Source organism: Afifella marina DSM 2698 (assembly GCF_900102695.1).
GTDB lineage: Bacteria > Pseudomonadota > Alphaproteobacteria > Rhizobiales > Afifellaceae > Afifella > Afifella marina.
On the sequence record NZ_FMVW01000002.1, the window covers coordinates 448999 to 561403 of the forward strand.

Here is a 112405-nt window from a genome sequence, read left to right on the forward strand (position 1 = left end):
GTAGTCCTTGTCGTTGACGGTGATGCGGCCGGAACCCGGCTTCACCCAGACGCGAGCGACGGCGTCCTTGCGCTTGCCGGTGGCATAGGCGCGGCCGAATTCGTCCAGCTTCTGGACATGGACGGGAGCCTCCGGCTGGGCCGCAGCCTCGGTACCGCTGAGCTCCGAGAGGTCTTGAAGCGTTTCAGCCATTTAGAAAACCCTCACATTTTTCTTGGAGAGGGTGGCGACGTCGAGCGTCTCCGGCTGCTGGGCGGCATGGGGATGCTCCGGCCCTGCATAGACCCTCAGATTCTTCAGCTGCTGGCGCCCGAGCGGGCCGCTCGGAAGCATGCGCTCCACGGCCTTCTCCACGACGCGTTCCGGGAAACGACCTTCGATCAATTTGCGCGCGGTGCGCTCCTTGATGCCGCCCGGATAACCCGTGTGCCAATAGTACTTCTTCTGGTCGAGCTTCTTGCCGGTGAAAACGACCTTGTCGGCGTTGATCACCACGACATTGTCGCCGTCGTCCATATGCGGCGTGTAGCTCGGCTTGTGCTTGCCGCGGAGATGCATCGCGACGATGGTCGCCAGACGACCGACGACCAGGCCGTCGCCGTCAATGACGATCCACTTCTTCTCGATGTCCGCCGCTTTTGCGGAATAGGTTTTCATCTTCGTCCTCTTTCGGGGAACCTCAGCAATGAGGTAAGGGCGACCTCAGCCGGCCGGTGAGCCGATGGCTGGCGCCCGATCGCGCGGCAGATAGGCGGAGAGGCCCGTCATTGTCAAGCGCTACTGGAGAAAAAGCCCAAAAATCAGAAGCTTGCGGAGGTGGTATTATAATACCCTAAGTGCGATCCGGAGGAATCGAATAGGTGGCGGTGGCATGTGCGACAAGAGCGTCGTCGTCGGGTGGGGCGATTGCGATCTCGGTCACGGCAAGTCGTTTGCCGAGCTTCAGAATCCGGCAAGTGCCAAGGAGCGTACCGGGCGTTGGCATACGCAGGAAATTGATCGAAAGGTTGGTGGTGACGGCGAGCGCGACCGGACCGATATGGGCAAGAATCGCGGCATAGGCGGCGAGATCTGCGAGTGAAAAAAGTGTCGGCCCGGACACTGTGCCGCCCGGTCGGAGGTGAGCCTCGGATGCATCGAGGCGCATCACGGCTTCGCCCGGGGCGATTTTGGTCACAGTAAAGGCGCGTCCATGCAGATGGATCTGCGGGAACTCTTTCTCGAGGAATGCTTCGACCTCCGCTTCATTCATCACTGGCGCAAAGCTCATCCTTCCTCCCCCTCGGTCTTTCTTTGAGGACCAGAGTAGGTCACGGCGGCGGCTATGCGCCAGCGTGGCGATGATACTGGTGAAAGGCGTGTTCGAGCTCCGGCGAAACGCGCCGTGTCGCGCCGGCAAAGTCGCGTCGGGGGTGAGGTCGGGCTTGCCGTCGGCTCCGGACGGAACAGATGGAGAGGCATGAGCCAGCTTTCCTATTCCGACGATTTCATCCGCTCCATCCTCACGGACACGAAGACGATCGCCGTCGTCGGCGCTTCGCCGAGGACGCTTCGGCCGAGCTACGGCGTCAGTCAATTCCTGATCCGTCAGGGCTACGAGGTCTATCCGATCAATCCCGGCGAGCCGGACGAGACGATCGAAGGGCGGGCGTTTCTGCCCTCGCTCGCCGATGTGCCCGTGGCGATCGACATGGTCGATGTCTTCCGCCGCTCAGAGGCAGTCGGCGGTGTCGTCGACGAGATCCTCAAGCTTCAGCCGCTGCCGAAGGTGATCTGGATGCAGCTCGGGGTGCGCGACGACGAGGCTGCCGCGCGCGCCGAAGCGGCCGGCATCAAGGTCGTGATGGATCGGTGCCCGAAGATCGAATGGCCGCGCCTTCTCGGCTGAACCCCTTCTTATGGGGTGATCAGCCGCGGTCTTCGGCAAGGTCGAGAAGGGCGGCGCCTTCCGAGCGATAATAGACCTTCGCGATCGGAGTCATGCCGACGCGTGCATAGAAGCGTTGTGCCGCCTCGTTGTCGCCGGCCGTCGTCAGGTCGAGCCGGGCCCCGCCTTCCGCCAGAGCGAGGCGGGCGGCTTCACGCAGCAAAGCCTCGCCGATGCGCCGTCCGCGCGCTGAAGCCGCGACGTAGAGTTCCTTCAACAGCCAGGCCGGATGCATGTCCGGGCCGGGAAAGAGCTCGTAGAGACAGGCAAGGCCGAGCGCCTCGTCCTCGAAGGCGCCGAGGATGGCCCGGCCCGGCTGGGGCTTCAGCGCGGCCAGAAGGCGTGGGCGCGCCGTCTCGGCGTCGATGGCCGCCGCCCCCTCGTAATGATGCTGCATTTCCAGGAAGAGCGGGAGAAGCGTCTCGGTGTCGGTTTCCTCGGCACGACGGATGCTGACGGTCATCTTTTGCTCCCAAGCCCCCAATTTCGGCAGACTTAGCAACATTTCCTCTCCGCGGCAGCCTCTTACAGAAAATCCGTCCTTTGCTCCGCGCCCCGCTTGCCGCTAAATCGGCCGACCGCAATCAACGAGAACGAAACGGGGAAGATCATGTCCGAAGACCGCACGCCCGGCTTCCACACACTCTCCATTCACGCCGGAGCGCAGCCGGATCCCACCACGCATGCGCGTACGACGCCGATCTACCAGACGACCTCCTATGTCTTCGATGACGCCGAGCAGGCTGCCAATCTCTTTGGGCTAAAAGCCTTCGGCAACATCTACACCCGCATCATGAACCCGACGACGGCGGTGCTGGAGGAGCGCGTCGCAGCACTCGAGGGCGGCACGGCCGCGCTTGCCGTCGCGTCCGGCCATGCGGCGCAGATGCTCGTCATGCACACTCTGATGCAGCCGGGCGACGAGATCGTCGCGGCGAAGAAGCTCTACGGCGGCTCCATCAATCAGTTCGGCTTTTCCTTCCAGAATTTCGGCTGGAAGGTGAAATGGGCCGACACCGACAATCTGCAGAGCTTCGAAGAGGCGATCACGCCCCGCACCAAGGCGATCTTCATCGAATCGATCGCCAATCCGGGCGGCGTCGTCACCGATATTGCGGCGATCTCGGCGATCGCCAAACGGGCAGGCGTCCCGCTCGTCGTCGATAACACGCTGGCGAGCCCGTATCTCTGCCGGCCGATCGAACACGGTGCCGACATCGTCGTGCATTCGCTGACGAAGTTCATGGGCGGCCACGGCAATTCCATGGGCGGCGTGATCGTCGATGCCGGCTCCTTCAACTGGTCGCGCGAAGGCCGCTATCCGATGCTGTCGGAACCGCGGCCGGAATATCACGGCCTCGTCCTGCACGAGACGTTCGGCAATTTCGCCTTCGCCATCGCCTGCCGCGTGCTCGGCCTCAGAGATCTCGGACCGGCTCTGTCGCCGTTCAACGCTTTTATGATTTTGACCGGCATCGAGACGCTGCCGCTCAGGATGCAGCGCCATTGCGACAACGCGCTCAAGGTGGCCGAATGGCTGTCGGGACGGCCGGAGGTGTCGTGGGTCTCCTATGCCGGCCTGCCGGGCGACCGTTATCACAATCTGCAGAAGAAATACGCGCCGAAAGGGGCGGGTGCCGTCCTCACCTTTGGGCTCGAAGGCGGCTACGATGCGGGCGTGAAGCTCGTCGAAAGCGTGAAGCTTTTCTCGCATCTCGCCAATATCGGCGATACGCGCTCGCTCATCATCCATCCGGCCTCGACCACGCATAGCCAGCTCACCGAAGAGCAGCTTCGCGCTGCGGGTGCCGGCTCCGATACGGTGCGGATTTCCGTCGGCATCGAGGATGTCGAGGACATCATCGCCGATCTGGAGCAGGCGCTCGCAAAGGGCGCTTAGACTACCGCTGAGGCCGATTTCCGGGGTTGCTATGCCTCTTCGCGGGGGCTTGCCGAGCCTCTCTCAACGGGCAGGGCGACCGTATCTGATGGGTGATCCTGTCGGCCGGCTCCATTCCTCTCCCCCCTGGGGAGAGGTCGCCGCAAAGCGGCGGGTGAGGGGTGAGAGAGCCCAAGACCCGTACGCTTGATGGACAGACCCCTCATCCGGCGCCTTCGGCGCCACCTTCTCCCCAACGGGGAGAAGAGGGGGAGCGCCCTCGCGCGCTCCGGCCGCAAACAAAAAAGGGCGAGGCCGCGGCCGCGGCCTCGCCCTTTACATGTCTGGAGAGCCGTCTGGCGTCAGCCGACGATCTCGTTGCCGGCGAAGAACTGTGCGATCTCGACGGCGGCCGTCTCCGGCGCGTCGGAGCCGTGCACGGAGTTCTCACCGACGGATTGCGCATGCGCCTTGCGGATGGTGCCTTCGGCGGCGTTCTCCGGATTGGTGGCGCCCATGACCTCACGGTATTTGGCGATCGCGCCTTCGCCCTCCAGAACCTGGACGACGACCGGGCCGGAGATCATGAAATCGACGAGCTCGCCGAAGAACGGGCGTTCCTTGTGCACGGCGTAGAAGGTCTCGGCCTGCTCGCGGGTCATCTTCACGCGCTTCTGAGCGACGATCCTGAGGCCGGCGGCCTCGATCATGGCGTTGATCGCGCCTGTGAGGTTGCGGGCGGTGGCATCGGGTTTGATGATCGAAAAGGTGCGTTCTAGCGCCATCGGTGCATGTCCTTGCGGGGTTCGAAAAGGAGAAAGGAAGCGGCTCTATACCCTTGCCGCGCGTTCCGCTCAACCGGTGGCCGAAGCGGCGCTTGCGCTTAAGTCCGCATGCCATCCGGCGATCTGTGCCGCAAGCTCGCGAAACTGTGCCGCGCCCGGATGGCTTGCGCGCCAGGCCAATCCGATCTGGCGCTTCGGTGCCGGCTCGGCGAAGGGAAGAAGGCGAACGCGGCGGCTCTCGAGCCCGTTCGACGAGGTGAAGAGGGCGGGCAACAGCGACACGCCACCGCCCGTTTCGACGAGTTCGATGATGGTCGCGAGATTGGTGACGCTGAGCTGCTCCGTGTCCGGCGGAATGCGGCAGAAGGAGAGGATCTGATCGCGCAGGCAATGGCCTTCCTCGAGCAGGATCATCTCCACATCTTCGAGCGCGGCCATATCGGCGGCCTGCTTTCTACCGAGAGGGCTGTCGGCGGCGACGGCGAGATAGAAGGGATCGTTGAAGAGGGGCGCTGCTTCGAGCCGCGGCTCGCCGGTCGGAAGGCTGATGATGATGCAGTCGAGCCGGTCGTCGAGAAGCTCGCGCATCAAGGTTTCGGTGATCGTCTCGCGCAGGCGGAGCTTCAGCTCCGGCAGGTTCTCTTTCATGAAGGGGAGAAGGCGCGGCAGAAGATAAGGACCGACCGACGGGATGATGCCGAGGCGCATCTCACCCGAGAGCGGACCGCGATAGCGCTCAGACAAGCCCTCGATGGCGCGCACCTCTGCGAGGACCGAAGCGGCACGCTCCACGACCTCCTTCCCGAAGCCCGTCAGACGCGCGCCGGAGGACAGTCTTTCGACGAGGTCGAGGCCGAGCTGTTCTTCGAGCTCGCGGATCTGCGCCGACAGCGCCGGCTGCGTGACGCCGACGCGCCCGGCGGCTCGGCCGAAGTGTTCCGTCTCTGAAAGGGCTTGCAGATAGCGCAGTTGGCGAAGGGTGATCATCGATAGGGAAATCTAATCGGCGTTCTTGGATTAAGCATTGGACATTATGGCGATCTGGGTTCATAAGAACAGTTAAAATGTGCAAGCTTCAGGAAGGCGAGCCAGGCTAAGACCCGAATGCCTGATCGATCGATGGAGCAGGCCGAAGATTTCAGCCCGATAAGGCTCTTCACGCCCCCCGAAGAGCCCTTTGGCCGCGGAGAGCAATCTCCGCGGCCTTCCTTTTTAGGCCACAGGCGGTGCCGTCTTTCCTCTTTTGTCGATGCGCTCGGCGATCAGCCGCGCGAGACTTGGGCCGACCAGCAAGACCGCGATGAAGCGGGCGATCTGCATGGCCATGACGAAGGGCATGTCGACGTCGGTCGAGGCCGCGATGATGGCGACGGAATCGGCGCCGCCCGGGCTGGTGGCGAGATAGGCCGTCAGGGGATCGATGCCGGTCGCCAAGGACAGCACAAGAGCGAAGAGCCCGCACAGCGTGATGAGTGCCACGATGGCCGCGATCAGCCAGGGAAGGGCGCGCAGCGCATAGAGCAGAAGAGGCCGCGTAAAGCGCAGGCCGATCCCCCAGCCGACGAGAAAATAGCTGATGGCAAGAAGCCAGGGTGGCAGCTCGATCTGAAGAAGGCCGAAATCCTGCAGGAGGACGCCGAAGAGCATCGACAGGATGAGGCCGCCCGCGGGAATGTTGAAGGCGAGCGCGAGGCCCGCGCTGACGACAGCCAGGGCGAGGGTTTCGCCAAAAGCCAGCCAGTGGATTGCCGGGAACCAGACTTTTCCCGCAAGCGCAGCTTCAGCCGCCTGCGGCACCCAGATTTCCGCCACCAGAGACGCCACGACCACGACGCAGACGACCCGCAGATATTGCATGAAGGCGACGAGGCGGGAATCGGCGCCATAGGCATCGGCCATCAGCACCATGGCTGTCGCGGCTCCTGGAAAGGCGCCCCAGATCGCCGTGGTGCCGGGAAGGATCCGGAACCATGTCAACGCCGCACCGAGCGCGACGCTCGCACCAACGACGGCAATGAGGGTTATGAGAAAGACTGGCCAGTTGAAGAGCATCTCGCGCAGAAGCGGGGGCGTGATGCTGGTGGCGATCAGGCATCCGATGGCGCCTTGCGCGAGGTAGAAGGCCGTGCGCGGCACGGCGAGATCGGCCCCGGCGGCGGCCAGGAGAATGGCGCCGGCCATCGCCCCCATCAAAACACCGGCGGCAAGATCGAGGCTCTCCAGGCCGACCGCAAGGAGAAGAGAGATGGCGAGGAGCGTCAGCCATTGCGCCGAGGGCGGCCACCCCGCCAGGCGGGGAAATCGGAACGGGCGGGGGCGCTGCGGCATGATCGGTTCGGCCTTGGCCGCGCCTTGAGGAGAGGACGCGAAAGGGAATCGGCGGGGCGACAAGTCTTTGAGTAGAGTGGGGCATTGCGGGCTATTTCAAGACCCGCGCGTATCCGTGACGCCGATCGCGCCTGCGAGGCGCCTTGGCGAGGCTCTCGCGCTCAGCCGTCCAGGTCGCGGATGAAGTCGGCCATCAAGTCGGAGACCGGGAGAGCGCGGGCAAGCGGCGCGCCCTGGCCGGCCCAATGTGGGCCGAACCCCGTCTCTCCGGCTTTCTTGGCGGCGGCATTGAGCGCCTTTCCGGCGTCGTAGGCGATCGGATAATCGGGGATCTCGCCGGGCGCGACGCTCTCGCCAAGCGTCGTGAAGCCGTTCGCCATGGAGCGCGCGGGGCGGCCCGAAATGGCACGTGTCATGACGGTGTGATGAGCCTTGTCGCTCAGAAGCGCTGCGCGATAGGCCGCGTCGGCGGATGATTCCGGGCAGGCGATGAAGGCGGTGCCGAGCTGAGCCGCCGCGGCGCCCAGATCCAGGACCGCGCGGATGCCCGCCCCGTCCATGATGCCGCCCGCCGCCACGACGGGAATATCGAGCCTCTCGGCAAGCAGGCGCGTGAGGACGGATGTCGGCAGGCATTCGTCTGCACCGTCCGCATCGAAGATGCCGCGATGGCCGCCCGCCTCGTAGCCCTGGGCCACGATCACGTCGATGCCGGCGTCCACGGCGGATTGCGCCTCCGGCAGAGAGGTGGCGGAGGCGAAGAGCACGATGCCGGCGCCTTTCAGCGCGGCGATGAACTCCGCCGGGGGCAGGCCGAAATGAAAACTGACGACCGCGGGGCGCTCCTCCACGAGCATGGCGAGAAGGTCGGGATTTGCGGCAAAGCTCCGATAGACCTCGCGCAGCGCCTGCGGCGGTTCGGCGCCGAAGCGGCTGAATTCCGGTCGCAGACGGTCGAGCCAGGCGCTTTCGCGCGCCGGATCGGCTCGTGCAGGCCGGTGGCAGAAGACGTTGACGTTGAAGGGTGCGCGGGTGGCGGCGCGGGTTTCGGCGATCATCGTCCGTGCCGTATCCGTGTCGGTCGCGCCGATGCCGAGCGAACCGAGGCCTCCAGCATTCGAGACGGCCGCCGCCATCGCCGGCGTGGAGACGCCGGCCATCGGCGCCTGAATGATCGGCCATTTGAGGCCGAGGCGGTCTCTCAGGCGATGGTCGGTGACATGCATGGAAGGCGGGTTCGCTTGTCTTTTCGAGACGTCTGGCGGCGTCAGGCCTCGATCAGTTCCTCGTCGATCGCGATTTCGCGCATGATGGAGAAGAGCCGCTCGCCCTGCAAACGCGCTTCCTCAAAGCCGGTCTTGTCCCCGAGATGTGCAAAGAGGTTCTGACCTCTGCGAGACCGGCCGATAAAAGCCATCGACCAGTTCGGAAAGGCGCGTTCGGGCACGGGAAAGAAGAAGAGCACGTGCACTTCACTGTGGCGAGGATCGCGCTGGATGCGTTCGAACCCCTGTTCCAGGACGTCTCTTCGCCCTTCCAGCACCTGCGCAAAAATTCCGGAGTTGAAGATCAGGGCTCCCGTGATCTCGTCTGCGGTGTTGTTGAGTTGCGAGATCTCCAGAATCGCCGCGATTTCTCGGCTCACGACATCGTCGGGGCCTTCAATGCGATTGCGGCTGTAATAGACGAGACGATAAAGGTCCCGAGTGTCTGGGGTCATTCGCATTCAGCTCAACCGGCGCTTCCTTCAGGTCGATCGGCCCGCATGGTGCAGTTTCGCTTTGCTTCCTCCGCCAGGAAATCTCCGATGCTCTCGGGAGGCAGCGGATAGCTGACGAGGAAACCCTGCGCCGCCGTGCAACCGGAGGCCATGATCCGCCGCCATTGTTCCTGCGATTCCACACCTTCTGCAAGAGTCATCATGCCGAGGCTTCGCCCGAGCGCTGCAATTGCGCTGACGATTGCGGTGCAGTTCGAGTCGTGTGGGTCGGCGCGGACGAAAGACTGGTCGATCTTGATCTTGTCGAACGGAAAACTGCGCAGATAGGACAGGGACGAATACCCCGTGCCGAAATCATCCATGGAGACGCGCACGCCCATCTTGCGGGCGAGATGCAGGGTTTCCAAAGCCGCCGGATGGTCGGCGATGAGGGCGCTTTCGGTGATTTCCAGCTCCAGGCGGCTGGCGGGAAGCCCCGAGGAATGAAGGGCTTGTTTGAGGGTATCGGCAAAATTGGGCATGCCGATCTGGATGGCCGAGACATTGACGGCGACGGTGAGCGGCTCCTGCCAGCCGGCGGCTTCGTGGCAGGCTGTGCGCAGGACCCATTCCCCGATGGGGACGATCAGCCGCAATTCCTCGGCGATCGGGATGAATTCCGATGGCGATACGGGGCCACGCGTCGGGTGGTTCCAGCGTAAGAGAGCCTCGAAACCGCTGGTGCGGCCCGAGGCGAGATCGCGCTGCGGCTGATAAACGAGCGAGAACTGACGCAGGCCGAGCGCGCGGCGCAGGTCGGTCTCCAGCTCGCGGCGGGCTTTCATCTGCCGATCCATCTCCGGCTCGAAGAAGCAATAGCTCCGGCTTCCCGTGGTGCGACTGCGGCGCAGGGCAAGGTGGGCGTTTTTCAGAACGTCGTCGGCGGAGCTGCCGTCGGCTGGCAGAAGCGCGATGCCGATGCTGACGTCGATGTCGATCAGATGTCCGTTGATGAGATAGGAGCGACCGAGGAGATCGACCAGACGCTTGGCCAGTCTGTGGGCCGAGGCCGGTTGCGCCACCTTTCGCTGCAGCACCACGAACTCGTCACCTCCGAGCCGGGCGGCAAGGTCATCCTCGCCGAGCGCCGATTGGAGGCGCTGCGCCAACAGGCTGAGGAGCGCATCGCCGAAAGACTGGCCCAGGGATTCGTTGATCGCCTTGAAGCGTTCCAGATCGATGGCGATGACGGCGGCCGTGCCAAAGTTCTGCTCACCCGATGCTACCGCGCTCGATGACAGCTCGGCCGTGAGAGCTTCGCGCATGGCAAGACCGTTTCCGAGGCCCGTGATCGGGTCGGTCCGAGCGACTTTGGCCGCTTTGGCGATCTCCGCCATACGTTCCGACGTATCCTGAGCGATGACGAGCCAGCCATCGGGAAGCGACTTGCGCTCCAAAACAAAAGTGCGGCCATCGTCGGCCTCGAAGGAGCGGCTTTCGCCCGATGCGAGGAGAGCAGAGGCTTCGAGGCGGATCCTTTCACAATTGTGCGGAAAGCTTCTGTCGAAGGCGTGATTGGTCATCGTCAGTCGACCGCCACGGTCGAAGACCGCGAGCGCGCAGGGAATGTTGTCGAGGACGCTCAAAGCCAGTTCGGCGTCTTCGCGGTCGCTGCGCTCGGCATAGTCGTCTGATCGTGAAAGGGCGGGCATGAAGGGCACGATCCGGAAGGATGGAGTTTTGCAGGCAACGTGTTCTTGCGGGAACGTTGCCTGAAGCTGGAGTGATCAAAACTCGTGCGCTTCAAGGTAAACGAAGTATGAAGCCGGCTGTGCCGCTCTATGACCGGGGATCGCTTCCCGCTGTCTCGCCGGCATCTTTGGTGCTGTCGGCGCTTCGTGCTTGCAGGTGGCGAACGGCGCTTTCGGGTGTGCGACCGAAGCGTGTCTGCGGCGGTCGAACGCCGTGGGTGAAAAGTGTGCGCCGGATTGCCGGAGAGGTGCCCGTGATGAAGAGTTCGACGCCTGCCTGATGCGCTTTGCGTGCTGCGCCGGCAATGGTGTTGGCGGCTGTCGAATCGAGCACGGGCACGGCCGAAAAATCGAGGATGAGCGCCTTGCGCTGATCGGCGATGCGGTCGAGGACGGCGCCAACGGTCGATGCCGCGCCGAAGAAGAAGGCGCCCGAGATGCGGTAGACGACGATGTCGGGATCGGTGACGAGGCTCGGATCGTAGGGAACGCGTTCGCGAGAGCTGTCCGCCACATCCGGATCGATGAGCGGCGTCTGATATTCCACCGTGATCGTCTTGGCCATGCGGTTGATGAACAGCATGGCGCCGAGCGCGAAGCCGACCACGATGCCTTCGGTGAGATCGCGGAAGACGGTGAGAAGAAACGTCGCCAGCAGAACGAGGGCGTCGCCCCGGGAGGATCTGATCAAGGCCGCGAAAGCGTGCTTCTCGATCATGTTCCAAGCGACGACGACGAGCACACCGGCAAGGGCTGGCAGCGGAATATAGGCCGCGAGCGGGGCGGCCAGCAGCATGAAGAGAAGCAAAAAGACCGAATGCGCCATGCCGGCGATCGGACCGCGCGCGCCGGCGCGGACATTGGTGGCCGTGCGGGCGATCGTGCCGGTCGCCGGTACGCCGCCGAAGAGGGCTGCGAAGATATTGGCCGTGCCCTGCGCGGCCAGCTCGCAATTGGAGCGGTGGCGGCGCCCGGTCATGCCATCGGCGACGACCGCGGAAAGAAGGGATTCGATCGCTCCGAGAAGCGCGAAGGCAAGCGCGCTCGGCAGCACGGCCTGGATTTTCTCAAGCGACAGCGAGGGCAGGGCCGGCATCGGAAGCGTGCGCGGAATGCCGCCGAAGCGGCTGCCGATCGTCTCGACGGGAAGGCCGAGGGCGAGTGCCAGAAGCGATGCGATGACCACCGCCATGAGCATTCCGGGCCAGCCGGGCCGCCAGCGCTTCGCCAGAACGATGATGGCCACCGTCACGACCGCGAGAAGGAGGGCTGCGGGGCTTGCCGTCGGTACCGCGGCTGCGAGCACTTCGAGCTTGTCGAGGATCGGCCCGGGCTCCGGACCGGAGAGGGTGAGACCCAGGAAATCCTTCAGCTGGCTCGTGAAGATGATGATGCCGATGCCAGCCGTGAACCCGACCGTGACCGGGTAGGGAATGAATTTGATGTAGGTGCCAAGGCGCAGAAAACCGGCGATGACGAGAAAGATGCCGGAAATGAGCGTGGCGAGGAGGAGCCCGTCGATGCCGTGCCGCTGCACGGTGGTTGCGACGAGAACGATGAAGGCCCCGGCCGGGCCGCCGATCTGAAAGCGGCTGCCGCCGAGCATCGAAATGAGGAAGCCGCCGACGATCGCCGTATAGAGTCCGCGGTCCGGGGTGACGCCGCAGGCGATCGCAATCGCCATCGAGAGCGGCAGGGCGACGATCGCAACCGTGAGGCCGGCGACGAGGTCGCTCTTGAACGCCGTCAGCCCGTAACCTTCACGCAGAACGGTGATGAGCTTCGGCGTGAACAATTCGGCGAAACTCGGCTCGGCGAAATCGACGGGAATGCGCTTGTCGGCGGGTGTGGTCATGGAACGCGGCTGGTGAAAGGGCCCTGCATACGCCCTTGGGCGGCCTCCGCAATCCAATTTTCGTCGGAGACGGGTTTTCGTCCGGGCTGATGTCGCAAGCGGTACCGGACGTTGCTGCGGGGACGAAAGGGATGGCCCGCAACAGGGTGGATCACGCGAAACCTTTCAACCGGGATGCTTATCGAATGGCAGTTGAGGTAGCCTCGATGGGCGGTGGTTGCCGCGGTCTGCAGGGCCGCTCTGCACACCCTTGCCATTGACCCGCTCAATGCCGCGCAATAGAGCGACGAAAAGGATCGGCGGAGTACCTATGTTGAAGCTCGCAGCCACCTCCCACGACGCGCTCGATGCCTCGATCAAGAAGACGATCGAGATCGCTGCCGCAGGTCTCGGCGAGGTGCAGAACCAGATTTCCGAGGGGCCGCTCGGCGACCAGATCGAAAGCGCCGTGCGTTTGATCTTGTCTCTCAAAGGCCGTGTCATGGTGGCCGGCATCGGCAAGAGCGGCCATATCGGTCGCAAGATCGCGGCGACGCTCGCCTCGACCGGAACGCCGGCCTATTTCGTGCATCCGACCGAGGCAAGCCACGGCGATCTCGGCATGATCACGCGCGAAGATGCGATCCTGGGCCTCTCCTGGTCGGGAGAGACCACGGAATTCGCGAGCCTTCTCGCTTATTCCGAACGCTTCTCCGTTCCTTTGATCGCGCTCACCTCGGGCGGACATTCGACGCTTGCGAAGGCGGCCTCGATCCCGATCGTTCTGCCGAAGGTGACGGAGGCCTGTCCGCACGGGCTCGCGCCGACGACGTCGACGCTCATTCAGCTTGCCGTGGGCGATGCGATCGCCATGGCGCTCCTGGAGGCGCGCTCGTTCGGAGCGCAGGACTTCAAGGTCTTTCATCCGGGCGGGCAGATCGGGGCGCAATTGCGCCAGGTCGCCGAAATCATGCATGGCGGGGCGAGCCTGCCCTTATGCCGTCTCGGCTCCGGCATGGGCGATGCGATCCTGACCATCACCGAAAAGGGGTTCGGGACGGTGGGCATCGTCGATGACGCGGGCAAACTCGTCGGCATCATCACCGACGGCGATATCCGCCGCCATATGGCCGACCGTCTCATAGACAAGAAGGTCGAGGACGTGATGACGCGCACGCCGAAGACCGTTGCGGCGGATGCGCTTCTCGCCGCCGCCATGCGCGAGATGGAAGGCAAGAAGATCAACGTGCTCTTCGTCGTCGACGAGGGCCGCCCGATCGGCATCGTGCATTTGCTCGATCTGCTGCGGGCAGGCGTCGCCTGAGATCACAGGAGAGCTGTCATGTGCTCCAAGGCCCGCTGATCAGCCCTCGAGCGGCCAGATCAGCGGAATGGTGAGGATGCTGGCGAGGCCGACGATGATGTTCATCGGCAGCCCGATCTTGACGAAATCCGTGAAGCGATAGCCGCCGGCGACATAGACGAGCGTGTTTGTCTGATAGCCGATGGGCGTGGCGAAGCTCGCGCTCGCGCCGAACATGACGGCCACCGCAAACGGGCGAGGATCGAGCCCGAGCTGCGCCGCGAGCCCGATGGCAATGGGCGTGATGACAACCGCCACCGCGTTGTTCGTCACCATCTCGGTCAGGACCGAGGTCAGCGCATAGACCGCCGCCAAAAGCACGATCGGCGGCAGCACCTGAAGATAGGGCAGGGACGTGTCGATGATCAGTTTGATGGCGCCCGACCTGTCGATGCCTTCGCCGACCGCGAGCATGCCGAAAATGAGGATGAGGATGCGCCCGTCGATGGCGCCGAAAGCTTCGTCGGGATCGATGCAGCGGCTGAGGAGGACTGCCGCGACGCCGAGGATGGCGAGGCCGGCGATCGGCATCAGATTGAAGGCCGCAGCCGCGACCACGGCGGCAAGGACGAGGCCGGCCACCGGCGCCTTGGTGCGCCGATAGGGACGGGCCTCCGGCTGATCGATATTGAAGATCCCGCCCTCTCTGACGAGTTCCGCAAGACCCTTCGTATTGCCTTCAAGAAGCAGCGCATCGCCCGGCTGGAGTGCGACCGCATTGAGGTTGTGGCCGAGCCAGCGGCGGTGTCGACTGACGGCGAGAGCGGACACACCATAGCGGCTGCGCAGAGCGAGATCGGGAATACGCAGGCCGGCATATTGGGAATCCGGCGAAATCAACGCCTCGACCAATTCCGGCGGCTTGCCTTCTTCGTCCGGCTTGGGCGGCGCGCTCGTTCCCATACGGATGCCGGAGGTCTGGCGAATGCCGAGGAGTTCGCTGAGCGAGGCACTGACGGCGACGCGGTCACCCGCCTGCAATGGCTCTTTCTGCAGGTTGCGACGCAGGACCCGGCCACCGCGCCGGATCGCGAGCAAGGACACGCCAGGCTCGTTAAGGCTCGCGACGTTGCCGAGCGTCCGGCCGATCAGGGCCGAATCTTCTGGAATGCTGAAATCGCTGATGAAGGCCGCACCCTCCTGCGCGCCCATGACATCGCCGAAGGTCGGACGTTCCGGCAGAAACCGCTGTGCCGCGAAGAGATAAAGGCTGCCGACGGCGGCCACGACGAGCCCGACCGGAGCGAGCGAGAAGATGGTGAAGGGTTCGAGCCCCAGATCGCGCGCCACACCGTCGACCAGAATGTTGGTGGAGGTGCCGATGAGCGTGCATGTGCCGCCGAGAATGGCCGCGTAGGAGAGGGGGATGAGAAGCTTGGAGGGAAGCGAACCGACCGAACGGGCGAGCCCCATCACGACCGGGATGAGCACCATCACGACGGGCGTGTTGTTTAGAAACGCGGAGGCGGCGATCGTCGCGCCCAGAACGCCGACGATCGCGTAAACCGGTCGCCGCGTCGCCCGGCTTAAAATGAAGCGAGACATGGCATCGAGCGCGCCGGTGCGAACGAGCGCTCCTGAAAGCACGAACATCGCGCCGATGGTGATCGGAGCCGGGTTGGCGAAAACGCTCAAGACCGTGTTCGTGTCGAGGATGCCGAGCGCAAGAAAAGCGCCCGCGCCGAGCGTGGCGACGACTTCTGGAGAGAAACGCTCCCACATGAAGAAGACGAACATCATCCCCAGGATTGCGAGGGCGATGACGGCCTGGTGGGCTTGCAGGAACTCCATCACCGACGAGCGGGTGACGTGCAATCGTGAAGATCGGCAGGGCCGGTCGGGCCCCGCATGGAAAGTGCCTTCATGGGAAAGCCAGGTATCAGGATGGGGTCAGGCCGCTTCTTCGCGGGACCGGCTTGCCGCTGCAAGCTTCGCCAGCCGTTCCACCTCTGAGGGATGCGCGGCGACGGCGAGGCGCTCTTGCGGGTCGAGCCAGGCAAGCGCTTCAGACAAATTCGTGGCGTCCGAGATCTTCTTGGCGGCGCTCAGGAGGAAGCGGTCGACCTGACCGCGATCCTTGGGGGCCGGTGGCGTCAGCCACGCGACATAGGCCTGACGCAGATCGGCCGATTGCGCGATCGCCGCCAGCGGATCGTCACCGAGTTCGGGCTTTTCGACGAGAATGTCATCGCGCGCACGTGCGATCGCAGGCCGCTCGACCTCTTCGGGAATGAGGAGAAGCTTCATTTTGCGCAGGCCGTTGCCGATCTCCTCGCTGGCGCTCCAGCGCGACAAGAGAGGCGAGAAGACGAGACCGATGACGATCGGCGACAGCCAGGCAAGGATGGCGGGCGAGACGAATATGGCGACGGCGGTGAGGAAGATGCCGAAGAGAACATGGGCGCGGTGCGTGGCCCAGAGCGCCGACCAGGCCTCGGCGCTGCCGCCCTTGCGGCTTTGCGGGGCCCAGCCGGAATCCTTGCGCCGCAGGATGTCCCAGACATGACGGCTCTGCAGGAGCATCATGATCGGCGCGTAAAGGGTCGAGGCGACGATTTCGAGGAGCATGCTGAGCGTGACCGCCGCAGCGCCGCCATGGGCGCGCCGCAAACGCTTGGAGAAAATTACCCGCAGCGTGCCGAAAATCTTCGGAATGAACAAAATCACGAGCGTGAAGACGAACAGCGTCAACATGCGCTCTGAATCGAAGACCGGCCAGTTCGGGAAGAGCTGATGATCGTCGCCGAAATAGACCGGCGTCACGAGCTTCGCCTGCACGGCGAGGACCAGGCCGACCAGGATCAGGAGCAGCCACAAAGGCGAGGAGAGGTAGCTCATGATGCCGATAAAGAAGTGCAGACGCGAGGGACCGGCGAGACCCTTGGCGCCGATCACCTTGGAGTGCTGCAGGTTGCCCTGCGCCCAGCGCCGATCGCGTACGGCCGTCGCCAACAGAGACGGCGGGCTCTCCTCCCAGGAATCCACGAGGTCCGTCGTCATCTCCACCTTGTAGCCGGCACGGCGCAAAAGCGCCGCCTCGACGAAATCGTGGCTCAGGATATGGCCACCGAAGGGTGGGTCGCCCGGCAGGGGCGGGAGGCCGCAGGCCTTGGCGAAAGCGCGGGTGCGGATGATGGCATTGTGGCCCCAGTAATTGCCGTCGGAGCCCTGCCAGGCTGCCATGCCGCCGGCGACGACCGGGCCATAGACCGCACCGGCAAATTGCTGCATCCGCGCGAAGAACGAGTTTCCGTCGAAGAGCCGCGGCACGCTCTGGAAGAGGGCGAGATTGGGATCCTCCTCCATGCGCGCCACCATGCGCAGCACGGTGTCCGCCCGCATCAGGCTGTCGGCATCGAGGACGAGCATGAAGTCGTAGCGTCCGCCCCAATTGGCGACGAACTGCTCAATGTTGCCGGCCTTTTTGGCCGAGTTGATCGCCCGTCTGCGATACCAGACCGGCAGGGTGCCGGCGAGCGCATCGGTGAGGCGATGCATGGCCAGCGTTTCACGAACCAGGGATTCGGCGCGATTGGAATCCGACAAGACGACGATCTCGAAGGCGTGGGCCTGACCGGCGCGTGCGATGTCTTCCGCCATCGCCTGAAGACTGGCGGCGACCATGTCGGCATCTTCGTTGTAGACCGGCATGACGATCGCGGTGCGGCTCTTCAGCGGGTGCTTTGGAGCCGGCGGCGTCGGCAGAGGGCGAGGGGCAAGAAGGCCCGCAACGGCAAAGCTCGTCGACATCGCGATCCAGGAATAGGTGATCGCGAAGAGGATCGTCATGATCCCTTCGAGAATCGTGATGCCGCCTGCCGAGACGACGGCGATCATCTCGTGCACGCCGTAATAGATGAGGCCGGCTGCCGTCAGGATCGCGATCAGCCGCGCATAACGCGCTGCAGCCGGATTGCTGCGCGGCAAAGCATCGACCGGCTCTTTCGAAAAGTCTTGCTGCGGCATCGCCAGCGGATGCTGCGGCGGCATCGGCCCGAAGGGCCTCAAGACACGTTCGTCAGGATGGTCGTGCTTCTGCTCGCTCATTGGGGAACCCAACGGTAGAGCCAGGTTTCGCTGGCGGGCTCGCCGTTTGCGACGAGACGCACGCGGAATTCCGTCAACTGATCCTCCGGCTCAAAGAGGAACGTCGCTCTGACGCCACCAACAAGCGGGTTGGGCTGCAACACCTGGCCCTTGATGGCGCCGTGATTGGCGGAGACCTCCAACGACAGGCCGTCAAAGGCCGGAAGGGTGCCCTCTTCGGGAATGAAATCGATGACATAAAGGTTGCTGGTGTCGTGAAAGTTCCGCCCGGCGCGGCTGTCGGCGGCATAAAGCGAGCCGGCCGGCGCTTTCGGCCGGTCGGTCCAGCGCATGCGGTAGGCGAAGGAATAGGGCGCCCCGGGGCTCACCTCGTAGGACGGACGCCAGAAGGTGACGATATTGTCGTGGATTTCCTTGTCGGTGGGGATTTCCAGAAGCTCCACCTGGCCGTTCGCCCAGGTCCCGATCGGTTCGATCCAGACGCTCGGGCGGCGCTCGTAGCGGGCTTCCAGATCCTGAAAATCCTGGAAATCGCGGGCGCGCTGGACGAGGCCGAAGCCGCGCGGGGCGGGATCCATAAAGGACGAGGATTGCAGCGTTGGATAGTTCGCGAGCGGCCGCCAGATCCACTCGTTGTTGCCGGTCAGCATCTGCAGGCCGTCGCTGTCGTGGACCTGCGGACGGTAATCGTTGAAGCCCGTGCGGTTGAGCGGGCCGAAGAGGAACATCGATGTGAGCGGCGCAAGGCCCACATGCTGCAAAGGCTGGCGCGGGAAAAGCTCGCCGGTCACCTCGATGACGGTGTCGCGGCCCGGACGTACGACAAAGCGATAGGCCCCCGTCGTCGACACGCTGTCGAGGAGCGCGTAGATGTTCAAAACCTCTTCACCAGCCTCCGGCTTCTCGATCCAGAAGGTGGTGAAACGGGGAAATTCCTCGCCTTCCGGATCGCCGGTCTTGAGGGCGAGGCCGCGCGCGGACAGCCCGTAATATTGGCCCTGGCCGACGGCGCGGAAGTAGGTCGCGCCCTGAAAGACGAGGAACTCGTCCCACACATTCGGGCTGTTGATCGGGTTGTGGACGCGAAAGCCGGAGAAGCCGATATCGACACCTTCGGGCGGCTGCGGCGCCTGGCGGAAATTGTACATCGCCGGGTTGTAGGCCACGTTATGGGCCTCGCCGTTTTCGACGATGAAGATGTTGACCCGCTCTTTGAACAGCGCGCCGCGATGGAGAAAGTCCAACTGGAAGGCGAGACCTTCGTCGCGCCAAAGCCGCGCTTCCCGGCGGTATTCGATCTCGCGGAACTGCGCATAGTTGAGATCGGCATATTGGGCCGGCAGATCGTCGTCCGCTTCTTTGAACGGCCGCTCCGCGAGCGCGCGCGCCTGAGATTTCAGGCCGTCCCACGTAAACGCGTTGTTATTGGGGGGAGGCGCCGCAATATCAGGCGCCGGATTTTCGGGTGTGTCTGAGGAAGCGCCCCTTTGGGCGAAGGCTGTGCCGCTTGCGCTTGATGCCGCGGCTGCCAGAGAAGCAACGAGAAAGGCCCGCCTGTCCATACTCAACTCATATTGTCGGAAAAGACGCGGGCCGAGCGCCCGCGTTCCTAACGCGCCTCATAGCACTCGGTTGCCACGGAAACATGCTTTTTTTGGCGTTGCAGCATGGTTATGCGCGCGGTGATTAAGGCTTCGAAGCAAGGTCTGTGACCGGTCGATAGGAAGAAGATGTGGCAGAGATGGGGCGCAGGCGATAATCGCGACGCCATTGCTCCCAGCCGCCGCCTCGCTTATGTGGGCTCTCATTCCCTCGCATCCCGAAGACAACGGAGATCGGCGACCATGGCGCGCCAGTTCATTTATCATATGTCCGGCCTGTCCAAGGCCTATTCCGGCGGCAAGAAGGTTTTGGACAACATCCATCTGTCCTTCTACCCGGATGCCAAGATCGGTGTCCTCGGCCCGAACGGCTCGGGTAAATCGAGCCTCCTGCGCATCATGGCCGGAATCGACAAGGAGTTCACCGGCGAAGCCTGGGCGGCCGACGGCGCACGCGTCGGCTATCTGCCGCAGGAGCCGCAGCTCAACCCCGCCAAAGACGTCAAGGGCAACGTGATGGAAGGGGTTGCTGCCAAGCAGGCGATCCTCGACCGCTACAACGAGCTCATGATGAACTATTCCGACGAGACGGCGGAAGAGGCGGCAAAGCTTCAAGATCAGATCGATAGCGCCAATCTCTGGGATCTCGATTCAAAGGTCGACATGGCCATGGAGGCGCTGCGCTGCCCGCCGGGAGATGCCGACGTCAACGTCCTGTCGGGCGGTGAACGCCGCCGCGTGGCGCTGTGCAAGCTGCTCCTGGAAGAGCCCGACCTTCTCCTCCTCGACGAGCCGACGAACCATCTCGATGCGGAGACCGTGGCGTGGCTCGAAAAGCATCTGGAGCAATATCCGGGCGCTGTCCTGATCGTCACCCACGACCGCTACTTCCTCGACAATGTCACGGGCTGGATTCTCGAGCTCGATCGCGGCCGCGGCATCCCCTACGAGGGCAATTACACGGCCTATCTCGATTCCAAGTCGAAGCGCATGCAGCAGGAATCGCGCGAGGACGAGGCACGCCAGAAGGTGATCGCCCGCGAGCGCGAATGGATGGGCCGCTCGCCGCAGGCGCGGCAGGCGAAGTCCAAGGCCCGCATCAAGGCCTATGACGAGCTTCTGAAAGCGAATCAGGAACGCATGGCAAGCCGCGATGCGCAGATCGTTATTCCGCCGGGCCCGCGGCTTGGTGACGTCGCCATTGAGGCGGAGGGGCTGACGAAAGGCTTCGGCGATCAGCTTCTGATGGAAGACCTCTCCTTCAAGCTGCCTCCGGGTGGCATCGTCGGCGTCATCGGCCCGAACGGTGCGGGTAAGACGACGCTCTTCCGCATGCTGACGGGGCAGGAGACGCCGGATGCCGGCGAGATCCGTCTCGGCGACACGGCGATCCTCGGCTATGTCGACCAAAGCCGTGATGACATGGACCCGAATGCGAGCGTCTGGCAGGAGATCTCCGGCGGGGCGGAGGTGATCCAGCTCGGCAAGCGCGAGATGAATTCGCGCGCCTATGTGGGCGCCTTCAACTTCAAGGGCGGCGATCAGCAGAAGCCGGTCGGCAAGCTCTCCGGCGGTGAGCGCAACCGCGTGCATCTTGCGAAGATGCTGAAATCGGGCGCCAACATTCTCCTGCTGGATGAGCCGACCAACGATCTCGATACGGAGACGCTTGCGGCACTCGAAGAGGCGCTCGAAGATTTCGCCGGCTGCGCCGTCGTCATCAGCCATGATCGCATGTTCCTCGACCGGCTCGCGACGCACATCCTCTCCTTCGAAGGCGACAGCCATGTCGAATGGTTCGAAGGCAACTTCGAAGCCTATGAAGAGGACAAGAAGCGGCGGCTGGGCACCGACGCCGTCGAAAACCCGCGGCGGATCAAATACAAGCCGCTGACGCGGTGAGGATCAGACACGGTTTCGGCTCGGGGCGCTTCGGCGCCCCTTGCTTTTTGAGGCTTTCGGTCAGGCTTTTGTCTCGCACTGTGAGCCCGTGTGTCGGCGTGGGCCGCGGCGCCAGATGAGGGCCGCTTCCACGAGGATGGCCGTGAGATAGGCGCCGGTGAGCCAGGCTAGGCTCACCTTGTCATCCTGCCAAGTGTGCCACATCAAGACGACGAAGCTCGCCGCGGCGAGCACGCTGCCTGCGAGCGGCAGGAGCGGCGACATCTTGATCCGCCGCGCGAGGCGAAAGGCGGCGAGGTTCACCGCCGTGAAGATCACCAAAAAGGTCGCGCTCGCAAAGGTGGAGATGACCTGCAGCGGCGCTGCAAGCGTGAAGGCGATCGCCAGAACCGTCAGGACGATCAGGGAGACGAAGGGCACCGGACGGGTGCGTTCGCGCATCGAGAAGATTTTCGGCAGGGCATGTTCGCGCGCCATCACCATGGCAAGACGCGCCGCACCGAAGAGCGTGGCGTTGATGGCCGAGGCGGTGGAGAGGAGGGCGGCGATGCCGATCAGGGTGAAGCCTGCCGCGCCGAGTGTCGGGCGGGCGGCGACGGCGAGCACGTATTCCTGATCCTTCTGGATCTCCTGAGGCGTCAGATTGCCGAGAGCCGCGATCGCGACGACGACATAGATCGCGGTGGTGACGAGGATCGCGATGACGATCGCCCGCGGCAGGTTTCGTTCCGGGTTCGCCATTTCATCGACGGCGTTCGGAATGAGTTCGAAGCCTTCATAGGCAACGAAAATGAGCGCGATCGCGGCGATCGGCGCTGTGATGCCGAGATTGAAGACCGGCACGAAATGGTCGGCCTTGATGCCGCCCATGGCGACGGCTGCAAACAGCGCAAGAATGGCGAGCTTGATCGCGACGACGCCGAGCTCGACGCCGCCGGAGATTTTCGCGCCGACGAGATTGATGGCGAGGAAGAGCCCGAGGACGAAGGCGCCCAAGGCACCCGGCGCCCAGGCCGGATCGATGGTCTTAGGCAGAAGGCTTGCGCCATATTCGCCGAAGGCGCTCGCATAGAGGGCGAGCGTGCCGACATAGCCCGCCACCAGCAGCCAGCCCGCAACGCCGGCGATCGCGGGCGCGGCGAACGCCTTCTCGATATAGGTGAAGCTGCCGCCATCATCGCGAAAGGTGAGGCCGAGACGGGCGTAGGAGAGGCCCGTCAGAAGTGCGATCGCGCCGCCACCTGCGAGGGTTAGCGCAACCGCGTGGCCGGCCGTCGCCATCGCCAGGCCGAGAACGGCGAAGATGCCACCACCGATCATGCCGCCGATGCCGAGAGCGGTCACCTCGACGAGACTGAGTTTTTCCGATTTTTGCGCCATCTTGTCCGTTTGCCAGCAATTGCAGCTGCTGCGCCCCTCGGCAAGTCGTCGCGCCGGAGGAGGGGAGAGGCAAGGGCCGAGACGGTTTTGACGGCGGCGGTGTCAGTGGCCCGGCAGAACCAGCACTTTCGGGTCGAGCGGCAGGGTGGCGACCGAGACCGTGGTTTCCGCGCTTGGGTTGATCTCGACGGCAAAATCCTCGCCGAGGCGGGAGAGGAAGCGCTGCAGCGTGCCCATGCCGAAATAATGCATGGGCAGGATGAGGCGAGATTTCAGAACTTTCAGCGTTTCCACGACCGCGTCCTGGCTCATCGTGTAGGAGCCGTCGACCGCCACCATGACGACGTCGAGCTGGCCGATGATACCGAGATCTTCGGGCGCCAGCACGTGGTGGAGGTGGCCGAGATGGCCGATGCAAAGGCCTGCCGTCTCGAAGATGAAGATGGAATTGCCCGCCGTCTCGCGCCCGCCGAAGCTGCGAATGTCGGTCGGCACGTTGCGGATGAGGACATCGCCGACGGTGAGGTTGTGGTGGGCTTCGCCGCCTTGTGGGTTCCAGCCGCGCAGGACATGGGCGATCGCCGGATCGGGCTGGTCGGTGTAATGCGAGGAATGGGCGTGGTTCATGGTGACGACGTCCGGCGTCACGCCGCCGGCCCAGCCGTCGTAATCGGTGGCGATCGTCACGCCCTCGGGGCTTTCGATGAGAAAGGTGGCGTGGCCGACGAAGCGGATCGTCACCTCGCCCTGCTCGGGCGGTCGCAGGGCGAAGGGCTTGCCCTGGACGAGGTGCCGTGCGGGCGCGTCGAGGCGGCGATAGCTCGCATAGAGCGTGGGTGGAGCGGCTTCTGCGATTGCGAGGCAGCGGCTCGGGGTCTGACGTTCCGTCTGCTCCTGAACGGCCAAGGGCGCGGCGTTGGCAACTTCGCCAAAGGGGCCGATCGAAGCTGCAAGGCTGATGATGGCAGCAGTGATTGCGCGGACGACGGGGCGGGTAATCGCGCGGGTGATGGCAGGGGAAGCTGATCCCCTCATCCGCAGCCGGCGGAGTGGCGAAGGCGGCCGCATGCCCATCTCTCCCATCAGGCCTTTATCTGAGGGAGTTTAGCGGCGGTTGCATGTGGCGCAACGCCGGCTGTGCCATTACACGGCAACTTGACCGAACCGGAACCTTGCGGCCTTGGTTGGGTTCCGCCCTGGCGAGTAGGGGATAAATCGCGGTAGCCATGTCTGGCGAGATTTTGCGTTGCACCTAATTAGATGCGCAACGACACCCGCCCGCCGTTTTGAAAAGGGAAGTTTATGTCTGAGACATTGTCCAAGCTCTTTCAGCCGATCGATCTCGGCCCCGTACCGCTTGCCAACCGCATCGTCATGGCGCCGTTGACGCGCAGCCGCGCCGACGAGAACGATGCCCCGAGGGACTGGCACGTGGAGTATTACCGCCAGCGTGCCTCGGCCGGGCTGATCATCGCGGAAGCGACACAGATCACGCAGCAGGGCAAAGGCTATGCCTGGACGCCCGGCATCCATTCCGACCTGCAGGTGGAGCGCTGGCGTGCGGTCACTGACGCCGTGCACGACGCGGGCGGCAAGATCGTCCTGCAATTGTGGCATGTCGGGCGCATCTCGCATCCCGATCTGCAGCCGAACGGTCAGCTTCCGGTCGCACCGTCTCCGCTCAAGCCGAACGTGAAAGCGTTCACCGAGGAGGGTTTCAAGGACGCCGTGGAGCCGCGGGCGCTCAGTGCCGATGAGCTGCCGGGCATCGTCGAGGATTACCGTAAGGCCGCCGCGAACGCTCAGCGTGCCGGTTTCGACGGCGTCGAGATCCATTCCGCCAACGGTTATCTGCTCGACCAGTTTTTGCGCGACAAGACCAACAGGCGCCATGACACCTATGGCGGTTCGCTCGACAACCGCATGCGTTTTCCGCTGCAGGTGGTCGATGCCGTCGTCGATGTGTGGGGTCCGGAACGGGTCGGCATCCGGATTTCGCCGGTCAGTCCCGCGAACGACATCGCCGATTCCGATCCGGAGATGCTCTTCCGTGCCTATGTGCGTGAACTCTCCGAAAGACGGCTCGTCTATCTGCACGTCATCGAAGGCGAGACGCGCGGTGCCCGTCAGCCGGAAGGGCAGTTCGACGTCACCACGTTGAAGCGGGATTTTGACGGCCTCTACATCGGCAACAACGGCTATACGCGCGAGCTCGCGATTTCAGCCGTCGATGAGGGGAAGGCCGATCTCGTGGCCTTCGGACGGCCGTTCATCTCCAATCCCGACCTTGTGGAGCGGCTCAAGCGGAATGCCCCGCTCGCCGAGCCGGACCAGGCGACGTTCTATGGCGGCGATGAGCACGGATATACGGACTATCCGACCCTTTCCGCCGAGACGGAATCGGCCTGAGCGAGAGTTTTGATCGATCCGCGCTCCGCTTCTTGAAAAGGCCCACTTCTTGAATCGTTAGAGGGCCGCGCCAGAATGCGGGGCGCGGGAATCACTAGGAGATCTCATGCGCGCGAAATGTGTATGGACGGCGGCCGTTTTCGGTCTCGTCCTTGCGACGCCGGCCGCCGCTCAGCAATGCGGCGGCGATTTTTCGACCTGGCTCAACGGAGTGAAGCAGGAGGCGGCCGCAGCCGGCGTCTCCGATCGGGGCCTGTCCGCCCTTTCCGGTGTGCAATTCGATCGGCGGGTCATTTCGCGCGATCGCGCGCAGGGCGTATTCACTCAGACGTTTGCCGAGTTCGCGGGCCGTATGGTCAACGATTACCGGCTGAAGAACGGCCGTTCGCTTCTCAACAAATATTCTTCGACCTTCTCGCGCATCGAGCAGACATACGGCGTTCCGGGGCCGGTGATTTCGGCGTTCTGGGCACTGGAGACGGATTTCGGCGCCAATCAGGGCGATTTCGATACGCTCAACGCGCTCGCCACGCTTGCACATGATTGCCGGCGGCCGGAGCTTTTCAGGCCGCAGCTCATCGCCGCCTTGAAGCTCCTCGATCGCGGCGATCTCGCACGCTCGGAGATGAAGGGTGCCTGGGCGGGTGAGCTCGGCCAGACACAGATCCTTCCTTCCGATTATCTCGCCTCCGGCGTCGATTTTGACGGCGACGGGCATGTGAACCTGAAGAAGAGCGTGCCGGACGTGCTCGCGACCGCGGGCAATTTCCTGAACCGCCTCGGCTGGCGTGCGAACGAGCCATGGCTGCAGGAGGTCGTGATTCCGGCCGATCTGCCCTGGGCGGAGGCCGGGCTCTACAACAAAATCCCGGTGAGCAAGTGGGAATCCTGGGGCGTGAAGGCGCGTTCGGGCAATCTTCCGGGCGGTTCTTTGCCCGCCTCTCTCGTCCTGCCGATGGGACGCAACGGGCCGGCCTTTCTCGCCTATCCGAATTTCCATGTCTTCCTGGAATGGAACCAGTCGCTCGTCTACGCCACGACCGCGGCCTATCTCGCCACGCGCCTGGACGGCGCGCCGCGCGTCGATATGGGCAATGCGTCCAGTGGTTTGTCGGGTGCGCAGATGAAGCAGTTGCAGCAGGCGCTTCTCGACAAGGGCTATAAGGTCGGGAAGGTCGACGGCATTCTGGGCGCAATGACGCGTGACGCCGTGCGCGCCGAACAGCTGCGGCTCGGCCTGCCGGCCGATGCCTGGCCGACGCAAGAGCTGCTCGCCAAGATTCGCTAGGCGGCCGACGAATAAATGTGTGGGGCTCGGAAACCGACTTCGAGCCCTTACGAGGGTTCGGCCTTCCGAAAGGGTCAGGCAAGTCTCATAGACTGAAGATGCGCAAGCGCCCCTTTCACGTCGTCTGCCAATTCGTCGCTCGGGCGCTCGCCCGACAGGCGGAGAACGGGGGCGGACTGGGTGCTCAACCAGCGCTCGTGCTGCGCGATGTTGCGCCCCGTGAAGGTGGGGTCGTCATAGCGTGAAGCCCAATCTCTGAATGCCAGATGCGCTTCGTGCATATCTCCACCTGGCAGAATGCGTGCGCCATGTCGTTCAGCTTCGCGCCGATCCAGACGTTGAAGCCGAATGCTGGTGGGCGTCTTCAGGAACACGATGAGATCGACGTGGTCGATCAAGGCATCGCCCCATCCGATGAACGAACCCGTCAGGACCCATCCCTGAGATGCGGCTTGCCTCTCCTGGATCAGGCGGACGCGGTCTTCCGGCGGGCGTTTCGTGCTGAAGGGAGGATCGGTCGGCATCCAGTAGAAGTCGTCGACATCGAGATGGGGAACACCGAACCGCTCGGCCAAGAGAGTGCCGAGCGTTGAAACGCCAGAGCATGATGCCCCCGTCAGGTACAATCGCGTTCTATCCATCTGACGGTCGTCCTCAACGAAAGGGCGGCTTTTATCGTGGCGGGCGCCAGTGCTCAATTCAGGACAGGCCCGCATCATTCACGGTCGGACGAACAACCGCAGGCTTTGGTCTCGGAAGGCGTTGATCGCAGCTTCTGCCGTGCTATTGCGTAAAATCTTGAAAATCGAACTCTTTGGCAGGACGTTCGATGTGCCCGCCTTGGGGGGCGGCGGCAAATTTGCCGGCATCGGGTCTGCCACGGGGCAATGAGGCAGATTTCCTTTCTCTCAATCTTGAAAGGCGTTCATATGCAGACCTTCAAAGCTCTTGCTTTGGCCGCGCTTGCACTCGGCATTGCCGGCGCAGCGACCGTCGATGAATCCAAGGCGCAGGACACGAAGACCGTCGCGATCACCTATATCGTCGAGCATCCGGCTCTCGACGCCGTGCGCAAGGGCATAATCGAAGGCCTCGCAGAGCGCGGCTACAAGGAAGGTGAAAACCTCAAGATCGTGTCGCGCTCGGCTCAGGGCAATATGGCGACGCAGGCGCAGATCGCATCGGAATTCGCCGGGCTTGAGCCCGATCTCGCCGTCGGGATTTCCACCCCCTCCGCCCAGGCCGTCAAACACGCGCTCAAGAACACTCCGGTGATCTTTGCAGCCGTCACCGATCCGGTCGGTGCGGGCCTTGTGGAAAGTCGCGAAAAGCCGGGCGGTCTCGTCACCGGGACGAGCGACCAGCAGCCCTACGAGCCGATGCTCGAGCTCATCAAAGAGCTGATGCCGGACGCCAAGAAACTCGGTGTCATCTACAATCCCGGCGAAGCCAATGCGGCCAAGCAGGTGGAAGACCTGAAGACCGCGGTCGAGCCTTTCGGGATGACGCTCGTGGAGGCGCCTGCGGCGCAGTCGACCCTCGTTGCCGATGCCGCACGCAGCCTCGTCGGACGGGCCGACGCCGTGCTTCTGCCGGTCGACAACACCGTCGTCTCCGTGCTTGAAGGCGTCGTCATGGTCGGCGAACGCGCCGGTCTGCCGGTGTTTGCCTCCGACGTCGATTCCGTCAATCGCGGCGCCCTCGCAGCCCTCGGCTTCGATTATTACAAGATGGGTGTCCTCTCCGGCGAAATGGCGGCCGACATCCTGGACGGCAAATCGCCGGCCGATATCCCGGTTGCCGTGTCCGACAGCCAGGATCTTTATCTCAACGTCAGTTCGGCCGAGAAGATGGGCGTCACCATTCCTGACGACATGCTTGCCAAGGCGAAGAAGGTCGTTCGCTAATTATGAGCCTTTTCGCCTTTGCTGGCGCCCTTGAATCGGGACTTCTGTTTTCGCTCGTCGCGCTCGGGGTGTTTCTCTCGTTCCGCGTGCTCGACTTCCCCGATTTGACGGTCGACGGCAGTTTTCCGCTCGGAGCGGCGGTTGCGGCTGCCGCTCTCGCTTCCGGTGTCGATCCGTTTCTTGCAACCGGGCTTGCGATCGTCGCGGGCTGGGGGGCAGGGCTCGTGACAGCGCTTCTCAACGTGCGCTTCGGCATCATGAACCTTCTGTCCGGCATTCTGACGATGGTGGCGCTTTTCTCCATCAATCTCAGGATCATGGGTGGGCCGAACGTGCCCCTCTACAACGTCGATACGGTTTTCGACGTGGCCCAATCCTGGTTCAATTTCGGGCTTTGGACGAATACGGTCCTGATTGCGATCGTGGCCTTCGCGGCCAAGTTCCTCGTCGATTGGTTCTTGAAGACCGAACTGGGGCTCGCCTTGCGTGCGTCCGGTGAGAATCCGGCCATGGCGGAGGCGCAGGGCATTGCGGTCGGGCGCATGGCGCTCGTCGGCATGGCGATCAGCAACGGTCTCGTCGCGCTTGCCGGCGCCTTGTTTGCGCAGCTTCAGGGCGTGGCGGACGTCTCCATGGGTATCGGCACGATCGTGACCGGGCTTGCCGCCCTCATCATCGGCGAGGCGATCCTCGGCCGGCGCATGGTGTTCGTCGCCACGCTCGGCTGTATTGTCGGTGCGCTCGTCTATCGTCTCTTCATCGCCCTGTCGCTCAGTGCCGGCTTCATCGGCATCCAGCCGCAGGACCTCAATCTCGTGACGGCGATCGTCGTTGCGATCGCGGTCGTCCTGTCCAAGGGCCGCGCGCAAAGAAACCGTCGCAGGGCCGGCATGACGCCGCGCCGTGCGCCCGCCGCCAAGAGGGCCGGCTGATGCTGTCCTTGAATAACATCCACGTCACCTTCAATGCAGGCACGCCGACGGAGGTGAGGGCGCTCAGCGATATCAACCTCAAGATCGCGGATGGCGAGTTCGTCACCGTCATCGGTTCGAACGGCGCCGGCAAATCGACGCTTCTGTCGGTCGTCGTCGGAACGGTGAAGCCCGAACGCGGCAGCGTGCATCTCGATGGCGAGGACGTAACGGCTTGGTCTCCGCACCGGCGGGCGATGCATGTCGGCCGCGTCTTTCAGGAGCCGCGGCTCGGCACCTGCTCGTCCCTATCGATCGAAGAGAATCTTGCGCTCGCTGCGGCGCGCGGCAAAAGCCGGGGCCTCAAAGGCGCCCTTGGCACTCGCCAGAACCGCAAATGGCTCGCCGACCAGGTGGCGAAGCTCGAGATCGGCTTGGAAGACCGCATGACGCAGCCGGTCGGCACCTTGTCGGGCGGGCAGCGCCAGGCGATCAGCCTGTTGATGGCGACACTTCTGCCGATGAAGATTCTCGTTCTCGACGAGCATACGGCCGCGCTCGATCCGGGTGCTGCCGCAAAAGTCCTGGCGCTTTCCACAGAGATCGCCGAGACGCGCAAGTTGACGACCTTGATGGTGACGCATTCGATGCGCGATGCGCTGGCCGTCGGTCATCGCACCATCATGATGGATTCCGGCCGCATCGTCCTCGACTTCACAGAAGAGGAACGGGCGAAACTCACCGTTCAGGATCTCTCGAGCCTGTTCGGGCGCGCGATCGGCAAGCAGCTCGACGACGACAAGATGATGCTCGCGTAAGAGCTTTCCACAGGCTGTGAAGAGCGACCTGTGGAAAGCCCCATCAGGAGCGACGGCAAGGTGTGAACAAGGCGTGGATTGCCTGTGCGCAGCTTGTGGATGCGTTGTTGGTAAGTTCGCGGCTGAGCGCGAAGCTCAGTCGGCCATGGTCTCGATCGCGGCAAAGCCTTCCGGCTTGTCGCCTTCGTCGAAGGGGGTTTCCACCTCGACGACCGTGTCGGGATAAAAGCCGTTGAAGCGGCTTCGAAGCGACAGGGAATAGGCGCCGATATGGCCGATCTCGATCCAGTCGCCGGTATCGACCGTCTCGGGCAGCCAGAAGGGGCGGGAGAGGATATCCACGCTGTCGCAGGTTGCGCCGCAAACCTTGAACGGCACGATTTCGTGCGGGTTTCCGGAGCGGCGCTTGCGGGCGGGATCGGGAATGAAGCGGGCAGGAAGGGTGATCTTGCCCGTCCAGGAATCTGAGAGCGAAGCCCAGATGCCGTCGTTGATGTAGATGCGCTTGCCTTTTTTCAGGAGCACACGCACGATCAGCGAAATGGAGCGGGCGACGATGACCCGGCCCGGCTCGGCAATGAGCGGCAGGTCGGCAAAGCCCCATTCCGTCAGATCTTTTCGAAGCCGCGCCATGATCTCGTCGCGGTCGGGCATGATGCGCTTCTTGCGGCGCGGATCGTAGCCGTAGGGCGCCGGAAAGCCGCCACCGACATCGAGCGCCGTCAATTCCACGCCGGAGCGGGCGCGTACCCAATCGGCCGAGCCCAGCGCGCGCTCGTAGATTTCCGGGTCTTCGATCTGGCTGCCGACATGGAAGCAAAGGGCCGGCTTGAAGCCGATGCCGGCGATGCGCTGCAAAAGCTCCACCGCATGGGCGGGGGTGGCGCCGAATTTCTTCGACAATTCGTAGGTGGCCGAACCCTTGGTCTGCAGGCGCACGAACAAGGTCAGATCTGCCGGATCGAAATCGAGCGCCCGCACGATCCGCAGGATTTTCGCCACCTCGTCCTCGTGGTCGAGGGAGAGGGTGCGGATGCCGTAGCTTTCGAGCGCCAGGCGGATATCCGACTGGGCCTTCACCGGGTGCATGTAGAGGAGTTCGGCGTTGGGCGAGGCTTCGCGCGCAGCCGCAAATTCGGCCGGGCTGGCGACGTCGAAAGTTTTCACGCCGGCATCGGCGATCGCCTTGAGAACGAAGGGCTCGCCATTGGTTTTGACGGCATAGGCCGTCTTGCCAGGGAACGCCTGCGCAAAATGCGCAACGTCCTCGGCGAGGACCTGTGGATGGAAACAATAGACCGGAACATCCGGCCGCATCTCCAGCGCAGCCTCGCGTGCGTCGGTGAAGGTTTTGATCGTTTTGGCCCCGTCGTCTTCAGGAATCGCCGTTGGCGGTGTTTAGCAGGACAGGGCGGCCGGGCGAAGACCCGGCGGCATATTATCCGCGTTGTCTTTCCCGTATCGGCGCAGGTTTTTCGATCAGCCCCGGTGCAGCTCGTCCATATCGTGGATGCGGGGTCTGCGCCGTGCGCCCGCGACGGCCACCGCTGGACGCGGGGCCGGGCGCGGAGACAGAGACGGGAGCGCCATCAGGCGCCGGCGCCGGCGCCGTTTCGGGCCGATGGGCGGCTCGTCGCCTTCCTCCGCCGACAGAAGGACGCCGCTTGCGGTCACCGCGCCGCCGAAGGTCAGGGCAAAGAAAGCCGCCAGAAGGGCGAGCGGCAGAAGGGGCGTGGATGAGTGAGAGATCAGCGTCCACAAACCGCCGGTGTCGAAGCCCAGCAGAATCGCCAGGAACAACCAGCCGACGAGAGCGCCAAGCGCGACGTGCACGAACAGGAAGCGAAACAGATGGGGCAAGGTCGCGTCCTCCGTAAAAGCGGTATTCTATAATACTTCTAAGTTCATATCCAGATGCGAAAACAGTGTCGGAGAGCGGCTCTTCAGGCCCTCGGAGGAGCGCGGAAACAAAAAAAACTATGCCGGCTTAGCGGGAATGTCGCGACGCAGCATGCCTAAACCGCTGGTATTTCGGAGAGAATCTGACTGCGGCGACCTGCCGCATGAAGAGAACAATGCGTCGCAATGACGAAAAACATTCCTGTCAGCAATGTTTGGCGTTAGACTTTAGGCGTAAAAGATGCGGGAGGATGCCATGAACCTGGCGAAATCAATCAACATGATCGCCTTGATATCTGCCTTTGTCTTTATCTGCGCGATCGTGCTGGGCGCGGTGTGATATCGGCGACGTTCAACTCTTCTTCGGCTGCGCGGCGTGCTCATGCCGCGCAGCATGTCCTTTCCCCTTCGAAAATTCTTGCCGCTTTCAAGACCGCCGAGACGAGGCGGTGCTGGTTCATCGTGTAGATATGAAAGCCGGAGACGCCGCGTTGCGCGAGGTCGTCGATCTGGCGCGCGGCGAGGTCGACCGCGGCTTCGAAATGCGCCTCGCCTGAAAGCTCCGATAGCGGCAGAAGATGCGGCGGGATGCGCGCGCCGCAGCGGCCGGCAAAGGAATGCACGGCGGCGAAGCGGTGCACTGGCAGGATGCCCGGCACGATTGGGATCGTGATGCCGGCGGCCGCAACCTTCTCCACATACCGTTCAAAATCGTCATTGTCGTAGAAGAACTGCGTCAGGGCACGGGTCGCGCCGGCCTCGACCTTGCGCTTCAGGATGTCGATCTCGGTGTCCCAGTCAGGGCTTTCCGGATGGCGCTCCGGATAGGCGCTGACGGAGATCTCGAAATCGTCGATGCGGCGAAGGCCCCGGATCAAGTCGGCCGTATCGGTGTAGCCCTCTGGATGCGGGGCGTAGGGCGTGCCGGGCCCCTCCGGCGGGTCGCCGCGCAACGCCACGAAATGCCTGACGCCGAAGGTCTGAAAGGTCGCGATCGCCTCGTTCGTCTCGGAGCAGGCGGCAGAGACGCAGGTAAGATGCGCGGCCGTCGGCAGGCCGACTTCCTGCGTCAGCATCTCCACCGCCGCGAAAGAGCGGTCCTTCGACGTACCGCCGGCGCCATAGGTGACGGAAACGAAATCCGGCGCAAAGGCTTTGAGCCGTTCTGCCGTGTCTTTGAAGGCGGCGAATTGCTCGGGCTTCTTGGGCGGAAAGAACTCGAATGAGAGCTCGAGCCTCTTCGGTCCGTCGGCGTGGTGGGCTGCAGGCGTCATGCGAGCGCTCCTTCCTGGAGGGGTTCCGCGTCTTCGTCGGCCTCGGCCTTGAAGGCTGTCGCGATGGTGACCGTCAAATGCTCGTCCTCTCTGGCCGGAGACTTGGGGGCGAGATGCTGGATGGAGAATTGCTCGAGGGCGGTGGCCGACAGCCATTGCGTGAGCTGCTCGTCGGAGAAGCCGAGCCTCAGATGCGCGTGGTTCTGGCGCAGGAATTCCAGATGATGGGGGGCGAAGTCGACGACGAGCAGCATCCCGCCGGGCGCCAGAACCCGCGCCGCCTCCGAAAGGGCGGCCCGCGGGTCTTCCAGAAAATGCAGGACCTGGTGGATGACGACGACGTCAAAGAACGCGCGTGGCAGGGGAAGGTTGAGCGCGTCGCCGCTGCGCAGCCTGACATGCGAGAGGCCCGCACGTTCAAGGCTGGTTCTTGCAAGCGCCAGCATCTGCGGCGAGCGATCGATGCCCGTCAGCCGCTCGGCGCAATCGGCAAGAAGTTCGAGCATGCGGCCGGTGCCGGTGCCGATGTCGAGCAGCGAGCGGCAATGGTGGCCGCTCAGCCTGGCACGGATTGCCGCCTCGACCTCCTTTTCCGGCACGTGCAGGGAACGCAGGCGATCCCATTCCTCGGCATGGCGCGCGAAATAGAGCTCGGCCGTTTCCTGGTTGCGGCGGCGAATGAGCTCCAGCCTGTCGCGATCGCGGCGCAAATCCGTCTCGTTGCGCAAGGGATCCGTCTGCATGGCGGCAAGGGCCGCGTGTGCCAGGGTCGCCGCTTCGCCGTCGGAGGCCAGCCGGTAATAGACATGCGCGCCTTCCGGCAGCCGGCGAATGATGTCGGCTTCCGTCAGAATCTTCAGATGCCGGGAGATGCGCGGCTGCGACTGGCCAAGGATTTCCACGAGCTCCTTGACGGGGCGCTCGCCCTCGGCAAGCAGCGCCACAAGGCGGAGCCGGGTTTCATCGGCGAGCGCCTGAGCGGCGCGCGAGAGCTTCGTCAGGCCCATCAAGATCTCTTCCAGAAAGATATAAAGATAGCATTATATCTTTTTGCCGAATGGCGCAACGGTCGACATGCGTCGACCTGCCGGGACGGATCGTTCCGCAGCCAACATCTCGTCGCCTCCTGCTTGCGACGCTCTCACGCTTGAACCGTGCCGCCACCTTCGCCTAACTCGTCCTTGAGGAGAGACGCATGGCGGAAGATCGGAAGGAATTCGAGACGGCAGGCTCTGGCTCGGGGCACGAAAAGCCGGATGTCGGATCCCGCTCGTGGGAGAATCCGACGCGGGACGGGGAGATCGCACTCGCCTTCGACCCCGGCAAGCAGGCGCCCGATGCAGGTCTCGTCTATATCGGTCATGCCAAGACGCCGTGGGTGGGACCCGGCGAATGCCCACGCAATATCGGGCAGGCGCGCGAGCGAGCGGAGGCTGATCAGGGTCTGCGCTTTTCGCTGCAGATCGACGAGCCCTACCGGCCAGGCCTCGCCGATTATCGGCCGGGCCAGGCGGTCTTCGTGCTCATGTGGATGGACGGTGCACGACGCGATCTCATCGTTCAGGCACCGAAGCACCGCGAGCATCCGGCCGGCGTCTTCTCTTTGCGCTCTCCCGTGCGGCCCAATCCGATCGGGTTGTCGCTCGTCTCCGTGCGGGAGGTCGACCGGGAGAGAGGTGTGATCGTCGTCGATGCCTTGGATTGTCTCGATGGCACGCCGATCATCGATTTGAAGCCCTGGACGCAGATGGCCGACATTCCGACGGCGCGCTGAGTTTCAGAGCGGGCGTCCTTTCAAGGCGGGCTATTGAGGGTTTCGGCCGCAGCCGTCGGGGCTCAGCTTGTTCGTGCCGCAGTGGGCCTTGAAACCGCCGTCTTCGGCATCCATATGGTTGGCATCTGAGGGGCGGCTTGCAAGCTGCCCGCGCCACAAGCCCCGCGAAAGCCGGGCGGCGCATATTCCCAATCAATCAATCACATCGCTGAACGCAGCCGCGGAGCGCGGCGCGAAAGTGAGTCAAAGGACACCCGAATTATGCATACAGGCAACGTTGTCTGGTTCGACACCCGCCGAGGCTTCGGCTTTATCCGCCCCGATGAGGGCGCCGACATTTTTGTTCACCGCACCGCGCTTGAGCGCGCCGGGCTGGCGACGCTTCAGCCCGACCAGATCGTCTTCTTCGACGTCGAGATGCGCGATGGCGCTCCGACGGCGACGGATCTGACCGCCCTCAATTGAGGCGGAGCCCCGGTCTTGGGGACACGAACATTTTTCTTGGACGGGCCGCCGCGTGCGGCCCGTTTCGATTCCGGGCTGCTGCTTCGGGCGGTTGTGCCCGGCAGGTCGCCCCAGCCTTTCGGCGGCCCTAGATGCTCCTCCTGATGGAGGTCATCGAGCACAGTTTCGGCTCCGAAGCCCTGGAGCGGGCTCTCTACGTGCCCGCGCGATGCCTGCTTTTCATCGCCTTCCGGAGCGGCCGCATCTATCGCTACGAAGGCGTCTCCGAGGCGACGTTTCGCGACCTCCTCGCGGCGCCGTCGGCCGGCGCGTTCTTCAACGAAACCTTGCGCCATTATCCCTACAGCGAGGTGCGTGACCTTTCGCAAGCCTATTGACGAGGCTCAGCGATTGAAAAACCACAGGATGAGCGAGAGGACGAGGCTCACGATCACCATCGTTGTGATCGGAAAATAGAACGAGAAATTCTCCCGTTCGACCGCGATATCGCCGGGCAGGCGGAAGAGGCCGAACCTTGAAAGGAGCGGCCACAGAAGGCCCGCCGCGACGAGGGCGAGCCCAATGAGGATCAGCGTCTTCGACATCGTGCCGTGTCAGCTCACAGACGTGCCCGTTATTCCTTATCGAATTCGAGCGCGGCTGAGTTCATGCAATAGCGCAGACCCGTCGGGCGCGGCCCGTCGGGGAAGACGTGACCCAGATGGCTGTCGCAGCGCGCACAGCGTGTCTCGATGCGGCGCATGCCGTGGGAATTGTCCTCGATCTCGCGCACATGTTCCGGATCGAAGGGCTCGTAGAAGCTCGGCCAGCCGGTGCCGGATTCGAATTTCGTCACCGAACGGAAGAGTGGCAGGCTGCAGAGCCTGCAGGTGTAGACGCCGTCCTCCTTGTTGGTGAGAAGGCCGCCGCAGAACGGCGTCTCCGTGCCGTGGTCGAGCATGATGTGGCGCTCTTCCGGCGTCAGCTTTTCAGCGAGCCTGTCGCGTTCTTCACCGCGGATCGGCGTCAGATCGTAGCCGGATTGCGAAACATGCTGGCCATCGGTCCGGGCGGCAGTGTCAATCATGAGAAATCTCCCTGTTTGAAGAGGCATATAGGGAGCAATCGCCCGCTGCGAAGACGTGTCCGGGCGATCGAAGAGGTTCTTCTGAACATGACGAGGGTGGGGTGCGTATCGCAAGGCCCACGGGGCCCGACGGAGACCTGACGGAGAGGGGAGGTGCCGCGTCGCGGGAACGATCCGCGCGGGTCGGCATTGTGGCACGGGATGAAAAACGGAGAACAAAATGGCGGAAAGCTCGGGCGGTAACACCTTCCTCGCCTTCATGGTCGGGGCGCTTCTCGTCCTCGTCGTCATCCTCTTCCTGGCACTCGGCGGCGTGAACATCTTCACAGGTGGCGGAGGCGGTGGGCCGGACGTGAACGTCGACATCCAGGCGCCTGCGCCGGGCGACGGCGGCGGTAGCTGAGCACGCGACACGATTTTCTCAGACGGCGCGGAGAGTTTTCGCGCCGTCCGTGTTTGAGGGTTCAGGCCGCCCCAAATCCCCCGCCGGTCGGGGTGGTGACGATCACCGCTTCGCCGGCCTTCAGGATGGTCTGATCTGCGCCTTCGAGTTCTTCGAGACTTCCATCGAGGCGGCGGATCTCGGTTTTGCCGACTTGACCGGCTTCGCCGCCCTTGAGGCCGTGCGGAGCGATCTTTCGGTGGGAGGAGAGGATGGCGCAGTCCATCTCTTCGAGGAAGCGGATGGTGCGGCTTGTGCCCGATCCTGCCGAGAATTCTCCGCGTCCGCCCGAGCCGTAGCGGATATGAAAATCCTCAAGCAGCACCGGATAGCGCATCTCCAGGACTTCCGGATCGGTGAGGCGCGAATTGGTCATGTGGACGTGGACACCATCGGTGCCGTCGAAGCCGGTGCCGTCGTTCATCGCTCCGGCCGGTGAGCCGGAACAGATCGTCTCGTAATATTGGTAGGTGGCGTTGCCGAAGGTGAGGTTGTTCATCGTGCCTTCGGAGGCGGCCATGGCGCCGAGCGCGCCGAAGAGGGCGTTTGTCACCTGCTGGCTCGTCTCGACATTGCCGGCGACGACGGCGCGCGGATATTCCGGTGACAGCATCGAGCCTTTCGGAAGTACGATCTCAATCGGCTCCAGGCAGCCGGCATTCATCGGTATGTCGGCCTCCACCATGACGCGGAAGGCATAAAGCACGGCGGCGCGCGTCACCGGGGCAGGGGCGTTGAAGTTGTTCTCCTTGGCTTCCGACGTGCCGGTGAAATCGACCTTGGCGGAACGGTTCTCCTTGTCGACCGTGATCGCCACCTTGATGACGGCGCCCTGGTCGGTTTCGACGGAGAATTCCGAATCCTTCAGGCTCTCGATGACGCGGCGGACGCTTTCGGCCGCATTGTCGCGGACATGGCGCATATAGGCCTGCACCACGTCGAGGCCGAACTCCGCAACCATCTTGCGCATTTCGGCGACGCCCTTTTCGTTGGCGGCGATCTGCGCCTTCAAATCGGCGATGTTCTGGTCCGGATTGCGGCAGGGATAGGCGTGGTCGGTCAGAAGCTCGCGGAGTGCGTCTTCGCGAAAACGGCCCTGATCGACGAGTTTGAAATTGTCAATCAGAACGCCTTCTTCGTCGACATTCGTCGCCCGCGGCGTCATCGAGCCCGGCGCCACGCCGCCGACATCGGCATGGTGGCCGCGCGAGGCGACCCAGAAGAGGATGCGTGGCTTGCGCTCCGACCTGGCAGCCTGCTCCGTTCCTCTCCCCGCCGGGGAGAGGTCGGCTGCGCGAAGCGCGGGCCGGGTGAGGGGGGCTGAGTCCGACCCCTCACCCGACGTCTCCTCCTGCGTTGGAGACGCCACCCTCTCCCCGGTGGGGAGAGGAATGGTGTTTGCCGCATCCTGAGTGTCGCGAGCCGCTGTCTCGTCGTCTTTGATCTCCTCAAAAACCGGCGTGACGACGGTGATGTCGGGCAGATGCGTGCCGCCATTGTAGGGGGCGTTGAGCGCGTAGACGTCGCCGGGGCGAATGTCTGGGTTCTTCTCGCGCACCGTCTCCACTGAGCGGTCCATGGAGCCCAAATGCACCGGCATATGCGGGGCGTTGGCAACGAGCGTGCCGTTTGGTCCGAAGACGGCGCAGGAGAAGTCGAGCCGCTCCTTGATGTTCACCGAATAGGCGGTGTTCTGCAGCGTCACGCCCATCTGCTCGGCGATCGACATGAAAAGGTTGTTGAAGATTTCGAGAAGCACAGGATCGGCCTTGGTGCCGATCGCGTGGTCGCGCTCCATCGCCTCGGTGCGCGTCAGGATGACATGGTTCTTCGCCGTGATCTCTGCCGACCAGCCGGGCTCTATGACGATCGTCTGATGGTCCTCGATGATGAGGGCCGGGCCCTTCAGACGGGCGCCGGGGGAGAGCTCGGCGCGCTGCGCGATCGCCGCCTCATGCCAGGCGCCGGCCGAAAAGAAGCGGGTGGCGGATTGCGGCCGCACATCCTCGGAGATCGTGTCCGTTTCCGGCTCGTCGATGTCGGCGCCGCCGCCGACGGCCTCCACTTCCACCTGCTCGGCAATCAGGGGCTTGTCGTCGTAGATGAAGCCGAACTGGGCGCGATGCGCGTCTTCGAAGGCGGAGCGCATTTCGGCCGCGTTGCCGAACGTCACCGGGATCGGTGTGTCGGTGCCCTCGTAGCGCAGATGCGCCTTGGCGATAATCGAGATGGCTGAATCGCTTATCGCCTGATCTTGAAGCTCTCTGCGGGCCTCTTCCTCAAGTTCTGATTCAACGCGTTGAAGTTCTGATTCAGAATCCGCTTCGAGCGGCAGGACCGTGGCGCGGCTCTTGTTGGCACGCACGTCGGCGAGGCCCATGCCGTAGGCCGAGAGAACGCCGGAGAGCGGGTGAATATGCACCTTCTGCATGCCGAGACGGTCGGCAATCTGGCAGGCGTGCTGGCCGCCGGCGCCGCCGAAGCAGGAGAGCGCGTAATGGGTGACGTCGTGGCCGCGCTCGACCGAGATCTTCTTGATGGCGTTCGCCATGTTTTCGACGGCGATTTTCAAAAAGCCATCGGCAATCTCCTCCGGCGTGCGGTGCCTGCCGTTCTCGTCCGGTCCGATCTCCTTGGCGAGCGCTTCGAACCCCTGTTTTACCGCCTCGATATCGAGCGGCTCGTCCTGGTTCGGACCAAAGATCGCCGGGAAATTTGTCGCCTGGATCTTCCCGGCCATGATGTTGGCGTCGGTGACGGTGAGGGGGCCTCCGCGGCGGTAGGCGGCCGGTCCGGGATCGGCGCCGGCCGAGGCGGGCCCGACCTGAAAGCGGCCCGAGGCATAAGAGAGGATCGAGCCGCCGCCGGCGGCCACCGTGTGAATGCGCATCATCGGGGCGCGCATCCTGACCCCCGCCACTTCCGTCTCGAAGGCGCGTTCAAGGTCGCCCGCATAATGCGACACGTCGGTCGAGGTGCCGCCCATGTCGAAGCCGATGATCTTGTCGAGACCGGCCATCTTTGCGGTCTCGGTGGCGCCGACGACGCCGGCGGCAGGGCCTGACAGGATCGCGTCCTTGCCGGCGAAAAGTTCGGCCGCCGTCAACCCGCCCGAAGACATCATGAACATGAGGCGGGGGGCATCGAGATCGTGCGGCTCGGCCGGGTCCGCCGTTTCCTTGATGCCGAGATCGCGGGCGACGCGGGCGATGTAGCGGGCGAGGATCGGCGAGAGATAGGCATCGACCACCGTGGTGTCGCCGCGGCCGACGAGTTTGACGAGCGGTGACGTTTCGTGGCTGACGGAGACCTGGGTGAAGCCCATGTCGCGGGCGATTTCCGCGACGGTTGCCTCGTGCTCGGGGTATTTCCAGGCATGCATGAAGACGATCGCGAGTGCGTCGAAGCCGTCGTCCTTCAAGGCTTGAAGCGTCTTGCGGATCGCCGCTTCGTCGGGCGCGGCTTCCACCGTGCCATCGGCACGCACGCGCTCGTCGATCTCCTCGACGCGGTCATAGAGGAGGTCCGGGAGGACGATCTTTTTGGCGAAGATATCGGGCCGCGCCTGATAGCCGATCCTGAGCGCGTCTCGGAAACCTCGGGTGATCAAGAGGGCCGTGCGCTCGCCCTTGCGCTCCAGGAGAGCGTTGGTGGCGACCGTCGTGCCCATCTTGACCGCGCCGATCTTCTCCGACGGCATTTTCTCGCCAGCCGGAACCTCGAGAAAGCGGCGGATCGCCTCGATCGCCGCGTCGTCATAGGCGCCCGGATTTTCCGACAGGAGCTTCATCGCAGAGAGTGCGCCCGCGGGATTGCGGGCCACGACATCCGTGAAGGTGCCGCCCCTATCGATCCAGAAGTCCCATTTCCCGCCGGCTTCCGATTGTGCCACGATCGTCTCTCCCGTCGCTCGACTGGCTATCGGAAGCATGTCGGGAAGAAAACGTCAACACAACGTTGACAAATCGTTGGGGTGCGAACAGTCTCGGCACAGCTGCGGGACGCCGGCTCGGGCTCTCGCGAAAAACCAAGAGGGAGAGCATCGATGTACAAGACCTTTCTAGGGGCGCTTGCGGCCACCGGCTTTGCCGTTACGGCGGCGCAGGCGCAGACCGCCTGGGACATGCCGACGCCCTATGGCGACAGCAATTTCCACACCCAGAACATCGCCCAGTTCGCCGAGGACGTGAAAGAGGCGACGGGCGGCGATCTCACCATCACCGTCCATTCGGCGGGATCGCTGTTCAAGCATCCGGAGATCAAGGATGCGGTGCGCAAGGGGCTGGTGCCGATCGGCGAGGTGCTCGTCTCGCGCCTGTCCAATGAAGACCCGATTTTTGGGCTCGATTCCGTGCCCTTCGTGGCGACGAGCTATGACGATGCCAAGAAGCTCTACGACGCGCAGAAGCCGGAGCTCGAAAAGGTTCTCGATCAGCAGGGCCTGACGCTTCTCTATTCGGTGCCGTGGCCGCCGCAGGGGCTTTACACCACCAAGGAAGTGACGAAGGTCGTAGATCTCGCCGGCCTCAAGATGCGCGCCTACAACGCCGCGACGGAGCGGCTTGCCCAGCTTGCAGGCGCGGTGCCGACACAGGTCGAAGTGCCCGATCTGCCGACCGCCTTTTCCACGGGCCGGGTCGAAGCCATGGTGACGTCTCCCTCGACGGGCGCCAATTCCAAGGCCTGGGATTACGTCAAAATCTATACGAACACGCAGGCCTGGCTGCCGAAGAACATGGTCTTCGTGAACAAGCGGGCTTTCCAGAGCCTCTCGGAGGACGACCAGAAGGCGGTGATGGACGCCGCTGCTGCTGCCGAGACGCGCGGCTGGGAAGCCTCCAAGACGGAGACCGAGGAGAAGACCCAGGAGCTCAAGGATAACGGCATGACGGTCGAAGAGCCGACCGACGAGCTGATGAGCGGTCTGAAGAAGATCGGTGAGACGATGGCCTCGGAATGGAGCGAGGAAGCGGGCGATTCTGGCAAGGCCGTTCTGGAAAACTACAAGAGCATGTGAGGCAACCCGGCCGGCTCAGATCTGAGCCGGCCGCTTCCATTCGAGCGGAGGACAACGATGCGCAAGGCGCTCGATATGCTCTATGCCGCCTCCGGGGTTGCCGCGGCTGCCGCGATCGTCGCGATCGCAGTCCTCGTCTCCGTTCAGGTGCTCGGGCGCGTGGCCGACAAGGTGCTGCAGTTTCTGGGCTACCCCGTCTACGGCTTTCTCATCCCGTCGCTTGCCGAAATCTGCGGCTTTCTGTTGGTGGCGGCCTCATTTCTGGCGCTCGCTTCGACGTTGCGTCACGGCGTGCATATCCGCGTCAATCTCCTCCTGCAGTCGGTGCCCGAGGCGGCGCAGCGCCCGCTCAATGCTCTGGTCCTTACCGCGGGCACGGCGCTCTGCGGTTTCCTCGCCTTTCAGGGGATCAACCTCGTCCTTGAATCCTATCAGTTCGGGGAGGTGTCTTTCGGCATCATTCCGATCCCGCTGTGGATCCCGCAGACCACGATGGCGGCCGGCCTCGTCATCCTGACGATTTCGCTTCTCGACGATCTCCTCGTGCTTCTTCGCGGACAGGTTCCGGTCTTCGCCCAGCACGAGGGCGAGGATCTGGTGGAAGGGCGCGAGTGATGGGTCTCGGCACAATCTCCGCGCTTCTTGCCTTCGGTCTTCTGGGTGCGCTCGCTCTCGGCCTGTGGGTGGCGCTGTCGCTTCTCGGCGTGGCGCTCGTCGCCATTCTTCTGATGACCAACGTGCCGGCCGGAGCGGTGACGGCGACGGCGGCCTGGGGTGCGTCGAACTCCTGGGATTTGACGGCTTTGCCGATGTTCATCTGGATGGGGGAGATCTTGTTTCGCACGCGCCTGTCGGAGGACATGTTCGCCGGCATTTCGCCTTTCATGCGGCGCATCCCGGGAAGGCTCCTGCACGTCAACATCGTCGGCTGCGCCATCTTTGCCGCCGTGTCCGGCTCGTCCGCCGCCACCACGGCCATGATCGGACGCATGTCGCTGCCGGAGCTGCGCGGCCGTGGCTACGACGAAAAGATGGCGATCGGAACGCTCGCCGGGTCGGGCACGCTCGGGCTTTTGATTCCGCCCTCGATCATCCTCATCGTCTATGGCGCGGCGACCGAGCAGTCGATCGCACGTCTCTTCATCGCCGGCATCCTGCCGGGTGCGATGCTCGCCTGTCTCTTCATGGGCTATGTCGTCGTCTGGTCGCTTCTGCGCCGTTCCGGTATGCCCGAGGCCGATCCCTCGACAAGCATGCGGCAGAAGTTTTCGGCGGCGCGGCGGCTGTTGCCTGTCGTTCTTCTCATCGTCGGCGTCATCGGCTCGATCTATGCGGGGCTCGCCGCACCGACGGAGGCGGCGGCGATCGGCGTCATGCTGGCGCTGCTTCTTTCCTGGGTAACGGGGACTCTGACGAGAGCAAGCTTTGCCGAAGCGCTGATGAGTGCCACGCGCACGTCTTGCATGATCGCCTTCATTCTCATGGGGGCGGCGGTGCTGACGGTCGCCATGGGATTTACGGGTATCCCGCGGGAGCTCGCCTCGGCGATCGGCGCGATGGACTTGTCGTTCGCGGCACTTCTGGCGGCCCTCACGCTCCTCTTTATCGTCCTTGGCTGTTTTCTCGACGGCATTTCGGTTGTCGTGCTGACGACCTCGGTCATCCTGCCGATCGTGGAAGCGGCCGGCTTCGATCTCATCTGGTTCGGCATCTATCTCGTTCTTGTCGTGGAAATGAGCCAGATCACGCCGCCCGTCGGTTTCAATCTCTTCGTTCTGCAGGGCATTACGGGGCACAATATCTTCAAGGTGGCGGTGATGGCGCTGCCCTTCTTTCTCATCATGGTGGTGGCGGTGGCGCTGATTGCGGCATTCCCGGAGATCGCGCTCTTCCTGCCGCGCACCATGCTCGCAAGGTGATCCATGGCGGCGACCCCAAAACGAACCACGGAGATCGGCCCGATCGTCTCGGCCGCGCATCTCGCGGAAGGGGAGATGTCCGCGCTGTCGGAAGTCGAATTCGCGCTGGAGATGGCGAACAACGCTTTTTCGCGGTGGATGGTTCGCGGCATGGCCGCCGCTGGCGTGGATGGATTGTCGGCGCTCGACGTCCTCGTTCTTCACACGGTTGCGCATCGCGCACGGATGAAGACGGTCGCCGACATCTGCCTCGTCCTCAACATCGAGGACACGCACACCGTCACCTACACGCTGAAGAAGCTTGAACGGCTCGGCCTCGTTTCCTCCAGCCGGCGCGGCAAGGAGAAGGCGGTCGCCGTCACGAGCGAGGGCGAGGCGGCGTGCCTGCGCTACCGCAAAATCCGCGAGACGCTGCTCGTGGAGGCGGTGAAATCACTCGGTCTCGACGAGACGGAGATGAGCCGGCTCGCCGCTCTGCTCAGGGCGCTCTCCGGCCATTACGACCAGGCGGCACGCTCAGCCGTGTCATTGTAGTCATTGCTCCGGCATTGACGCCGCCTTCTGCCAATGCCACCTGTCCGCCGCCAGCCGGCCGGACGGCCGCTCCACCAAGTCTCGAAAGGGCGGTGGAGAGGAAAGTCCGGGCTCCATGGAAACACGACGCCGGGTAACGCTCGGCGAGGGAAGTCTGTATCGCAAGATGCAGAGGAACCTCAGGGAAAGCGCCACAGAGAGCAGTCTGCCTCTCCGCTTCGGCCGAGAGGTGAGGGTGAAAGGGTGGGGTAAGAGCCCACCGCGGACGCAGCAATGCGGACGGCACGGCAAGCCCCGTCGGGAGCAAGACCGAGAAGGGGCGGCAGGGACGAGCGTCTTCGGGCGCTCACGTCCAGGCCGGTTTCCAGGCCAGCCGCTCGGGTGGGTCGCGAGAAGCGCCGGGTAACCGGCGCTCCAGATGAATGGTCGTCACGTCGCGGGCAACCGCGGCCGTACAGAACCCGGCTTACAGGCCGGCTGGCATATTTTCCCGCTGAAGGATCAGACGGTCGAGCCGGCGGAAGCCAAGGCCGTCTTCACGCGACCGCAATAGGCTGCGGCGCCGGAGGTCATCCGCGTCGCGTAATGGCCGGCGTTGTAGCGCAGAAGCGTGCCGCAGGTGTTGCCGCCGCCGAGTTCATAGGCGCGGGCGAGATAGCGCATGCCCCATTCGAGGTTCGTTTCCGGGTCGTAGAGCGCCTGGATCGAACCGGTGTAGCCGAGGCCGCGGGCCGTCGCCGGCTTGATCTGCATGAGGCCGATCTCTCCGGCGCTGCCGGTGGCGCGCGAATTGAAGCGGCTTTCCACCATCACCACGGCACTGGCGAGTTCCACCGGCACGCCATGCTTTGCGGCGGCCTTGGCGACGAGCGCATGCAGGTCGCTGGCCGGCTTTGCGGTCTTGCCGGCCGTGTCCTTTTTCGCTTCGGCCGTTTTCTCGGTGCGCGCGACGGCGTCGGTGCTGCCGGTGATTTTGGGCGCCGCGTCGTGTGCCCGGGCGATGATGAAGGCTTTCGAGCTGTCGCCTGAGCTGGCCCGTGGCGTACGCGCGGTCTTCTGCGCGGCGGTGCCGCTCTTTTCGGTTGTGGTTTCGGATGCGGCCTGCCGCTGTGCGCCGATGATCAGATCTTTGGAGGCATCATCTGCGAATGCAGGCTGAATGAAAGCGGCTCCAAGCAGGACCGCTGCAATCGTTCTCTTCAACTTTGACCCCTTTACCGGTCTCTTCCGGGCGGGGCGGGTAAAAAGCGCAGATGGCCAGAATGTGCGGGTTCCAAGGTCATTTGATGGAACGCGGCATGTGACGCAGCGGCCGACAAGTCTCTGAACCGACTAAATTTCGTCGATCGCAGCGAGGAGATTGTGCAGCGTGTGGAGCGTCGAATGGTCGACGATGCCGTCGATGCGCTCGGGGCGGAAGTGCCTCTGGAAGGCGGCCACGATCGTCTGGGTGCGCTCGTCATAAACGCCGCTGACCGTGACCCCGTAGCCATAGAGAGCGAGGAGGCTCTGGAGGTCGGCGACGTGCTCGCCTTCAGCGCCGAGAGCGAGGACCGGTTCGGGCGAGGCGGGCTTCGGCGAGACGAAATGGCCGATCCCCGCTTTCGCAAGCTGATGCCAGGGAAAGAGCTCGCCCGGGTCGAGTTTCCGCTCGGGTGCGACGTCGGAATGGCCCAGAACGCGTCGGGCCGGGATTTTGTGGCGTGTCAGGATATCCAGGCAGAGGGCGATAACGCTGTCGATCTGACGGGGGCTGAACGGTGGCAGCGGCTCTCCTTCTTCGAGCGCTGCATGGCCCCAATTGGCGATCTCGATGCCGATCGAGCGGGCATTGATATCGCGCGCGCCGCTCCATGCGGCGCGGCCGGCGTGCCAGGCGCGGTCCTTTTCGTCGACGAGCTGGAGACGGGTGCCGTCCGTGCGGACGAGATAGTGGCAGGAGACTTGCGCCTCCGGATCGCACAGCCGGGCGAGGGCCGCGTCCTCGCTCTCCATACCTGTATAATGCAGGAGAAGGAGATCGATCGGCTCGCCGTTCCGAGAGTTGAAATTGGGAGACGGACGCCACTCAGCGAGGGGGCTGTTGCTCATTGATCGGCGGCCGAGCCTCGCGAGGCGAAGGAGCGGCCGCGGCCGATTTCCTCCCAGGCCGCGTTGATCGCTGCCAGCCGGTCATTGGCGATGGCGACGAATTCCTCGGGCACATTGCGTGCGATCAGGCGATCGGGGTGGTTCTCCCGGACGAGCTCGCGGTAGCGATCGCGCAGCTTTCTTTCGTCCCATGAGGGATCCGCGCCGAGAACCAGCCACGGATCGGCCTGACCCATATGCACGTGACGCGCCCGGATGCGCTCGAAATCCCGGCCTTCGAAACCGAAGATGGCTGCGACCCGCTCCAGATAAGAGAGCTCGCGTTGATGCACGGCACCGTCCGCCTTGGCGATGGCGAAGAGCGCGTCGAGGATGTCCTCCAGCATCGCCGGATCGTCCTGCAGGAGACGGGCGGCGTCCTGCGCGTAGGCCTCGAACCCTGCAATGTCGGCGCTTGCCAGACGATAGATGCGGGCGACGTTCTTCTCATCTGCGGGCGGGACGGTGAAAAGCCTCTCGAAGGTCTCGATCTCTTCGAAGGAGACGATGCCGTCAGCCTTCGCCATTTTCGCCGACAAGGCGATCATCGCGATGGTGAAGGCGATCTCCTTGCGCCTGTCGCTGCCTGAAAGTTGCAGCAGCACGTCGCGCAGGCCGGCGATCGCCGTGCCCGTGCGGTCGAGGAAGTCGGACAGACGCGACCAGATGCTCATGGGTGTCCTGCTGAGGTGGTGAAGCGAACTGCCAGCGGCGTCGGAACCGCTTTTGTGTCCCTAGCGGGGCAAAAGTGTCCAGGCAAGAACAAGAGAACGCCTGCGCGATACTCCCTGCCTGGCGTGAAGCCAGGAGCCTCGATCGCGCGCCTCGAGCCGGAGCCCCCGACAATGAATGAGCAAGGCAGCGCGACGCGAACGTCGCGCTGCCTCGGGCCGCCAGGCCGGCACCCGATCGGCCGGCGGCCGATCCCTTGCCCACTCGTTCTCTAACGGTCGCAACGAGCTTTGCGTTCCGGCCTCTGTCTCTCTGCGTGCGCGTCTTTCGTGATGAGGGAAATGCTTGCCGGCAAAGGGTTTAGGTGATGGGGGCAAGGCCCGCTTACCGCCTGTTTACCTTGTGAGCGCATCTCTTCCAGACCATCAGAACGGTGCTTCGGCCCGCCGGATTCCATTGCAAACCATGGTATCCCATGCTATCCCATGGATACCCGGAATGGATCGGTAATGATGATGCGCGTGGGGTTTTCGGCGCGCCTCGTCTTTCGCGTTTGCGGAATGCCGTGACCTTGCCGGGGAGGGCGGCTCGATGACCGCTATGGGGTGTGCAGGCGTATGGACGGGTTCGTGGCAACCTTCACCAACCGGCTCGATGCGAAGGGCCGGGTGTCGGTGCCTGCCCAGTTCCGGGCGGTGCTTGCGCGGGAAGGGACGGAAGGGCTGTTTTGTTATCCCTCACTCGACCAGGACGCGATCGATTGCGGCGGCTCTCGTCTTCAGGACGAGATCAGCAAGCGCCTGCAAGCCTTCGAGACGTTCTCGGAGGATTACGAGACCCTTTCGACGGCCTTCTACGCCGACAGCCGTCTTCTGAAGATCGATCAGGACGGCCGCATCATGCTTCCCGAGGAGTTCATCGAATTCGCCGGCATCAAGGATGCGGCGGTGTTTGCCGGTCTCGGCCTCAAATTTCAGATCTGGGAGCAGGAGAAATTCCAGGCGCGCCGTCAGGTCGCCCGCTCCAGACTGCGCAGCATCATCCGCTCGCTCGACGGCAAGCGGCCGTCCGAGGACGACGCGTGATGGGCGGGTCGGAAAGCCTGCCGAACAATTCCTCGCATGTGCCGGTGATGCTCGATCCGGTCATGCACGCTCTCAATGTGCGCGCCGACGGGCGCTACATCGACGGGACTTTCGGGGCCGGCGGCTACAGCCGAGCGATCCTCAAGGCGGGCGGTGCTGTTCTGGCGATCGACCGCGATCCGAGTGCGATCGTCGGCGGTGCGTCTCTTCTGGAGGAATACGGGGCGCGTCTGCGTCTCGTGGAAGGCCGTTTCTCCGAGATGGAGGCGATCGCCAAAGACAACGATTTCACGCCCGCCGATGGCGTCGTTCTCGATGTCGGCGTGTCCTCCATGCAGCTCGACCAGGCCGAGCGCGGCTTTTCATTCCGCTTCGACGGTCCGCTCGATATGCGTATGGGGGCGGACGGCGCTTCTGCCGCCGATGTCGTCAATCGTGCATCGATCGGCGATCTTCAGCGCATCATCGGCCATCTCGGTGAGGAGCGTCGGGCCGGACGCATTGCGCGCGCGATCGCCGCGGCCCGCGACGAAGAGCCGATTACGCGCACCGCGACGCTCGCCGCGATCGTCGAGAAGGCTGCGGGCGGGCGTGCTCCGGGCTCGCATATCCATCCCGCGACGCGCACCTTTCAGGCGCTGCGCATCTTCATCAACCGCGAGCTCGACGAGCTCGTCGAAGCGCTTTCCGCGGCCGAGCAGGTTCTGGGCGAGGGCGGTCGGCTGGTCGTCGTCGCCTTCCATTCGCTCGAGGACCGCATCGTCAAACGCTTCCTGCGTCTGCGCAGCGAGGAGCTGCGCGGTTCGCGCCATCAGCCGCTCAATGTCGGCCCGGCGCCGAGCTTTACGGCGCTCAATCGCGGTCTCAAAGCCGATGATGCGGAAACCGCGCGCAATCCACGGTCTCGCTCCGCGGTGCTGCGTGCGGCGGAGCGCACCGCGGCTCCCGCTCACCCTCTCGATATCACGCGCCTCGGTATGCCGCGTCTCGTCGGTGTCGCCGAGCCGGAGGCCTTCGCATGATGCGTGTTCTCAACATCGTCGCCATCGCCGCGGCGCTCATCGCGGCCTTTTCCGTTTTCAATCTGAAGTACCAGGCTGAGGGCGTCGCCAAAGAGGTGGCTGAGCTCCAGCGGCGGGTCGATCAGGAGAAGGAAAGCCTGTCGCTCCTGCGCGCCGAATGGAGCGTTCTCAACCAGCCGAGACGTGTCGAGGAGCTCGTCACGCGGCATGCCGAAGCTCTCGACCTTGCACCCGTCGAGCCGGCGCAACTTGCTGATCCAAGGCAGATACCCATGCGAAGCATCGCCCCGAGCGAGCAGGACCGTGACCTCCTGACCGGCCTCGCCGGCGACCTGGTGGAGAAACTCCAGTGAGCGTCACAACCGAAGCCTTCAAGCCGGACAATTCATGGCGTGAGAGCAGCTGGCGGCATCTCGCTTCGCGCCCGCGCCAGCCGTCGATCACACGTGCCGGCGACAATGAGCGTCTGCGCTGGCGCGTCGTCTTCGCGATGGCCGCCTTCGGCATGCTTTACGCGGTGCTTGCCGGGCGGCTCGTGCATCTGGGTCTCGCCGCCAATGGCGATGATATGCGCACCGCCGGTGCTGCAAGCGCGGTTGCCGCCGCGCGTCCCGATATCGTCGACGAGAACGGCGAGATCCTTGCAACCGACATCAAGACGGCATCGCTTTACGCGGAGCCTCGCCGCATCGTCGATGCCGACGAGGCCGCCGAGCAATTGTCGCTGGTGTTTCCGGATTTCGATCGCGAGCGGTTGCGGCGGGATCTTGCCACCAACGCCGGCTTTCTTTGGCTGAAGCGCGAGATCACGCCGGATCAGCGCCGGCGTGTGCACGAACTCGGCCTGCCGGGCATCGGCTTCGTCTCTGAAAATAGCCGTTTCTACCCTGGCGGCCCGACCGTTTCCCACATTCTGGGTGCGGTCAATGTCGACAATCAGGGCATTGCCGGCATCGAAAAGTATATCGACGACAGCGGCCTTGCCGATCTGCATCAGGCGGGTTTCGCGACCGAACACGGTCTTGAACCGGTCAAGCTCTCCATCGATCTGCGCGTCCAGCATGCGGTCCGCAGCGAGCTCGAGACGGCGATGGGCAAATACACCGCCAAAGCCGCCATCGGCATCGTGCTCGACGTGAAGACCGGCGAAGTCGTCGGCATGAGCTCGCTGCCCGACTTCGATCCGAATATCCCGGCCCAGGCTCTCGACAAGGATCGGCTCAACCGCGCCACCGTCGGCGTCTACGAGATGGGTTCGACCTTCAAGACGTTTACGACGGCCATGGCCCTCGATTCAGGGCTCGTGCACCTGAACGACACGTTCGACGCGAGCAAGCCGCTGCGCATCTCGGGCTTCACCATTCACGATTTCCACGGCAAGCACCGGGCTTTGAGCGTGCCGGAGATCTTCATCTATTCGTCGAATATCGGCACGGCGAAGATGGCGCTCGAATGCGGCATCCCCATGCAGCAGGAATTTTTGGGCAAGCTCGGCCTTCTCGATGAGTTGCGCACCGAATTGCCGGAAGCTGGCGCGCCGCTGAAGCCGCGGGAGTGGACGAAGCTCTCCTCGGTCACGATTTCCTTCGGTCACGGCATTTCCGTATCGCCGCTGCAGACGGCTGCGGCCGGCGCGGCGCTGATGAACGGCGGTTATTATATCCCGCCGACGTTCCTGCCGCGCGACGAGCGGACCGCGGCAGAGCTTTCGCGCCGGGTGGTCAAGCCCGAGACGAGCGCGGACATGCGCAAGCTGATGCGGCTCAACGTTCTCAAAGGTTCCGGCCGCCGGGCCGCCGTTCCGGGCTACCGCGTCGGCGGCAAGACGGGTACCGCGGAAAAGGTGGTGAACGGCAAATACGCAAACGACAAGCGCCGCAACGCCTTCCTCTCGGCTTTTCCAATCGACGATCCCCGCTATCTCGTCCTGGTGGTCATCGACGAACCGAACCCGGAGAAGCCTGGATTGCCCGCCACGGCCGGCATGAATGCCGCCCCCACGACCGCCGCCATCATCCGCCGGATCGCCCCGATGCTCGGCATCAAGCCGCTCCTCACCGATCCTGAAGAGGATCTGGCGACGACCATCGCAGCCATCGAGTAGGTGACAGGTCGATGGCTTCCGACAAGGCCTACCCACCGCGCCGGCTCGGCAAGCTCTTCGGCGACGAAGCTTCCGTTGCCGACGATGCCGCCGAGGTGTGGATCTCCGGACTGACCGCGGACAGCCGCGAAGTTGTCAGGGGAACGCTCTTTGCTGCGTTGCCCGGCACAAAATCTGACGGCGCTTCCTTCATCCCGGATGCGGTGAAGAAGGGGGCCGCCGCGATCCTGACGGGCACGAAGCCGCTTTCGGAAGATCCTGGCGTGCCGGTCGTCCGTGCTGCCGATCCGCGCCGCGCGCTCGCAATCGCTGCTGCCAATTTCTTCGGGCGACAGCCGGAGCGCGTCGTCGCCATCACCGGAACGAGCGGCAAAACCTCGGTCGCCGTCTTCACACGGCAGATTTTCGCCCATGCGGGGCTGAAGGCGGCGAGCCTCGGGACGATCGGGCTCGTGACGTCGGACGGCCAGACGAAGCCCGGCCTGACGACGCCGGATCCGGTCTATCTGCATCGCACGCTTGCCGACCTTGCCAAGTCGGGCGTGACGCATCTGGCGCTCGAAGCCTCCAGCCACGGCCTCGACCAGCGGCGGCTCGACGGCGTCAAGCTCGCGGCGGGCGGCTTTACGAACCTGTCGCGCGACCATCTCGATTATCACAAGAGCCTCGAAGAGTATCTTCTCGCCAAGCTCAGGCTCTTCGAAGTGCTTCTGCCGGAAGGCTCAGCGGCCGTTGCCGATGCCGATCAGAAGGAAGCGATGCGCGTGAGGGCGATCGCCCGGCGTCGCAATCTCTCCTATCTGTCCATCGGAAAGGCTGGTGAGACGCTTCGGCTTCTCTCGGTTACCCGCATGCCGGACGGGGCTCGCCTGCTCCTCGAAGTGAACGGCGAAAAGCGCTACGTGCCGCTGCCGCTCATCGGAGAGTTTCAGGTTTCCAACGCCTTGATGGCCGCGTGCCTCGCCATTGGGGCCGGGCTTTCGGTCGATCAGGCGCTTGCGGCTCTGCCGGAGCTTCAAGGTGCGCCCGGGCGGCTGGAGCTCGTCGGAAGCCATCCGAACGGGGCGCAGGTTTTTGTCGATTACGCGCACAAGCCGGGCGCGATCACGGCAGCGCTGCAGGCGCTGCGTCCGCATACGCAGAACCGTCTCGTCATCATCTTCGGGGCGGGCGGCGATCGCGATCCCGGCAAGCGCGCGCTGATGGGGGAGGCGGCGCGCGAAGCCGCCGACCGCGTCATCGTCACCGACGACAATCCTCGCAGCGAAGATCCGGCGTCAATCCGCCGGGCCATCATGGCGGCCGTGCCGAACGCACGTGAGATCGGCGACCGCGGCGAGGCGATCCGCCAGGGAATTGCCGGGCTCGAGCCTGGGGATATCCTGCTCGTAGCCGGCAAGGGGCACGAGACGGGCCAGACGGTCGGCGATCAGGTTCTGCCCTTTTCCGATCAGGAGGAGGTGCGCAAGGCGCTGGCCGAACTTGGCAGCGAAACTCCGCAAGAGGCGAAGGAACGGCCCTTATGAACCCTTTGTGGCGGATAGCCGAATTTCTGGCCGCCACCGAGGGGCGCCTGGAAGGGGGAGCGCCTCAGCCGGCTCTTTCCGGTGAAGAGGATGCTGGCGCGATCTCGCCGATGGCTATCACCGGGATTTCCATCGACAGCCGTACGGTCGGCCCCCGGGAAGCCTTTTTCGCCATCAAAGGCGATCGCTTCGACGGCCACGATTTTGCCGAGGCAGCTCTGCAACGGGGTGCCGCGCTGGCGGTCGTCTCCGAAGATCGTCTCGCGGAACTCTCCGGCGGGCCTTTCGTGGTCGTGCCCGATGATCCCCTGAAGGCGCTTGAACGCCTCGGCGTCGCGGCACGGGCACGCTCACACGCCAAGATCGTCGCGGTGACGGGCTCTGTCGGCAAGACCGGCACGAAAGAAATGCTGCGACTTGCCTTCTCCCTTCTCGGCGAGACGCATGCGCCTGTGGGCTCCTTCAACAATCATTGGGGCGTGCCGCTGACGCTTGCGCGCCTGCCGGAGAAGGCGGCTTTCGGGATTTTCGAGATCGGCATGAACCATGCCGGCGAGATCACCCCGCTGACGCGGATGGTGCGGCCCGACGTGGCGATCGTCACGACCGTCGAACCCGTGCATATCGAGTTCTTCGGGACGCTCGAAGCGATCGCCGATGCCAAGGCGGAGATTTTCGAGGGGCTCGAGCGGGGGGGAATGGCGATCCTCAATCGCGACAACGGCCAGTTCGACCGTCTTGTCGGCGCGGCCCGAGCGCGGGGCGCGCGGATCGTCAGTTTCGGAGAACATCCCGATTGTGACGTCAGTCTCGTCGGCCTCATCGAAGAGGACTCCGGGAGCCGGGTGACTGCCGACGTCTTCGGCGAAAGCGTGCAATACCGGCTGGGTGCGCCCGGTCGCCATCTGGCCACCAATTCCTTGTCCGTTCTTGCAACGGCTGCGGTCCTCGGCGAGAGCCCGTCGGCCGCCGGCCAGGCGCTGTCGCAGTTTTCTGCTCCCGTCGGGCGCGGGGCGCGCACGCAGCTTCGCGTCGGTGAGGGGAGCTTCACGCTCATCGATGAAAGCTACAACGCCAATCCGGCATCGATGCGTGCGGCGATCGCGCTCTTAGGCGCGGCCGAGCCGGGTGCGAACGGTCGCCGGATCGCCGTTCTCGGCGATATGGGAGAGCTCGGCGACCAAGCGCCGGCTTTTCATGCCGAGCTTGTTGATAATCTTGCAACAGCCCGCGCCGATCAAATCTTTCTGGTCGGACCGCTCATGCATCATCTTTGGAATCACTTGCCGGAACGGGTGCAGGGAGCCTATGCCGAGACAGCGGGCGAAATTGAGCCGATTCTTCTCGATGCGATCCGGCCGGGCGACGTGGTGATGGCGAAAGCCTCCCTGCTCACCGGCCTCGGCAGGCTGGTTGCGGCAATGAAAGAGCGGTTTCCCGCAAAAGATCCAAACGACAAAGAAGAGAGCTGAAACGGATGCTGGCCTATCTGCAGAACTTCGCGGATGACTTCTCCGTCTTCAACATCTTCCGTTACATAACCTTTCGAACAGGAGCGGCGACGATGACGGCGCTGCTCTTCGTTTTTCTGTTCGGACCGATGATGATCGAGGTCCTGCGCTTTCGGCAGGGCAAAGGTCAGCCGATCCGGGCCGACGGGCCGCAAACGCATTTCAAGAAGGCCGGAACGCCCACGATGGGCGGGCTGATGATCCTGACGGGCGTCGTCGTTTCGGCGCTTCTGTGGTCGGATCTTTCATCGCCTTATGTCTGGTGCGTGCTTTTGGTGACGCTCGGTTTCGGTTCGATCGGCTTCTACGACGATTATCTCAAGGTGAAGGGCGCGTCCTCGAAAGGCTTTTCGGGGCGGGCGCGGCTCAGCTTCGAGGCTTTGATCGCCGGCGCTGCCGTCTATGTGATGATGCGTGCGGGCGAGGGCGCGAGCGCGACGGCGCTGACTTTGCCGTTCCTGAAGGAGACCGTCATCCAGCTCGGCATCTTCTTCGTCGTCTTCGGGGCCTTCGTGATCGTGGGTGCCGGCAATGCCGTGAACCTGACCGACGGGCTCGACGGGCTCGCCATCGTCCCGGTGATGATCGCTGCCGCGTCCTTCGGGCTGATCGCCTATCTCGCCGGCAATATCCGCTTCGCCGATTATCTCCAGATCCATTACGTCGCCGGAACGGGCGAGCTTGCCGTTCTCTGCGGCGCGATGATCGGCGCCGGGCTCGGCTTTCTCTGGTTCAACGCGCCGCCTGCCGCGATCTTCATGGGCGACACGGGTTCGCTGGCGCTCGGCGGCATGATCGGCGCAGTCGCGGTCGCCACCAAGCACGAGATCGTGCTCGCCATCATCGGCGGTATCTTCGTCATGGAAGCGCTGTCGGTGATCATCCAGGTCACGTCTTACAAGCTCACGGGCAAGCGCGTCTTCAAGATGGCGCCCATTCACCATCATTTCGAGCAGATCGGCTGGACCGAACCGCAAGTGGTGATCCGGTTTTGGATCGTCGCCGTGGTTCTCGCCCTGATCGGCCTCTCCACGCTGAAACTCCGCTAGGCCGGCGATGTCGATCCCTCTCTCCCACCTCAAAGGAAAAAGCCTCGGGGTCTTCGGGCTCGCACGCAGCGGGCTTGCGACGGTCAAGGCCGCTGTCAGCGGTGGGGCGCGCGTCTATGCCTGGGACAACCGGGAAGATGCGCGGGCAAAAGCGGCGGGCGAGGGCGTCACGCTGCAAGAGCCGGGGGAATGGCCGTGGGAAGAGCTTGCCGCTCTGGCGCTCGCCCCGGGCGTGCCCCTCACGCATCCCGAGCCGCATCCGATCGTCGGCATGGCTCGGGGGGCAGGCGTCGAGATCCTGTGCGATGCGGAGCTTTTGTTTCGCGAGCTTGAAGGCAAGGCCCGGTTCGTCGCCATCACCGGCACGAACGGCAAGTCGACGACGACGGCGCTCATCGGGCATCTCCTCGGCGAGGCCGGAATTGCGGTCGAGGTGGGGGGCAATATCGGCCGCTCCGCGCTCGATCTCGCAGCGCCTTCAGCGAGCGAGCCTGTCTCTGGGAGTTTCCCCGAGCAAATCTATGTGCTCGAGCTTTCGTCCTATCAGCTCGATCTCTGCCACCGCCTTCGGCCGAACGTTGCGGTCTGGCTCAATCTGACGCCCGATCACCTTGACCGCCATGGCGACATGGCCGGCTATCGCCATGCCAAGGAGCGGATCTTTGCGAAGATGGGCGGCGACGATCTTGCGGTCCTCGGCATCGACGAGACCGATATGGAAGAGGTTGCCGTTGCGCTTTCCGAACGAGCCCAGGCGCCCCGGCTTGCCCGCGTCACGGTGCGCGAGCGGGACGCGGCCGACATTCGCGTCGACGAAGCCGGGCAGATGACGGATGCGCGCAACGGTGAGAGGCTCAATCTTTCGGCGTTCCCATCCTTGCGCGGGCGTCACAACTGGCAGAATGCTGCCTGCGCCTATGCGGCGGTGCGAGAGCTGGGCGTTCCGGTCTCGATAATCACCGAGGGAATGGCGAGTTTTCCGGGGCTCGAACACCGCATGCAGATCGTCGGACGACACGGCAAGGTGCTTTTCGTCGACGATTCCAAAGCGACCAACGCCGATGCGGCCGCGCCCGCTCTGGCAACCTTTCAGCCCGTCTACTGGATCGTCGGCGGACGCCCGAAGGCGGGCGGCATTCACGGCTTGTCCGGCTTCTTCCCGCGCGTTGCGAAAGCCTATCTGATCGGCGAGGCGGCGGATGAATTCTCCGCCACGCTTGCCGCGCGAGTCCCGCATGTCATCGCCGGAGAGCTCGCACGCGCCGTCCGGATGGCGGCGGAGGATGCGGCGCTCGATCCGGAGGACGAGCCTGTCGTCCTCCTGTCGCCGGCGGCGGCTTCCTTCGATCAGTTTCCCGATTTCGAGGCGCGCGGACGCGCCTTCGTCGCCGCCGTCAACGCCCTGGACGATGCATCCGCGCAGCAGGCTGCGCTCTCGGAGAGTGCGTCATGATCAGTCGTCGCGATCGTTCCCTGATTGCCGAATGGTGGTGGACCGTCGATCGCACGACGCTCTTCCTGGTGCTTCTTCTGCTCGCGGCCGGCGTCGTCCTATCCTTTGCGGCAAGCCCGCCGGTTGCGGAGCGTATTGGCCTTTCGCCCTACCATTTTGCGCTCAGGCAGGCGATGTATGCGCCGACTGCGACGGCGATCATTCTCAGCATCTCGCTGCTCACCCCGCGCCAGGTTCGGCGGCTCGCGCTTCTCATCCTCCTCGTCTCTCTGTCTATGATGGTCGCCGTGCTCTTCATTGGCGACGAGGTGAAGGGCTCGCGGCGCTGGGTCTATATCGGGGGCATGTCGTTGCAGCCGTCGGAGTTCTTGAAGCCCGCCTTCATCGTCATCGTGGCGTGGCTGTTTGCGGAAGGCTCCAAACATCCGGAAGTGCCGGGCAAGCTTCTCGCCGTTATCCTGCTCATCATCACGGCGGCGCTCCTCGTCGCAGAGCCCGATCTCGGTCAGACCATCCTCGTTTTCTCCGTCTGGGGCGCCGTGTTCTTCCTGGCGGGCGTCTCGCTGCCGCTTGTCGGCGGGCTTGCGGGCACGGCGGTGGCTGGTCTCTTCGCCGCCTATTTCATGTTCCCGCACTTCACCTCGCGCATCGACCGTTTCCTCAATCCGGAAGGTGGCGACACCTATCAGGTCGATATCGCCATGCGCTCCTTCGAGCGCGGCGGCTGGTCCGGATCGGGGCCGGGCGAGGGCGTGATGAAGCGGATCCTGCCGGATTCGCATACCGACTTCGTCTTCGCCGTGATCGCCGAGGAATTCGGCATCATCCTGTGCCTCGCCCTTATCTGCATCTTCGGCTTCATCGTGATGCGCGGTCTCATGCATGCGCTCCGGCGCAAGCAGCCTTTCGAGCGCATGGCGATCGCCGGCCTCTCCACCCAGATCGGCCTGCAGGCCTTCATCAATATGGGCGTGAACTTGCAGCTTCTGCCCGCCAAGGGCATGACCTTGCCGTTCATTTCCTATGGCGGCTCGGCCCTGCTTTCGAGCGCCGTCGTCATGGGCTTCATCCTCGCCCTGTCGCGCGAGCGCGCCGAGCGGAAGGTGACCGTCATGCCGCATTCGAGCTTTGCTGAGCAATTATGAGCGATAAGACCAGGCCGTTGGCCTTGCTGGCTGCCGGGGGAACCGGGGGACATCTCTTCCCGGCAATCTCCTTGCGGGCCGAGCTGAAGAAGCGCGGCTATGACGTGGCGATCGTCACCGACAAAAGGGCGGGGCAATACGCGACGGATCTGCCTGCGGACGAGCTTCACGCCATCGATGCGGCGACGCTTTCGGCCGGCAATCCGGTGCGTGCCGTCTCCTCCATGTGGAAGCTCTCGCGCGGCGTCCTGCAATCGCGAAAACTGCTGCGGGAGCTCGGCGCCGATATCTGCGTCGGTTTCGGCGGCTACCCGACCGTACCGCCCCTCTTTGCCGCGCGTATGGCGCGTGTGCCCGCCCTCGTGCATGAGCAGAATGCGGTTTTAGGTCGTGCCAACAGATTGCTGGTGAAGGCCGGTGCCGCACTCGCCACCGGGTTTCCCGATCCGAAAGGTGCCGCTTCTGCGAAGCGCCTTGCTTTCACCGGAAATCCCGTTCGCGAAAGCGTCATCGACGCCGGCAGGACGGCCTATGAGCCTGCCGGCGAGGAGGATAGCTTCCGTCTTCTCGTCTTCGGCGGCAGTCAGGGCGCGAGGGCGCTGTCATCTTTGGTGCCGGAGGCGATCGCGCTTCTGCCGCGAGCGCTGCGTGCGAGGCTTCAGATCGTGCAGCAATGCCGGCCGGAGGATCTCGACACCGTGCGGCTTCTCTACGGCCGTCTCGACGTTTCGGCGGAACTCGCCTCCTTCTTTCAGGATCTGCCGGCGAAGATCGGCGCAAGCCATCTCGTCATCAGCCGGGCAGGGGCGTCGACGGTGTCGGAGCTTGCCGTTATCGGCCGGCCGGCCATCCTCATTCCTTTCCCGCATGCACTCGATCAGGATCAGGCGGAGAATGCCCGCCTCCTCGCCGATGTCGGCGGCGGCTGGATGATGGAGGAAGCCTCTTTGACCGCGGAAGGCCTTGCCTCGCGGTTGAAGGAGCTGATAGCGCATCCCGACGAACTGGCCGCAGCGGCCGCCGCCGCGAAAAAGGCCGGCCGGCCGGACGCGGCCGAAAGGCTCGCCGATCAGGTCGACGAGCTCGTCAGCCTGACGCGAGGACATCGCCAATGAAAATGCCTTACAATATCGGCCCGATCCATTTCGTGGGGATCGGCGGCATCGGCATGAGCGGCATCGCGGAGGTGCTGATCAATCAGGGCTGCCAGGTCCAGGGATCCGATGTCTCCGACAGCCCGAATGTCGCCCGCCTGCGCGCCAAGGGCGCTGAGGTGATGATCGGGCATGCGGCGGAGAACCTTGGCGATGCCGCGGTCGTCGTCGTGTCCTCGGCGATCAAGCGCGACAATCCCGAGCTGAAGGAAGCCCGCGCCAAAGGCTTGCCGGTGGTGCGCCGGGCGGAGATGCTGGCGGAGCTCATGCGGCTCAAATCCGCGGTCGCCATCGGCGGCACGCACGGCAAGACCACGACCACATCCATGGTCGCGGCGTTGCTCGATGCCGGCGGTCTCGACCCGACCGTTATCAATGGCGGCATCATCAACGCCTACGGCACCAATGCCCGCATGGGCGACGGTGAATGGATGGTGGTGGAGGCGGACGAGAGCGACGGCACCTTCGTCAAGCTGCCGGCCGACGTCGCCGTCGTCACGAATATCGATCCGGAACATCTCGACCATTACGGCTCCTTCGAAAAGGTGCGCGACGCTTTCATGGCGTTCGTCGAGAACGTGCCTTTCTACGGCTTTGCGGTGATGTGCCTCGATCATCCCGAGGTGCAGGCACTGGTGAAACGCATCGAAGACCGGCGCATCATCACCTACGGCGCCAATCTCCAGGCTGAGGTTCGGTTTCACTCGGTGAGCTTCGTGCCGGGTGAATCGCATTTTTCGATCGAGCGGCGTGACCGGCTGACGGGCGAAACGGAGACGCTCTCAGATCTCGTTCTGCCGATGCCGGGCATCCACAACGTCTCGAACGCGACGGCGGCGATCGCAGTCGCCCGCGCGCTCGGCGTGTCCGAGGCGGATGTGCGCAAGGGGCTCGCCTCGTTCGGCGGCGTCAAGCGGCGCTTCACGCTGACGGGCACCTGGAACGGCGTCGCGATCTATGACGATTACGGCCATCACCCGGTGGAGATTTCCGCCGTCTTGAAGGCCGCCCGCGCGAGCTGCCGCGGGCGGGTCATCGCCGTCGTGCAGCCGCATCGCTACAGCCGTCTCCACAATCTCTTCGATCAGTTTTGCGCCTGCTTCAACGATGCCGATACCGTCATCGTCGCGGATGTTTATACGGCGGGCGAAGATCCGATCGAAGGCGCCGACCGCGACAGTCTCGTCGATGGGCTGCGGGCCGGCGGGCATCGCGACGTGCGAGCGCTGCCGAGCGAAACGGAACTGGCCCGCATGATCGCCGAGATTGCGAAGCCGGACGACATGGTCTTGTGCCTCGGCGCAGGCTCGATCTCGAAATGGGCGAACGCCCTGCCGGGCGAGCTCAATGCGCGCGACGAGGCTGCGTGAGCCGCAAGCTCGATCGGCAGGGATGGTGATGCGCGCTCAGGAACTCGAGGGTCTGCTCGAAGGCTTTCGCGGCAAGGTGAAGGCGAATGAGCCGCTCGCGCCGATCGTCTGGCTGCGGGCCGGCGGGCCGGCGGATCTTCTCGCCATGCCGGCCGATGTCGATGATCTCGCGCTTCTTTTGAAAGCTCTGCCTGAAGAGGTGCCGGTGACCGTGATCGGGCTCGGCTCCAATCTCCTCATCCGTGATGGCGGGATCGAAGGCGTGGTCGTGCGCCTCTCCGGCAAAGGGTTGGGCAAATTCGAGGTCGATGGCGACCTCATTCGTGTCGGCACCGCACTTCCCGACAAACTCTTCGCCAAGGCGGCACTCGATGCGGGCCTCGGCGGCTTCGCATTCTATCACGGGATACCCGGCGGGCTCGGCGGGGCGCTCAGGATGAATGCGGGCGCCAATGGCGGCGAAACCTGCGACCGGCTGGTCGAGGTCGTGGCGCTCGACCGCCAGGGCAACCGCCATGCGCTGACGCAGGCGGAGATGGGCTATTCCTATCGCCACAGCGACGCGCCCAAGGAGCTCATCTTCGTCGAAGCGCTCTTCAGGGGCGAAAGGCGGCCTGAGGAAGAAATCCGAGCCGAGATGGATGCGGTGCAAAAACACCGCGAAGAGGCGCAGCCGATCAAGACCCGAACCGGCGGTTCGACCTTCAAGAATCCGCCCGGCCAGCGCGCCTGGGAGCTGATCGATGCCGCCGGCTGCCGAGGGCTCAAGATCGGCGGCGCGCGCGTCTCCGAGATGCACTGCAACTTCCTCATCAACGAGGATGACGCCAGTGCTTACGACCTCGAATTGCTGGGTGAGACGGTGAGGGCGAGGGTTCTCGCCAATTCCGGCGTGCGGCTCGATTGGGAGGTCCGGCGCCTCGGCCGGTTCGGCGAGACGGGCGAGGTCGAGCCGTTCCTGGGTGCGTGAGACGGCGCTTTTCAAAGAAACGCCGATCCATCTCTTAGTTAACGATTTCTAACCCTTTCGGGTCGAGATTGCGGCTTCGTTCGAATGCGGACCGAGCGCCAGGAGCGCCGGTTGGAGCAGAGGGAGGCGCTGCCGTGACCCGCAACACCCATATCGCCGTCTTGATGGGAGGCTGGTCGTCGGAGCGATCGGTGAGCCTTTCCTCCGGCAAATCCTGTGCCGATGCCCTCGAAGAGCGGGGCTATCGCGTGACGCGCGTCGATGTCGGACGCGACATCGCAAAAGTCCTCAGCGATTTGCGCCCGGACGTGGCCTTCAACGCTCTGCACGGGCCTTTCGGCGAAGACGGGAAGATCCAGGGCCTCCTGGAAATCCTCGAAATTCCCTACACGCATTCCGGCGTGCTCGCCTCCGCGCTCGCCATGCACAAGGTCAAGGCGAAGGCCGTCGTCGCGAATGTCGGCGTGCCGGTCGCAGAGCAGCGCGTCGTGACCCGCGAGGAAACGGCGCGCGAACACGTCATGGCGCCCCCCTATGTCGTGAAGCCGATCAACGAAGGCTCATCCTTCGGCGTGACGATCGTGCCTGAGGATCAGGCGCATCCGCCGCAATCGCTTCTGGGCGATGCCTGGACCTATGGCGAGGAGGTGCTGGTCGAACACTATGTCGCCGGCAAGGAGCTCACCTGTGCCGTTATGGGACGGCCCGGCGAGGAGGAGGCCTTCGACGTCATCGACATCGTTCCCGTGGGCCACGGCTTCTATGACTTTGATGCAAAATATCTTCAGGGGGGCTCTAAGCACATTCTCCCGGCCAATCTTAAACCATTTGTTTACCAAAATATCCGCAGGTTCGCTTTGGAGGCGCATCGTGCCATCGGGTGTCGCGGAGTGTCTCGCAGCGACTTCAGGTACTGCGAGGAAAGCAATGAGCTCATCTGGCTGGAAGTGAACACACAGCCAGGCATGACGCCGACCTCCTTGGTCCCGGACATGGCGGCCCATGCAGGCCGCAGTTTCGGGGATCTGGTGACGTGGCTTGTGGAGGATGCATCGTGCCGACGATAGGGACGTGGCTGGCAGATCAGGGGGCTCGGGTCGACGCGTTGAGCGCCGGTCTCGGCCATACCCTGAATCGTGCCGTGCCGTCGCGCCTGCGTCGCATCGTCGAAAAGATGCAGACCGGCCGGCAGCATCATTACGGGCAGGTCGCCGCGATCGGTTTCCTGGGCGCAACCATTCTTTACGGTCTGATCGCCGGCGGTCACATGATGACGCTGCTCGACCGCACTGTCGCCGCCGCCTTCTTCGGCATTCAGGAGATCCGCATCGGGGGCGAGATCGAGACGCCGGAATCCGCCGTCGTCGATCAGCTCGACATTCGTGGCGGCTCGCTCCTCGGATTTGACGCGAGCGACGCGCGCGAGCGGCTCATCGCGCTGCCCTGGGTGAAAGACGCCGACATCCGCAAATTCTATCCCAACCGGCTCGACATCACGCTGACCGAGCGCACGCCCTTCGCACTCTGGCAGAACGACGAGATGATCTCGATCATCGACCGCGCCGGTGTGGTCATCGGGCCGTACAAGGATGTGCGCTTCGCCGCACTCCCGTTCGTCGTGGGCAAGGGTGCAGACAGCCGCGCAGACGGGTTCATGGCCATGCTGCAGCGGCACCCGTTCCTGGCGGATCGCATGCGCACGGCCGTGCTCGTCTCGGAGCGTCGCTGGGATCTGGTCACCAAGAACGGCATCACCGTTCAGCTGCCGGAGAACGGGGTCGATGAGGCGATCGATCGCCTGAAGGCCCTGCAGGACAAGGACGATGTCCTGTCGCGCGAGATCGTCACCATCGATCTGCGTCTCAAGGACCGCATCCGCATCGGCCTTGCGGACAACATGGCCGAAACCGTCATCAAGGAGAATGAATCGGTGATCCGTCGTCTCGCCAAAGCTGGAGGCGAGATTTGAACGCCATCACTGAAAACGCCGGCTCCCGCATCAAGCCGCTTTCGCCTCGGCGCACCGCCGTGGTGAGCGTGCTCGATGTCGGCTCCTCCAAGACCACCTGCCTCATTGCGCGCCTGAAGCCGCTCGAGGGCGACCATCAGGCGGGCCGCACCCACCATGCCGAGGTGATCGGCTTCGGGCTGACGCGTTCGCGCGGCATCAAATCTGGTGCCGTCGTCGATCTGGAAGAGGCGGAAAAGTCGATCCGGATCGCCGTTGATCAGGCCGAGCGGATGGCCGACATGACGATTGGATCCGTCATCGTCAACGTCTCGAGCGGGCGTCTGAAGAGCGATACTTTTTCCGCCACAGTCGAATTGTCCACTTCGGGCGTGTCGGAGATCGATATTCAGCGCGTCCTGGGCGCGGGCTGTGCCAATTCCGTCGCCGATGGGCGCGTCGTCGTTCATTCGCTGCCGATCGGCTATGCGCTCGATGGGCATCGGGGGATCGCCGATCCGCGCGGCATGCTCGGCAACGAGCTGGGTGTCGACATGCATGTCGTCACCGCCGACGAAGCGCCGCTGACGAACCTCGAACTCGCCGTGAACCGCTGCCACCTGGAAGTGGAGACCGTGGTTGCGACGCCCTATGCGTCGGCGCTTTCGGTCCTCGTCGAGGACGAGGCGCAGCTCGGCGTTGCCTGCCTCGATTTCGGCGGCGGCACGACCAGCCTGTCGATCTTCTACGAAGGTCAGTTCATTCACGCCGCGAGCGTGCCGATCGGTGGCAACCACGTCACCATGGATATCGCGCGCGGCCTCTCGACCCGGCTTGCCGATGCGGAGCGCCTGAAGGCGCGCCACGGCTCGGCGCTGCCTTCGATCTCCGACGAGAAAGACATTTTGACGATCCCGCCTGTCGGCGAGGACGAGCGAGATGCGCCGAATGCGGTGCCGCGCTCGACGCTGACGCGCATCATCCGGCCGCGCATCGAGGAAACCCTCGAAATGGCGCGCACGATGATCGACGAATCGGGATTTGCCGAGATCGTCGGCAAACGCGTCGTTCTGACCGGCGGGGCGAGCCAGCTCACCGGACTGACGGAAACGGCGCGGCGGGTGCTTGGACGCAATGTGCGTCTCGGCCGCCCGCAGCAGGGGACGAATGCTTTGCCTGAAGCGGTCAAGGGACCGGCCTTCGCGGCGGCGCTCGGCCTTATCACCTATCCCCAGGTCGCCCGCATCGAGCAGTTCCGGACGAGACGTCCGAGTCAGTTCGCGATGACCGGGACGGATGGATACTTCGCCCGCATGGGGCGATGGATCAGGGAGAGTTTCTGACGCGCGGCGCGGGCCGAGCGAGAATTGAGAATAGGCGTGGGCAAGGCAGATGCCCGACGCGAGGACAGCGGCGAAAGGACAACAGATGGCCATCAATTTGCATATGCCGGACCTTACCGAATTGAAGCCCCGGATCACCGTCTTCGGTGTCGGCGGGGCGGGCTGCAACGCGGTCAACAACATGATCGAAGCAGGCCTGCAGGGCGTCGACTTCGTCGTCGCCAACACCGACGCCCAGGCGCTGACGATGTCACGTGCCGACCGCGTGGTGCAGATGGGAGTTGCGGTGACGGAAGGCCTCGGCGCCGGATCGCAGCCGGAGATCGGGCGGGCCGCTGCCGAAGAAACGATCGACGAGATCAATGACCATCTGACCGGCGCGCACATGGTCTTCATCACCGCCGGCATGGGCGGTGGCACCGGAACCGGCGCCGCACCGGTGGTGGCGCGTGCCGCACGCGATGCCGGTATACTCACCGTCGGTGTTGTCACGAAGCCGTTCCAGTTCGAGGGCCAGCGCCGCATGCGCCTCGCCGAGGCCGGCATCAACGAGCTGACGCAGCACGTCGATACGTTGATCGTCATCCCGAACCAGAATCTGTTCCGCATCGCCAACGAGAAGACGACCTTCGCGGACGCCTTCGCCATGGCCGACGAAGTCCTCTATTCTGGTGTCGCCTGCATCACCGACCTGATGGTCAAGGACGGGCTCATCAACCTCGACTTCGCCGACGTCCGTTCCGTCATGCGCGAGATGGGCAAGGCGATGATGGGCACTGGCGAGGCCTCCGGCGACAAGCGCGCCGTGGAAGCCGCCGAAAAGGCGATTTCCAATCCGCTGCTCGACGAAGTTTCGATGCGCGGTGCGCAGGGCCTGCTGATCTCGATCACCGGCGGCAAGGACATGACGCTGTTTGAGGTCGACGAGGCGGCGAGCCGCGTTCGCGAAGAGGTCGATGGTGATGCCAACATCATCTTCGGCGCGACCTTCGACGAGAGCCTTGAAGGCGTCATCCGCGTTTCCGTCGTCGCCACCGGCATCGACCAGGAACAGCGCCAGTCGGAGAACACCGAACAGCGCATGCAGGAGTTAAAGCAGCGCCTGAAGAGCGTCGGCGGTCCGACCGGACATGCCCGCCAGGCTCCCGAGCAGGTGGCGGCGAAAGCCCCTTCTTTCGAGGAGGCGATGGCCGAGGATCTGGAGCGTGAGCTTGCCGCTCCGCGTCAGCAGCAGGTCGAGCGCCAGGTCGCTGCCGCAGCTGCCGCCGTGCCGCACACGAACCAGCAGCCGCGTGCCGAAGTTCGCCAGGAGAAAGGCATCAAAATCGGCCCGTTTCGCCCCGAACCGTCCCTGATCGCGCCGCGTGAGGCGCATGACGAGATGGCGACGCGCGAGGCCCCGGTGCGCCGCCAGGAGGCTTTCGTTCCGCAGGCTGCGGAGCGGCCGGAGAGCGTGCAGCCGCGGATGCCGAAGGTGGAGGATTTTCCGGCCATCGCACAGCGGCAGATCCACGCCAGCCGGGGTGCTGCCAATGAGGAAGAAGAGCGCCGTCCGCGTTCCCTCCTGCAGCGTCTGACCCACGGTCTCGCCAAGCACGGCGAGGGCGAGGAAGGCCAGGCTCCGCGTCAGGCTCGCGACATGGAAATCGAGCCGCGCATCGCTGCCGCCCCCGAGCGGGCGCCGGCCCGTCCGTCGGCTGCGGAAACCTTCGGCCGGCCGCAGCAGCGGCGTGCCGTCGATCAGGCCGCCCGCGGTGGTCTCGACCCGCATGGTCGTCCGGCAGCGGCTGGGCACAGCGAGGACGACCAGCTGGAGATTCCGGCCTTCTTGCGGCGCCAGACCAGCTGATGGGCGCTCACAGCCTGTAACGCTCTTGCGGCCCCGGCGTTTTTCGCCGGGGCCGCTTCATTTTTAAGCTGCTGTTTTCATGGAGAAATTCCGGCCCGCGCCAGATTTCAAGTCGGTAACAAAAGGTAAGAAAGCTTGATTGGCGAAACTGTGACCGCTGCTGCTAGCTTCCGGCGCGTCGGGTGAGGGCTGGTCCGCTCCGATTCGCGATGCGACCGGCACGACAACATGAAAGATGGCTTGATGACACAGACCGCCCAGGGCGCCCAGAAGACGCTCCGTAGGGATGCGACACTTACTGGCATCGGTACGCATAGCGGCAAGCCGGTCACGCTGCGGCTGTCTCCTGCCGATCCGGATACGGGCATCATCTTCGTTCGCCGCAACGAGGCGGGCGAAGAAGTTTTCATTCCCGCACGGTCTTCCTCCGTCGTCGGCACACAGATGTGCACGATCCTGGGTGATGGCGCCGGACTTTCCGTCGCCACCGTCGAGCATCTTCTGGCCGCGACTTCCGCGCTTTCCATCGACAATCTTTTGATCGAGGTCGATGGCGCCGAGATCCCGATGATGGACGGCAGTGCCGCGGCCTTCGTGGAGGCGATCGACGAAGCCGGTATCGCGATGCAGCCTGCACGCGCGCGCGCGATCAAGGTTTTGAAGCCGGTACGTCTCGAGGTCGGATCGTCCTGGGCCGAGTTCCTGCCCTATAACGGGCGTCGCTTCACCGTCGAGATCGATTTCGACTGCCCGGTCATCGGCCGGCAGAAGCATGCAGCCAACATCACCGCGAACGGCTTCCGCCGCGACATCGCGCGGGCGCGCACCTTTGGCTACATGAAGGACGTCGAGGCGTTGTGGGCCAAGGGGCTCGCTCTCGGCTCTTCGCTCGACAACGCCGTGGTGATTGCCGACGACAAGGTGGTCAACCCGGAAGGTCTGCGCTACCCGGACGAATTCTCGCGTCACAAACTGCTCGATGCGGTCGGCGATCTCGCTCTCGCCGGGGCGCCGATCATCGGCCATTATCGTTCCTATCGCGGCGGCCACAAGGTCAACGCCATGGCGCTTGCGGCGCTTCTGGAAGATCGCTCCGCATGGAGCTGGCTCGTTTCCTCCGACCCGGCGCCGCGTCGCAGTGAACAGGCGGAAGGCCTGCCCGGCTATTTCGCTCCCGCCTTCGCTCCCGACCGTTCTTAGCCATCACCACATGTCGGCCATTTTTGCGTGCTGTGCCCATCGCAGCCGGCCGACATTTGCGATTGCGGTGTGCATGCGGCTTTGCAGTCGGCCTGATCTTCGATAAGGAGGCAGCCCGTGCCCTTTTGCTCCGTGTGGATGCATGACTTTCTCTGACGCTACCAAGCCCGGGCTGCGCATCGTCGCCGCCAGTCTCCTCATTGCCTCGATCGGCGCTTCGCTCGGGGCCTGCTCGAACTTCGGCGATCGTACGAAGATCCTCGAGGAGGAACCGACCATCCCTGCCGACGTCCTCTACAACGAGGGCCTCGCTGCGATGAAGGAAGGGGAGACGACCAAGGCGAAGGAAAAGTTCGCCGAGATCGACAAGCAGCATCCCTATTCGGATTATGCGCGCCGTTCGATGATCCTGTCGGCCTATCTCAACTACAAGCGCGGCAATTACACGGATGCGGTGACCGAGGCGAAACGCTTCGTGACGCTGTTCCCGGCAAGCGATGATGCGGCCTATGCGCAGTACATCATCGCCGAATCATATTACCGGCAGATTCCCGACGTGACGCGCGATCAGGAGATGACGCAGCGTGCCATCCTCGCTTACGGGCAGATCCTCAGCAAATATCCCGATTCGGAATATGCCGATGACGCGCGCCGGAAGATCGAGGTCGGGCGCGATCAGCTCGCCGGCAAGGAGATGCAGACCGGGCGCTACTACCAGGAGCGTGGCGAGTATCTGGCGGCGGTGAACCGCTTCAAGTCGGTCGTGGAAGCCTATCAGACCACCCGTCACGTCGAAGAGGCGCTGCATCGCCTGGTCGAGTGCTATCTCGCTCTCGGTCTTGTCGATCAGGCGCAGACGGCAGCCGCGGTGCTCGGGCATAACTTCCCGGACAGCCCCTGGTACAAGGATTCCTACCGGCTTCTTGCTGGTAAGGGCGTCGAACCGTCGGAAAGCAAGGGATCTTGGATCTCACGGGCCTTCCGCTCCGGGCAGGCCTCCTGATAGCTTCCGGCGGCCATGCTGGCCAACCTGACCATCCGCGACATCGTTCTCATTGAACGCTTGTCTATCGACTTTGCCGCCGGTCTCAGCGTCCTGACGGGCGAGACCGGCGCGGGCAAATCGATTCTGCTCGATTCGCTGGCGCTCGCTCTCGGCGCGCGCGGCGATGCGGCGCTGGTGCGTTCCGGCGCGAACCAGGGCCAGGTGACGGCCGTCTTCGATCTCGCCCCGACGCATGCCGTTGTCCGCACATGCGAGGAGAACGGCATCGAGGTCGACGGTCCCCTCGTTCTTCGCCGCCTGCAGTCGGGCGACGGACGCAGCCGCGCTTTCATCAACGATCAGCCAGTGTCGGTTTCGCTCTTGCGTGAGATCGGCCATCAGCTCGTGGAAATTCACGGCCAGCACGACGAACGGGCGCTTGTCGCCCCCGAAGAGCACCGCAGGCTTCTCGATGCCTTTGGCGGGCTGGAACGGGAGCGGGCGGAGGTTGCCGGCCACGCCCAGGTTCTGCGGGACGCAGAGCGGCAGGCCGAAGAGCTTCAAGCCTCCATCGAGGCGGCGGAGCGGGAAGCCGATTTTCTGCGTGCTGCCGTGGAAGAGCTCGAAGCGCTGTCGCCGGAACCCGGCGAAGAGGAACGGCTTGCCGATCGTCGGCGCCTTCTCATGCAGGCGGAGAAGGTCGCGGGGGACCTCAACGACGCGCTCGACATGCTGGGCGGCAATGTTTCGCCCGTGCCCGATCTGGCGGCCTTGATGCGGCGCCTGGAGCGCAAGAGCGCCGAGATGCCGGAGGTGATGGACGCGATCGTGGAAGCGATCGGGCAGGCGCTCGATCGGCTTGAAGATGCGCGTTCGGGCCTTGCCGCGGCGATCACCGAGCTTGGGCATGATGCGGGCGAGCTCGAGCGTGTCGAGGAGCGGCTTTTCGCGATTCGTGCGGCGGCGCGCAAATATCGCTGCGAGGCCGACGAGCTTCCGGGTGTGGCGGCGGATTTTGCGGCGAAGCTCGACGATTTCGAAAGCGGCCATGATCGGCTGGCGCGGCTGCAGAATGCGGTGCGGGAAGCCGAGGAAAGCTATGTCGAGGCGGCGCGCCTTCTGTCGGAACGACGCGAGGAGGCGGCGCAAGGTCTCGAAGGGGCCGTGACCGCCGAACTGCCCGCTCTCAAACTCGAGGCGGCGTCCTTCCACGTGCATTTGCAGCGTGACGACGCGCGGCGGAGTGCGGATGGCTTCGACACGGTGTCCTTCGAAGTGCAGACCAATCCGGGCACGGCGCGCGGACCTTTGATGAAGGTTGCGTCCGGCGGCGAGCTCGCTCGGTTTCTTCTGGCGCTCAAAGTGGCGCTCGCCGACCGGGGGTCTGCTCCGACCCTCGTCTTCGACGAGATCGATTCGGGCGTCGGCGGTGCGGTGGCGGAAGCGATCGGGCGGCGGCTCGCACGGCTTTCAGAGCGCGTGCAGGTGATGTCGGTCACACATGCGCCGCAGGTTGCGGCCCGTGCCAACGGCCATTTCGTCATCTCCAAGCGCGTGACCGACGAAGGGCGCAAGACGGCGACGGCCGTGACCCGCGTCGAGGCTGAGGATCGGCGCGAGGAGATTGCGCGTATGCTCGCGGGCGCCACGATCACCGACGAAGCGCGGGCGGCGGCCGAACGGCTCATCGTGGGTGAGAGCCAAGCCTCTTGAGCTTGGCGCGGCTTTGCGCGACAGGACGGCATGGCACCACGCTCCAAAAAGTCGTCGGAAGGCGAAGAGGCGCTTGCCGCCGAGCCGGTCGACAAGCTCACCCTGGAAGAGGCGCAGGCGGAACTCGCCCGGCTGGCGGTGGAGATCGCTGAGCATGACCGGCGCTATTACGAAGACGATGCGCCTTCGCTGTCCGATGCGGCCTATGATGCGCTCCGGCAGCGCAATGCGGCGATCGAGGCCCGTTTCCCGGAACTGAAGCGCAGCGATTCTCCTTCAGAGAAAGTCGGCGCAAAGCCATCCGGGCGCTTCGCCAAGGTGCGCCACAGCGTGCCGATGCTGTCGCTCGACAACGCCTTTTACGACGAGGACGTCCACGATTTCGCGGCGCGGATCCGGCGGTTTCTCGGGATGAAGCCGGAAGAGGCGATCGAGGTTCTGGCCGAGCCGAAGATCGACGGGCTGTCGGCCTCTCTGCGTTACGAAAACGGCGTTCTGGTGCGCGGCGCAACGCGCGGCGACGGCACCGAAGGCGAGGATGTCACCGCCAATCTCCGCACCATCGAGGATATTCCCGAACGGCTGCCGAAGGGTGCGCCGGAGGTGATGGAGGTGCGCGGCGAGGTTTATATGAGCCACGCCGATTTCGAAGCGCTCAACCAGCGCATGATGGAGGCGGGCGACCGTGTTTTCGCCAATCCCAGAAACGGCGCGGCCGGGTCGTTGCGCCAGCTCGATGCGAAAGTGACGGCGAGCCGGCCCTTGCGCTTCTTCGCCTATAGCTGGGGCGAGGTGACGGCGCTGCCGGCGGACACGCAATGGGGCGTGATGGAGGTGTTTCGCGACTGGGGGCTGCCGACGAACCCGTTCATGAAGCTCTGCGCCAATGTCGAAGAGGCGCTCGCGCATTATCGCCATATCGAGGCGGAGCGAGCGCTTCTCGGCTACGACATCGACGGTGTCGTCTACAAGGTGAACCGGCTCGACCTGCAGGAGCGTCTCGGCTTCGTGTCACGCTCGCCGCGCTGGGCGATCGCGCACAAATTCCCGGCAGAGAAGGCGACGACGGTTCTGGAAGGCATTGAGATCCAGGTCGGGCGCACCGGAGCGCTGACGCCGGTCGCCAAACTCAAGCCGGTCACCGTCGGCGGCGTCGTCGTTCAGAACGCGACGCTGCACAACGAGGATTACATCAAGGGGATCGGCCGCGACGGCGAGACGATCCGCGACGGCAAGGACATCCGTGTTGGCGATACGGTGACCATCCAGCGGGCCGGCGATGTCATTCCGCAGGTGCTCGACGTCGACCTTTCGAGGCGACCTGAGGATGCCAGGCCGTTCGATTTTCCGACGGAATGCCCGGAATGCGGTTCCGAGGCGGTGCGCGAACACGATCCCAAGACGGGGCGCACGGATGCCGTGCGGCGCTGCACGGGTGGTCTTATCTGTCCGGCGCAGGCGGTCGAGCGGCTCAAACACTTCGTCTCACGCGAGGCTTTCGACATCGAAGGTCTCGGCTCGAAACAGGTCGAGGCGTTCTGGCGGGACGGCCTCATCATGCATCCCTCCGATATTTTCACGCTTTCCGCCCGCGACGAACGTTCGCTCAAGAAGCTCAAGGATCGCGAGGGGTGGGGCGAGACGAGCGTGCGCAATCTCTTTGCGGCGATCGACGAAAGGCGGCAGATCTCGCTCAACCGCTTCATCTATGCGCTCGGCGTTCGCCATGTCGGCGAAACCAACGCCAAGCGGCTCGCACGCCATTACGGGACCGTCGAGGCGTTCGTGGAAGGGGCGCGCGCGGCAACGGATCAGGAAGGTCAGGCCTGGCAGGAGCTCAACGACATCGACGGCATCGGCCCGGTGGTGGCGGAAGCCATCGCCCAGTTCTTCGGCGAAGCGCACAATCTTGAAGAGATCGAGCGGCTTTTGCGCGAGGTGACGCCGGAAGAGGCGGAAAAGGTCGCCTCAGCCTCGCCCGTCGCCGGCAAGACCGTCGTCTTTACCGGCTCGCTCGAAAAGATGACCCGAGACGAGGCGAAAGCGATGGCGGAGCGACTTGGCGCGAAGGTGTCGGGGTCCGTCTCCGGCAAGACCGATCTCGTGGTCGCCGGCCCGGGCGCCGGCTCGAAGCTCAAGAAGGCGGCGGACCTTGGCGTCGAAGTCATCGACGAGGATGGCTGGTTCAAGCTGATCGGCGAATAGGAACGCCGACGAAGAAAGCGTCGAAGCGGACGGCGCGGCCCGGATTTTCGTCCGGAAAGCTTCCGCGCCGCCCGCAAAACCTATCTCGGGATATCAGGCTGGCCGGCATTGCGGCTTCCTCGCCGGCGCCTGACCCGGCCAGTCGATCGGCAGGAACAGGGCCGTCTTGAAGAGAAGCGCGTGAGGCTGCTGGGGCGGCAGCTCGTCGCTCGACAGCATTTTTGCGGCCACCTTGTCGACGTCGGCCGGATTGATGCCGATATCGTTGAGAAGGTCCGGCGACAGGCCCCGAAGCTCGTGGGCGGCGTTCCGCTTGCGGCGGGCCCGGAGAAGGTGCTGGATGAATTTCATTCATTGCCTCCATGAATATTGATCAGCCTTGCCTGCTGGCTGTGCCGATCGACTGAGGCTAAGGTAGTCGGACTGGCGCGGTTATTCGAACGCGCAGGATGCAAGAGAGCATGAATGAAATTCATGTGAGGTGTCATGGACGAAACGAAGCTCACGGCATTGCCGCCGCTGCACGCTCTGAGGAGCTTTCATGCGGCGGCCCAGTGCGGGCGCTTTCGCGATGCGGCGAGCGCTCTCGGGCTGACGGAATCGGCGATCAGCCACCAGGTGCGCAAGCTCGAGGATTATCTTGGGGTGCGGCTGTTCGAGAGACGGGGCAATGCGGTCCAGCTGACGGCTGCGGGCGCAAGTTACTTTGAGGATATCGATCCGGCCTTCGCAACCATCCGACGGGCAACCGAAAGGCTTGCAGGGCCTGGTGGGCGCGTGACGCTGACCTTGCCAACCTCGCTTGTCACGATGTGGCTGATCCCACGGCTGATGGAGCTCGAAGCGGCGCTGCCGGAGATCAAGCTGCAGCTTGCGCCGTCGAACCGCATCATCGATTTGAAGCGGGAACAGATCGATCTCGCCCTGCGGCACGGGAAGGGGAGCTGGCCCGGCATCGCCTCGGTGCATCTCTTCAACGAGCAGACTTTTCCGGTCTGCAAGACCGGCCTTTTGCCGAAGAACGCCGATCCGCAGGAGGCGCTGCGATCGGTCCGCCTCATCGTCAACGCCTTCCACAAGGAAGAATGGGTGGAATGGGCGCAGGCGCGTCAGATCGAGCCGCCCGCACTCGACAATGCGATGGTTTTCGACGGCACGGAACAGATCATCGAGGCGGTGGCGGGCGGTGTCGGGCTCGGCATCGGACGCCGGCCGATGATCGATCGCTGGATCGATGACGGCCGGGTGGAGGCGCCTTTCGGCACGGCCGATGAAAGCGGCTATGCCTATTATCTCGCCTGGCGCGACGATACCGAGCTCAGCGTCCCAGCGCGCCAGGTGGCGCGCTGGTTCGTTGTTGCCTGCAAGGGCAAGAAGGCCGCTGAGGAGATGTTCGCTCCGGTCTCCGCTTAGCGGACGATCGGGCGGCAGGATTCCTCGAGGAACTTGCGCTCCGCGTCGGTGTAATGCGGCCAGAAGGAGATGCTTGCCCGCACCCGCGCGTGATAGAGGTCGAGCCAGGCGATCTCGGCTGCCGTCAGAAGTGCCGGCGAGATCAGGCGGCGATCGATCGGCGCGAACGAAATCGTCTCAAACGAGAGCATCGGCCTGTCGCCGCCGACCGGGACTTTTGGCTCCCGCACGACGATCAGGTTTTCGATGCGGATGCCGAAATCGCCAGCGCGATAATAGCCCGGCTCGTTGGAGACGATCATGCCGGGCTCGAGCGCCACATGGCCGCTCTTGGCGATGCGCTGCGGGCCCTCATGGACGGCGAGGAAGGAGCCGATGCCATGGCCGGTGCCGTGATCGAAGTCGAGACCGGCCTGCCAAAGAGGCGTGCGTGCCAGGACGTCGAGCTGGGCGCCGGACGTCTCCTTCGGGAAATTCGCCATGGCAAGCGCGATATGGCCCTTGAGGACGCGCGTGAAGCGGTCGCGATAGAGCGTCAGGCGATCGCAAGTCGCTTCCTCGCCCACCAGCACGGTGCGCGTGATGTCGGTGGTGCCGTCGCGATATTGCGCACCGGAATCGATGAGATAGAGCTCGCCGACTTGAAGCGTGCGGTTGCTCTTCTCGGTGACGCGGTAATGGTTCATCGCCGCGTTCGGTCCCGTCGAGGAGATGGAATCGAACGACACATCTTCGAGCTTGGAGCCGTCGAGCTCGGCCGTTTCGGTGCGGATCTCTTCGAGCTTCTTCGCCGCGTCGATCTCGCTCACGCTGCCTGCCGGCTGGGCCTGAAGCCAGGCGAGGAAGCGGGTGACGGCGACGCCGTCACGAATATGGGCGGCGCGGCTGCCGGCGATTTCGGCGGCATTCTTGCGGGCCTTGGGGAGCGCGATTGGGTCGGAGGCTTCGACGATCTCCGCGCCGCCTTCCTCGACGAGAAGCGCGACGGCTTCAGCCGAGCCCGCCGCATCATAAAGGGCCTTTGTTCCCTTTCCGAGAGCGCGCAGAGCGTCGGCGAATTCGGCCGGCTCACGGAGGCCAGCGAGGTCCGCGAGCGCGTCACGCACCGCATTGGAGAGCTTGCGCCCGTCGATGAAAAGGTCCGGCGCCTTGTCCTGGTGGACGATCGCGAAGGAGAGCGCGAGCGGCGTGTGCGGAACGTCGCTGCCGCGAATATTGAACAGCCAGGCGATCGACGAGGGATCGGTCAGGACGACGGCCTGGGCCCGACGCTTGGCGAGGGCTTCCTTCTGCTCGGCGATCTTTTCGGCCGCGCTCCGCCCGGCGAGTTCGTCGGGGTGCAGACGGACGGCGCCCGTCGGCGTGTCAGGGCGATCGCTCCAGGCGAGATCGATCGGGTTTTCTGAGAGCGCTACGAGTTCGGCGCCGGCATTTTCGAGCTTCGCCGCCATGGAGCGGCGCTGGCTCCTCGTCGTGAGCCAGGGATCGAAGCCGATGCGGTCGCCTTCCTTGATCTTTTCGACGAGCCAGTCCGTCGGGCTCTTGTCGCCGATGAAGACGACTTCGAAGGCGTCCTTGTCGACCTGCGCGGCCGCCTGCACGGTGTAGCGGCCATCGACGAAGAGCGCGGCTTCGTCGGCAAGCACGATGGCGGTGCCGGCCGATCCGGTAAAGCCTGTCAGCCAGGAAAGCCGCTCGGCCGCGGGCGGAACATATTCGCTCTGGTGCTCGTCGGCCCGCGGAACGATGAAGCCCGCGAGTTTCTGCTCTTGGAGAGAGGTGCGCAGCGCGGCCAACCGTTCAGCCGAATGGGTGGCGTCGCTCTTGTCGTCATAGGTCTGAAACATGGCTTTCCTTACCAGCGGGCGCCGTCACGCGCCACTCTCGGCAGAGCTGCGACAGGCGAGGGGCTGACATGCGGGTGACGGCATTTTCGATCGCCGCGTTGAAGCGTATTTCGCACCCGAAGTTGCAACCGGGACTTGTGCATCATGTCTCTCACTTTCGATCAGAGCGGCCATCTCGCACATCGGTCCAGACCAGCGCTGTGGCGGCGTATTCTGGATCGGCTGATGGCGGCACGGCTTGCCGAAGCACAGCACGCGGTGAACCTCTGTCTTTCGAAGCTCGACGATGACGAGCTTGCGCGTCTTGGCTATCGCCGCACCGACCTTGCGGCGATGCGGGACCGTTCGTCGCGGTTCTGATTTTCCGACCAGGTGACCGCCGCACCCGCAGCGTCGGTCACATGCGGTGCGACAGGACGAGCACGCTCCACTCGCCGAAGCGTCGATGTGTCTCGAGAGCAAAGCCCTGATTGCGGTAGGCCGCCGTCACGCGCGAGGCCTGGCTGTTGAGAATGCCGGAGAGCACCACGACGCCGTCCGTTTCGCTGGCGCGCGCCATTTCCGGCGCGAGCGCAATCAGAGGTGCGGCCAGAATATTGGCGACGATCAGATCATAAGGTGCGCAGGCGGCGATCCTCGGATGGCGCAAGCCCATGGCGGTCATGGTCTCGACGAGATGGCCGACGCCGTTGAGGCAGGCGTTTTCTGCCGCGATTTTTGTTGCGATCGGATCGATATCTGAGGCGAGAACGGGCTCACGCAAGAGCCTGGCGAGCGCGATCGCCAGGAGACCGGTGCCCGTGCCGACATCGAGCGGACGGTCGAAGCGCCGGTATTTCAGCAATTCGTCGAGCGTTTCCAGGCAGCCGAGCGTCGTTGCGTGATGACCGGTGCCGAAGGCCTGGCCGGCATCGATTTCGATCCCCGTCCGTCCGGCCGGTATGGCGCCGCGATCATGGGCGCCATAAACGACGAAGCGCCCGGCCGGGACGGGCGCAAGTCCCTTCAACGACTGAGCCACCCAATCGGTCTCAGGAAGGATTTCGATGTCGAATTTCGATGCGTCCGCGCCGAGGGCGTCGCTGAGTCTCGCTCCGAGCGGGTCGAGTTCGTCGCCTTCGAGATAGAGTTCGACCTGCCAGTCCGTACCGGCTTCGCTCAAGGCGACGACGCCGCCTTCCTCTTCAAACGCCGCGTCGAGCCGATCCGAGAGAAGCTCCGCTTCCTCCCGGCCGCCTTTGAAACTGATACGTGCCGTCATGTCTTGGTTTTGTCTGTCTCTCGCTGGACCTTGCGACGCACGGATTTTTCCGTCGTGCGGTCCTGGTTTTCTGTCTCTGGCGGCACCATCGCAAGGATGCGCCCGGCATTCGAGGCGGCACGCTCCTGCGCCTGTTCAGCGAAAAAGAGGCTGCCATCGGGTGCGACATACAACAGAATCTCCAGATCGTCGCCGCGCTCGTTGCGATAATCCTCGAAGGTGTATTCCTTCGTGAGCGGGGTCGATTGGATCTTCCAGCCGCTCGAAAGGCGCCGCTCGAGTTCCCAGTAGGAAACGCCGGAGGCGAGCAGGGGACGGCCGCCGACCGTGACGGCCATGTTCTTCTTGCTGCCTGAATCCTCGTCGCGCTGACGGCCGATCTGAAAGACGTCGGTGCGGCCGAAATGCGGGCCGAAATCGGTGCAGACGAGGGCGTTGTAGGCGTCGTTGTCAGTCGCTGCGATGAGGTAGTCGTAGCGGTTGAACTCGACGGAGAATTCCGCGGGCTCCGAGAGGATTTCGCCGTAATAGGTCGGGATTTCCGTCTGGCGCAAAAGGCGCAGGCGCGACCAGTTGCGGTCGGCCACCATCGTCGGGATCTTCATCTCCTTGAGGCGGGCCGTCAGCGCCTTTGTGAAGTTCGATGCGCCGACGACGAGGATCCCCGAGCGGCGATCGGCAGCAAGACCCAGATGGCGCGCCAGCCAGGGGAGGGTGAAGCCGTGGACGACAACGGTGACGAAGACGAGCGCGAAGGTGATCGGCACCATCAGCGGGCCGTCGTCGACGCCGATCGCAGCAAGTTCCGTTCCAAACAAACCTGCGACCGCGACCGCCACGATACCGCGCGGGGCGATCCAGCCGACGAGCAGGCGTTCTGAGAGTTTGAGTCCACTGCCGATCGTTGCCACGAGCACGGAGAGCGGCCGCACGACGAGAAGCAGGACGACGATGAAGGCTGCGAGGCGCCAATTGAGGGCCGTGAGATCCGCCCAGGTGAGCGTCGCCGTGAGCAGCACGAAGACGCCCGAGACGAGGAGGACCGTCATCGTCTCCTTGAAGCGCTTCAGTTCGTCGAGGCTCGCGATGCGGGAATTGCCGAGCGTGATGCCGAGAACGGTTACGGCGACGAGGCCCGCTTCGGCCACCAAAAGATCGGTCGCGGCATAGGCGACGAGAACTGCCGCCAGGATGAGAGGCACTTTCAGGTATTCGGGCACCCAGCCGCGGGAGAAGACGGTGACGAGACCCCGGCCGAGAAGATAGGCGCCGGCGAGCGCCACGACGGCCGCCGCGACGATCGACATGGCGAAGTCGGAAAAAGCCTGCTCGTGATGGTTGATGAGAATGACTTCGAAGGCCAGAACCGCAAACAGGGCGCCGATCGGGTCGTTGATGATGGCTTCCCAGCGCAGAAGGGATGCTGGTCGCTGGGCAAGCCGGGCCTGGCGCAGAAGCGGCATGATGACGGTCGGACCCGTCACCACGAAGAGGCCGGAAAGAACCGTCGCCGTCGGCCAGCTGAGATCGCCCACGAAATGTGCGGCGATCGTGCCGAGGAGGAAGGCGAGCGGCCCACCCAACAGGACGAGGCGCCGCACACCCATCGAAGTCTCTCGGATCTCGTGGAAATGCAGAGTCAGGCCGCCTTCGAACAGAATGATGGCGACGGCAACCGCGATGATCGGGCGCAAGAAGTCGCCGAAATCCGATTCCGGATCGATGAGGCCTAGCCCCGGTCCGATCAAAAGACCGGCGAGCGACAGGACGACGATCGCAGGCAGGCTGAAACGCCAGGACAGCCATTGGGCGGCAATGCCGGTGGCGCCGATCAGCGCAATCTCGGTGATGATGTCGTGCATGAACCCGCTCTGCGCTGGAAGAGCGGGATTAAAGAGCAACTGCAGCCGCTTTCAAGCGCCGTTGGCGGAACTTTCGTCGAAAGTCTTTTGCTCAGAAGGCGGTTTGGACAGCTTGGACCTGCTTGCTCAGGTCGCTTCGACAAAACTGTCGACCACGCGCTTGCGGCCGGATTTTTCGAAATCGATCGTGAGTTTGTTGCCGTCGATCGTGTGGATGGTGCCGTAGCCGAATTTCTGGTGGAAGACGCGCTCGCCGACCGAATAGCGGCTCGTGCCGCCGATCACCGATTTGGCGACGAGTTCTCCTTCAAGTGTCGTCGGCCCGCGCCCGGTGCGGTTTCTCGGATCGGCGCGATCCCGGTTGGATTTCGCGCGCTGCCATCCCGGCGTCCGATAGGCGGAATCGAAGGGCTCCATCCGCTCGAAGCGTGAGCCGCCGTAGCCGCCCGACCCATAATGACCGGCACCGCCATAGCCGCCGTAGCTTGCAGGCTCGGCCACTTCGACGTGGTCTTCCGGCAGATCGTCGATGAAGCGCGAGGGCAGGGTGGACTGCCACAGGCCATGCACGCGGCGATTGCCGACGAACCAGATGGTGGCGTGGCGGCGGGCGCGCGTGAGGCCGACATAAGCGAGGCGGCGTTCCTCTTCGAGGCCGGCCTTGCCGCTTTCGTCGAGGGCGCGCTGGTGCGGGAAGAGGCCTTCCTCCCAGCCGGGCAGATAGACGACGTCGAATTCGAGCCCTTTGGCCGAATGCAGCGTCATAATGGAGACGGCTTCTTCCGTCTCGCCCCCCTCGGTGTCCATGACGAGCGAGACATGCTCCAGGAAGCCGCCGAGGGAATCGTATTCGCCGAGGTTGTTGACGAGTTCCTTGAGGTTTTCGAGCCGGCCCGGAGCTTCCGGCGAGCGGTCGCGTTGCCACATTTCGATGTAGCCGGATTCCTCCAGGATGATTTCGGCGAGTTCCGGATGCGGCGTGTGCTCCAGCATCTCCGACCAGCGCGCGAAATTTCGAACGAGATCGCCGAGCGCCTGGCGCTGGCGCGGCTTGATCTCTTCCGTTGCCGCGAGCTCTCCGGCCGCCGCGAGAAGAGGGATGTCGCGGCTGCGTGCATGAGAATGGATGAGCTGGATGGTGGCCGCACCCAGGCCGCGCTTCGGCGTGTTGACGATGCGCTCGAAGGCGAGCCCGTCGGCCGGATTTTGCGTGACGCGCAAATAGGCGAGCGCATCGCGGATCTCCATGCGCTCGAAGAAGCGCGGGCCGCCGATAACCCGGTAGGGAAGGCCGAGCGTGACGAAGCGATCTTCGAATTCGCGCATCTGGAACGATGCGCGCACCAGGATGGCAATCTCATTGAGGGAGATGCCCTGGCGCTGCTTTCGTTCGATGTCTTCGCCGATCGAGCGGGCCTCTTCGGAGGAATCCCAGCCGGAGGCGACGAGAACCGGCGCGCCCATCTCGTCGGTTGCTGGAAACAGTGTCTTACCGAGACGGCTCTCGTTCTGGGCTATGAGGCATGACGCGGCCGCGAGGATATGGCCTGTCGACCGGTAATTGCGCTCCAGGCGGATCACCTTGGCGCCGGGAAAATCATGATCGAAGCGCAGGATGTTGGCGACTTCGGCGCCGCGCCAGCCATAGATCGACTGATCGTCGTCACCCACGCAGCAGATATTGGCGCGCTCGCCTTCCGGGCGCTGGGCGAGGAGGCGCAGCCAGAGATATTGTGCGACGTTGGTATCCTGATACTCGTCGACGAGAATGTAGCGGAAGCGCTGCTGGAAGCTCTCGAGCACATCGGGATGCTCGCGGAAGAGCCGCACGCACTCCGTCAGAAGATCCCCGAAATCGACGGCGTTCAGCGTCTTCAGGCGTTCCTGATAGGCGGTGTAGAGCTCGCGCCCGCGCCCATTGGCAAAAGCGTAAGCTTCGGAATCCGGAATCTTGTCAGGCGACAAGCCGCGGTTCTTCCAGCCATCGATGAGGTTGGCGAGCTGGCGTGCGGGCCAGCGCTTGTCGTCGAGACCGGCGGCCTGGATCACCTGCTTCATCAGCCGGATCTGGTCATCCGTGTCGAGGATGGTGAAATCGGAGCGAAGGCCGACGAGTTCGCCGTGGCGGCGCAGGATCTTGACACCGATCGAGTGAAAGGTGCCGAGCCACGGCATGCCCTCGGTCTGCTCGCCGCCGATCAAGGCGCCGATCCGCACCTTCATCTCGCGCGCGGCCTTGTTGGTAAAAGTGACCGCGAGGATCTGGGAGGGAAAGGCGCGGCGCGAGGCGAGGATGTGCGCGATGCGCGTCGTCAGAACCCGGGTCTTGCCCGTGCCGGCGCCGGCGAGCACCAGAAGCGGGCCTTCGGTCGTCTCCACCGCATCGCGCTGCTCGGGATTGAGGCCTTGCAGATAGCGCGCGGGAGAGGAGACCTGCGCCGCCTGGGCGCGCGCAGCGATCCCGCCCGCCCGCGGAGCAGGCGTCTGCGGGTCGAACAAGGGATCGTCGTGTCGGTCGGCGTTTGAATGGGTCATCAGGTTTCGATTCGCTTAAGCCCAAGATAGGGCAACGATCCCTGTCTTGCGAGGCGATGGCCTGGCTGCGGGATTGTACTGTTGTTCTTGTCTCGTTCTCTGCGTCTGCCGACCAAGTCGCAAGGGGGCTGTGCAAAAAAATGCGTATTGCTTGCCGTAGCTGTTGCTCATGATCGAGCCGTGAGGAGGGGAGCGCCGAACCTTGGAAGGTTCTTCGTTCGACCGCACGTGCCTGCGAGGTTGAGGGTTTGAGGGAAAGATATGAATGTGGAGCTTGAAGGGGGATGCTCCTGCAAGGAGGTGCGTTACCGGCTCAGATCGCGGCCGATGTTCGTGCATTGCTGCCACTGCCGGGATTGCCAACACGAGACGGGCAGCGCCTTTGTCCTCAATGCGCTCATCGAACGCGATCGGATCGCGTTCTTAAAGATAGAGCCGGTCGTCATAACGCTGCCGACGGCGAGCGGGCTTCCTCACGACGTCTATCGCTGCCCGAACTGCCAGATTGCGTTGTGGAGCGATTACGGACGCCGCGGTGTTTTGAGCTTCCTGCGGGTCGGAACGCTCGACGCTCCGCATGTGTTCGTGCCGGACGTCCATATCTACACGCGCTCGAAAGTTCCGTGGCTCGAATTGCCGGCGAATGTCCCGGCTTTTGAGGAATATTACGATCTCGAGGAGGTGTGGCCGGCCGCCAGCCTGGCGCGCCGAGATGCGCTTCTCAAGACAGCCTAGCGAACTCATCCGCCTTTCTCTGCATTGGAGTTGAGAAACCCAAGAGCGGAGACATTGCATGGCAACGCACGATCTCGATCTCAGCGTCGCAGTCGAATCCTATGATTTTGAACCTTCGAGCGGCATTCCCAACAGCAGGCTGCCGACGCTCATCTATCGGGGCGGTCTCGACGAGCCGGTCCGCATGGCCGGGGCGGCGGACACGATCCTGACGCGGAATATGTGGCAGGGCGTGTGGGTCTGGTCGATCTATCCGTACTGGCACTTCCATACCAAGGGCCATGAAGTGCTCGCCTGCGTGTGCGGCTCGGCCCGCGTCGGGCTCGGGGGCGATGACGGCATCGAGACCGATCTCAACGCCGGCGACGTGGTCGTCATTCCCGCCGGCGTCGGCCACAAGAGATTGTCGGCGACGGAGGATTTTTCGGTCGTCGGCGCTTATCCGCCGGGGCAGGAGGGCGACATTACCAAGCCTGAAGAGATTGATTTCGAGGAGGCCAGGAAGAAGGCGGCAAGCGTGCCGCTTCCCGACACCGATCCGATCTATGGCCGGGAAGGTCCGCTCTTTCAGTATTGGAAACTCCGTGCGGCGGATGTGGGCGAGCACGCCTCTTCCGAGCACGAAGCGGCAGCTGAAGGCGAAGGGGCGAGCGAGACTTCTGAAATCCATGAGGAGAGGAGCGTCACCGACAAGTCCGGGGCGACCAGCGAGAAATAGAAAGAAGGCTGGTGGGGGAGTCAGCTATCCGGCCGACGCCACGCTCCCACACAAAAAAATGCCGCCCGCAGGGTGCGGACGGCATCTTTCAAATCCGAAGAGGGTTGCGGCTTAGTTCGACTGAGCCGGTTCGCCGGTCGCCGGGGCACCGCCCGTGCTGGTACCCATGCCGCCGCTCTCAGTCTGCGACTGCTGGGCCGCGGCATCGGCCTGCGCCTTCTGATCGTCGAGGTCGACGAAGTCCGGGGCAGCTTCAAGCGCCTCCTTGGAGCCATCGATCACGAGGTGCAGGTCGCCATCTTCATCGTTCTGCACGTCGATTTCACTGAACTTGATCGCGACATCTTTCTCGCCGATGCCGAGGAAGCCGCCAACGCCGATGATCGCGCCGTCAACTCCGCCGTCCTTCGTGAAGAGGAGGTCGTTGATGTCGCCCACCGCCTCGTCGCTTTGATTGTAGACGGTCTGGCCGATATAGCTGCTCGCCTTGACCTGATCTTGGCTCTGCTCGGTCAGGAAGACAGAGGAATCCATCGGCTTCGCAGGAGCTTCGGCGGTCTCGCCGGTCGGGGCGCTCATGCTGTCGTTCGGCTGGGCTTCCATCCCGCCAGCGGGGGCCTTGTCCGGGCTCGCCGGCTGTTCCGCCATCGGCTGGTTGGTGGTGTCGGTGTCATTCGTCTGCGCCATCGCGCCGGTCGCCATCATTGCCGAGATGGCCGTCGTTGCCAAAAGCTTCTTCAACATTCTCACTCTCCCTGTTTGGGGCGCGCCTGGGTGGCGGCTCGCCCCGTCTGTGTAGTGGGAGGGCAATGCCGTGACGGCTAAAGGGTTCGTTCAAATAACGTTGCGAAACCCGCACAAAATGTGATCGCTTCCGTGGGAACCCTTTCGGCTCCCGGTCACGCTCCTTCGGCCGCTTCGCCTTCTCTCGCTGTGCCGAAACATGCTGGGGGCCGCGGGGCTCCGTTTGGAATTGCGCTCTGATCATTCCGCCCGCTGTCAGCGATCGCGCATGGGAGAAGGCCGGTTCGCAGCCTTGACCTTGCAGCTTGCTTGGGTGCAGGAGACGGGGGCTTCCCGGTGCCCGCGACAGATTAACCTCTTGTTCTTCTCAGTGTGACGCTCCGTTCGGAAGCGGCACCCGAGATGGAAAGAAGCGAGATCGTGACCGACACTTCGGCCGAGGCGAAGCCGACAAATTCAGCGCCAGTTTCCGCGTCCGGTACGGAAGAAGAGAGCCAGGAACGCGTCTTGAGCGCTCCCGCATTGTGTGTGGTCGCGTTCACAATCGGTGTGGTGGCTGCCGTTGGCGCCGTTCTCTTTCGCTACATGATCGCCTTCGTGCACAATCTGGCTTTCAACGGGCGCATCAGCTTCTTTTATGACGCCAACCATTTCGAGGCGGCGAGCGTCTGGGGCCCCTTCATTATTCTCGCGCCGATCATCGGCGGCCTCGTCGTCGTCTTTCTGGTGAAGACGTTTGCGCCGGAGGCGAAGGGCCACGGCGTTCCAGAAGTGATGTACGCCGTCTACCACAACAACGGAAATGTGCGCGGCGTCGTGGCGATCGTGAAATCGATCGCCTCCGCCATCTCCATCGGCAGCGGCGCCTCGGTCGGTCGCGAAGGACCGATCATTCAGATCGGTGCCTCGTTCGGCTCGACGATCGCGCGCACGTTGCGGCTGCCGCGCTGGCAGAAGATCACGATGCTTGCCGCCGGCGCCGGTGCGGGCATCGCGGCGACATTCAACACGCCCCTCGGCGGTGTTCTCTTTGCCGTTGAGCTCCTCCTGCCGGAGGTGAGTGGGCGCACCTTCTTGCCGGTCGTCGTGGCGACGGCGACGGCGACCTATATCGGCCGCATCGCGCTCGGTCTTGACCCCGCATTCTTCGTGCCGCTTTCCGCGGTCGACCCCCAGCACGCAATCAATCTCGCGGAGCTCGTCGGCTTTGCGGTTCTCGGTCTCCTTGCGGGCGTCGCCTCCTGGGCGTTCATCCGCTTCCTCGCCCTCTGTGAGGATTTCTTTCCGAAGCTGCCGGGCAACGATTACACGCGCAACATCATCGGCATGACGCTGATCGGGCTGCTCGCCTACGGCTTTTTCGTCACGACGGGGCAGTACCACACGGCCGGCGTCGGCTATGCCACGATCCAGTCGATCGTGAGCGAGAGCAATTACAGCTACACGCTCTTCCTTCTCGTCGCCCTGTTGATCGGCAAGCTGGTGGCGACGAGCGTCAGCCTCGGTGCGGGAGCCTCAGGCGGGGTCTTTTCTCCTTCTCTCTTCATCGGCGCGACGCTCGGCGGCGCCGTCGGTGCGCTCGGCGCGTGGCTCTTCCCGGGCGAGGGCTTCAACATGGCCGAATTTGCCGTCGTCGGCATGGGCGCGCTCGTGGGGGGTGCGACCGGGGCCTCGATGACGGCGATCGTCATGATCTTCGAGATGACGCGCGACTATAATGTGATCGTCCCGCTGGTCCTGGCGGTGGCGCTGTCGGTCGGCGTGCGGCGCTGGTTCATTGCGGCCGACATTTACACGATCAAGCTGCGCAATCGCGGCCGCCCGATCCCGTCGGTGCGGCACACGAACATGTATCTGGTGCAGCAGGCGCGCGATCTGATGAACCGCAATTTCGTCGTGCTGCCTGCCGCCACGAGCGTGCGGGATGCGATCAAGCTCGTCGGCGAGGAGGGTCAGCGCAGGCATGTCGTCGTCAGCGAGGATGGCCGGATTGTCGGGTATGCCCGCTTCGGTTCTGTGCTCTACGCGCCGTCGATCCGAGCCGATCAGACGCTTGCCGATATCATCTCCGACGATTTCGTCGTCGCGCCGGAAAACAACATTCTCAATTCCATCATCACGCGCATGAACCGGCGCGCGCGCTCCTTCGCGATCGTCGTGCGGGCAGGCGTCGTGGTGCCGCGTCCGGAGGATGTGGTGGGTATCATCGATTCTCCGGAGATCGCCGGGGCGGTCATCCGCAACCACTATTCCTGATTGCCTGACAAACTGATTCAGCCCTCGATTCCAGGGAACTGATCCGTCAGCGTTTATCGAGTGTGATCGCCGCGCCTGCGCTCTCCGGCCAGGGGAGTTTCCGGTGGGCCTCGAAGGCGGCTTCGATGTTTGCCCGAATGTCCGGTGGAAAGACGGCCGCGCGCCGAGCGGTCATGTCGACATGCAGATGCAGATGCTCCGACGTGGCGGCCACAAAGCCCTCGGCCGCATCCCGGAGTTCCATGTAGCTGCGCACCCGCTTGTCGTCGGCGGAGAGGAGCTGCCAGGTCGCGGCGACTTTTGCGCCGGCTTTCAGTTCGCGCAGATAACGCACATGCATTTCGACCGCGAAGAAGGAGGCGTCATGCGCCTGCCGGTAATCGGGGCCGAGGCCGAGCGCTTCGAAGGCTTCGTCGATGCCGCGGTCGAAAAGCAGGACGTAATACGCGACGTTCATATGGCCGTTGTAATCGATCCAGGCATCCTCGACGGTCTGCGTCGTCACCTGGAACGGAGCCTCAATTGTCCTGGACATAAGCCACCTTTTTTCGCATTGCAGGGGATAGTCGCGCCGCCCGAGAGCCAGCGCGGCAACTTGTTATGCTTTCAACAAGCTTGAGGATTTGCTCCGGCATCGGGAGCCGAATATGGCCATCGCAGACGCGCTTTCTCGCAACGAAGACGGTATTGCTACCGCGCTTGGTATTCTCGCACAGCGTTTTGGGGAGCGCTTTTCCACCTCCGCCGCGGTGCGTGAGCAGCACGGCCACACCACGACCTGGATCACCAATCAGCCGCCCGACGGCGTGGTCTTCGTGCATTCCACGGAGGAAGTCGCCGAAGTGGTGCGTGTCTGCGCCGAGCATCATGTGCCGATCATCCCGTTCGGGACGGGATCGTCTCTTGAAGGCCATCTCAACGCCCCGGCGGGCGGCGTCTCGATCGACCTGTCGGCGATGAACCGAATCCTCGCCGTGCATCCCGAAGATCTCGATTGCGTCGTCGAGCCGGGCGTTACGCGCAAGAAGCTGAACGAGCATCTGCGCGACACCGGGCTTTTCTTTCCGATCGATCCGGGGGCGGATGCGAGCCTCGGCGGCATGGCCTCGACGCGTGCTTCAGGGACCAATGCGGTCCGCTACGGTACCATGAAGGACAATGTCCTCAACCTCACAGCCGTCATGCCGGATGGCGCAATCGTGCGCACGGCGCAGAGGGCCAAGAAAACCTCGGCCGGTTACGATCTGACCCGACTTCTGGTGGGAGCGGAAGGCACGCTCGGCGTCATCACCGAATTGACGTTGCGGCTGCAGGGAATTCCCGAGGCGATCTCGGCCGGCGTGTGCAGCTTTCCGGATGTCGAATCGGCCTGCAATACCGTCATTGCGACCATCCAAAGCGGGATCCCGATGGCGCGGATCGAGCTCCTCGACACGCTGCAGATGCGTGCGTGCAATGCCTATTCGAAGCTCGATTACCCCGAGGCGCCGACGCTCTTCCTGGAATTCCACGGCACTACGGCCGGCGTGAAGGAGCAGGCGGAACTCTTTGGCGAGATCGCCGAGGAATTCGGCGGCGGCAATTTCTCCTGGACGACGCATCAGGAGGATAGAGCCAAGCTCTGGCAGGCACGTCACGACGCCTATTGGGCGGCAATCTCGCTGCGTCCGGGGACGAAGGCCTTCGCAACGGATGCCTGCGTTCCGCTTTCCAGGCTGGCCGATTGTGTGCGCGGAACGATGGACGACATCGCCGAGCTTGGCCTCATCGCACCCATCGTCGGCCATGTCGGCGACGGCAATTTCCATGTGTCGGCTTTGATCGACATGAACGATCCCGCGGAACTCGAAAAGGCGCAGCAGCTTTCGGCGCGCATCAGTGCCCGAGCGATCGGGATGGATGGAACATGCACCGGTGAACACGGGATCGGTCAGGGCAAACGCGCCTATCTGGAGCAGGAGCTCGGTCCCGCTCTCGATGTCATGCGTGCGGTCAAGCGCGCGATCGATCCGCAGAACATCATGAATCCGGGTAAGATCATCCGTCTCTAGATCGGATTGAGACCGTCGCGGAGACGGGCGGAGAGGGAGAGTTGTTCTGGGAAGGCTTTACGTCGCGATAGGCCTCGCCATCATTGCGGTGCTTTTCACCGCACTGATCGGGCCGTATCTCGTTGATTGGAGCGCCTACCGGCAGGAGTTCGAGGAAAAAGCCTCGGCGAGCCTGGGCGTGCCGGTCAAGGTGCGCGGCGACGCCGACCTTTCGATCCTGCCCACCCCGAGCTTGCGGCTCGCGGATGTGCGCATCGGACCTTCGGACGCTCCGATCCTGATGCTGGGGCGCCTGCGCGCCAAGGTGGAGCTCACGGGTCTCCTCAAGGGCGAGATCAACATCATTTCGGTTCAGCTCGATCGGCCGCGATTGATGCTGGACGTTGCCGATCTCGCGCAACCGGGGCGGCGGCTGCGGATCGGCCGCTTCGGGCCCGAGCAGATCTCTCTCGACGAGATGGACATCCGCAACGGGGAGATCGACCTCAAAGACAGCCGGCGCGGCGCGTCGTGGCGGATCGGCGATATCAATGCGCTCATGCAGGCGCGCTCGCTGGAAGGGCCCGGACATCTGCAGGGGGGCTTCCGGCTCGGTGGCGACGTCTACAGCATCGATGTCGGGGTCGGGCGGCTGGCCGACGGCCGCATGCCTTTGAAGGCGAGCCTGACGCCAGCAGCGAAGCCTCTGGTGCTGTCGGTCGCCGGTGATCTCGTCACGGATGGCGAAGATGGGCTCGGCTTGAAGGGCACCTTCGATCTTTCCGGTTTGACGCCGGACACGGAAGCCGTGCCCGCGCAACCTCAGTCGCTGCTCGCGCTTTTGCGGACGAAGGGCGAATTCGAGCTGACCAGCGAAAAGCTCGCCTCGGAAGACTTCACCTTCGCGTACGGGCCGGAAGCGAATGCGGTTCAGGCGGCCGGTCATGGCGAACTCGCATTCGTGCCGGAACCGCGCTTCGCCATCGCGCTCGATGCGCGGCAGATCGATCTCGATCGCGCGCTCGGGGGCGGCGCAGGCAAACCGGTCGCCATCGAGAAAGCTGCCGAAAGGCTCGTCGCGGGGCTTACGGAGCTGCCGAGGCCGGCAGTTCCTGGGACCTTGACCCTCGACGCCCAAGGCGTCGTCGTCGGCGGCAGCGTCATTCAGGCGGTCGGGACCGATGTGAAGCCCACAGAGAATGGCTGGAGGGTGGATGTCCTTTCGGCGATGCTGCCGGGGGCGACACGCATCGATGTGAGCGGCGACATCGACACGGCCACGCCAACTTTCCACGGCCATGGCCGGATCGCTTCGGAGCGTCCGGCGGCCTTTGCCGCCTGGTGGCGCGGCGATGCTGGAGACGCGCTGCGCCTCGATCGTTTCAAGGTGGAAGCCGATCTCGATCTGTCGCAGCGCCGGCAGACGGCACAGAATCTGGTTGCGGAGATCAATGACGGGACGATCGACGGCGCAATTTCCATGCGCCGTTTTGCGCGCACCGGTGAAACTTTCGCGGACGTGACATTGAGCGCCGAGAATGTGGCGCTCGAAGAGGCGCAGATCGTCACCGGCCTTCTCGCCGGTGACGATCTGCGCAACGGCAATTTTGCCCGTGTGGCGATGTCGCTTGCAGCGCAGAACCTCTCTGTCGGCGGGGCGGAGGCGGCCTCCGTCAACCTCGAAGGGGTCTTGACCGGCGACAGTCTGGACATTGCCACCCTGTCGATCGCCGACCTCGCCGGGGCCGATATCAATGTGTCGGGGCGGATCGAGAACTTCTTCGCGGCGCCGCGGGGCCGGCTTTCGGCCGATATCGTGGCTGAGAACCTTTCAGGCGCGGCGGCTTTTCTCCGGGGGCTCCTGCCGCAGAGCCAGCTTGCGGAGCGTCTGGTCGCGCGCGCGGATGCGCTGTCGCCCGTCGACGCCAGCCTGGTTGCGACCGCCGAGACGGATGGCGCGCAGACGTTGGAGCTGTCCGGCAATTTTGCCGGAACGCGCTTGACGCTCACTGCCGATGGGCGCGGCGGCTTCAACGATCCGGAAGAGCTTTCCGGGCAGGCCGATCTCCTCGTGCAATCGCAGGATTCGGCATCTCTGCTTGCGCAACTCGGCTTCGACGTCGTGCCGTTGCCTGGAAGCGGACCGGCTCGGGTGAGCCTGAAAATGAACGGAGCGGCCGGCGAGGGTGCCGATCTCGAGGCGAGGGGACGTGTCGCCGGCATCGATTTTGGCTTCGACGGGCGCGGCGAGTTCGATGGCGATACGCCCTCTCTTGCCGGTCCGCTGACGCTCTCGGCCGACGATGTCGATCCCGCCCTCCTTCTTGCCGGTGTGGCCCTGCCGGGGATCGGCGAAGGTCACGCTCTGGCGGCGCGAGGACCGCTCAAGTTGGCGGCCGGCACGGCCGAGCTCGATCTTGAGAGAGCGTCTTTCGACGACCAGAATGTCGGTGGGACGCTGACCGCCCATGCGGGCGGGGGTCTCGCGATCGGGGGCGATCTTCGCCTGCAGACCGTCTCTTTGCCCTTTCTCCTGGCCGCGCCATTCGGGGTCACGCCGACTTATGTTCAGGGCGCTTGGCCGACCCAGGCTTTCGCCCCGGCTCTTCCCGGCGGGATTTCGCTCGACCTTGCCGTCAAGGCGCAAGAGGCCGCGACAGGGCTCGCAATGCCGCTGCGCAATCCGGCCTTCACGCTGCGCTACGACGGGGGGCGTCTGCGTCTCGATCATCTCAGCGGCGGTTTTGCCGGCGGCGCGCTCAGCGGGGTTCTATCTGCGGGCGGCGGCGAGGGCGTACAGCCCCTGACATTGCAGCTTTCCCTCAAGGATGCCGTGTTGGCGGAGCTCGTCTGGCGCGAAGACGGCCGTCCGGTTGCCGCGGGGCGGCTTTCCTCGTCGCTCGAGCTGATGGGGCACGGCCGGTCTTTCTCGGGCATGGTCTCTGCGCTCAACGGGAGCGGCTCGTTCACATTGCGTGACGGCCTCCTGCGGTATCTGAATCCGCAGGCTTTCGGCTCCGTCATTCGCGCCGCCGATGCCGGACTGAAGCTTGAAAGCGAGCCGGTTGCGGCCGCGTTTTCCGGCCATCTCGATGCGGGGACGCTTTCCTTCGATGAGGCGACGGGCTCGTTCTCGGTCACCTCCGGGACGGTCCGGTTGTCGACGCTGCAGGTGGCGGGGAGCGAAAGCGCGACCGTCCTCGGCAACGCTTCGATCTACCTCAACCGCATGGAGCTCTCCTCCGACTGGTCTTTGAAGGTCGATCCCGGCCAGGATGCGGTGACGGGTGCGCAGCCCGAAGTCGGTATCGTCTTTTCCGGGCCTCTTGCCGATCCCGGCCGGCATATCGACATCACGCCCTTCCTCGGCTTCCTGACGGTGCGCGCCTTCGAACAGGAGGTGGAACGGGTCGAGAAGCTTCAGGCCGAAATTCTGGAAGGCGAGCGGCTGCGTCGCGAACTGAAGCGTCAGCGCGAGGCGGAACAGCGCCAGGAGCGTGAGAAGGCAGCCCAGGCCGCTGCAGAGAAAGCTGCCGCCGAGAAAGCTGCTGCGGAGAAAGCGGCGGCGGAGGAGGCAGCCCGGCAGGCCGAAGAGGCGACGGAGGACGCGGCTCCCAACGCGCAGGACGATGCGCAGGACGCGGGCAATGAACAGGATGCGGGTCGGCCAGGCGCTGCATCAGGGCGCGACGCTCCATTAGGGCCCGACGCTCCATTAGGGAATGGACCGCAAGACCGGCCGGAAAAGCCCGAAGCGCGGGGTTCGACACCGCAGCCGCAGGGGTCGGAGAAGGATCAGGAGACGTTCGGGCGTCGGCTCGGCCGCATCCTCGACGAGCCGGTTCCGCAGGCCCCGACGGTGATCACACCGGGGCGTGGCAGCAGCGGCACGCCGCTCAACCTTCTGCCGTCATTGTCGGAATAAGCCTCAGCCGCCTTCGGCCAGGCGGCGGCGAAGACATTCGAGAATGGCAATACGCAGGGCAGAGGAAAGGTTGTCCGTCTCTCGCCCCGCATCGATCTCCTCGATCAAGGCGGCAAGCGGCATGTCGCGTGCTGCGGCCATCGCCTTGAGCTCGGCCCAGAAAGGATCCTCCAGACTGACGCTGGTGCGATGTCCGGCGATGACGACGGAGCGCTTTTTCACGTTTTTGCGAAGCTTGCGGTGTTCTGCTTGCTCAGTTGCCGGAGCCCGGGAGCGGCAGAAGCGCCTCAGGTGGGGGCGGCGGGGAGATGCGGATCGTCGGGTCCGGCTCCACCGAACTGTCCGGCTGCAGAGGTGCCGGGTCTTCCGAGGATGGCGGCACGGGCGTGGATGCCGGCTTGGTGCAGGCAGAGCGCATCGTGCGCAGCGCGGCCGCGGACCCCTTCAAGGTGAGATCGAGGCGCTGTTGACCGACCGCGACGTTGAGGCTGTCGCCGACGGACAGGGCGTAGAGCAGAGGATCACTCTCTTTGATCGTCACTTCCGGGACGAAGCCGCCATAGAGCTCGCTCTGGTGCAGGCGCCCATCCCGGCGGAAGATATCCCGGTCGACCTCGAACGCGACTTCGACGAGATCGCCTTCCAGCGCGCTCTCGATGGCAATGGTCGGGCGAACGGTGATGTCGCCGCCTGCAAGCGTGCAGCTGATGTCGAGCGGCACGTCATCGCACTGATCGCAACCGGCGATGAAGGCGGCCGCCCCACTGTCGGTGAGCGACGAGCGCCAGGAATAGGAATCGCTGCTCGGTTCTGTGGAACCTGCAGCCGCCGGCGCCTGTGTGCCGCTCTGTCCCTGGGGTTCGGCCTGAGGCTGCGCTTGCGGCTGTGGCTGCGTTTGCGGCTGTGTCTGCTGGCTGGGTGAATTCTCTGTCTGAGGCGGCACCTGCATGGGGATTTGCCGGATGGTACCCGGCGCCTGGTCCTGCGCGAGCGCCATCGTCGGCGTGGCGAGAAGCGACAAAGCGAGAAGGCGAGACATCATCTGCATGGCAACCTCATGGTTTTTCCTCGCCCTCAGGCGGTTCGCCGCGGAAATGGCCATCGAGACGATGCGCCTCCCGGGTGAGCACGTCACGCTCTCTCTGCCGCTCGGCCGCGCTCAGTCCGTGCCGCCGGCGGTTTTCCGCAGCGTCTTTTTCCTTGGCCTGACGCGCCGCCCGTTTGCGGGCGGTGCGCAGATTGACGATCTCGGCCATAGGCTCCTGCTCAGCGCGGTCCGATCATGTTTTCCGGGCGGACGATCTGGTCGAATTCTTCCGGCGTGACGAAGCCGAGGCCGACGGCCTCTTCCTTCAAGGTCGTGCCGTTCTTGTGCGCGGTCTTCGCGACCTTGGTGGCGTTGTCGTAGCCGATCTTCGGCGCGAGCGCTGTCACCAGCATCAAGGAGCGCTGCATCAATTCCGAAATGCGCTCTTCATTGGCCTCGATGCCCACCACGCATTTGTCGGCGAAGGACCGGCAGGCGCCCGCGAGGAGATCGATCGACTGCAGCATGTTGTAGGCGAGGACCGGCTTGTAGACGTTGAGCTCGAAATGTCCCTGGCTGCCGGCAATACCGATCGTGGTGTTGTTGCCCATCACCTGAGCGCAGACCATGGTCATCGCTTCGCACTGGGTCGGATTGACCTTGCCCGGCATGATCGAGGAGCCCGGCTCGTTTTCCGGCAGAATCAATTCGCCGAGACCGGAGCGTGGGCCTGAACCCAGAAAGCGAATGTCGTTGGCGATCTTGAAGAGCGACACGGCGAGCGTGTTGATGGCGCCATGGGCCGAGACATAGGCGTCGTGGGTTGCGAGTGCCTCGAATTTGTTGGGCGCCGTGCGGAACGGCAGGCCGGTCGATTCGGCGACCGCGGCTGCAAATTTCTCAGCGAATTCCGGCTTGGTGTTGAGCCCGGTGCCAACCGCCGTCCCGCCCTGGGCGAGTTCGAAGAGATAGTCGACGCCTTCGCGCACGCGGCGCAGACCGTAATCGAGCTGGGCGACGTAGCCGGAGAATTCCTGGCCGAGCGTGACGGGCGTCGCGTCCTGCGTATGCGTGCGGCCGATCTTGATGATGTCGGCGAAGGCGCGCTTGCGGTCGCGCAGCGCCTCACGCAGATGTTCGACCGCGGGAATGAGGTGGTGCACGATCTCTTCGGCCGCGGCGATATGCATCGCCGTCGGGAAGGTGTCGTTGGAGGACTGGCTGCGGTTGACGTGGTCGTTCGGGTGGACCGGATCTTTCGAGCCGAGCGTCCCGCCGAGCATCTCGATCGCGCGATTGGCGATGACCTCGTTGGCGTTCATGTTGCTCTGGGTGCCCGAGCCCGTCTGCCAGACGACGAGCGGGAAATTGTCGTCGAACTTGCCGGAGGCGACCTCCTGGCCGGCCGCGGAAATCGCGTCGGCGAGGCGGGGCTCGAGGTTACCGAGGTCCTTGTTGACCTGCGCGGCCGCGCTTTTGATAAGGCCAAGGGCGCGGATGAGCGGCTTTGGCATCCGCTCATGGCCGATTTCGAAATTCTTGAGCGAGCGCGCGGTCTGTGCGCCCCAATATTTGTCGGAAGGAACTTCCAAGGGGCCGAAGGAATCGGTCTCGGTACGCGTGCTCTCTGTCATGGTCGTGTCCGCCAGTTTTTCGGCCTTTTCCCATTGGCGGGCGCCGCAGGCAAGAGCCGGCTGCGGGAAAGAGGCTTTCAACCGACGAGGAGCAGAAGAAGACGCGGACGCTCAGACGTTTTTCTTGCGGAATGCGTCGAGAGAGACGACTTCGGCGCCTTCTTTGCCGTCCTCGCCTTCGGCCGGCGCCTCCGCAGTTTCCGCATTTCCTTCCTTGCGTTCCAGGACTGCGGGCGGAAGAGGGCTCGGTGCGAGGCCCGGCTGTTCCTCTTCGCCGGGAAGAAGCCCCGGCATCGCCTCGACTTCCGCGGTGGAGAGATTTTCGCCCTCCGTCTCCGGCACATCGAACTTCAGACCGAAGCTCGCATGCGGATCGACGAAAGCCTTGATCGCGCGGAAGGGGACGAGAAGACGTTCCGGCACGCCGTTGAAGGAGAGGCCGACTTCGAAGGTCGTCTCCGTGACGTTGAGGTCCCAGAACTGATGCTGGAGGACGATGGTCATCTCTTCGGGATATTGCGCCCGCAGGCGCGAGGAGATGCGCACGCCGGGATGACGGGTCTCGAAGGTGACGAAGAAATGGTGCTCGCCGGGCAAACCGGTCTGCGCCACCTCGCCGATCACCTTGCGGATGACCTGCCTCAGCGCGTCCTGAGTGAGAATGTCGTAACGAATGAGGTCGCTTGCCATTGAGCAAAACTAGGTTGGCCGTGCGCAACGGGCAATATGCGCCAGGACGTTTCGGCCCGTCTGACACCGATTTGCAACGGCATGAAAAACGAAATGGAGGCTTCTGTTGCCAGGTGCCTCCGGACCCCGCCTGACGGGGCTAACCGCCAGGGCTTGAATCGAAGCAGTCAGGCTGCATTACGCAGCGAGACGAGCCTCAGCATAGTTGTCATTCGCAACTACAAGTTTTGGTCCGATAACGGTGGTACCATACCGAGCGAAAGTTCTACCTTTACACCCTCGTCGATCCTATTTCGCCCCCATCAACAGCGGCCCCTTGCAGGGAATCCGGCTTTGCCAGGCACTCTGCCCTGGGCCGTTGATGGTGGAGGCGCCGGGTACCGCCCCCGGGTCCGATAGGCTTATTCCGTAGGCCATTTATCGCCATAGTCGGCTTGCGCCGACGCGAGCCAATATAAGCGGTCCCTGCCGAATTTCAAAGGCTTGCCTGCACCGACTTTTGAGAGGCGACAAGATTTGCCTGGCGCGGCTCCCGGCAAAGGACGAGTCTTCTCAGGCGCTTGCGCGTGCGGGCTGCGAAAGAGATTCAGGATGCTGATCCGGAATCGTCCGCTGTCCCGCGAGAGCGACGAGACAGCCCGCGAGAAGCCCCGCCACATGGGCGCCGAGATGCGGGGGCCAGGCGAGGCCTGCCGAAAAGATCGGTCCGAAGGCCGCCTCCCAGGCGATCTTGGCGACGTTTGCGGCGAGCGCGAAAAGCCAGATTTTCTCTCGCGTCTCTTTCCACAGGCCGAGGGTCAGCGCCGCATAGAGCGTGTTGAGGAGGGCCGAGAGGCCGCAATAGCGCAGGGTGTCGGGGAAGAAGGCGAGGAGGGTCGCCGTAACCGCCAGGCCGCCGACGCCGAAAATGTGGAGAGCGAGCCGGCGCGGCCCGCCGAAAGGCGCAAGCTCGTAGGCGGTGCCGAGCGCCAGGAGGGCACCCAGATTGTAGCCGAGATGGTGCAGGTCGAGATGAACGAGATGTCCGGTTGCGAGCCGCCAGACCTCACCAGATTCAATCGCCGCCCGGTCATAGACGAGGCCGGAGGGCGCGCCACCGGCGACGGCGTAGAGAGTGGCGGTCAGGGCAGCAAGGCCGAGGGTGAACCACGGCAGGCGAGGCCTGCCGTGGAACGCGTTTGCGAGCGCCTGCATCAGGCGGTCTCCCGCCGGCGCAGGCGGAGCGTGCCGCAGAGAACGAGGATCGCGAGGATCAGGCCCGGCAGACCGATGGCGCCGGAGCCGCCTGAGCCGCCGCCCGAATGGGAGGGGCGCGGGGCGTCGAACATCGGGGCCTGAGTATCGACCCGGGTCGACTGCGCCGGCGCGCTCGTGCGCTTCTGACGTGCGGTGTCCTCGACAGCGAGCCGGTCGCGGTTGGTGCGATCGATCGCCAGCTCCTCGAAACGCTCGTCGCGCACCACCAGCATGGAGGTGAAGGGAGAGAGGATGCCGTATTCCTTGGAGGTGTCGATGACCGATTGCTTGACGTCGGCGTCGCTGCCCAAGAGGTCGAGCTTGCGAAGTTCCCGCTCAATCTCGGCGAAGGCCCAAAGCCGCTCCAGCTCCGGGTTGAGGTTCGCCGTCTCGGGGAAGGTGAAGCGCGCCTCATAGGAAACCGGCTTGCCCGAAATCTCTCCGGAGAGCTTCAGCTGTGCTTCGCCGGCGCCGCGGTAATGGCCGAAGAGGACCATCTGTTCGCCGCGATAGAGGGTGCGGATGCCCTTGCGGCGGAGATCGTCGATGGTGAGCCCACTGCCTGACGGGTCGAGATCGAGTTTGACCCCGTGAAGCGCCTCGTGGGTCACTTTCTCCGTCGCCTGCAAGAGGACGCCGATGATGTCGTCGGAATTGGAGACGGCGCTGGCGAAGCCGCCCGATTCCAGCGTCATCGGTTCAAGCAGCGGGCGGTTGGCGCTGTTGCCCATGATGGCGGTGAAGAGGCGCACATCCTGCTCTTTCACCAAAGCGAGAAAGTCCTTCACCTCCGTGCGGCCGACATTGGCGACGCCGTCGGTGACGAGGACGAGGGCGCTCGTGCGGTCGGCGTCGGCCGCGTCGAGGCCGAGCTTGAGGCCATCGTAGAGATTGGTGCCGCCCGAGGCGTCGACGCTCCGCACCCATTCGAGTGCCTTGGAGATGCTCTCTTGATTGGCATTCATGAAGCCGCGGGTGAGTTCACGGGCGCTGTCATTGAAATAGACGATGCGGAAGCGGTCGTCGGGATTGAGCTGGCCGAGGGCGCGCGAGACGCCTTCCGTGAGGCTCGACATCTTGCCGCCCATGGAGCCGGAGCGATCGAGCACGAAGATGAAGTCGCGGCCTTCGGTAATCGGCTTCAGGTCCATGCCGGGCGTCAGCGTCAGCATGAAGGTGCCGCGGCCATCGCTCTCCGGCTTGTAGGCGAGCATGTCGACGCGGGCCGGCTCGTTCTCGGCCTGGCGCCAATAGACGACGATGTCGGTGTCGAGTTTGAAGCTCGGTGTGAGCTGTGCAGCCGCCGGCCCCTCCTCGTCGGCAGGGGCGGCGCCATCGACAGGAGCGGAATCCGCTTTGGGGGTGACGGCCGCGTTGTCGAGATGGACACGCCAGCTGCCATCCGGATCCTTCGAGATGGCGGCGTCAGGATGGGCCGGGAGCCGCAGGGCCTCGACCGAATAGTCGGTGCGCAGGTGGAGATCGAAGCTGAAGCGGCCGGTGACGGTTTCATTGGCCGTCCAGAAGGCGAGCTTGTTGTCGTCAACGCCGCCTTCTTCCAGCGGATAGACGAAGCGGCCGATGCCGGTGTCTAGCTTCGCCGGCTGGATGTAGGCGAGGCGGATCTTGACGTCGCTTCCCGCCCGGACGGGCCAGACGGTCATGTCGAAGGTTTTGTATTCGTCCTGCTCGGCAAGCGCCGTCTCACGACCGGCCGCCTTCTCACCTTCATAGATCTTTCGGGCGTTCTCCTTCTCCATGACTTCCGCCGTCACCGGCTTGCCGTCGATCCAGTAGGTGAATTCCGACACGGCCGCCCGTTCCGGGACCGGGAAGGAATAGATCGCCTCCATGTCTTCGGCGTTCGGATTGGCAAAGGTCTGCTCGACCGTGACGACGGCATAACCGCCTTCCACCACCACATCGACCGCCTGATCGCGCAGATCGAGTGCGGGCGTTCCGTCCTTCGGCGTCATCAGACCGGCCGCGTCGGCGACCGGGGCTGTGGCGGCGATGCCGAGCACCAGTCCGGCGGCGAGCGTGAGCCGTTTCAGGGTTTGCGTGATCATCCTCGTCTCCATTCTTGAACACCGTTCATGAACAGTGTTCATCTTTAGCTGATATGTGAACATTGTTCAACCCGGTGTGGCGGCGTTGTGCGAACTGCGCTAATCGGAAGGGGAGGAGGGTCGGATTTGGCCGAGGTTTCTGGCACGAGGCGGCGAAGCGCCGACATCAGGTCCGCCATGATCGACGCGGCGGAGCGCATCGTCAGCGAGGAGGGGGTGTCGGCCGTTACGGCCCGGCGCGTCGCCTCCGAAGTTGGTGTGGCCGTCGGCACCACGTACAATTTCTTCGACAATCTCGGCGCGCTCATCGCGGCCGTGAATGCCCGCACCTTTGCTGCCCTCGCCGAAACGATGTCGGAGGTGACAGTCGAAGGCCGCGCAACGCGCGAGGTGCTGCTCGACTTCGCCGATCGCTACACCGCCTTCGTCCACGCGAACGAGCGCCGCTGGCTCGCCGTCTTTGAGACGGAAATGCCTGCCGACGGTGCCGAGCCGCCGAATCAGCCGACCGTCGACCGGCTCTTCGCCACGCTGGAAACGGCGATCCGCGCACATGATCGGCGTATCGACGATAAGCTTGCCGGCCAGTCGGCGCGGGGCCTGTGGGCGGCGGTGCACGGGCTTCTCATCCTTTCCGCCGCCGGACGTCTCGGCGCCATCCGCCTCGACAGTGTGCGGCCGACCATCGAACACCTCGTCAAATGCCATCTTGCCGGGCTGGAAGAGCTGGTGAAGCGGCGCAAGGACGGCGACCAGCTGCCGATGTTCTGATCCGCTTTTTGAAACCGCCCTTGTGAAGGCCGGGGAAGATCGGTGCTCGGACGGTGCCGGCGCCTCAGAATCACGCTAGGTACTCTCGATGCAGCAATATCTCGATCTCCTCCGGCGCGTGCTCGATGAGGGCAGCGTCAAGGGCGACCGCACCGGGACCGGCACGCGCTCGGTCTTCGGACACCAGATGCGCTTCGATCTCGCGGCGGGATTTCCGCTCCTGACGACGAAGAAGCTGCATCTGAAGTCGATCATCCACGAGCTTCTCTGGTTCCTCGCCGGCGACACCAACATTCGCTATCTGAACGACAACGGTGTGCGGATCTGGAACGAATGGGCCGACGAGAACGGCGATCTCGGACCGGTCTATGGCCGGCAATGGCGCTCCTGGGCGACGCCTGACGGAAGGCAGATCGACCAGATATCTCAATTGGTTGAGACGATCCGTTCCAATCCTGATTCACGCCGGATGATCGTCACCGCCTGGAACCCGGCCGATGTCGATCAGATGGCGCTGCCGCCCTGCCATTGCCTGTTCCAGTTCTACGTCGCCGACGGGAAACTCTCCTGTCAGCTCTATCAGCGCTCGGCCGACGTATTTCTGGGCGTGCCCTTCAACATCGCCTCCTATGCGCTTCTGACGTTGATGATGGCGCAGGTGACGGGGCTCAAGCCCGGCGATTTCATCCACACCTTTGGCGATGCGCATCTTTACGCCAACCATGTGGAGCAGGCGCAGTTGCAGCTGTCGCGCACACCGCGATCGCTGCCGCGCATGGACCTCAATCCCGCCGTCGGCTCGATCTTCGATTTCACTTACGATGATTTCCGCCTGGAGGGGTATGATCCGCATCCTCATATCGCGGCGAAGGTGGCAGTGTGACGGCTCCCAAAATCTCTCTCGTCGTGGCGGTGGCACAAAACGGCATCATCGGAAGAGGCGGTGCGCTCCCGTGGCGCGTGCGCGGCGACATGAAGCGTTTTCGTGCCGTCACGATGGGCAAGCCCATCATTATGGGGCGGCGAACCTGGGAGAGCCTGAATGGGCCGCTCGCCGGCCGCAGCAACCTCGTCGTCACCCGCCAGGAAGGCTACGAGGCGCCGGGCGCCCTGACGGCGTCTTCGTTCGATGCCGCAGTTTCGCTCGCCGAAGATGAGGCGGAACGGCTCGATGCCGATGAAATCTGCGTGATCGGCGGGGCGGAGATCTTTGCCGAGGCCCTGCCGCGAGCCTCCCTTCTGCACTGGACGGAAATTGCGGCAGAGCCTGAGGGAGACGTTGCGTTTCCGCCGTTCGAGCGCACACAGTGGCAGGAGATTTCCTGCGATCGGCTGCCCACGCATGAGGGCGATACGGCCGAAGCCGTCTACCGGCTGTTGGAACGGAGATGATGCAATCGCTTCGGCGACGCTTGCGTTGGCTTTCCCACTATCCCATGTGGCCCGCGGCACCTGCATCTCTGCTTGGGAACTCGGTTTCGGCGATCGCCGCAGCAGCATGATGGTGGCCAGCGGATTAGCGGTTCGCATCCGCAGACGGGCGGGCGTTGATGGGCGGGCAGGGCTCGCCTATAACCGCGCGCAAGGCGCGGATGGGGTCAAACGAGGAGGCTAAATGCCCTGGAGTAACAACAATAACGGTGGTGGCCCGTGGGGTAATCCCGGCGGTGGCAACCGTGGCGGACCTTGGGGGTCCGGGCCGCAGCCGTCCGGCCCACAGCAGCCGGATCTTGAAGATCTCATTCGCCGCGGCCAGGACAAGCTGCGCGGCATGTTCCCTAATGGCGGCCGTGGCAATCTCGCGATCGCAGCCGTCGTCGCGATCATCCTGGTCGCCATCTGGCTGACCAACGCGGTCTACACGGTGCAGCCGGACGAACTCGGTCAGGAGCTGGTGTTCGGTAAGCCGAAGCCCCAGGTCGAGGAACCGGGCCTGCATTTCCATCTGTGGCCGTTCGAAACCGTGGAAATCGTCACGATCCGGCAGCGCCGCGAGACGATCGGCACGAGTTCCGCACGCAACAACGACCCCAACAGCCTCATGCTGTCGGGCGATCAGAACATCGTCGACGTGGTCTTCACCGTCATCTGGCGGGTGAGCAGCCCCAAGGATTTCCTCTTCAACGTCGCCGATCCCGAGGGCTTCGTACGCCGCGTCGCCGAGAGCGCCATGCGCGAATATGTGGGCCGTTCGCGCGCCGAAGAGGTGCGCACGGAACGCCGCGCGGAAGTCGAAGATCAGGTTCGCGCCCTTCTGCAGGGTACGCTCGACAATTACGGCGCCGGCATCACCATCGTCGGTGTTCAGCTGGAACGCGCCGATCCTCCGTCTGAGGTCGCGGATGCCTTCGAAGAAGTGCAGCGTGCCCAGCAGGATCTCGATCGCTACCAGCGCGAGGCCGAGCAGTACGCCAACAAGCGTCTCGGTGAGGCGCGTGGTGAGGCGTCAAAGACCCGCGAAGCGGGCCGGGCCTTCAAGGAATCGACGATCGCCGAGGCGCAGGGTGAGGCTCAGCGCTTCCTCTCCGTCTACAACGAGTACCGGCTCGCGCCGGAGGTGACGCGCAAGCGCATCTATCTGGAAACGCTGGAGGGCGTGCTGCGGGATTCCAACAAGGTCATCATGGAAACGGACGGAAACGGCTCGGGCGTCGTCCCTTATCTGCCGTTGAACGATCTGCCGGGCAGCAATGCGCGTAGATCCTCGTCGTCCAATTCAAGCAGCTCGCGCACGAGCCAGCAGGGGAGCAATCAATGAGGCGCTTGTGGATTCTCCTCGTCGCAGCGATCTTAATCCTGATCCTGGTTTATTCCTCCGTCTTCGTCGTCAACGAGCGGCAGCAGGCCCTGGTCCTGCGTTTCGGTGAGATCAACCGGGTGATCAAGGAGCCTGGGATCTACTTCAAGATCCCGACCAATTTCGTGGAGACGGTGCAGATCATCGACGATCGGCTCCTGTCCTTCGATCTCGAAAATATCCGCGTGCAGGTGCGTGACGGGCGGCGTTATCTCGTCGATGCGTTCCTCGCCTACAAGATCGTCGATCCGCGCAAATTCCGGGAGAACGTCTCGGGCTCGCTCGAAGTCGCCCAGCAGAACCTGCAAACCCGGCTCGATGCCTCTCTGCGGCGGGTCTATGGTCAGCGCTCCTTCGAGGCTGCCCTGTCGGCAGAACGTGTGGCAATGATGGTGGAAGTGCGCGATCAGCTTCGGCCGCTCGCCGTCGATCTCGGTATCGAAATCGTCGATGTGCGTATCAAGCGGACCGACCTTCTTCCTGAGGTGTCGCAGCAGACCTTCGATCGGATGAAGGCGGAACGTCTCGCAGAGGCGGCGGAGCTTCGTGCTCGCGGTACCGAACAGGCCGCTCGCATCCGGGCGGAAGCCGATCGCGAGGCTCAGGTGACGGTGGCCGAGGCGAGCCGCGATGCCGATATCTTTCGCGGTGAGGGCGAAGCCCAGCGCAACGCCATTTTTGCCAACGCCTATGGTCAGGACGAGAACTTCTTCGAGTTCTATCGCTCGATGAGGGCCTACCAGAACGCCATCCAGGGCACCGGCACGACGATGCTCTTGAAGCCGGATTCGGAGTTCTTCCGCTATTTCCAGGATGCGGTGCCGAGCGGTTCGTTGCCCGCACCCCAGCCTGGATCGGCGCAGCCTGCAGCCGCCGTCACCCCGAATGGGGCCGGCGGGGCGGATGCGACCGAAACGGAGGGTTCTCAGGATTCGGGGGCGGCCCCGGCTGAGGGTGAGAGCGGTGCGCAGAGCGAAGGCGAGGGGAGCAACACCTCGCCTTCGGGTGCCGCGGATGGGGCGTCTTCGTCTCAGTCCGGTGGCACGACCGGCACCGACGGGACGGGCTCATCTAGCTCCGATTCCAATGGCGACGCCGGCGAGCCGGGTGTGCCGACGAACGAACCGACGCCGACCGCCATCCCGCAATGAGCGACCTGTTCGCCGCCTTCGGCCTCGTTCTTGCCCTGGAAGGTGCGTTATACGCGCTATTTCCTGACTTCATGAAGCGAGTGGCCGAACAGGCGGTGGCTAGTCCGAGCGACATGCTCAGAACCGTCGGCCTGGTTTCGGCGGGTTTCGGAGTTGCCCTCGTCTGGTTGGCTCGCGGTTGAGCAAGCGAGGCGGGGGCATAACGTCGGCTTGAGGAGGTTGTTTGATGGGTGAGCGCAATTCGGTCAGCATGGTCGCGCGGACCGGCATGGGCCTTGTCCTTGCGGCGATGGTGACGCTGACGGCAAGCCTTGCCTCCGCCCGACCCGTGCCGGAGAGTTTCGCCGATCTGGCGGAGAGCCTCCTCCATTCCGTCGTCAACATATCGACCTCGCAACGGGTGCGCGCGTCACGTGGCATTCCGGTTCCCGAGGTCCCCGAAGGCTCGCCCTTCCAGGAGTTCTTCGAGGATTTCTTCAATCGCAATCAGAGCGAGGGCGAGCAGCCCTCGCGACGGGTGCAGTCGCTGGGCTCCGGCTTCGTGCTGGATTCGTCGGGCCTGATCGTCACCAACAATCACGTCATCGCCGACGCCGACGAGATCGTCGCCAACTTCGCTGACGGCACGAAGCTCGAAGCGGAAGTCGTCGGACGCGATACCAAGACCGATCTCGCTCTTCTCAAGGTGAACCCGCCGCATCCGCTCAAGGCGGTCGAATTCGGCGATTCGGAGCATCTGCGCATCGGCGATTGGGTAATGGCGATCGGCAATCCCTTTGGATTCGGCGGCACCGTCACGGTGGGTATCGTCTCGGCGCTCGAACGCGACATCAATTCAGGGCCGTACGACAAGTTCATTCAGACCGATGCCTCGATCAACCGCGGCAATTCGGGTGGTCCCTTGTTCAACCTCGACGGCAAGGTTGTCGGTATCAACACGGCGATCATCTCACCGACCGGCGGATCGATCGGCATCGGATTTGCCGTTCCTGCCGAAATCGCCATGCCGGTCATCGAGCAGCTTCGCGAATTCGGCGAAACGCGCCGCGGCTGGCTCGGTGTGCGCATTCAGGAAGTCACGGACGAAATCGCCGAAAGCCTCGGCATGGACAAGGCCGAAGGTGCGCTGATCGCCGGCGTGACCGATGGCGGCCCGGCGGCGGAAGCGGGCATCGAGCCCGGCGACGTCATCATCAATTTCGACGGACGTCAGGTTGCGTCGATGCGCGAATTGCCGGGCATCGTGGCCGATACGCCGGTCGGCAAGGACGTCGACGTCACGCTTCTTCGCAAGGGCGAGAAACGGACGGTCACGGCCCGCCTGGGCCGGCTCGAGGAAGAGCAGACGGTTTCGACGCTGTCCGGCGACGACATGCCAGGCTCCGATATGGACAGCGACGAAGCGGTCGAGACGCTCGGGCTGACGCTCGAGGCTTTGAGCGACGACGCGCGGAGCGAATACGGCATTGCCGACGATATCGAAGGTGTCCTCATCTCCGCGGTGGAACCCGGAAGTGCGGCAGAAGAAAACCAGATCGCGGCCGGTGACGTCATCGTCGAAGTGAGCCAGGAGGCCGTGACGGAGCCCGAAGACGTCACGGCGCGCATCGAACGGCTGCGGGCTCAGGACCGGCAGTCGGCGCTCTTTTTGATCGCCAGTCCGGACGGCGACCTGCGTTTTGTAGCGATCCGGCTCGACGATCTGCCGTCAGACAATGCCCCGGCCGAGGAGAGCCCTGAGCAATAGGCTCAGGCTTTCTGGTGCTGCCGAGCCTCCCACGCGTCGCGCGTGATCGAATAGGCCACGTGCGGCCTCAGAGCGGAGTTCTCGCGCAAAAGCGGGTGGTCGAAATCCTTGGCTCGGTCACGCACCATGCCGATCCGTTCCATGACGCGGCGCGATTTGACATTGGCCGGCACGGTGAATGAGATCACCTCATTGAGCGCAAGAGGACCGAAGGCATAGGCGAGGCTTTCGGTCGCCGCTTCCGTGGCATAGCCCTTGCCCCATTCGGCGCGTTTCAGCCGCCAGCCCACTTCCACGGCGGGCGTGAAAGGGGCCTCGAAATCCGTGTGCTGCAGCCCCGCGAAGCCGACCGGCTCGCCGTCCGTCTTCCGCTCCAGCACCCAGAAGCCGAAGGTATGGACCAGAAAATGGCCCTTCAGGTTCTCGAAGATGGCGTCCGATTCCGCCCGGCTGCGGGTCGTCTCGAAGAAGCGCATCACCTCCGGATCGGCGTTGAGATCGGCCCAGAAATCGCGGTCGCTCTCTTGCCAGGGGCGCAGGATCAGACGCTCGGTTTCAAGTCTGGTCATCGTTCGCGCGCCTCTGCCTCGTGGAATTCCTCTCGCTTGTAGCCCTGGAGATAAAGAAGGGCTGTGAGGTCGCCATGGCGAATGTCGGCATCCGCTTCACGCACCAGAGCCGGCTTGCCGTGGAGGGCGACGCCCAAACCTGCGAGCGCGATCATTCCGACATCGTTGGCGCCGTCGCCGACGGCGATGACATCCTCTGCCGCGAGGTCGTGACGGGCGAGGGTCGCCTTCAGCGTTTCGACCTTGGCGTTGCGGCCGAGGATCGGTTCGGCGACCTTGCCGGTGAAACGGCCGTCTTCGTGGAGGAGGCGGTTGGCGTGGAATTCCTCAATGCCGAGCATTTTTGCGATCTTCTCGGCGAAGATGGTGAACCCGCCGGACACGAGAACGGAGTGCGCACCTGCGGCGCGCATCGTGGCGACAAGCGTCCGCCCACCCGTCTTCAAGGTGATCCGTTCCGCCAGGACCCGGCCGGCCACGTCGACCGGAAGGTCTTTCAGAAGCCCGACACGCTCCTTGAGCGCCGGCTCGAAATCGAGTTCACCGGCCATCGCACGTGCCGTGATCTCTGCCACATGCTCCCCAATGCCCGCCTCGGCCGCCAGCTCGTCGATGCATTCCTGGTCGATGAGGGTGGAATCCATGTCGGCGATCAAAAGCCGCTTGCGCCGGTTCGCCGCTGGCATCGTGGCGACATCGATGGCGGCCGGACCGATTACCTGCCGTGCCGCCGCGAGGGCCGATGCGCTCATGCCGGCAAACGGCAGGTCGCAGGCTTCGCCTTCACACAGCCATTCCGGGTTGCCCGCCGCAAGGCCGGCCCGGCCGAGCTCGGCCGTCACTGCGACGATCAGCTCCTCGGTGACAGGCGCTTTCCGTTTTGAGCCGATCAGCGTTAGGACGGATTGCATGAGAATTGATCCTGAACATGTGGCGGAAGGCGAGGTCGTGCTGATAGCGGGGCCTACGGCGAGCGGCAAGACACAGCTTGCGCTCGATTTGGCCGAGGGGCTTCACGCGCGGGGCCGCCGAGCCGTAGTGGTCAACGCCGATGCCATGCAGGTTTACCGGGATCTCCGGGTGTTGACGGCACGTCCGCAGCCTTCCGAGATGCGCGATCTGGAGCATCGACTTTTCGGGCATGTCGATGCGGCGGAGCGCTATTCTGTCGGTCGCTGGCTCGTTGAGGTTCAGGGTCTCCTGGTCGAAGCGCGAGAGGAGGGCGCGAACGCCATATTCGTGGGCGGGACGGGGCTTTATCTGAAGGCTTTGACGGAGGGTCTTTCTCCGGTTCCGGAGATTGCGTCCGAGATCCGCGACGAGGTGCGGGCGCGCGCTGAGTGCGAAGGCGGCGATGCGATGCTCCGCTGGCTACAGGAGCTTGACCCGAAGGCGGCGGGGACCGTCAAGCCGGGCGACACCCAAAGGGCCGTGCGCGCGATCGAAGTGAAGCTCTCGACAGGTCGCTCGCTCATCGACTGGCAGAACGAGACGCGCGAGCCGGCGCTCGTGAGCGAGGCGCAACGCTTCATCCTTCTGCCGCAGCGCGAGGCGGTGTACCGGGCGATTGATCGGCGTTTCGGCGCGATGATCGACGAAGGTGCACTTGAAGAGGTCCAGGCGTTGATGGCGCGCGATCTCCCGGCCGATCTGCCGGCGATGAAGGCGATCGGCGTGCGGCCGCTTTCCGCCTATCTGCGGGGCGAGATCGCTCTCACGGCTGCGGTCGAGCGGGGAAAGACGGAAAGCCGTCGCTATGCCAAACGACAGCTGACCTGGTTGCGTCACCAATGCGGCGAGGGCTGGTGCGAGATCCACGCCTGACGGCGCTGCTCAGGTTGCAGCCGGTGCTTAGGCTGTCGCCGGCGGTGTCGCTTTCCGCGGAACGAACAGCCGGTGTTTCGCGCCCGGGCGCGCTTCCCCCGGCGCCGCCGGCGTCGCCTCGATTTCGGCACCCAGGCTGCGCGACATCGAGGAGACGATGACACGACCGAGGCCCGGCCCCTCGCTCTCGTCGAGCGCGTAGCCGATGCCATTGTCGGCGATCTCGATCACACAGCCCTGGTCGGGCTCTTCCACGGCATAGGAGCGAATGAGGATTTCGCCGCTCTCGCCGTCGGGGAAGGCGTATTTGATGGCATTGGTGACGAGCTCGTTGACGATGATGCCGATCGACACCGCATCTTTGCTCGGCAATTGGAACGGCTCGGCCTCGAGTTTTAGCGTGATCGGCTTGCCGGCCGACAATTCCTGCAAGTCTTCCACGAGTGGTTCCAGATAGCCGTCGAGGCGGACCCAGTCGCGGCCTGCCAGGAGATGCAGGCGGCGCTGCGCCGAGGCGATGGCGCCGATATGTTCGCGCGCGCCGTCGAGGACCGCTTTGGCTTCTTCGTTGTCGCTTTGACGCGCCTGCAGGGCGAGGATGGAGGACACCATCGACAGGTTGTTGCCGACGCGGTGATTGACGTCGCTCAACAAGGCCTCGGCGCGCTGGCGCTCGATCTCGAGCTCCGCCGTTCGCTCGCGCACGCGCGTTTCGAGAGACGCGTTGGTCTGGTTCAATTCGGCGATGTGCAAGCGCTCGGCGCGCTGGAGGGCGGTCGCAAGCCCCGCGGTCGCGAGCAGCGAGGCGGTGATGGCGAGAAGGAGCAGGTTGCGGTTGCGCCGCTGCAGTGCCTGTCGCTGAGCGAGATGGCGGACTTCCTCCGCATCGAGCTCGCGCAGCTGCTGTACGATGCCGTTGGAGATGGTGCGTCCCTGCTGTTCGACCTGGGAACGGGCCGCGTCGCGCTGACCGGCGGCGAAGAGCTCGATCGTCTCATCCATCTGGTCGAGGCGCTGCCGGATGAGGGTGTTCGCGGCGTCGAGACGGGCGGTCTGGGGCGGATTGTCGGAGAGAAGATCGTGAAGTTTCTGCACCTGGTCCGGCAATAGCGCGACGGCCGGCCGATAGGGATTCAGATAGGTCTGATCGCCGGTGAGGAGATAGCCGCGCTGGGCGCCTTCCGCCTCCCGCAACGAGCCGAGAAGAGATTCGATCTCGCTGCGCACACGCAAGGTGTGCTCGACCCAGTCATCGGTGCGGTCGGCGCGTACCGTCAAAAAGAGGATCGCACCCACCGACAGGAGCAGCAGGCCGAAAAGCGCCATACGCGCGAGCATGATGCGGTTGCGGGCTCGGCCGAGTGCAGCGCCCCATTTGGAGTGGCGCTCGGGCGTCATGGTTACGTCCATCGTTCCGTCGATGCTCATCCGAGCCTGCCATCCCTCATTCTTGTCTGAGGCGGAACTCATCACGCATCGCGCCATTGGCAATAGTGACAAGGAAAGATGACAGGGAAGGGGCGAGACAATTTGCGTTGTTTCCTAATGCTTAAACGCAGCAGGGCCGTAAAGGCAATCTCGCCGGTGCTATGATGGTGCAACAGGCTCGTATTCTTCTCGCAGAGAACCAGCCTTTGGTGGCACTCGATTTCGAATTTGCGCTTTGCGATGCGGGCTACGAGGTTCTCGGCCCCGTCGGGGAGCTGACGGAGGGGCTTCGGCTCGCCGAGAAAACCAGACCCGATGCCGCGGTTCTCGACGTGCAGCTTGCGGACGGGCACGTCTTCCCGCTGGCGCGAGCGCTCATGGCCGCGGGCGTGCCGATCATGTTCGTCACGGCACATGTCGCCGAGGAACGCATCTGGCCGGCGACCTTCCGGAATTGTCCGCGCCTCGGAAAGCCGGTCGATCCGCAGGTTTTCCGGCGCACGGCAGCTGCCATTCTCGCGGCCCGTGACGGAGGGGAGACGGCCGGCGTGGCTGTGGCATAAGATTCTATTGCTTGACCTTGCGATCGCATCGCCCTAGAAGCCGCCTCATGTATATCTCGTCGCTTATCGTAACGTTGCGCGCCACCGGGGCGACCTCCTAGGTCGCCGCGTTTACGGTGGTGCGTGCCAAGGCTCCTTCGGGGGCCTTTTTTATTGCCTCAAGAAACGAGATAAATGTGAGCCCGAGCGGCCAGGCGGAGAGGATTGATGGGCAAGGAAATGACCGGCGCGGAGATGGTCCTGCAGGCGATGAAGGACCACGGGGTCAAGCATATCTTCGGCTACCCCGGCGGTGCTGCGCTACCGATCTACGACGAGATCTTCCAGCAGGACGACATCCAGCACATCCTCGTTCGCCATGAGCAGGGCGCGGGCCATGCGGCGGAAGGCTATGCGCGTTCATCGGGCAAGCCCGGCGTCGTTCTCGTGACCTCTGGGCCGGGGGCGACCAATATGGTGACGGCGCTCACCGATGCGATGATGGATTCCATCCCGCTCGTCTGCATCACGGCGCAGGTTCCGACCCATCTCATCGGCTCCGACGGCTTCCAGGAATGCGACACCGTCGGCATCACCCGGCCTTGCACCAAGTACAATTGGCTGGTGCGCGATGTGAACGATCTCTCGCGCGTCCTGCATGATGCCTTTCATGTCGCGACGACGGGCCGTCCGGGCCCGGTGGTGGTCGACATCCCGAAGGACGTGCAGTTTGCGACCGGCATCTATCACACGCCGGATCCCGAGGGACGGTCGAGCTATCAGGGCTACGAGCCGCGCATGAAGGGCGACGAGAATGCGATTGCGCATGCCGTCGAGCTGATGGCCCATGCCAAGCGCCCGATCCTCTATACGGGGGGCGGCGTCATTAATTCCGGTCCCGAGGCGAGCCAGCTCTTGCGCGAGCTGGTGGCGGCGACGGGCTTTCCGATCACTTCGACCCTGATGGGGCTCGGCGCCTATCCGGCATCGGGGCGGAACTGGCTCGGCATGCTCGGCATGCACGGCACCTACGAAGCCAATATGGCGATGCACGATTGCGACGTGATGGTGTGCATCGGCGCCCGTTTCGACGACCGGATCACCGGGCGTACGGATGCCTTCTCGCCCGGCTCGAAGAAGATCCATGTCGATATCGATCCGTCCTCGGTCAACAAGAACATCCGTGTCGACGTGCCGATCATCGGCGATGTCACCCATGTTCTCAAAGACATGCTCGCCATGTGGAAGGCGCGTGCGCCTGAGCCGGATCTCAAGTCCTGGTGGACGCAGATCGAAACCTGGAAGGGGCGGCGTTCGCTGGCCTACCGGACGAACCGTGACGTGATCATGCCGCAATATGCGATCGAGCGGCTGTATCAGGCCACGAAGGGCCGCGACACCTACATCACGACCGAGGTCGGCCAGCACCAGATGTGGGCGGCGCAGTTCTATCACTTCGACGCGCCCAATCGCTGGATGACCTCCGGCGGTCTCGGTACGATGGGCTACGGTCTGCCGGCAGCCCTCGGCGTGCAGGTCGCGCATCCCGACAGTCTCGTCGTCGATATCGCGGGCGATGCGTCCGTGCTGATGACCATGCAGGAGATGTCGACGGCGGTGCAGCACAACCTGCCGATCAAGATCTTCATCTTGAACAATTGCTATATGGGCATGGTGCGGCAGTGGCAGCAGCTTCTGCACGGCAATCGCCTGTCGAACTCCTACAACGAGTCGCTTCCCGATTTCGTGAAGCTCGCCGAGGCCTATGGCTGCGTCGGGCTGCGCGCGGACAAGCCTGACGAGCTCGACGACGCGATCGAAGAGATGATTTCCGTGCGCCGGCCCGTCCTGTTCGACTGTCGCGTGGCCAATCTCGAAAACTGCTTCCCGATGATTCCATCCGGCAAGGCGCACAACGAGATGATCCTGCCGGCTGAATCGGAGGGAGCCGAAGAGGCTTTCGCCGGCGGTAAAGCGCTGGTTTGATGGTGCTGGTTTGAGGGGCCCAGCTTCAAGGGCTCCGGTTTGAGGTGACGGCGGTCCGTCAGCGGACCGCCTGGCGGATGACATTCGGCGGGTGCTTTTGCGAGAAGTGCCTTTGCCGTTCGATGAAGGATACGAAGGACAATGAACGATTCCTCGACCATGACCGGCAAGCCCGCCATGACGCCGCCGGCCTCGACCTATTTCATCGAGGATCGCCAGGATCCGGAGGAGGCGCATACTCTCTCCGTTCTCGTCGACAACGAGCCGGGCGTCCTGGCGCGTGTTATCGGGCTCTTCTCCGGGCGCGGCTACAACATCGAAAGTCTCACTGTTTCAGAGACGGAGCATGAGAAGCATCTGTCGCGCATTACCATCGTGACGCGCGGCAGCGTCACCGTCCTGGAGCAGATCAAGAACCAGCTTGGCCGGCTTGTGCCGGTCCATCGGGTGACTGATCTCACCGACGTGGCGGTGGCGCGCAATCAGGAAAAGCCGCTGGAGCGCGAGCTGGCGCTGGTGAAGGTTGCCGGCCACGGGGAGATGCGGGTGGAGGCTCTGCGGCTCGCCGACGCCTTCAAGGCCGAGGTGATCGATGCGACCCGCGAGCATTTCGTCTTCCAGATGACGGGACGTTCCGCCAAAGTGGAGCAATTCATCTCCATCATGCAGCCGATGGGCCTCATTGAAGTCTGCCGCACGGGACTTGCCGCGCTGTCGCGCGGACCTGAATCCTCCTAAATCCTGTCCGCGGGCGTAAGCCCCCGGGCGCCTTTTGAAATCTGCTCGGGATCTGCGCCATGTCGACGGAAGTCGTCTCCGCCCTCATCGTCTTCGCCGTCGTTGCCTCGGTGACGCCGGGGCCGAACAACCTGATGCTTCTGGCCTCAGGCGTGAATTTCGGCTTCCGCCGGACGCTCCCGCATCTTGTCGGTGTCCTCGTGGGCTTTGCCATTCT

The 112405-nt window shown here is 63.9% G+C and carries 100 protein-coding genes, 2 other RNA genes and 1 pseudogene (2 of these 103 running past the window's edge); 57 read left to right on the forward strand and 46 right to left on the reverse strand.

The features are described 5' to 3' along the window. The 3 genes from rpsI to BLP76_RS06900 form a co-directional block, all read right to left on the reverse strand. Positions 1 to 192 carry the 5' end (the start) of a 30S ribosomal protein S9 gene (rpsI, locus tag BLP76_RS06890; RefSeq protein ID WP_092810922.1) on the reverse strand. 288 nt of this gene lie to the left of the window's left edge, so 192 of the gene's 480 nt are visible here — the first part of the coding sequence; its start codon is at positions 190 to 192; its stop codon lies off the left edge, out of view. Further along, on the reverse strand, positions 193 to 657 hold the full coding sequence (gene rplM, locus BLP76_RS06895; protein WP_092810924.1) for a 50S ribosomal protein L13: 465 nt from the start codon (positions 655 to 657) through the stop codon (positions 193 to 195). It abuts the gene before it with no gap. Positions 658 to 832: 175 nt separating this feature from the next. After that, positions 833 to 1270, reverse strand: a complete 438-nt coding sequence (locus BLP76_RS06900; protein WP_092810926.1) for a PaaI family thioesterase — start codon at positions 1268 to 1270, stop codon at positions 833 to 835. 189 nt (positions 1271 to 1459) lie between these two features. Here BLP76_RS06900 and BLP76_RS06905 point away from each other — a divergent pair, with 189 nt between their 5' ends. Beyond that, on the forward strand, positions 1460 to 1888 hold the full coding sequence (locus tag BLP76_RS06905) for a CoA-binding protein (RefSeq protein WP_092810928.1): 429 nt from the start codon (positions 1460 to 1462) through the stop codon (positions 1886 to 1888). A 19-nt stretch (positions 1889 to 1907) separates the two neighbouring features. Here BLP76_RS06905 and BLP76_RS06910 read toward each other — a convergent pair whose 3' ends face one another. Next, complete coding sequence (locus BLP76_RS06910) at positions 1908 to 2390, reverse strand: GNAT family N-acetyltransferase (RefSeq protein WP_170130480.1); 483 nt, start codon at positions 2388 to 2390, stop codon at positions 1908 to 1910. Between the two features lie 147 nt (positions 2391 to 2537). Between BLP76_RS06910 and BLP76_RS06915 the strand changes: the two genes are divergently transcribed. Next, positions 2538 to 3827, forward strand: a complete 1290-nt coding sequence (locus tag BLP76_RS06915) for an O-acetylhomoserine aminocarboxypropyltransferase (protein ID WP_092810932.1) — start codon at positions 2538 to 2540, stop codon at positions 3825 to 3827. A gap of 341 nt (positions 3828 to 4168) precedes the next feature. Here BLP76_RS06915 and ndk read toward each other — a convergent pair whose 3' ends face one another. From ndk to BLP76_RS06950, 7 genes are all read right to left on the reverse strand, one after another. Beyond that, entirely contained in the window at positions 4169 to 4591 is a 423-nt protein-coding gene (ndk, locus tag BLP76_RS06920; protein WP_092810934.1) for a nucleoside-diphosphate kinase, read from the reverse strand. A 69-nt stretch (positions 4592 to 4660) separates the two neighbouring features. Beyond that, entirely contained in the window at positions 4661 to 5578 is a 918-nt protein-coding gene (locus BLP76_RS06925; protein ID WP_092810936.1) for a hydrogen peroxide-inducible genes activator, read from the reverse strand. 225 nt (positions 5579 to 5803) lie between these two features. Further along, a complete protein-coding gene (locus BLP76_RS06930) occupies positions 5804 to 6919 on the reverse strand; it encodes an AbrB family transcriptional regulator (RefSeq protein WP_092810938.1) in 1116 nt (371 codons plus the stop codon). Between the two features lie 161 nt (positions 6920 to 7080). Then, positions 7081 to 8145, reverse strand: coding sequence for an NAD(P)H-dependent flavin oxidoreductase (locus BLP76_RS06935; RefSeq protein ID WP_092810940.1), 1065 nt, complete (start codon positions 8143 to 8145; stop codon positions 7081 to 7083). 41 nt (positions 8146 to 8186) lie between these two features. Continuing rightward, complete coding sequence (locus BLP76_RS06940) at positions 8187 to 8639, reverse strand: BLUF domain-containing protein (protein ID WP_092810942.1); 453 nt, start codon at positions 8637 to 8639, stop codon at positions 8187 to 8189. 11 nt (positions 8640 to 8650) lie between these two features. Next, positions 8651 to 10330: a putative bifunctional diguanylate cyclase/phosphodiesterase gene (locus BLP76_RS06945; protein ID WP_092810944.1), complete on the reverse strand. Its 1680-nt coding sequence runs from the start codon at positions 10328 to 10330 to the stop codon at positions 8651 to 8653. A gap of 127 nt (positions 10331 to 10457) precedes the next feature. Continuing rightward, a complete protein-coding gene (locus BLP76_RS06950) occupies positions 10458 to 12224 on the reverse strand; it encodes a SulP family inorganic anion transporter (RefSeq protein ID WP_092810946.1) in 1767 nt (588 codons plus the stop codon). 310 nt (positions 12225 to 12534) lie between these two features. Here BLP76_RS06950 and BLP76_RS06955 point away from each other — a divergent pair, with 310 nt between their 5' ends. Further along, positions 12535 to 13527 carry a KpsF/GutQ family sugar-phosphate isomerase gene (locus BLP76_RS06955; RefSeq protein WP_092810948.1) on the forward strand — a complete coding sequence of 331 codons (993 nt, stop codon included), beginning with the start codon at positions 12535 to 12537 and terminating at the stop codon, positions 13525 to 13527. A gap of 39 nt (positions 13528 to 13566) precedes the next feature. Here BLP76_RS06955 and BLP76_RS06960 read toward each other — a convergent pair whose 3' ends face one another. From BLP76_RS06960 to BLP76_RS06970, 3 genes are all read right to left on the reverse strand, one after another. Further along, entirely contained in the window at positions 13567 to 15381 is a 1815-nt protein-coding gene (locus BLP76_RS06960; protein ID WP_244514487.1) for an SLC13 family permease, read from the reverse strand. A gap of 75 nt (positions 15382 to 15456) precedes the next feature. Further along, positions 15457 to 17613, reverse strand: a complete 2157-nt coding sequence (gene mdoH, locus BLP76_RS06965; RefSeq protein ID WP_092810952.1) for a glucans biosynthesis glucosyltransferase MdoH — start codon at positions 17611 to 17613, stop codon at positions 15457 to 15459. After that, positions 17610 to 19175 carry an OpgD/OpgG family glucan biosynthesis protein gene (locus BLP76_RS06970; protein ID WP_092810954.1) on the reverse strand — a complete coding sequence of 522 codons (1566 nt, stop codon included), beginning with the start codon at positions 19173 to 19175 and terminating at the stop codon, positions 17610 to 17612. The genes mdoH and BLP76_RS06970 overlap by 4 nt, the downstream gene beginning before the upstream one ends. Positions 19176 to 19457: 282 nt before the next feature. Here BLP76_RS06970 and ettA point away from each other — a divergent pair, with 282 nt between their 5' ends. After that, the gene (ettA, locus tag BLP76_RS06975) at positions 19458 to 21116 is read left to right on the forward strand and encodes an energy-dependent translational throttle protein EttA (protein WP_092810956.1); all 1659 of its coding nucleotides are present in this window, start codon (positions 19458 to 19460) and stop codon (positions 21114 to 21116) included. Positions 21117 to 21176: 60 nt separating this feature from the next. Here the strand turns inward: ettA and BLP76_RS06980 are convergent, their stop codons facing one another. Both BLP76_RS06980 and BLP76_RS06985 read right to left on the reverse strand, forming a co-directional pair. Next, on the reverse strand, positions 21177 to 22496 hold the full coding sequence (locus tag BLP76_RS06980; protein WP_092810958.1) for an APC family permease: 1320 nt from the start codon (positions 22494 to 22496) through the stop codon (positions 21177 to 21179). Positions 22497 to 22598: 102 nt separating this feature from the next. Beyond that, positions 22599 to 23564 carry an MBL fold metallo-hydrolase gene (locus BLP76_RS06985; protein ID WP_244514488.1) on the reverse strand — a complete coding sequence of 322 codons (966 nt, stop codon included), beginning with the start codon at positions 23562 to 23564 and terminating at the stop codon, positions 22599 to 22601. Positions 23565 to 23798: 234 nt separating this feature from the next. Between BLP76_RS06985 and BLP76_RS06990 the strand changes: the two genes are divergently transcribed. Both BLP76_RS06990 and BLP76_RS06995 read left to right on the forward strand, forming a co-directional pair. Further along, positions 23799 to 24905, forward strand: coding sequence for an alkene reductase (locus tag BLP76_RS06990; protein ID WP_092810960.1), 1107 nt, complete (start codon positions 23799 to 23801; stop codon positions 24903 to 24905). A gap of 106 nt (positions 24906 to 25011) precedes the next feature. After that, entirely contained in the window at positions 25012 to 26193 is a 1182-nt protein-coding gene (locus BLP76_RS06995; RefSeq protein WP_092810962.1) for a lytic murein transglycosylase, read from the forward strand. 74 nt (positions 26194 to 26267) lie between these two features. Here the strand turns inward: BLP76_RS06995 and BLP76_RS07000 are convergent, their stop codons facing one another. Next, complete coding sequence (locus BLP76_RS07000) at positions 26268 to 26834, reverse strand: ATP-binding protein (protein ID WP_092810964.1); 567 nt, start codon at positions 26832 to 26834, stop codon at positions 26268 to 26270. Positions 26835 to 27146: 312 nt separating this feature from the next. Here BLP76_RS07000 and BLP76_RS07005 point away from each other — a divergent pair, with 312 nt between their 5' ends. The 3 genes from BLP76_RS07005 to BLP76_RS07015 are packed head-to-tail and all read left to right on the forward strand — an operon-like array spanning position 27147 to position 29829. Beyond that, positions 27147 to 28100, forward strand: a complete 954-nt coding sequence (locus BLP76_RS07005) for an ABC transporter substrate-binding protein (RefSeq protein ID WP_420867616.1) — start codon at positions 27147 to 27149, stop codon at positions 28098 to 28100. Positions 28101 to 28102: 2 nt separating this feature from the next. Next, complete coding sequence (locus tag BLP76_RS07010) at positions 28103 to 29032, forward strand: ABC transporter permease (RefSeq protein WP_092810966.1); 930 nt, start codon at positions 28103 to 28105, stop codon at positions 29030 to 29032. Next, on the forward strand, positions 29032 to 29829 hold the full coding sequence (locus BLP76_RS07015) for an ABC transporter ATP-binding protein (protein WP_092810968.1): 798 nt from the start codon (positions 29032 to 29034) through the stop codon (positions 29827 to 29829). Before BLP76_RS07010 ends, BLP76_RS07015 begins: the two co-directional genes overlap by 1 nt. 135 nt (positions 29830 to 29964) lie before the next feature. Here the strand turns inward: BLP76_RS07015 and BLP76_RS07020 are convergent, their stop codons facing one another. The 5 genes from BLP76_RS07020 to BLP76_RS07035 all read right to left on the reverse strand — a co-directional run bounded on the left by BLP76_RS07020 (position 29965) and on the right by BLP76_RS07035 (position 34009). After that, positions 29965 to 31146 carry an alanine racemase gene (locus tag BLP76_RS07020; RefSeq protein WP_207145344.1) on the reverse strand — a complete coding sequence of 394 codons (1182 nt, stop codon included), beginning with the start codon at positions 31144 to 31146 and terminating at the stop codon, positions 29965 to 29967. A 162-nt stretch (positions 31147 to 31308) separates the two neighbouring features. After that, entirely contained in the window at positions 31309 to 31689 is a 381-nt protein-coding gene (locus BLP76_RS07025) for a hypothetical protein (RefSeq protein ID WP_092810972.1), read from the reverse strand. Between the two features lie 267 nt (positions 31690 to 31956). Further along, entirely contained in the window at positions 31957 to 32124 is a 168-nt protein-coding gene (locus tag BLP76_RS18765; protein ID WP_170130444.1) for a hypothetical protein, read from the reverse strand. Continuing rightward, on the reverse strand, positions 32109 to 33002 hold the full coding sequence (metF, locus tag BLP76_RS07030) for a methylenetetrahydrofolate reductase [NAD(P)H] (protein WP_092810974.1): 894 nt from the start codon (positions 33000 to 33002) through the stop codon (positions 32109 to 32111). Before metF ends, BLP76_RS18765 begins: the two co-directional genes overlap by 16 nt. Further along, positions 32999 to 34009, reverse strand: a complete 1011-nt coding sequence (locus tag BLP76_RS07035) for an ArsR/SmtB family transcription factor (RefSeq protein WP_092810976.1) — start codon at positions 34007 to 34009, stop codon at positions 32999 to 33001. Before BLP76_RS07035 ends, metF begins: the two co-directional genes overlap by 4 nt. Before the next feature lie 188 nt (positions 34010 to 34197). On the opposite strand from BLP76_RS07035, the gene BLP76_RS07040 reads away from it, so the two are divergent. The 3 genes from BLP76_RS07040 to BLP76_RS07050 all read left to right on the forward strand — a co-directional run bounded on the left by BLP76_RS07040 (position 34198) and on the right by BLP76_RS07050 (position 35618). Further along, a complete protein-coding gene (locus BLP76_RS07040) occupies positions 34198 to 34776 on the forward strand; it encodes a TrmO family methyltransferase domain-containing protein (RefSeq protein WP_092810978.1) in 579 nt (192 codons plus the stop codon). A 261-nt stretch (positions 34777 to 35037) separates the two neighbouring features. Beyond that, entirely contained in the window at positions 35038 to 35241 is a 204-nt protein-coding gene (locus BLP76_RS07045) for a cold-shock protein (RefSeq protein ID WP_092810980.1), read from the forward strand. A 131-nt stretch (positions 35242 to 35372) separates the two neighbouring features. Further along, positions 35373 to 35618: a KTSC domain-containing protein gene (locus BLP76_RS07050; RefSeq protein WP_092810982.1), complete on the forward strand. Its 246-nt coding sequence runs from the start codon at positions 35373 to 35375 to the stop codon at positions 35616 to 35618. 6 nt (positions 35619 to 35624) lie between these two features. On the opposite strand, the gene BLP76_RS07055 is transcribed toward BLP76_RS07050, so the two are convergent. Next, entirely contained in the window at positions 35625 to 35825 is a 201-nt protein-coding gene (locus tag BLP76_RS07055) for a DUF2905 domain-containing protein (protein WP_092810984.1), read from the reverse strand. Positions 35826 to 35854: 29 nt separating this feature from the next. Next, on the reverse strand, positions 35855 to 36307 hold the full coding sequence (gene msrB / locus BLP76_RS07060) for a peptide-methionine (R)-S-oxide reductase MsrB (protein ID WP_092810986.1): 453 nt from the start codon (positions 36305 to 36307) through the stop codon (positions 35855 to 35857). A gap of 220 nt (positions 36308 to 36527) precedes the next feature. Between msrB and BLP76_RS07065 the strand changes: the two genes are divergently transcribed. Beyond that, the gene (locus BLP76_RS07065; RefSeq protein ID WP_092810988.1) at positions 36528 to 36710 is read left to right on the forward strand and encodes a hypothetical protein; all 183 of its coding nucleotides are present in this window, start codon (positions 36528 to 36530) and stop codon (positions 36708 to 36710) included. Between the two features lie 61 nt (positions 36711 to 36771). Here BLP76_RS07065 and BLP76_RS07070 read toward each other — a convergent pair whose 3' ends face one another. Then, the gene (locus BLP76_RS07070; protein WP_092810990.1) at positions 36772 to 40680 is read right to left on the reverse strand and encodes a hydantoinase B/oxoprolinase family protein; all 3909 of its coding nucleotides are present in this window, start codon (positions 40678 to 40680) and stop codon (positions 36772 to 36774) included. Positions 40681 to 40794: 114 nt separating this feature from the next. On the opposite strand from BLP76_RS07070, the gene BLP76_RS07075 reads away from it, so the two are divergent. The 5 genes from BLP76_RS07075 (at position 40795) to rnpB (ending at position 44704) form a co-directional block, all read left to right on the forward strand. Further along, a complete protein-coding gene (locus BLP76_RS07075; RefSeq protein WP_092810992.1) occupies positions 40795 to 41766 on the forward strand; it encodes a TRAP transporter substrate-binding protein in 972 nt (323 codons plus the stop codon). A 57-nt stretch (positions 41767 to 41823) separates the two neighbouring features. Then, on the forward strand, positions 41824 to 42381 hold the full coding sequence (locus BLP76_RS07080; protein WP_092810994.1) for a TRAP transporter small permease: 558 nt from the start codon (positions 41824 to 41826) through the stop codon (positions 42379 to 42381). Further along, positions 42381 to 43685, forward strand: a complete 1305-nt coding sequence (locus BLP76_RS07085) for a TRAP transporter large permease (protein WP_092810996.1) — start codon at positions 42381 to 42383, stop codon at positions 43683 to 43685. Before BLP76_RS07080 ends, BLP76_RS07085 begins: the two co-directional genes overlap by 1 nt. Before the next feature lie 3 nt (positions 43686 to 43688). Continuing rightward, positions 43689 to 44219, forward strand: a complete 531-nt coding sequence (locus tag BLP76_RS07090; protein WP_092810998.1) for a winged helix DNA-binding protein — start codon at positions 43689 to 43691, stop codon at positions 44217 to 44219. Positions 44220 to 44269: 50 nt separating this feature from the next. Then, positions 44270 to 44704, forward strand: an RNA gene (rnpB, locus tag BLP76_RS07095) — RNase P RNA component class A. A gap of 16 nt (positions 44705 to 44720) precedes the next feature. Here rnpB and BLP76_RS07100 read toward each other — a convergent pair. The 3 genes from BLP76_RS07100 to BLP76_RS07110 all read right to left on the reverse strand — a co-directional run bounded on the left by BLP76_RS07100 (position 44721) and on the right by BLP76_RS07110 (position 47023). Next, positions 44721 to 45422: a lytic transglycosylase domain-containing protein gene (locus BLP76_RS07100; RefSeq protein WP_244665211.1), complete on the reverse strand. Its 702-nt coding sequence runs from the start codon at positions 45420 to 45422 to the stop codon at positions 44721 to 44723. Between the two features lie 129 nt (positions 45423 to 45551). Next, positions 45552 to 46310: a peptidoglycan recognition protein family protein gene (locus tag BLP76_RS07105; protein WP_092811000.1), complete on the reverse strand. Its 759-nt coding sequence runs from the start codon at positions 46308 to 46310 to the stop codon at positions 45552 to 45554. After that, positions 46307 to 47023 (reverse strand): TerB family tellurite resistance protein, encoded by a 717-nt coding sequence (locus BLP76_RS07110; RefSeq protein ID WP_092811002.1) that lies wholly within the window; start codon positions 47021 to 47023, stop codon positions 46307 to 46309. The genes BLP76_RS07105 and BLP76_RS07110 overlap by 4 nt, the downstream gene beginning before the upstream one ends. 615 nt (positions 47024 to 47638) lie before the next feature. Here BLP76_RS07110 and BLP76_RS07115 point away from each other — a divergent pair. The 20 genes from BLP76_RS07115 (at position 47639) to ligA (ending at position 72653) form a co-directional block, all read left to right on the forward strand. After that, complete coding sequence (locus BLP76_RS07115) at positions 47639 to 48106, forward strand: division/cell wall cluster transcriptional repressor MraZ (RefSeq protein WP_092811004.1); 468 nt, start codon at positions 47639 to 47641, stop codon at positions 48104 to 48106. After that, entirely contained in the window at positions 48106 to 49128 is a 1023-nt protein-coding gene (rsmH, locus tag BLP76_RS07120) for a 16S rRNA (cytosine(1402)-N(4))-methyltransferase RsmH (RefSeq protein ID WP_092811007.1), read from the forward strand. The genes BLP76_RS07115 and rsmH overlap by 1 nt, the downstream gene beginning before the upstream one ends. Then, positions 49125 to 49481: a cell division protein FtsL gene (ftsL, locus tag BLP76_RS07125; RefSeq protein WP_092811009.1), complete on the forward strand. Its 357-nt coding sequence runs from the start codon at positions 49125 to 49127 to the stop codon at positions 49479 to 49481. Before rsmH ends, ftsL begins: the two co-directional genes overlap by 4 nt. Before the next feature lie 137 nt (positions 49482 to 49618). Further along, on the forward strand, positions 49619 to 51232 hold the full coding sequence (locus tag BLP76_RS07130) for a peptidoglycan D,D-transpeptidase FtsI family protein (protein WP_092811378.1): 1614 nt from the start codon (positions 49619 to 49621) through the stop codon (positions 51230 to 51232). Positions 51233 to 51243: 11 nt separating this feature from the next. Next, positions 51244 to 52758, forward strand: a complete 1515-nt coding sequence (locus BLP76_RS07135; RefSeq protein ID WP_092811011.1) for a UDP-N-acetylmuramoyl-L-alanyl-D-glutamate--2,6-diaminopimelate ligase — start codon at positions 51244 to 51246, stop codon at positions 52756 to 52758. Next, positions 52755 to 54230, forward strand: a complete 1476-nt coding sequence (locus BLP76_RS07140; protein ID WP_092811013.1) for a UDP-N-acetylmuramoylalanyl-D-glutamyl-2,6-diaminopimelate--D-alanyl-D-alanine ligase — start codon at positions 52755 to 52757, stop codon at positions 54228 to 54230. The genes BLP76_RS07135 and BLP76_RS07140 overlap by 4 nt, the downstream gene beginning before the upstream one ends. 5 nt (positions 54231 to 54235) lie before the next feature. Further along, positions 54236 to 55318, forward strand: coding sequence for a phospho-N-acetylmuramoyl-pentapeptide-transferase (gene mraY / locus BLP76_RS07145; protein ID WP_092811015.1), 1083 nt, complete (start codon positions 54236 to 54238; stop codon positions 55316 to 55318). Positions 55319 to 55325: 7 nt separating this feature from the next. After that, on the forward strand, positions 55326 to 56771 hold the full coding sequence (murD, locus tag BLP76_RS07150; RefSeq protein WP_092811018.1) for a UDP-N-acetylmuramoyl-L-alanine--D-glutamate ligase: 1446 nt from the start codon (positions 55326 to 55328) through the stop codon (positions 56769 to 56771). Beyond that, a complete protein-coding gene (gene ftsW, locus BLP76_RS07155) occupies positions 56768 to 57916 on the forward strand; it encodes a putative lipid II flippase FtsW (RefSeq protein ID WP_092811020.1) in 1149 nt (382 codons plus the stop codon). Before murD ends, ftsW begins: the two co-directional genes overlap by 4 nt. Next, positions 57913 to 59031 carry an undecaprenyldiphospho-muramoylpentapeptide beta-N-acetylglucosaminyltransferase gene (gene murG / locus BLP76_RS07160; RefSeq protein WP_092811022.1) on the forward strand — a complete coding sequence of 373 codons (1119 nt, stop codon included), beginning with the start codon at positions 57913 to 57915 and terminating at the stop codon, positions 59029 to 59031. The genes ftsW and murG overlap by 4 nt, the downstream gene beginning before the upstream one ends. Beyond that, the gene (gene murC, locus BLP76_RS07165) at positions 59028 to 60440 is read left to right on the forward strand and encodes a UDP-N-acetylmuramate--L-alanine ligase (protein WP_092811024.1); all 1413 of its coding nucleotides are present in this window, start codon (positions 59028 to 59030) and stop codon (positions 60438 to 60440) included. Before murG ends, murC begins: the two co-directional genes overlap by 4 nt. A gap of 28 nt (positions 60441 to 60468) precedes the next feature. Continuing rightward, a complete protein-coding gene (gene murB / locus BLP76_RS07170) occupies positions 60469 to 61410 on the forward strand; it encodes a UDP-N-acetylmuramate dehydrogenase (RefSeq protein ID WP_092811380.1) in 942 nt (313 codons plus the stop codon). Positions 61411 to 61544: 134 nt separating this feature from the next. After that, the gene (locus tag BLP76_RS07175) at positions 61545 to 62477 is read left to right on the forward strand and encodes a D-alanine--D-alanine ligase (RefSeq protein WP_280139912.1); all 933 of its coding nucleotides are present in this window, start codon (positions 61545 to 61547) and stop codon (positions 62475 to 62477) included. Then, positions 62465 to 63379, forward strand: coding sequence for a cell division protein FtsQ/DivIB (locus BLP76_RS07180; RefSeq protein ID WP_139163716.1), 915 nt, complete (start codon positions 62465 to 62467; stop codon positions 63377 to 63379). Before BLP76_RS07175 ends, BLP76_RS07180 begins: the two co-directional genes overlap by 13 nt. After that, a complete protein-coding gene (gene ftsA / locus BLP76_RS07185) occupies positions 63376 to 64701 on the forward strand; it encodes a cell division protein FtsA (protein WP_207145343.1) in 1326 nt (441 codons plus the stop codon). The genes BLP76_RS07180 and ftsA overlap by 4 nt, the downstream gene beginning before the upstream one ends. A gap of 85 nt (positions 64702 to 64786) precedes the next feature. After that, positions 64787 to 66550, forward strand: a complete 1764-nt coding sequence (gene ftsZ, locus BLP76_RS07190; RefSeq protein WP_092811028.1) for a cell division protein FtsZ — start codon at positions 64787 to 64789, stop codon at positions 66548 to 66550. 243 nt (positions 66551 to 66793) lie between these two features. Then, the gene (lpxC, locus tag BLP76_RS07195; RefSeq protein ID WP_092811030.1) at positions 66794 to 67750 is read left to right on the forward strand and encodes a UDP-3-O-acyl-N-acetylglucosamine deacetylase; all 957 of its coding nucleotides are present in this window, start codon (positions 66794 to 66796) and stop codon (positions 67748 to 67750) included. 142 nt (positions 67751 to 67892) lie between these two features. Beyond that, complete coding sequence (locus BLP76_RS07200) at positions 67893 to 68753, forward strand: outer membrane protein assembly factor BamD (RefSeq protein WP_092811032.1); 861 nt, start codon at positions 67893 to 67895, stop codon at positions 68751 to 68753. 15 nt (positions 68754 to 68768) lie between these two features. Further along, on the forward strand, positions 68769 to 70448 hold the full coding sequence (recN, locus tag BLP76_RS07205; RefSeq protein WP_092811034.1) for a DNA repair protein RecN: 1680 nt from the start codon (positions 68769 to 68771) through the stop codon (positions 70446 to 70448). Positions 70449 to 70478: 30 nt separating this feature from the next. Further along, a complete protein-coding gene (ligA, locus tag BLP76_RS07210; protein ID WP_092811036.1) occupies positions 70479 to 72653 on the forward strand; it encodes an NAD-dependent DNA ligase LigA in 2175 nt (724 codons plus the stop codon). A gap of 93 nt (positions 72654 to 72746) precedes the next feature. Here the strand turns inward: ligA and BLP76_RS07215 are convergent, their stop codons facing one another. Continuing rightward, positions 72747 to 73004, reverse strand: coding sequence for a DUF1127 domain-containing protein (locus BLP76_RS07215; protein WP_092811038.1), 258 nt, complete (start codon positions 73002 to 73004; stop codon positions 72747 to 72749). A 135-nt stretch (positions 73005 to 73139) separates the two neighbouring features. Here BLP76_RS07215 and BLP76_RS07220 point away from each other — a divergent pair, with 135 nt between their 5' ends. Further along, entirely contained in the window at positions 73140 to 74066 is a 927-nt protein-coding gene (locus BLP76_RS07220; RefSeq protein ID WP_092811040.1) for a LysR substrate-binding domain-containing protein, read from the forward strand. Here the strand turns inward: BLP76_RS07220 and BLP76_RS07225 are convergent. Next, positions 74063 to 75913: an aminopeptidase P family protein gene (locus BLP76_RS07225; RefSeq protein WP_092811042.1), complete on the reverse strand. Its 1851-nt coding sequence runs from the start codon at positions 75911 to 75913 to the stop codon at positions 74063 to 74065. The genes BLP76_RS07220 and BLP76_RS07225 overlap by 4 nt on opposite strands. Before the next feature lie 144 nt (positions 75914 to 76057). Here BLP76_RS07225 and BLP76_RS07230 point away from each other — a divergent pair, with 144 nt between their 5' ends. After that, a complete protein-coding gene (locus BLP76_RS07230; RefSeq protein WP_111328822.1) occupies positions 76058 to 76273 on the forward strand; it encodes a hypothetical protein in 216 nt (71 codons plus the stop codon). 37 nt (positions 76274 to 76310) lie between these two features. Here the strand turns inward: BLP76_RS07230 and BLP76_RS07235 are convergent, their stop codons facing one another. The 3 genes from BLP76_RS07235 to BLP76_RS07245 all read right to left on the reverse strand — a co-directional run bounded on the left by BLP76_RS07235 (position 76311) and on the right by BLP76_RS07245 (position 81571). Next, positions 76311 to 77174, reverse strand: coding sequence for a 50S ribosomal protein L11 methyltransferase (locus BLP76_RS07235; RefSeq protein ID WP_092811046.1), 864 nt, complete (start codon positions 77172 to 77174; stop codon positions 76311 to 76313). Continuing rightward, positions 77171 to 79036, reverse strand: coding sequence for a cation:proton antiporter (locus tag BLP76_RS07240; RefSeq protein ID WP_092811048.1), 1866 nt, complete (start codon positions 79034 to 79036; stop codon positions 77171 to 77173). Before BLP76_RS07240 ends, BLP76_RS07235 begins: the two co-directional genes overlap by 4 nt. 126 nt (positions 79037 to 79162) lie before the next feature. Next, entirely contained in the window at positions 79163 to 81571 is a 2409-nt protein-coding gene (locus BLP76_RS07245; RefSeq protein ID WP_092811050.1) for an ATP-dependent helicase, read from the reverse strand. A gap of 261 nt (positions 81572 to 81832) precedes the next feature. Here BLP76_RS07245 and BLP76_RS07250 point away from each other — a divergent pair, with 261 nt between their 5' ends. Together BLP76_RS07250 and BLP76_RS07255 are read left to right on the forward strand one after the other, a co-directional pair. Next, the gene (locus BLP76_RS07250) at positions 81833 to 82306 is read left to right on the forward strand and encodes a GFA family protein (RefSeq protein WP_092811052.1); all 474 of its coding nucleotides are present in this window, start codon (positions 81833 to 81835) and stop codon (positions 82304 to 82306) included. A 58-nt stretch (positions 82307 to 82364) separates the two neighbouring features. Further along, positions 82365 to 83024 (forward strand): cupin domain-containing protein, encoded by a 660-nt coding sequence (locus tag BLP76_RS07255; RefSeq protein WP_111328823.1) that lies wholly within the window; start codon positions 82365 to 82367, stop codon positions 83022 to 83024. Between the two features lie 111 nt (positions 83025 to 83135). Here BLP76_RS07255 and BLP76_RS07260 read toward each other — a convergent pair whose 3' ends face one another. Continuing rightward, on the reverse strand, positions 83136 to 83768 hold the full coding sequence (locus tag BLP76_RS07260; RefSeq protein ID WP_092811054.1) for a PRC-barrel domain-containing protein: 633 nt from the start codon (positions 83766 to 83768) through the stop codon (positions 83136 to 83138). A 420-nt stretch (positions 83769 to 84188) separates the two neighbouring features. Here BLP76_RS07260 and BLP76_RS07265 point away from each other — a divergent pair, with 420 nt between their 5' ends. Next, complete coding sequence (locus tag BLP76_RS07265) at positions 84189 to 86024, forward strand: chloride channel protein (protein ID WP_244514489.1); 1836 nt, start codon at positions 84189 to 84191, stop codon at positions 86022 to 86024. Between the two features lie 46 nt (positions 86025 to 86070). Here the strand turns inward: BLP76_RS07265 and BLP76_RS07270 are convergent, their stop codons facing one another. After that, on the reverse strand, positions 86071 to 86559 hold the full coding sequence (locus tag BLP76_RS07270; protein WP_092811058.1) for a thioesterase family protein: 489 nt from the start codon (positions 86557 to 86559) through the stop codon (positions 86071 to 86073). Between the two features lie 112 nt (positions 86560 to 86671). Between BLP76_RS07270 and BLP76_RS07275 the strand changes: the two genes are divergently transcribed. After that, positions 86672 to 88075, forward strand: coding sequence for an FAD-binding oxidoreductase (locus tag BLP76_RS07275; RefSeq protein ID WP_092811060.1), 1404 nt, complete (start codon positions 86672 to 86674; stop codon positions 88073 to 88075). 67 nt (positions 88076 to 88142) lie between these two features. Further along, a complete protein-coding gene (locus BLP76_RS07280; RefSeq protein ID WP_280139915.1) occupies positions 88143 to 91979 on the forward strand; it encodes an AsmA family protein in 3837 nt (1278 codons plus the stop codon). Between the two features lie 3 nt (positions 91980 to 91982). On the opposite strand, the gene BLP76_RS07285 is transcribed toward BLP76_RS07280, so the two are convergent. The 8 genes from BLP76_RS07285 to BLP76_RS07320 all read right to left on the reverse strand — a co-directional run bounded on the left by BLP76_RS07285 (position 91983) and on the right by BLP76_RS07320 (position 98635). Then, entirely contained in the window at positions 91983 to 92201 is a 219-nt protein-coding gene (locus BLP76_RS07285; RefSeq protein WP_092811064.1) for a ribbon-helix-helix domain-containing protein, read from the reverse strand. 31 nt (positions 92202 to 92232) lie between these two features. Then, positions 92233 to 93027, reverse strand: coding sequence for a hypothetical protein (locus BLP76_RS07290; RefSeq protein WP_092811066.1), 795 nt, complete (start codon positions 93025 to 93027; stop codon positions 92233 to 92235). A 7-nt stretch (positions 93028 to 93034) separates the two neighbouring features. After that, positions 93035 to 93235: a DUF4169 family protein gene (locus BLP76_RS07295; RefSeq protein ID WP_092811068.1), complete on the reverse strand. Its 201-nt coding sequence runs from the start codon at positions 93233 to 93235 to the stop codon at positions 93035 to 93037. A gap of 10 nt (positions 93236 to 93245) precedes the next feature. Next, positions 93246 to 94640, reverse strand: coding sequence for a class II fumarate hydratase (gene fumC, locus BLP76_RS07300; RefSeq protein ID WP_092811387.1), 1395 nt, complete (start codon positions 94638 to 94640; stop codon positions 93246 to 93248). Positions 94641 to 94751: 111 nt separating this feature from the next. Further along, positions 94752 to 95330: an SspB family protein gene (locus tag BLP76_RS07305; protein WP_092811070.1), complete on the reverse strand. Its 579-nt coding sequence runs from the start codon at positions 95328 to 95330 to the stop codon at positions 94752 to 94754. Between the two features lie 92 nt (positions 95331 to 95422). Further along, positions 95423 to 95814: a transfer-messenger RNA gene (gene ssrA / locus BLP76_RS07310) on the reverse strand. A gap of 68 nt (positions 95815 to 95882) precedes the next feature. After that, positions 95883 to 96524, reverse strand: coding sequence for a rhombosortase (gene rrtA, locus BLP76_RS07315; RefSeq protein WP_092811072.1), 642 nt, complete (start codon positions 96522 to 96524; stop codon positions 95883 to 95885). After that, entirely contained in the window at positions 96524 to 98635 is a 2112-nt protein-coding gene (locus BLP76_RS07320) for a VIT and vWA domain-containing protein (protein WP_092811389.1), read from the reverse strand. Before BLP76_RS07320 ends, rrtA begins: the two co-directional genes overlap by 1 nt. 126 nt (positions 98636 to 98761) lie before the next feature. Between BLP76_RS07320 and BLP76_RS07325 the strand changes: the two genes are divergently transcribed. The 7 genes and pseudogenes from BLP76_RS07325 to BLP76_RS07355 all read left to right on the forward strand — a co-directional run bounded on the left by BLP76_RS07325 (position 98762) and on the right by BLP76_RS07355 (position 105101). Next, positions 98762 to 99406, forward strand: a complete 645-nt coding sequence (locus BLP76_RS07325) for a TetR/AcrR family transcriptional regulator (RefSeq protein ID WP_092811074.1) — start codon at positions 98762 to 98764, stop codon at positions 99404 to 99406. A gap of 88 nt (positions 99407 to 99494) precedes the next feature. Next, complete coding sequence (locus BLP76_RS07330; RefSeq protein ID WP_092811076.1) at positions 99495 to 100289, forward strand: thymidylate synthase; 795 nt, start codon at positions 99495 to 99497, stop codon at positions 100287 to 100289. Beyond that, positions 100286 to 100798 (forward strand): dihydrofolate reductase, encoded by a 513-nt coding sequence (locus BLP76_RS07335; RefSeq protein WP_092811078.1) that lies wholly within the window; start codon positions 100286 to 100288, stop codon positions 100796 to 100798. Before BLP76_RS07330 ends, BLP76_RS07335 begins: the two co-directional genes overlap by 4 nt. Before the next feature lie 223 nt (positions 100799 to 101021). Continuing rightward, positions 101022 to 102164 (forward strand): FtsH protease activity modulator HflK, encoded by a 1143-nt coding sequence (gene hflK / locus BLP76_RS07340; RefSeq protein WP_092811080.1) that lies wholly within the window; start codon positions 101022 to 101024, stop codon positions 102162 to 102164. After that, positions 102161 to 103087, forward strand: a pseudogene (gene hflC / locus BLP76_RS07345) (protease modulator HflC); the annotation flags it as partial. The gene hflK and the pseudogene hflC, both read left to right, overlap by 4 nt. Before the next feature lie 263 nt (positions 103088 to 103350). Beyond that, complete coding sequence (locus tag BLP76_RS07350) at positions 103351 to 103536, forward strand: DUF2065 domain-containing protein (RefSeq protein ID WP_092811084.1); 186 nt, start codon at positions 103351 to 103353, stop codon at positions 103534 to 103536. A 44-nt stretch (positions 103537 to 103580) separates the two neighbouring features. Continuing rightward, positions 103581 to 105101, forward strand: coding sequence for a DegQ family serine endoprotease (locus BLP76_RS07355; RefSeq protein WP_092811086.1), 1521 nt, complete (start codon positions 103581 to 103583; stop codon positions 105099 to 105101). Positions 105102 to 105103: 2 nt separating this feature from the next. Here BLP76_RS07355 and BLP76_RS07360 read toward each other — a convergent pair whose 3' ends face one another. Continuing rightward, complete coding sequence (locus BLP76_RS07360) at positions 105104 to 105670, reverse strand: GNAT family N-acetyltransferase (RefSeq protein ID WP_092811088.1); 567 nt, start codon at positions 105668 to 105670, stop codon at positions 105104 to 105106. Further along, positions 105667 to 106581 (reverse strand): phosphoserine phosphatase SerB, encoded by a 915-nt coding sequence (gene serB, locus BLP76_RS07365; RefSeq protein WP_092811090.1) that lies wholly within the window; start codon positions 106579 to 106581, stop codon positions 105667 to 105669. Before serB ends, BLP76_RS07360 begins: the two co-directional genes overlap by 4 nt. Between serB and miaA the strand changes: the two genes are divergently transcribed. Continuing rightward, positions 106580 to 107494: a tRNA (adenosine(37)-N6)-dimethylallyltransferase MiaA gene (miaA, locus tag BLP76_RS07370; protein WP_092811092.1), complete on the forward strand. Its 915-nt coding sequence runs from the start codon at positions 106580 to 106582 to the stop codon at positions 107492 to 107494. The genes serB and miaA overlap by 2 nt on opposite strands. Positions 107495 to 107521: 27 nt before the next feature. Here miaA and BLP76_RS07375 read toward each other — a convergent pair whose 3' ends face one another. Continuing rightward, positions 107522 to 108922 (reverse strand): sensor histidine kinase, encoded by a 1401-nt coding sequence (locus tag BLP76_RS07375; RefSeq protein WP_170130445.1) that lies wholly within the window; start codon positions 108920 to 108922, stop codon positions 107522 to 107524. 164 nt (positions 108923 to 109086) lie between these two features. Here BLP76_RS07375 and BLP76_RS07380 point away from each other — a divergent pair, with 164 nt between their 5' ends. The 4 genes from BLP76_RS07380 to BLP76_RS07395 form a co-directional block, all read left to right on the forward strand. Further along, on the forward strand, positions 109087 to 109485 hold the full coding sequence (locus BLP76_RS07380; RefSeq protein WP_171904375.1) for a response regulator: 399 nt from the start codon (positions 109087 to 109089) through the stop codon (positions 109483 to 109485). Between the two features lie 207 nt (positions 109486 to 109692). Beyond that, the gene (locus tag BLP76_RS07385) at positions 109693 to 111450 is read left to right on the forward strand and encodes an acetolactate synthase 3 large subunit (RefSeq protein WP_092811098.1); all 1758 of its coding nucleotides are present in this window, start codon (positions 109693 to 109695) and stop codon (positions 111448 to 111450) included. Positions 111451 to 111627: 177 nt separating this feature from the next. Continuing rightward, positions 111628 to 112188 (forward strand): acetolactate synthase small subunit, encoded by a 561-nt coding sequence (gene ilvN / locus BLP76_RS07390; RefSeq protein WP_092811391.1) that lies wholly within the window; start codon positions 111628 to 111630, stop codon positions 112186 to 112188. Between the two features lie 59 nt (positions 112189 to 112247). After that, a protein-coding gene (locus tag BLP76_RS07395; RefSeq protein ID WP_092811101.1) for a LysE family translocator crosses the window boundary here: on the forward strand, positions 112248 to 112405 show its 5' portion. 436 nt of this gene lie beyond the right edge of the window; the window shows 158 of its 594 coding nt (coding positions 1-158); its start codon is at positions 112248 to 112250; its stop codon lies off the right edge, out of view.

Coding starts and splice junctions, on each gene's coding strand:
- rplM (WP_092810924.1), bottom strand. CDS start 657: ATGAAAACCTATTCCGCAAAAGCGGCGGACATCGAGAAGAAGTGGATC.
- BLP76_RS06900 (WP_092810926.1), bottom strand. CDS start 1,270: ATGAGCTTTGCGCCAGTGATGAATGAAGCGGAGGTCGAAGCATTCCTC.
- BLP76_RS06905 (WP_092810928.1), top strand. CDS start 1,460: ATGAGCCAGCTTTCCTATTCCGACGATTTCATCCGCTCCATCCTCACG.
- BLP76_RS06910 (WP_170130480.1), bottom strand. CDS start 2,390: ATGACCGTCAGCATCCGTCGTGCCGAGGAAACCGACACCGAGACGCTT.
- BLP76_RS06915 (WP_092810932.1), top strand. CDS start 2,538: ATGTCCGAAGACCGCACGCCCGGCTTCCACACACTCTCCATTCACGCC.
- ndk (WP_092810934.1), bottom strand. CDS start 4,591: ATGGCGCTAGAACGCACCTTTTCGATCATCAAACCCGATGCCACCGCC.
- BLP76_RS06925 (WP_092810936.1), bottom strand. CDS start 5,578: ATGATCACCCTTCGCCAACTGCGCTATCTGCAAGCCCTTTCAGAGACG.
- BLP76_RS06930 (WP_092810938.1), bottom strand. CDS start 6,919: ATGCCGCAGCGCCCCCGCCCGTTCCGATTTCCCCGCCTGGCGGGGTGG.
- BLP76_RS06935 (WP_092810940.1), bottom strand. CDS start 8,145: ATGCATGTCACCGACCATCGCCTGAGAGACCGCCTCGGCCTCAAATGG.
- BLP76_RS06940 (WP_092810942.1), bottom strand. CDS start 8,639: ATGACCCCAGACACTCGGGACCTTTATCGTCTCGTCTATTACAGCCGC.
- BLP76_RS06945 (WP_092810944.1), bottom strand. CDS start 10,330: ATGCCCGCCCTTTCACGATCAGACGACTATGCCGAGCGCAGCGACCGC.
- BLP76_RS06950 (WP_092810946.1), bottom strand. CDS start 12,224: ATGACCACACCCGCCGACAAGCGCATTCCCGTCGATTTCGCCGAGCCG.
- BLP76_RS06955 (WP_092810948.1), top strand. CDS start 12,535: ATGTTGAAGCTCGCAGCCACCTCCCACGACGCGCTCGATGCCTCGATC.
- mdoH (WP_092810952.1), bottom strand. CDS start 17,613: ATGAGCGAGCAGAAGCACGACCATCCTGACGAACGTGTCTTGAGGCCC.
- BLP76_RS06970 (WP_092810954.1), bottom strand. CDS start 19,175: ATGGACAGGCGGGCCTTTCTCGTTGCTTCTCTGGCAGCCGCGGCATCA.
- ettA (WP_092810956.1), top strand. CDS start 19,458: ATGGCGCGCCAGTTCATTTATCATATGTCCGGCCTGTCCAAGGCCTAT.
- BLP76_RS06980 (WP_092810958.1), bottom strand. CDS start 22,496: ATGGCGCAAAAATCGGAAAAACTCAGTCTCGTCGAGGTGACCGCTCTC.
- BLP76_RS06985 (WP_244514488.1), bottom strand. CDS start 23,564: ATGCGGCCGCCTTCGCCACTCCGCCGGCTGCGGATGAGGGGATCAGCT.
- BLP76_RS06990 (WP_092810960.1), top strand. CDS start 23,799: ATGTCTGAGACATTGTCCAAGCTCTTTCAGCCGATCGATCTCGGCCCC.
- BLP76_RS06995 (WP_092810962.1), top strand. CDS start 25,012: ATGCGCGCGAAATGTGTATGGACGGCGGCCGTTTTCGGTCTCGTCCTT.
- BLP76_RS07000 (WP_092810964.1), bottom strand. CDS start 26,834: ATGGATAGAACGCGATTGTACCTGACGGGGGCATCATGCTCTGGCGTT.
- BLP76_RS07010 (WP_092810966.1), top strand. CDS start 28,103: ATGAGCCTTTTCGCCTTTGCTGGCGCCCTTGAATCGGGACTTCTGTTT.
- BLP76_RS07015 (WP_092810968.1), top strand. CDS start 29,032: ATGCTGTCCTTGAATAACATCCACGTCACCTTCAATGCAGGCACGCCG.
- BLP76_RS07020 (WP_207145344.1), bottom strand. CDS start 31,146: ATGCGGCCGGATGTTCCGGTCTATTGTTTCCATCCACAGGTCCTCGCC.
- BLP76_RS18765 (WP_170130444.1), bottom strand. CDS start 32,124: ATGCTGCGCGGCATGAGCACGCCGCGCAGCCGAAGAAGAGTTGAACGT.
- metF (WP_092810974.1), bottom strand. CDS start 33,002: ATGACGCCTGCAGCCCACCACGCCGACGGACCGAAGAGGCTCGAGCTC.
- BLP76_RS07035 (WP_092810976.1), bottom strand. CDS start 34,009: ATGGGCCTGACGAAGCTCTCGCGCGCCGCTCAGGCGCTCGCCGATGAA.
- BLP76_RS07040 (WP_092810978.1), top strand. CDS start 34,198: ATGGCGGAAGATCGGAAGGAATTCGAGACGGCAGGCTCTGGCTCGGGG.
- BLP76_RS07045 (WP_092810980.1), top strand. CDS start 35,038: ATGCATACAGGCAACGTTGTCTGGTTCGACACCCGCCGAGGCTTCGGC.
- BLP76_RS07050 (WP_092810982.1), top strand. CDS start 35,373: ATGCTCCTCCTGATGGAGGTCATCGAGCACAGTTTCGGCTCCGAAGCC.
- BLP76_RS07055 (WP_092810984.1), bottom strand. CDS start 35,825: ATGTCGAAGACGCTGATCCTCATTGGGCTCGCCCTCGTCGCGGCGGGC.
- msrB (WP_092810986.1), bottom strand. CDS start 36,307: ATGATTGACACTGCCGCCCGGACCGATGGCCAGCATGTTTCGCAATCC.
- BLP76_RS07065 (WP_092810988.1), top strand. CDS start 36,528: ATGGCGGAAAGCTCGGGCGGTAACACCTTCCTCGCCTTCATGGTCGGG.
- BLP76_RS07070 (WP_092810990.1), bottom strand. CDS start 40,680: ATGCTTCCGATAGCCAGTCGAGCGACGGGAGAGACGATCGTGGCACAA.
- BLP76_RS07075 (WP_092810992.1), top strand. CDS start 40,795: ATGTACAAGACCTTTCTAGGGGCGCTTGCGGCCACCGGCTTTGCCGTT.
- BLP76_RS07080 (WP_092810994.1), top strand. CDS start 41,824: ATGCGCAAGGCGCTCGATATGCTCTATGCCGCCTCCGGGGTTGCCGCG.
- BLP76_RS07085 (WP_092810996.1), top strand. CDS start 42,381: ATGGGTCTCGGCACAATCTCCGCGCTTCTTGCCTTCGGTCTTCTGGGT.
- BLP76_RS07090 (WP_092810998.1), top strand. CDS start 43,689: ATGGCGGCGACCCCAAAACGAACCACGGAGATCGGCCCGATCGTCTCG.
- BLP76_RS07105 (WP_092811000.1), bottom strand. CDS start 46,310: ATGAGCAACAGCCCCCTCGCTGAGTGGCGTCCGTCTCCCAATTTCAAC.
- BLP76_RS07110 (WP_092811002.1), bottom strand. CDS start 47,023: ATGAGCATCTGGTCGCGTCTGTCCGACTTCCTCGACCGCACGGGCACG.
- BLP76_RS07115 (WP_092811004.1), top strand. CDS start 47,639: ATGGACGGGTTCGTGGCAACCTTCACCAACCGGCTCGATGCGAAGGGC.
- rsmH (WP_092811007.1), top strand. CDS start 48,106: ATGGGCGGGTCGGAAAGCCTGCCGAACAATTCCTCGCATGTGCCGGTG.
- ftsL (WP_092811009.1), top strand. CDS start 49,125: ATGATGCGTGTTCTCAACATCGTCGCCATCGCCGCGGCGCTCATCGCG.
- BLP76_RS07130 (WP_092811378.1), top strand. CDS start 49,619: ATGGCCGCCTTCGGCATGCTTTACGCGGTGCTTGCCGGGCGGCTCGTG.
- BLP76_RS07135 (WP_092811011.1), top strand. CDS start 51,244: ATGGCTTCCGACAAGGCCTACCCACCGCGCCGGCTCGGCAAGCTCTTC.
- BLP76_RS07140 (WP_092811013.1), top strand. CDS start 52,755: ATGAACCCTTTGTGGCGGATAGCCGAATTTCTGGCCGCCACCGAGGGG.
- mraY (WP_092811015.1), top strand. CDS start 54,236: ATGCTGGCCTATCTGCAGAACTTCGCGGATGACTTCTCCGTCTTCAAC.
- murD (WP_092811018.1), top strand. CDS start 55,326: ATGTCGATCCCTCTCTCCCACCTCAAAGGAAAAAGCCTCGGGGTCTTC.
- ftsW (WP_092811020.1), top strand. CDS start 56,768: ATGATCAGTCGTCGCGATCGTTCCCTGATTGCCGAATGGTGGTGGACC.
- murG (WP_092811022.1), top strand. CDS start 57,913: ATGAGCGATAAGACCAGGCCGTTGGCCTTGCTGGCTGCCGGGGGAACC.
- murC (WP_092811024.1), top strand. CDS start 59,028: ATGAAAATGCCTTACAATATCGGCCCGATCCATTTCGTGGGGATCGGC.
- murB (WP_092811380.1), top strand. CDS start 60,469: ATGCGCGCTCAGGAACTCGAGGGTCTGCTCGAAGGCTTTCGCGGCAAG.
- ftsZ (WP_092811028.1), top strand. CDS start 64,787: ATGGCCATCAATTTGCATATGCCGGACCTTACCGAATTGAAGCCCCGG.
- lpxC (WP_092811030.1), top strand. CDS start 66,794: ATGACACAGACCGCCCAGGGCGCCCAGAAGACGCTCCGTAGGGATGCG.
- BLP76_RS07200 (WP_092811032.1), top strand. CDS start 67,893: ATGACTTTCTCTGACGCTACCAAGCCCGGGCTGCGCATCGTCGCCGCC.
- recN (WP_092811034.1), top strand. CDS start 68,769: ATGCTGGCCAACCTGACCATCCGCGACATCGTTCTCATTGAACGCTTG.
- ligA (WP_092811036.1), top strand. CDS start 70,479: ATGGCACCACGCTCCAAAAAGTCGTCGGAAGGCGAAGAGGCGCTTGCC.
- BLP76_RS07215 (WP_092811038.1), bottom strand. CDS start 73,004: ATGAAATTCATCCAGCACCTTCTCCGGGCCCGCCGCAAGCGGAACGCC.
- BLP76_RS07220 (WP_092811040.1), top strand. CDS start 73,140: ATGGACGAAACGAAGCTCACGGCATTGCCGCCGCTGCACGCTCTGAGG.
- BLP76_RS07225 (WP_092811042.1), bottom strand. CDS start 75,913: ATGTTTCAGACCTATGACGACAAGAGCGACGCCACCCATTCGGCTGAA.
- BLP76_RS07230 (WP_111328822.1), top strand. CDS start 76,058: ATGTCTCTCACTTTCGATCAGAGCGGCCATCTCGCACATCGGTCCAGA.
- BLP76_RS07235 (WP_092811046.1), bottom strand. CDS start 77,174: ATGACGGCACGTATCAGTTTCAAAGGCGGCCGGGAGGAAGCGGAGCTT.
- BLP76_RS07240 (WP_092811048.1), bottom strand. CDS start 79,036: ATGCACGACATCATCACCGAGATTGCGCTGATCGGCGCCACCGGCATT.
- BLP76_RS07245 (WP_092811050.1), bottom strand. CDS start 81,571: ATGACCCATTCAAACGCCGACCGACACGACGATCCCTTGTTCGACCCG.
- BLP76_RS07250 (WP_092811052.1), top strand. CDS start 81,833: ATGAATGTGGAGCTTGAAGGGGGATGCTCCTGCAAGGAGGTGCGTTAC.
- BLP76_RS07255 (WP_111328823.1), top strand. CDS start 82,365: ATGGCAACGCACGATCTCGATCTCAGCGTCGCAGTCGAATCCTATGAT.
- BLP76_RS07260 (WP_092811054.1), bottom strand. CDS start 83,768: ATGTTGAAGAAGCTTTTGGCAACGACGGCCATCTCGGCAATGATGGCG.
- BLP76_RS07270 (WP_092811058.1), bottom strand. CDS start 86,559: ATGTCCAGGACAATTGAGGCTCCGTTCCAGGTGACGACGCAGACCGTC.
- BLP76_RS07275 (WP_092811060.1), top strand. CDS start 86,672: ATGGCCATCGCAGACGCGCTTTCTCGCAACGAAGACGGTATTGCTACC.
- BLP76_RS07290 (WP_092811066.1), bottom strand. CDS start 93,027: ATGCAGATGATGTCTCGCCTTCTCGCTTTGTCGCTTCTCGCCACGCCG.
- BLP76_RS07295 (WP_092811068.1), bottom strand. CDS start 93,235: ATGGCCGAGATCGTCAATCTGCGCACCGCCCGCAAACGGGCGGCGCGT.
- fumC (WP_092811387.1), bottom strand. CDS start 94,640: ATGACAGAGAGCACGCGTACCGAGACCGATTCCTTCGGCCCCTTGGAA.
- BLP76_RS07305 (WP_092811070.1), bottom strand. CDS start 95,330: ATGGCAAGCGACCTCATTCGTTACGACATTCTCACTCAGGACGCGCTG.
- rrtA (WP_092811072.1), bottom strand. CDS start 96,524: ATGCAGGCGCTCGCAAACGCGTTCCACGGCAGGCCTCGCCTGCCGTGG.
- BLP76_RS07320 (WP_092811389.1), bottom strand. CDS start 98,635: ATGATCACGCAAACCCTGAAACGGCTCACGCTCGCCGCCGGACTGGTG.
- BLP76_RS07330 (WP_092811076.1), top strand. CDS start 99,495: ATGCAGCAATATCTCGATCTCCTCCGGCGCGTGCTCGATGAGGGCAGC.
- hflK (WP_092811080.1), top strand. CDS start 101,022: ATGCCCTGGAGTAACAACAATAACGGTGGTGGCCCGTGGGGTAATCCC.
- BLP76_RS07350 (WP_092811084.1), top strand. CDS start 103,351: ATGAGCGACCTGTTCGCCGCCTTCGGCCTCGTTCTTGCCCTGGAAGGT.
- BLP76_RS07355 (WP_092811086.1), top strand. CDS start 103,581: ATGGGTGAGCGCAATTCGGTCAGCATGGTCGCGCGGACCGGCATGGGC.
- BLP76_RS07360 (WP_092811088.1), bottom strand. CDS start 105,670: ATGACCAGACTTGAAACCGAGCGTCTGATCCTGCGCCCCTGGCAAGAG.
- miaA (WP_092811092.1), top strand. CDS start 106,580: ATGAGAATTGATCCTGAACATGTGGCGGAAGGCGAGGTCGTGCTGATA.
- serB (WP_092811090.1), bottom strand. CDS start 106,581: ATGCAATCCGTCCTAACGCTGATCGGCTCAAAACGGAAAGCGCCTGTC.
- BLP76_RS07375 (WP_170130445.1), bottom strand. CDS start 108,922: ATGAGCATCGACGGAACGATGGACGTAACCATGACGCCCGAGCGCCAC.
- BLP76_RS07380 (WP_171904375.1), top strand. CDS start 109,087: ATGGTGCAACAGGCTCGTATTCTTCTCGCAGAGAACCAGCCTTTGGTG.
- BLP76_RS07385 (WP_092811098.1), top strand. CDS start 109,693: ATGGGCAAGGAAATGACCGGCGCGGAGATGGTCCTGCAGGCGATGAAG.
- ilvN (WP_092811391.1), top strand. CDS start 111,628: ATGACGCCGCCGGCCTCGACCTATTTCATCGAGGATCGCCAGGATCCG.